Source organism: bacterium, from assembly GCA_004322275.1.
Classification (GTDB): Bacteria; Desulfobacterota; Deferrisomatia; order Deferrisomatales; family BM512; genus SCTA01.
This window is the reverse complement of record SCTA01000019.1, coordinates 1-99,979: the sequence shown is the minus strand read 5'-3', so window position 1 is coordinate 99,979 and position 99,979 is coordinate 1. Positions and strand designations below refer to the sequence as shown.

Genomic DNA, 99,979 nt, shown 5'->3' with positions numbered 1-99,979 from the left:
CGACCATGACCACGAAGCGGAGAGCGGCAGCAAAACCTGGGCCTTGCGAGAAGACCTTAATAAGGAAACCTTTAAGCGAAACCCAACAATACCGCCAGCATAGGCATTGCAAACGTCGGGTATCGCTTCGCTCCACCCGACCTACGGTTCCGCTCAAACTGACCTGCATTTGTGCGCTAAAAGGGGACCACCATGAAGCGAAGTGAGAGAAGCTCTTTAAAGTCGATGCTTTTTGCGGCTGTTACGCTGGCGGTAATGACGCTGGCGGCGGTGAGTTTCGCGGAGGAGAAGGCAATCGGCGGCGGAACCGAAAGCGGCGCGACCGGGACGAAGCCCCCGGTTGAAACGCAGGCGGCGCAGGCAATCGGGTTGCCGAAGGGGGTTTCGCATCTAAAGTTCAAGGGCGGGCTTCTGGAGGTAAAGGCCGAGGGCGCGGAACTGACCGAGGTCTTGAAAGCGATCTCGAAAGAAACCGGCGTTGAGTTGGATTTCCCCGAAGATATGCAGGGGAAGGTGACTGTAAACGTCAAAGGCTCGTGGCTGCAGGACGGTTTGACAAAAATCCTTAATGCGGCGGGGGTAAACAGCTACGCCTTCAACTTCAATGACTCCAAAGAAACCCGCCTTTACAAAATCACTATCCTTAAAGACGGAATACCCGGAGCGGAAAAGAGCGCCGACAAAAGCGCCGCAATCACCCAGAAACCCGCCAACTACCCTGAGCCGGGGTTGAAACGCAGATGGAGCGACGAAGAAGCAGAAGCTTACTTCCAGACGAAATATGGACCTTGGTTGAAAGCCAAAGGAGGAGACCAAGCAGGCTTTGTGTTCAGTGTCGCCAGAGGGAAACTCCCCGATTGGATAAAGATCGAGACTCAGGCTGACGCTCTAAGTTTCGCCCAATCCTTCATAGCCGACAATCCCGAAGCCTTTCAGCTTGGAGAGTCGGAACTGCGCCCCAATATGAGGCATTGGGGAGGGAATTATCCAAACATAGATTTTGAACAATATTACAAAGGCATACCTGTTGAAGGAGGATTCGTAAATTTTTCATTTGGCCTGAAAGAACACACTTTACACGTTCTAAATGACCTTGGACCTGTCATCGATATTTCAATCGAGCCGAAAATCACTGCGGAAGAGGCGGTGGAGATCGTTAAAAAGGACCTGAAATCCAAGGGCATAGAATGCGAGGAGGGAGAATACGAAAGAAAGAACAAGCCAAAGCTTTTCATAAGCACTACCTCTAGCCGGGAAGGAATTTCCTATGAATTGCAGTGGGAAGTTGTTTGCTCAACATACGTTTACAGTATAAACGCAAACAACGGGAGTGCTCGTGGACATAATAACGCTGTGGAATAGGATGTAGCCAAGTATATCCTATGAGCCGCGTAGGGTGGGCTCGGCCCACCATAACAGATAAAACTTCAATGTAATTTTATGCTTGCGGGGCTGACTGCCCCTGCACCCCGTTCCAATTTCTTTTGAGCGCCCAAAAGAAATTGGAGAAAGAAAAGGCGCGCCCCCTTTGCGCCAAGGCGCTCGTTCGTCGCTCGGCGAGCGCGCAAATCGCCACGGGCTCATGGCGCGCTCGGAACACCCTCGCTCCCTCACTCGCTGTCGCCGGAGGGCGTGGGGAACGAAAAGAAAGCTCGCCGAAAAACAGAATAATCATATGTTTTTTCGGCTCGAAGGTAATTTGTTTACAACTATTCAAAGAATACGTGTAGACAATCTACCTTCGAGTCCAAAAACATTTCATAATCTCGTTTTGGACGAGCCATCCTTTCGTCCTCTTCGTGGCCCGTAGGTGACGCAGGGAGCTTAAGGCGGAGAGGGCGGCGGGGGGGGTCTTAGCGAGCGTAGCGAACGAGTGCCCCAGCGTTACCATCCGGCAGGGAGGCGTCGTCACAGAGTGCCGCGATTCGCCCGAGCCGCTAGAAGCGAAGAGCCCGAATAGTTTGGCTCTCTTCGGGCGATGAGCGACAACGCGGCTCGGGATGAAGCGTGGCACGAATGCAGCATCCCTGGCAGATGGGAACGCCCTGCCCCCGCCGCAGCGACCGGTCGCTCGAAGAGCGAGCGGAACCTCCCGGGCCGAGTTTTGTCCCACTTTTTCGACAAAAAGTGGGGCGCGGGTGCGGGGCGCGCTAAGCCCCGCTAGATGTGAAACGCGCAGCACACGCATAAAACAAAAATCCCCGCTTTCGCGGGGATTTTTTATGGCGTTAATTCGCGGAGGGCGGGCTATTCGGAGAAGGCCAGCACGTCGAGGGTCATCTCTTTGCCGTTGAAGCCCTTGGGAACGTCCTGGGCGAGCGCCCAGACGATCTTGCGGTTGGAGCCGGGCTCGACCCTCTTGCCGATGTCGCCGCTGACGTGGCGGGCGTCGATGCCCTTGCCTCCGGCTCCCTCTACGTTGAGGGCGACCTGGGCGGGAATCGGGCCTTCGAGATCGTAATAGACGATTACGCTCTCTCCCCTTACCACCAGCCGCAGATTGGTTACGGTGAACTTTGCCTGCTTTTGCTGGGCGGATTCGAGGAGCCACACTATCGTGGAATCGGCGGCGGAGGTTCTTTTGGCGAATTCCAGCGCGCTGAGCCCCATCCGGTCGATCGCGAAAGAGTTTGCGCCGGATTTGAGCAGCAGCCAGGCCACGGTTTCAAATTTCTTTAGCGCCGCCTCCATGAGCGGGGTGCGGCCATGCACGTCGGAGTGGTTTACGTCGGCTCCCTTGTCGACGAGAAGCTGTGAGAGCCTGAAAACGTCTCTTTCGCTGGCGGAATCGGAGTCGGCGAGGGAAAGGGTGAGCAGCAGCGCCCGCCCGAGAGTGCTTTCGTTGAAGGTGTGGGCGCCCAGAAGCTCTTCGGCTTCTTTTATCTGACCCTTGGTGACGTTGGTCAGGAGCTGGTTTCCCATTACGTAGTCGCCCTCGGCGAACGCGGCGCCGAGCCACATGAAGATGGCCGCAAGAGCGATTGCCAGTATCGATGCTCTTTTCATGTGTGCCCCTCCTTCCTTCGGTTAAAACTTAAATGCGCGAAAAATTGCTTCCTGATTTACGTTTTAGAACGGATGCGGAAAATTGCAAGGGGTAAAAATGAATTAAAACGCAATTTTAAAAAGAAAAAAACGGGAGGCGTTAAAAGAGGATTTATCCTATCCCGATTCAGCGGCCCGGGACGGACTCTGCCTTTCGGAATTGTCGCAGCTTCGATAGTCGGGGTAATGCTTTTCGATGCACTCGGGGCAGATGCTGTGGCTGAAGGAGGCTGCGGAATGCTTGACGATGTAAGCCTCGACCTTTTCCCAGTAGCCGCCGTCGTCCCTGATGCTTTTGCAGTGGGAGCAGATGGGGATGAGCCCCTTGAGCGTGTGGATGCTTTCGAGGGCCGCGCTCAGTTTTTTGTTTACCTCCACAAGTTCGGCCGTTTTCTCCAGAAGCGCCGCCTCGGTCCTTTTTTGCCTGGTGAGGTCGGTATGCGCGCCGAGCATCCGCACCGGCTTGCCGGATTCGTCCCGGATGGCGATGCCGCGGCACCGTATCCACACGGTCGAGTTGTCTTTGTGGCGGAATCTGACGACCTGGTCGTAGGGGTGGGAGGGGTCGTTGCAGTGGTTCCTGAAGTTGTCGAGGATTATTTTCAGGTCTTCGGCGTAGACGATGTCCTGCCATTCCGAGGAGAGGTGCTTTCGCCCGGCGGGGTCGTAACCGAGAACTGTCCAGAAGCGGGGGCTCATCCATTCGTTCAGGGGGTTCTCCAGATCCCAGTACCACAGGCCATCGAGAGACCCCTCCTGAAGAAACTCGAAAAACGACTCATCCCGAAGCATAAAACCGTACAGCTCGGTTTTGAGATAGTGTTCCGGCATTTAATCCCCATTAAATCACAATGTAATTCAAGGATAATCTATTGCCGCCCCAATACTGTACCTGTTTACTCCCGAATATTTAACTTAGCAATATAAAACACTGTGTTGGATTGTGTTTAATTTCTCGAAGTGCCGGGGGCTGCTGCCTCTGAAATTTGCGGCGGGTACGGGGCAGGGAGTTTAGAATTCCCGGAGAAGGCCCAGAAGCCGGCTTCGGGAGTCCACGCCCAGCTTCATGAAGGAGGACTTGAGGTGGGATTTTACCGTGTGGAGGCTTAGAAAGAGATTCTCGGCCAGTTCGCGGTTGGACTTGCCGGTGAGGAAGAAGGCCTTGAGAATTTCAGCCTCGCGGCGGGTCAGGGAGTATCTCTGGGAGAGCTTCTCCCAGTCGGGTTCGACATGGGCGACGGCAGGCTTCTTCGCGACCCTGTCGAGGGCCGCTGTAAATTCCTCCATCGTGAAGGGCTTTTTCAGAAAATCGCAGGCCCCCTTCCGCAGACAGTCCACGGCGGCTTCGAGGGTGGCGTAGCCGGTTATGACGATCACTTTCGGCGCGCCCCTCTCCAGTCCGGGAAGGCGCGCCATAAGCGCCGGGCCGTCCAGCACCGGCATCTGGAGGTCGGTCACCAGCACGTCGAAGCGCCCGGAGTTAAGTATCTCCCAGGCGGCTTCGCCGCCTTGCGCCGTCGCCGTCTCGTAGCCCGCGCGGCGGGCAAAAAGCGCCAGCCTCTCCAGCAGGGCGCTCTCGTCGTCGACGAGGAGCACTTTCAGGGGAGATTCCCTCAAGGCTGTTCCCTGGTGCCCCAGGGATGCGAAAAGGTGCCCTTTCTGGACTCGTGTTCTTTGTTGGGACCGAGGTGGCAGACAAAGCATTTAACTCCCGATTCCGGCTCGGCCGCTTCGGAGGGGGGCAGCCCCTCGATGTAGATTTTCAACTTGGCCGACGGAGCCCTCGCATGCACGGGAAGGCTTTCGACGATCTCTCCGTAGCGCTTCGTAATCACCGGGTCGGAGGGCGGACCCGCAATTCTGCCGGGGGCCACCGTCGCCGACCAGGTATTAGAAATGGCGAAACGGTGGCACTTGTCGCAGCCGCCCGGAGGGGGCACTTCCATCATGGCGTGTCTGGCCACGCAGGAGACGGCGGCAAGGGAAAGCGCCGCGAGCGTTAAAAGGCGGGCCGGAAAGGATTCCATCGATGCTCCTTTTTTTATGAAGATTTTCGCGCCCCTGCGTCCGGTCAAGTCAACCTCCTTGAAACGGCAGGGTGGATGTCCTATAAGGGGAATTCTGCCACCCTCTTGCAAGTTTTGAAAGGTAGTTGGACTCTTTGCCCCTGAAAGTTTTCGCCGGACCCTTCCTTATGGCTCCGATGGCCGGCATAACGGACACCCCCTTCCGCGAGCGTCTCCGGAGGTGGGGGTGCGACGCCCTCTCTACGGAGATGATAAGCGCCTCCGCCCTTGTGCGCAACCACCGCGGAACCATTGCGATGGTGGACCCGCCCGACAGGGACGACAATACGGCGGTGCAGCTTGCGGGCGTCAAGCCGGGCGAACTGGAAGAAGGCGCGCGCCTGCTCGCCGCCATCGGCTGGAAGAGGATCGATTTCAACATGGGCTGCCCGGTGCGCAAGGTGGTATCCACCGGCGCGGGGGCCGGGCTGATGAGAAATCTCCCCCTCGCGGCGAGGTGCATAAGGGCGCTTCGGGAGACCTCCGGCGTAGTCCTCACCGTCAAAATGCGCTCCGGCTGGAGCCCCACGGAGGAAAATTACCTCGAAGCCGGGCGGATGGCCGAGGAGTGCGGCGCTGACGGCATCATTTTGCACCCGCGTTTTCGCAGCCAGGGGTATTCGGGAGAGGCCGACTGGGCGAAGATAGCGGCGCTCGCCGGGGCGGTAAAGATTCCCGTCGCAGGAAGCGGAGACGTGAAAAATCCAGGCGATGCGTTAAAATGCCTGAAGGATTATCCTGTGGCGGCGGTAATGATCGGCAGGGCGGCCCTTGCCGAGCCGTGGATCTTTCGCGATGCGAAAAGACTCCTCGCGGGGGAGGAAGTTCCCGGAAGACCTTCGGCCGGGGAGATAGCCGCCGATCTTCTGATACAATACGATCGTCTTGTAGAACTCAAGGGGGAGGGGGCTGCGGTGGGGGAAATAAAGAAATTCGCGGCGTGGGCGCTCAAAGGCTTTGAGATGGCTACCCACAGGCGCAAAGAAGTGATGGAGATAAAGGACGCGGCCCGGATGCGGCAGGCGATAATGTCTTTTAAAGACCTCGAGTACAGGGCCGGAAACTCCGGGGGAGAAGGTTGATGGAAGACCTCTCCGAAAACGGGACCCAGAGTTCGGCGGTGCTTCTCACCGCGGCGGTGGTCAGCAGAAGCCCGCTGATGCGAAAGCGCCTCGCGGCCGTACTTTCGCAGGCCGGTTTCCGGGTGACCGAGGCTGCCGGTTCCTCGGGTTTTTTGCGCCAGAAGAGGCAGCGCCCCTACGTGATATGCTTTCTGGACGTGAGGGGGCCAGGCGGCAACGAGCGAGCCCGGCGCTGCTTTGAAGCCCGCCCCGGCGAAAGGTACGTGCTCATCTCCGATTTACAGCACCCGAGGCCGGACGACAACAACCACAGGTGCAAAAGCTACGGCTGCATACCCGACTCGTTTTCGGGCCAGGACATCATGGACTGGGCGTCGCGCGCCGCCGCCGAAGAGCGCCTCTCGCACGGCGAGCAGTCGCTTGAGGAATTGCTTCTGGACAGGTTCCGCTCCTTCGCCTATCAGGTCGGGAGCGCCTCGATGAGCAACCTCCACGAACTGGTCATGGAGAGAGTCGAAAGACCTCTTTTCAAGGCGGTTCTCGAATGGACCGGGGGTAATCAGAGCCGCGCGGCGGAGATACTCGGGATACACAGAAACACCCTCCGGGCGAAACTCAAAGACCTGGGGCTGTGAGGATTTTGATGAAATACAATCGATTGGCGATACCCCTCTTCGCGCTGCTTTTGCTTCTCTCGCCCCTTACGGCGTCGGCGGCTCTGGCGGTCGGCGCCGCCGAACTGCAAAAATGCGCGTCCATACCCAAGGATTCCGACAGGCTGCTCTGCTACGACTCCCTCTCCAGAAAGCTGGGAATACCCACCGCCAGCAGCGACGGGACAATCTCCACCACACAGGCCAGCTACGGCAAATGGATACTGCGGAACGAGGGGAACAGCGCCGAAGGCTCGCCTTCGGTTTTCGCCTTCACCTTTTCGGAGAAAACCCTCCCCAGGGGTTCCGGCGCGAAACCGGTTATGGCCGTGCGATGCTACCAGGGGGTCACCGAGCTGTTCATAGAAATCCCTCCCGCCGGAAGCAGCCGGGAAGCCGGTGAAAATCCCAACCTCTACGTTCTTCCCTCCCAGGAGAAATCCACCGGGGACAAAGGGATCATCGTCATCGGAGAAGAACCGGCCCAGGCCGGGAAGAGCCTCGCCAAGGCAAGGCTGACGCAGGGAAACGGGAAGAACGTGGACATGCAGCTCAAACCCTCCGCCGACCAGACCGCCTGGTTTCTCCCGAATCCCGTCTCTTTCATAGGCCAGATAAAAAACTCGGCCAAAGTCACCATCGAGGGCCTCAGCGGCATGCCCTCGGGCAAAATGGTCTTCGACATGGAAGGTTTCACCGACGCCCTCACCCCCCTTCGCAACAGTTGCTCCTGGTAAAATTCCCTTACTGAGCGCTTTTCCCTCCCGGCAGGGCGTTTTCTCGCGCTTTTCTTGACACTTTTTGACCCCTTGCGTAGTATAGAATCTTTGGGGAAGAGTGAGGAGATGTCTTTCTTTTTCAATCAGGCGAAGAAATTTTTTCCATCCGAGGCCGCACAGAAAAAAGCGGGCCTGAGCGTGGCCGGACTGGTCATGCTCGTGGTGGTCTGCGTTCTGGCGACGGCGCTTGCCGGTCCCGGAATACGCTTCGCCCCGGTCATCTACTCCGAAGGTGAAATTTCCCAAAACACCGTAAGGGCCCTTCAGGACTACCTCGTCGTCGACGAGGAGGCCACCCTTCAACGCCGCCGCGAGGCTCCCAACCTCGTTCCCTCGGTCTACGACCTCAACGGCCAGGCTATGGAGCAATCGCTTCAGCTCCTGACCGAATCGCTCGCCTCCGTTTTCGAGCCCCCCGTCTCCGGCCCCGAAACAGCGGAGAAACAGCCTGTCTCCCCTCCTTCCGCCGGGAAGATCGCCCAGACCTTTCGTGACCGCTGGTCGATAGTGATATCGGGTGAACTCGCGCAGACCGTAGCCAGGGCAGAGGGGCGAAAGGAACTCTACAGACTCGTGGGCGAGAACCTTAGGCCCTACTACGAGCGCGGGGTTGTCGCCAACCGCGACCTGCTGATGCGGGAGGCGGGGCGAGGGAGCGGCGTCATCGTCAAGGATCTTCAGGCCGGGGAGGAGAGGCCCCTCTCCGAGCTGGCCGGGACCGTCGATTTCGACACCGCGAGAAGCGAGCTCCTGGGCTCGCCCGCGAAGTCGGCCACTTCCCTCGAAAAGCTCTCGGGCATTCTCGCCGCCGAGCTTTTAAGGCCCAATCTGGCCTTCAATCAGGAAGAAACGGCGCTTCGCAGGAAATCGGCCGCGGAATCGGTGAGTCCCGTCTACTATCAGGTGCGCAGGGGTGAGATAATCGTCCGCGAGGGCGACAAGGTTACCGCCGATCAGTCGAGGAAGCTGGCGGGCTACGTAAAGGACACGGGAAACGACGGCCCGGTCTTCCTGCAGAACCTCGGTCTCTTTTTGTCGCTCTTCGCCCTTTGCCTGATCTCTTACGAGTTCGGCAAGCAAAACATAAAGAAGGTCCGCACCTCGCCAAGGGACCTTCTCTTTTTGTCCAGCCTCTTTATCCTGCTTCTGGCGATACAGCGGCTGGGCATGTACGTGGGCGTGAGGCTGGAGCCGGATTCCGCCGAGATTATACGCTTCGCCCTGCCCATGGGGGCGGCCTTCATCGTCGCCCGCATGGTGCTCAACTCCGAGACGGTGATAGTCTTCGCGCTCCCGTACATCGCGGCGGCCTCGGTTTGCGCGGGTCTGGAGAGCGGGTTTTTCCTGCCCCTGATAGCGGGAGGGCTTCTCGGCGGCCATTTCGCGGGGGGAGCCTACCGGAGAATAGATTTTTTCCGCATAGGGGCGATTATCGGCCTCGTGCAGGCCTTCGCCGTGACTCTCATCCTGCTGCAAAAGGGGACGCTCTTCACCCCGGCGGCCCCGTGGCCGGTCATCGGCGCTTTTTTCGGCGGCGTCCTCAGCGCGATACTGGGTATGACCCTCGTTCCCCTCGCCGAATCGGCTTTCGGCTACACAACCGACATGAGGCTAATGGAGCTGGCCAGCCTGGACCACCCGCTGCTGAAGGACATGATGCTCCACGCCCCCGGCACTTACCACCACTCCGTAGTGGTGGGAACGCTGGTCAAGGGGGCCGCCGAGGCTATCGGCGCCCGCGCGGTCCTGGCTATGGTCGCGGCTTACTACCACGACGTGGGCAAGGTAGCGAAGCCCAATTACTTCATCGAAAACCAGCCGTGCGCGAAGAATCCTCACGACAAGCTCTCGCCCTCGATGTCCGCCCTCATCCTCACCTCCCATGTGAAGGAGGGGGTGGAGATGGCGGAAAAGTACAAGCTCGGGCGGGAGATTACCGACATAATAAGCCAGCACCACGGGACGCGGATAATGGCTTATTTCCATGAGAAGGCGCAGGCCCAGGCGAAACCCGGCGGAGGCGGCGAGGTCTCGGAGCAGGAGTTCCGCTACCTCGGGCCGAAGCCTCAGACCAGGGAGGCCGCGCTGGTCATGCTGGCCGACGTGGCGGAGGCCGCCGTGCGGTCGCTCCAGAACGCCACCCAGCCGCGCATACAGGGCGCGGTGCAAAACATGATAAACAGGGTCTTCGCCGAGGGGCAGCTCGACGAGTGCGACCTCGCCCTGAAAGACCTGCACAAGATAGCCCGTTCATTCACGCATATCCTCACGGCTATGCACCACCACAGGATCGATTACCCGGCGCCTGTGTCGAAAGACAAAAAAGAAGATGGAGATATGGATTCGAAACGACAGCCCGAAGGGGGCCGTGGACGAACCGAAGCTGGTCCGGAGGGCCACGAAAGTCTTAAGCGCCTTGGGATATGAGGATGCCGAGCTTTCCGTCTACATCTGTGGCGACGAAGAGATACGGCTCCTCCACAAGGAGTATTTCTCCATAGACGAGCCGACGAACGTAATCAGTTTTTCGCAGTGCGAGGGTGAGTACCCGGAAATAGAGCCCCAGCTGATGGGAGACATAGTCATAAGCTACGAGACCGCCGCCAGGGACGCCGTGGAGGCGGGACACTCTCTGGACGACGAGATCGCTTTTCTCCTTGTCCACGGCATACTTCACCTCTCCGGCTACGACCACGAGGGCGAGAGGGAAAAAGACGCCCCGGAGATGGAAGCCAAAGAGGACGAGCTTTTTAAAATGATTCAAAAAGAGAACTGAAAATGGGTTTTGGAGATATCTGGGAGAAGACGGCCGGTTTTTTCGGGTTTCACCCCGAAAGGCGCGATCTCGTCCGCGAGATGGAAGAGCTGATAGAAGAGGGCACCGCCGAGGGCGTAATCAACCCCGACGAGGAGGAGATGCTCCTCTCCGTGCTGGAGTTTAGAAGGACGCTGGTGCGGGAGATAATGGTGCCGCGCACGCAGATGGCTTGCGTCGAGGTGGAGGCTTCGATAAACGAACTCATCGAAAAAATGACCTCCGAGGGGCATTCCCGCATTCCCGTCTACGAGGGGGACATAGACAAGATAGTCGGCCTGGCCTACGCCCGCGACCTCCTCGAATACTGGGGAAAGAGCGGAGACGAGCCTTCCCTCCGGGAGATTGTTCACACTGCGTACTTTGTCCCGGAGACGATGGGGCTCGAGGTGCTTCTGGCGGAGTTCAAGCGCCGCAAAGTCCACATGGCGATAGCCGTAAACGAATACGGCGGGGTTTCCGGCCTCGTCACGCTGGAAGACGTTCTGGAGGAGATCGTCGGAGACATTCTCGACGAATGGGACATCGAAAGCGAGCCGATGATCCGCGAGCTGCCGGAGGGGTTCGAGGTGGACGGCAGGTGCGACATGGAGACCTTCGAGGAAAAGGTGGGCGTGGATATCGACCTGCCCGGAGAATATGAAACCGTCGGCGGACTGGTCCTCGGAGTGCTGGGCCGGATACCCAGCCCCGGAGAACGCTTCGCGAACAGCGGCCTTGAATTCACCGTGCGCGACGCCGACAGCCGCCGCGTGAAATCGGTGCTTGTGCGCAGGAGCGGCAAGCCAAAAGAGGAAAATGGAAAGGGAGAACGAAAATAACTCTCTGATTATAGCCGTCGCCTCTTCGATGGACAGGGCGAGGCAGCTGACCTCCTTCGTAGAGAAGTCGGGGTACGCCGCGCGTCCGTCCAGAGATCTGGCGGATGCGCTCGACGAAAATCCCGCGCTCGTGATCATAGATCCCGTGGGGTGGGAATCCACCTGCCGGGCGATACTGGAAGACGTCGAGAGGAGGGCCTGCCCTCCCCCGGCGGTTTTTTTCGCGGGCGGCGGGGAATCCGCGCTCTTCGAGGCGGGGCCCGCCCTCGGCCTCATAACGGAGAAGGAATCGCTCAAGGAGACGAAGGAAAAGGTCAGGATCGCACTGGCGGGCAGAAAATACTTCACGACGGCGTGGCCGAGGCTCCCTTCGTCTTTCAAGGACTACGACATCGTCCGGGTAGAAAAGATTCTTACCCTGCACACGGGGGTTTCAGTCAGAATCGACAGGCTTGAGTCTCTCCGGCGCGAATTCTTCCTGCGGGGGGTGGCCAACCTCACCGACAGCCCGCAGGAACTGGAGAGCATCCTCGGCTCACCCAGCGGCGCTACGGACCTGGCGATACTGACCTCCAGGGTCGTCGCGGGCGAAACCTATTTCTGGCGTTATTCGGGGCAGATGCAGTCCCTCAAGGGAGTCCTCCGCAGAAGGTATGAAGAAAATCCGGGGGAACCCCTTAAAATCTGGTGCGCCGGATGCTCCACTGGAGAAGAGGTTTATTCGGCGGTGCTGGCCGCCTTCGAGGAGCTTGGAGAGGACATAAACCTCATCGTCTGGGGCACCGACATCAACACAGCCGCGCTGGCCCGGGCGAAGGAAGCCTGCTACGCCGAACGCTCGGTGCGAAACCTTCCGGAGAGGTTTCTCGAAAACTGGTTTAAAAAGGAAAACCACTGCTGGCAGGTCGCGCCGGAACTGCTCGAAAGGGTCAGGTTCGAGAAGCTCAACCTCTGCAGTCCGGCGGCCAGGGAGTGGGCTTTTATTCACGGCCCCTTCGACGCGGTCTTCTGCAGAAACGTGATAATCTACCTCGACCCCGCAAACAGCAGCGAGGTTAACAAACTCTGTCTTGATTCGATTGGAGAAGGCGGGGGATATTTCCTCGGTTCCTCCGAGATGCTCGTCCCCATACCGGACAACGTCGATGTGGTGCACGAGGCCGGCGCCTTCTTCTACCACAAGGGGAAACAGATCGAGCCGCCCGCCGCCGCCGAGGAACTCGCCGTGTGCCGTTCCAACGGGGAAGAGTTGGAGAATCTCTACCGCAACGGCATAAGAGCCCTCGGAAGAGAGGACTTCGCCGAAGCGGAGAGAGCCTTCAAGGCCATCATCGAGCTGTCGCCGGACGATTCCAGGGGAAACACCGGAATCGCCATCCTCCTCACCAATCAGGGCAGGGAGGTCGAGGCGACCCAGAAGCTGCAAAAGGCGCTGGCGGTGGAGGGCCCCATAGCCGAAGCCTTTTTTCTCCAGGGCCTTCTGGACGAGAGGGCGGGACGGGACAACGAGGCCCTCGGGATGTACGGGAGCGCCATCAACCGCGACCCGAATTTCTTCATGGCGCACGTCAACCGCGCCTGGATACTGAAAAGGCGCGGACGGATGGGAGCCTTCAGGAAAGAGATGCAGTCGGCCCTTGAGGTTTTGAGAAGGATGCCCGGCGGAGCCTCCTGGACGACGGGGGGGCTCGGCTCCGAGGCCATATTGAAGATGGTCGCCGATGCGCTTGGCGACGATGCGGCGGATAGATGAAACCAACCGGAGAAATAAAGGTAAATTTCAGCGAAGAGGAGCGGCTGCGCTACTGGAGCGAGATGGAGAAGCGCGCCGAGGCCCGCAGGGAGCCGAGGGGCAGGCTGCACGTCATCTTCAGCGCCGGAGGCGCGCGGCTGGCTATCGACGCGGCCGCCTGTTCGGGGGTCGTCCCTTTCTCTCCGGCCACGCCTCTTCCCTTTATTTCCCGCCACATTCTGGGAGTCGCCTTCGTCAAGGGAAAGATCATCTCGGTAACCGACACCTGCTCCCTTATTGGCTCCCGGCCGCTGGAAAAGTGGAGATATCTGGTATTGGTAAAGGTCGATCAGGTCGAAACCGCCCTCACGGCGGAAATCGTCGAGAGAGTCCTTCCGGTGGAGGACGACAAGCTCGTGGAGGCCGCGTCGGAGTGGCCGGGAGCGCGCCTTGGACTGGTAAGGGGCAGGGCGAGGGACGTTTTGCCTACTTTGTACGTTCTTGACCCCGTTCGCTGTATTATGCAGGCATTTTGAAGGTCTTTGGAGGGTAAGATGCTGGAGAAGATAAAGAGCAGTCTGACGGCGAAAATAATCCTCTCCGTCGCGGCTCTGATGGTGCTGGCCTTCGGCGGGATGTCGTGGTACGCGGTCAACGAAACCACGCAGACCGTAAAAGAGCTTGAAACCAGATGGACCGAGAATTTCACCGACTATCTGGATATCAGCCTCCAGCACTACATGGAGCTAAACGACCTCGACGGGCTGCAGCACTTCCTCGAAGAGGGCTCAAGGGCCAAGGGCCTCAAGATGGTCAGCATCGTCAGCACGGGCAAGACGATAAAGTACAGCAGCGACCCGGACAAGGTCGGAAGCCCTCTGGATGACCCGGAGGTCAGGGACCTTCTTAACAAGGCCGAAGGGTCGCGGTCGATAGTGAATCTCCAGAAAGACGGAGTCAGCATCACCGCCGTGCCGATTGTCGCAAAGGAAGTCTGCGCGGGCTGCCACGACCACAGGCCCACCGGGAAGTACCTCGGAACGACCATCTTTTCCCACGACGTTAGCTACATTAACCTCCACCTGCAGGAGGTTTTCTGGGAGGGAATGATACTCTTCGCCCTTTCGGGGCTGACGGTTCTCGCGGCCCTTTACTACCTGCTTCGCAGCCTTGTCCTCAAGCCGCTCTTTAGGCTGGTGGACGACGCCAAGGTGATCTCGGACGGCGACCTCTCGCACCAGTTCAAGCTGGAGTCGCATGACGAGATGGGCAAGCTCGCCGAACACCTCTCCACGATGCAGGACCACCTGAAGGACGCCATAAGCGAGATGGCGGGAGTGACGAATTCAATCCTTCGGACCATGCAGGACCTCGATTCCGCCTCCGAAGTGCTGGTAGGCCTCAGCGCCGAGCAATCGAGCGGCGCGGCCGAGCAGGCCGCGGCGGTCCACGAGGTGACCACCGCCGCCCAGCAGATCGCCACCACCTCCTCCCAGATCTCCGGCAACGTCGAATCGATACGCACGATGGCGGCCGACGCCTACGAAGCCTGCATTCGGGGCAGGGACGACGTAAGAAGGGCCGTGGCCGGAATGGGCATGGTCAAGGACAAGGTCCGGGGCATCTCCGAGGCCGCGGTCGAACTGGGGAGAAAATCCCACAAGATCGGGGGCATAGTCTCCATAATCGACGAGATAAGCGAGCAAACGCACCTTCTGGCCCTGAACGCCGCGATCGAGGCTGCGGGCGCGGGAGAGCACGGCAAGCGTTTCGGCGTCGTCGCCGCGGAGGTGAGGCGTCTGGCGGAGAGAACCGTCGAGGCCACCGCCGAGATAAAGTCCCTGATCGAGGAGATTCAGGAATCCACCAACGAGACGGTCATGATAACCGAGCGCGGCGCAAACATCGTCCTGGAGGGCACCTCCAAGGTGGATCTCATCGGCGACACCCTCGAAACCCTTCTCCACCGCGTCGACCAGACCAAGGAAGCCTCGAAGGAGATGGCTATAGCCACCCGCCAGCAGGCTACCGCCGGTGAGCAGCTCGTCATCACCATCACCGACATAAACTCGGTGGCGGTGCAGGTGAGCCGCGCGGCCGAAAAGGTGGAGAAGAACGCGATGCGCCTCAAGAGCGTCGCCGCCGAGCTGAAAAAACTGACCGAAAAGAACGAGCTGCGAAACCAGTTCAAGACATAAAGTAAAGCGAACCTCCAGTTGCAGACAGGCAAATACCTTAAAATATTCGTCGAAGAGGGGCGGGACCTTGTTTCCCGCCTCGAACGGGACCTCGTGCGCCTCGAAAGGGCGCCCACGGATACCGAAGCGGCCGAGAGCGCGCTGCGCGCCGCCCACACCCTCAAGGGAAGTTCGAGGATGGTGGGCCTTCCCGGGGTCAGCAAGGCTGCCCACGGCATAGAAAGCATCATCCAGCACTGCGTGGACGAGGGCAAGAGGGAGGCCTGCGAAGGGATTCAACTCCTTCTGGACGTCATCGACCGCATGAGGGCGGTTTTCGACGCCATAGAAGGGGGAGAAACCACCGACCTTCCCTCCATCGGCTTTGAGCTGGAGGCGAAGAGCGCAGAGGGACAGCCCGGAAAGGACGAGGAAGAGGGCGCGGCCGCAACCGCCGAGCCTGAGGGGGAGGAAAAGGCGGCCAAAGCCCCGAGGTTCCGCCTGGAGGACGAGGGCACCTCACGGCAGAGGGATCTTAGGGCCGACGGAATACGGGTAAGGACCGACAGGCTGGACAAGCTTTTCGACCAGATCGAAAGCGCCCTGGTGGCCGACCGGAAGATGCTCGGCGCCCTGAGGGCGCTCCGCGAATTCTACCCGGGCTTCTCCTCGTCGCACCTTCTCGGGAATCTTGTGGAGCAATTTCATCAGCAAAGCGCTATGCTCGGCGAGATACGCCAGTCCATGCTGAGCCTCAGGATGGTCCCGCTCGCGGACCTCTTCGAGGGATATCCCCGTATGACGAGGGATCTGGCCGCTGAGCTGGAAAAGAACATCCTTCTTTTGATCGACGGCGAGGATACCGAGGTGGACCGCAATCTCGTCGACGACATCCGCGGCTCCCTCACCCATCTCGTAAGGAACGCCATCGACCACGGCATCGAAAAGCCCGGGGAGAGAGAGGCCAAAGGCAAGTCCCCCGCAGGCACCCTCAGCATCCGCGCCTACCACAAGCCCGGCGCGGTGGTAATCGAGGTCGAGGACGACGGAAGGGGGCTCGACGTAGGCGAACTTCGGGAAACGGCGATCCGGAAAGGGTTTTTGCTCCCTTCGGAGGCTATGGCGACCAGCGACGAGGATATCTTCTTTTTGCTCTGCCGTTCGGGCTTCACGACCAGAGATACGGCCGACGAGGTTTCCGGCAGGGGCGTCGGGCTCGACGTGGTGAAGAACACTCTTGAGAAGCTTCAGGGGTCGATGACCATCGCCAGCGAAAAAAACTCCTTCACGCGCTTTCGCCTCTTTCTGCCGCAGTCGATGGCCTCCATGCGCGCCCTCGTCGTCGAGGCGGGAGGCTACAGGGTAGCGATACCCACCCTCTTCGTGGAGAAGTGCGTCGTGGCTTCGGCGCAGAGGCTGGTCAGCAGGGGCGGGCTTTTGCCTTACATGGACGAGCGGCTGCACGTAGTCAGCCTCGACGCGATTCTTGGACTTTCGGCGAAGACACCCGAAAGCGACACCGAGGTCCTGGTGATGCGCTACCGCGGCAAGCGCATGGCGCTGGCGGTCAACCGGATGATCGCCGAGCAGGAGATACTGATAAAGGACGCAGGAGAGCATCTGCGCGACTCGGCGGTGGGCATTCTGGGAGTGACGGTGCTCGAAGGGGGAGTCGTGGCGCCGATTCTCGACATACGCTATATGCACGAGCGGTGGGCGGGGCTTGAGTTCTCCTGCAGGATGAAGGTGCCCAAGCTTCGGCGCGCCCTCAACATTCTAGTGGTGGACGACGCCATCACCTCGCGTCACGTCGTCTCCTCCATCTTGCAGGACATGGGCCACATGGTGACCCAGGCCCAGGACGGCGCCGAAGGGTGGAAGATCGCCGAGAGAGAGACTTTCGACCTCGTGGTCACAGACCTTGAGATGCCGGAAGTGGACGGCATAGAGCTTGTCCGCCGCATAAGGAGAACCGAAAGGACCTCCGAAATGCCCGTGATCATGATGTCGGTGAGATCCACCGAGAGCGTGGTTGCAAAGGCTTACGGAGCGGGCGTGAACGCTTTTATCTCGAAGGAAAAGTTTGACGGCAATCTCCTGAGAAAGACTCTCAGGAATCTTTTCCCGGACGCATAAGAGGGCGGCGCGAACGCCCGGAAAAGTCGCCTTAAGGGGGATGAGGCTGTTGAAAACGTCGAGAGAAGCCCCGGTTTCAAGGAGACGCACAGCGAGAAGCGAGACATAACCGGGTGTTAGGCGAGCTTTGAGCGAGCACGCGACGCCGGAAACGGGGCTCGCAACAGTTTTAAACAGCCTTGGGTTATCGATTCGTACAGGCAGGGGGAGGGAATAAAGGAATACCATGATTCGGGTTATGATTGCGGATGATTCGCGGCTCGTGCGGGGCGTTCTTCGGGAGATTCTCGAACAGGACAAGGAGATCACCGTCGTCTCCGAGGCCGCTAACGGGGCCGAGGCGGTGGAGAGATGCCTGAAGGACAAGCCGGACGTGGTTCTCATGGACGTCCAGATGCCCGTCATGGACGGCATAGAGGCCGTGCGGCGGATCATGGAATCGTGCCCTACGCCGGTCATCGTTCTTTCCGCCTCGGTTAATTCAAGCGAAACCCGTTCGGCCTTCGCCGCCCTGAACGCCGGCGCGATCGACGCAATCGCAAAGCCCCACGGAATAGTAAGCCAGGAAACCTTCGGCGCGATAGCCGACGACATCGTAAGCAGGATAAAGCTCTACAACCGCGTCGGCAAGAAGGGCAAGTGGGCGGCCGATTACGAGCAGAAGGTCGAGAGGATAAAGACCCCCACCCTATCCTCGAAGATAATCGGCATAGCCGCCTCGACGGGAGGACCGGGCTCGCTGGCCACCGTCCTCGGCGCGCTTAAAAACGATTTTCCCTGTCCCATCCTTATCGTCCAGCACATCACCGTCGGCTTCATGAAGGGGTTTTCGGAGTGGCTCGCCAGGGAGACCCAGCTTGAGGTCCATCTGGTGGAACACGCGATGCGTCTTGAGCCCGGCGTGGTCTACCTGCCGCCGGACGACCACCACCTCGAAGTCGCCAGAGGGTCGGTCACCCTCTCGGACAGCCCGCCCATACAGGGCTGCCGTCCCTCGGCGGATGTCCTTTTCACCTCGATGGCCAAGGAGTACGGCGAGCGCGCGGTCGCGGTGGTTCTGACCGGCATAGGGGCCGACGGCGCGGAGGGCGCGGCGGCGGTGCGAAAGGCCGGAGGAGAGGTCATCGCCCAGGATGAGGAAACCAGCATAGTTTTCGGGATGCCGAGGGCCGCCATAGAGCGCGGCGCGGCTACCCACATAGCGCCGCTTAACCGCATACCCTCTGTCCTGGCCGAGATTGTCGGCGGCGGCGGCGAGGAGGCGCAGGAGGGGGCGTTTTCCGAGAGGGAGTCGGTGCAGGAGGTACTTGTCGTAGACGACAGCCCCACCATGCGCGCGATGATCTACGACATCCTCGCCGCCAACGGCCACAGGGTCCGGCAGGCGGAGAACGGCAGGATAGCCCTTGAGGAAATAGCCCAGAAGGAGCCCGATCTCGTCGTCCTGGACGTTATGATGCCGGAGCTCGACGGCTACGCCGTCTGCAGGAGGCTCCGCGAGCACCACGGCTATATCCCCGTCCTCATGGTCACGGCGAAAGGAGCCGCCGAGGACCTCGTCAGGGGGCTGGAGGCGGGCGCGGACGACATAATCGCCAAACCCTTCGAGCCGATGGAGCTGGGCGCGAGGGTCTCCTCCCTGCTTCGCATAAGAGCCCTCCACCAGAGGCTCTACACGCAGAATCTCGAACTCGAATCCAAGAACAAGGAGCTTGAGAGGCTCGCCAAAGCCCTCAACCGGGCAAACAAGGAACTGACCCTCCTCAGCGTCACCGATGGCCTCACGAGGGCCTACAACCACCGCCATTTCCAGGAGCGCTTCAAGGCCGAGTTCGCCCGCGCCGAGCGCTACGGGACTTTCCTCAGCTGCGTCCTCATCGACATAGACCATTTCAAGAAGATAAACGACACCTACGGCCACCCGGTGGGGGATCAGGTCCTCATCCGCCTCGTAGAGATCTTGCAGGAGTCGGTGAGAAAGGAAGACCTCGTGGCGCGTTACGGCGGCGAGGAATTCGTCCTAATCCTGCCCGAGACCTCGGGGCCCAGAAGCCTCCTTCTGGCCAGACGCATAAGGGAGCGGGTCGAACGCGAGATGGTCAAGGTGGAAAACAACCTCTCGGTGCCTTTTACCGTAAGCCTCGGCGTCGCCTGCTACGAGCCCAACGGCGTCATTCACACCTCCGAAGAACTGATTTCAAAAGCGGACGCGGCACTCTATCGCGCCAAAGAAAATGGAAGAAACCGCGCAGAGCTGGCGTGACAGGCGTCTTTTATTATTCGCGGCCTTCGGCGCGGCGGTAGCCCTCTTCGGATTTCCGCCGGGGCGGTTGTGGCTTCTGGCCCTCCTCGCGCCCGCCCCGCTCATCGCCTTTAGCGTCCAGAACCCTCCGAAGGCCGCCGCCAGGGCAGGCTTCGCCTACGGCTTCGGCTTCTTTTCGGGGCTTATCTACTGGATAGCCTACACCCTTACCGTTTTCGGCTACCTCCACTGGGTCATCTCGGTGCCGATACTCCTTCTCTTCGTCTCCTATCTCGCCCTCTACCCGGCCCTTTTCTCCTTCGGCGTTTCGCGCCTCTCGGAAAACGGCGGGCCAAAGTGGGCGCTCGCGGCCGCCCCGATCCTCTGGACCGGGCTGGAGTGGGCGAGGAGCTACCTCTTTACCGGCTTCGGGTGGGGAGACATACCGCAGGCGCTCTGGCGTGAAAGGTGGGCGCTAGATCTCGCGCCCTCCGTCGGAGCGGGCGGCGTCCTTTTCCTCGCCCTCTGCCTGAACGTGGCCGCCGCCTGGCTCTTTTTGCCGGGGAAGGAAAAGAGGGCGTCGGCGGCCGCGCTGGCGGTGCCTGCGGCGGCGCTCACCGTCCTTGGCGTTTTGTACTCGACCGAAAAGCCCGCGAGCGAACTTGTGCGCAAGGGCGTGGCCGGAATCGTTCAGGGGAACATTCCCCAGGGCTCCAAGTGGGAGCCGACCCAGAACGACGCGATAATGAAGCGCTATCGCGACCTAACCCTGAAGCTGACCGGGGAGGGGAAGGCCGATTTCATCCTCTGGCCCGAGACCGCCGTGCCCGGCTTCGTCCAGTTCGATAATTTCGAGAAAAGGGCGGTCGAGGCGGCGGCAAAAGCGGCAAAGACTCCGCTTATCTTCGGAGCCCCTGCGGTGGAGGCCGTTCCCGGCGGCAAAAGGCAGGACCGCAACGGGGTCTTCTCGATTAGCGAGACCGGGGGTATACTGGGGCGGTACGACAAGGTGCACCTCGTCCCCTTCGGCGAATACGTCCCCCTCGCGGGGATACTGCCTTTCATCAGCAAGCTTACTCAGGCCTCCGGCGATTTTAGGCCGGGCACGGCGGTATTTCCGGTTCCCTTCGGCAAGGAGGGACTCAAAGCCGGGCCTCTGGTCTGTTTTGAATCGATCTTCCCCGAGCTGGCTACGGCGCAGGCCAAAGCCGGCGCTGAAATTCTCGTGGTGCTCACCAACGACGCCTGGTTCGGCAATACCTCCGCGCCGGAGCAGCATCTGGCCTATTCGGCGTGGAGGGCGGCGGAGAACGGGCTTTGGCTCGCGAGAGCCGCGAACACCGGGATAAGCGCGGTCTTCGACGGGCAAGGAGAGATGATCTCCTCCACGAAACTCGACGAAACGGTTTCCTTTCTGGCCGAGGTGGAGTACCGCAGGAGCGACGGCCTTTTGCAGTCGAAGCTCTCGCCCCTCACGGGCCCTTTTTCCCTCCTCTTGGCTATAGTGATTTATTCTGTTATCCTTCGCCCCTCCAAAAAACCCGGAAAAAAGGTCTAGAAATGTCAAGCGCCCAGAAAGTGGAAGAATTATCGAACCGTCTTCAGGATTTATGGAGGCATCTTTGACCTCGCCGACAAGGAAAAACGTCTGGCGAAACTCGACGAGGTGATGGCCAGCCCCGATTTTTGGGGCGATCAGGAAAAGGCCGGAGTAATCGGCAAGGAGAGGACTCGCCTCAAGACCGAGTTGGATCTCTGGAAAGCGCTCAACGCCGAGGCGGAGGACCTGAAAGTCGCCTTTGAGCTTCTGGCGGAGGGCGAAGACCCCGAGCTTCTGGCTGAAACCTCGACTCGGTGCGAAAAGCTCGAAGCGGAAGTCCACGCGATGGAATTTCACAAGATGCTCTCCGGTCCGCACGACCCGAACGACGCCATTCTCGACATAAACGCGGGCGCGGGCGGCACCGAGGCGCAGGATTGGGCCGGGATGCTCCTTCGCATGTACATGCGCTGGGGGGAGGACAGGGGCTACGAAGTCGAACTTATGGACAAGCTCGACGGCGACGAGGCGGGGATAAAATCCGCGACGATAGCTGTCGCGGGCCCTTACGCCTACGGTTACCTGAAGGCCGAGGCCGGGGTCCACAGGCTGGTCCGCATCAGCCCCTTCGATTCCCAGGCCCGCAGGCACACCTCTTTCGCCTCAGTGGCCGTTCTCGCCGACTCCGAGGAGGATTCCACGATAGAGATCGACGAGAAGGACCTGAAGATAGACGTCTTTCGCGCCAGCGGCGCGGGCGGACAGCACGTCAACAAGACCGAATCGGCGGTGCGGATCACCCACCTGCCTTCTGGAATCGTCGTCGGCTGCCAGTCGGAGCGCAGTCAGCACAAGAACCGCTCCAACGCCATGAGGATACTCCGGGCGCGCCTTCAGGAGCTCGAAGAGCGAAAGAGAGACGCCGAGCGCGCCGAGCGCGAGGTATTGAAAAAGGAGATCGCTTGGGGCAGCCAGATACGTTCCTACGTTCTCCAGCCCTACCAGAAGATAAAGGATCACCGCACGGGAATCGAGGAGGGAAATGTCCAGAAGGTTCTCGACGGGGGTATAGACGAATTTATCGAAGGTTTTCTTATCCGCTCTTCGCAAGGGGGGTAGCAGTTCCTTCGGCCCAATAAAAAACCGCGCTCCGGCGCGGTTTCAGATGTAGGGTGGGCTCGGCCCGCCAAGCAAATCCTGTCTGTGTAAACCGGTTTATGGTTGCGAGGCTCTGCCTCGCGCTCCTTGGTACTTCTTTTAGAAAGAAGTACCCAAGAAATCGGCCCGGAAGGAGCCGCTCGCTCTGCGAGCGACCGGTCGCTACGGCGGGGGCGTGAGGGGGCACCCGTTCGCTGCGCTCACTAAGACCCCCCCGCCGCCCTTTCCGCCTCCGCTCCCTGCGTCACCTACGGGCCACGGGGTGGAGACGAAAGGAAGGCTCGCCGATAAGCGGTGTGTGTTTGTTCGCTTATCGGCTCGAAGGTATTCTGTTACAACTATGTAAAAATCCACCTTGAAGTTCCCGGCGGCGGGGCCGCTTTCTTCTTATTTTTTCATCTCTTCGGCCCGCTTTTTGGCTTCTTCCTGGGCTTTTTGTTCTTGTTCCTTCATTTTTTTCGCGCGTTCGTAGGCGTTCGCCTGCTCGCGATCCTGCGTCTCTTGCATTTTCTGCATGCGAAGGCGCCACTCGTCCAGCTTCTTTTTCCTGTCTCCGCCGGTGGTCAGGGGGCCTTCGGACTGGGGTTCCGCAGGCGTTTCCGCGCTCGCGGCGGGGGTTTCGGACGGCGGCGGGCTGGCTTTCGCCGTTGTTTCCGCCTCAGCCGCGTTTGAAGGATCCGGGGCGAGCGGGCTTGCCGCTGCCTCGGGAGAGTACTGTTTGACGGGAGCAACTTCCTGCGCCTTGGGGGCGAAGTCCATGGTAGTGGCGGGTTCGTCAGGCTTTTTCGAGTCGACCTCTTTGGTCTTTAGCTGCCACTGCTTGATCTTGTCCAGCTTGCCGCGCTTGGGATCAACCGTTTCGGGTTTCGTAGGAGTGGTCTCCTGAGCGGTTTTCTCAGCGGCGGCCTTATCTTTGGCAAGCTGTTCAGCCGCTTCGAGATCGGTTTTTTCTTTCGCCAGCTTGTCGGCTGCGGCCTTTTCCCGGGCGAGCTTTTCAGCCGCCTCGCGGTCAGCCTTTTCTTTGGCTGCTTTCTCGGCGGCAGCCTTCTCAGCCGCAGCTTGTTCGGAAGCGACCTTCGCTTTGGCCAGCTTTTCAAGAGCCGCCTTTTCGGCCGCGGCTTTCTCGGCGGCTTCCTTCTCCGCGGCGGCTTTCGCCCGGGCCTGCTTTTCAGCCGCCTCAAGGTCGGCTTTTTCCTTGGCCAGCTTAAGGGCGTTCATCCTTTCGGTAACAGCCTTATCAGCGACGGCCTTCTCGGCAGCGGCTTTCTCAGCGACGGCCTTCTCGGCAGCGGCTTTCTCAGCGACGGCCTTCTCGGCAGCGGCTTTCTCAGCGACGGCCTTCTCGGCAGCGGCTTTCTCGGCGGCGGCTTTCTCGGCAGCGGCCTTCTCGGTAGCGGCCTTCTCGGTAGCGGCCTTCTCGGTAGCGGCCTTCTCAGCGGCGGCTTTCTCAGCGGCGGCTTTCTCGGTAGCGGCCTTCTCAGCGGCGGCTTTCTCGGCGGCAGCCTTCTCGGCGGCAGCCTTCTCGGCGGCAGCCTTCTCGGCGGCAGCCTTCTCGGCGGCTTCGCGTTCGGCTTTTTCCCTGGCAAGCCGGGCTGCAGCTTCGCGCTCCGCTTTTTCCTTCGCCGCCTTTTCTATCGCGGCTTTTTCTGCGGCGCTTTTCGCGTTGGCGGCTTCCCTGTCGGCCTTCAGCTTCGCGGCTTTTTCGGCCTCTATGCGTTCGGCCTTTTCCTTTGCGGCCTTCTCGGCGGCAGCTTTTTCAGCAGCAGCCTTCTCAGCAGCAGCTTTCTCAGCAGCAGCTTTCTCGGCAGCAGCTTTCTCGGCAGCAGCTTTCTCGGCAGCAGCTTTCTCAGCAGCAGCTTTCTCAGCAGCAGCTTTCTCAGCAGCAGCTTTCTCAGCGGCTGCCTTTTCAGCGGCTGCTTTCTCAGCCTCGGCTTTTTCTTTGGCGGCCTTTTCGGAGGCGGCTTCGCGCTCCTTTTTCTGCTTTTCCGCCTTCTCGGCGGCTGCCTTCTGGGCTTCCGCCTTGGCGGCTTCCTCGGGCTGGAGAAGCTTCAAGTCTTCGCCGGAGAGTTTCAGATCCTTGGGAGCGGGCGCAGGAACGGGAGCGGATGCGCTTCCACCGAGCAGATTGCGGGCTTCTCCCGCGGCTGCCTTTTCGACTTCGGCCTTGCGGAAATTCTCAAGAACCTCCAGAGCCTCTATGCGGTAGGGGGTGTCGCCGTAAATTTCCAGAAATTTTTCAATGGCAGTGGGAGACCCGGACTCTTCGGCCAGGGTCAGGGCGTCCGAAGCGGAACTGAGGTGGGCCGCGCGGGCTCGGGCCTTCTGCGCGAGAGGCGATTTAGGGTTTTTGTCGGCGAAGGTTTCGAGCGCCCCCACGGTGTCGGCCTTTGTCGCGGTGATATACTCCGCTTCTTCGCGGCCTCGCGCTTCGAGCCACTTGGCGCGCACCGTCCGTGCCTCCGGGGCCTGGGGGGAATCGGGATGGTTCTTCAGAAATTCGTCCATCTCCTCGGGAGCGCCGGAGGCCAGCGCCCGGCCGAAAGCGGACTGTATCTCGGCGTCCTGCCGGGATTTTATGTCTTCGTATTCCTTGAGGGCGCGAAGCTGTTCCCTGGCGCGGTCAGCGTAGTAGCCCGCCTCGTAGCGCGAAAGAAACTTCTCAAGCCCTTCTTTTGTCCCGTCGAGCACGGCGTTCTGAAAGGCTTGCCGCTCCTCCTCCTCTATCTTTTCGATGGATTGGCGGATGTGGGTGATAACGTTGGCCATGTCGCCCGCGCCCGGTTCGAGAAGCCTGTAGGCGTTCAGGTGGTAGAGAGCTTTCTGGTAACGCAGGGGGTCGTTTTCGAGGCGGTAGAAGTAAAGAATGCCGAGATTGTAATGAACGTCGCTGTAGCCGGGTTCCAGACGCAACGCTTCCATGTACTGCTTCTGGGCTTCCTCGTTCTGACGCCTGCTCTGGTATTCGTTTCCGGCGATCTTTCGTTTGACGGCTTCCGCCGACGGCATCGCCCAGGACGAGCCGCAGACTACCAGGGCGAGCAATGAGGCAGTAAATATTTTTCCCCGCATCGTGCAGGTTTCTCCCTTAATAAAAACTCACAAAACTAAACTCTTATATTACAGCATTCTAGGCGATGCGTCACTGCAATTACAAGGGAAAGGGCGTATATACGGGTGGAAATATGCCTTGACTGGGGGGTATTATTTCTTATAATTAGCCGCTCGCTAAATCCGCGAGCCAAGGAGTTACGGCTTGAATCCGAAAATGGTTAAGCTCGACACGATTCCCCCGGAGGGGAAGTCTCTGGAATTTACCGTTCCGGCTGACAGGATAATGCTGGAGCTTCACCAAAGAGAAGTTAAGGAAGTTCTCGGGTGCGGCGACATGGAAGTCTTCGCCACCGTAATGAAGTCCGGCCCGGACGTTTTCGTTATAGGAAAGTTCAGCGTGCCGGTGACGCTCTCCTGCGTCCGGTGCCTCGAAGAGTTTTCCCTGGTAATCAAGGAGAACGTCCACCTCGATCTCACCACGGAGCCTCTGGGGTTCGAGAACACGCCCGGAGAATTCGAGCTTTCCGCCGCCGAGCTGGAGGTAGACCATATCTCGGGCGACGGGATCAATCTCGAAGAGCTGTTCATCGAGCAGATGATCCTGGCGATACCGGAGCATCCGGTCTGCTCTCCCTCCTGCAAGGGGCTTTGCCCGAAGTGCGGCAAAAAGCAGGCGGTTTCAGGGTGCGGGTGCGAAAGCGCCCCGCCCTCCTCGCCTTTTGCGGTGCTGGCCGGGCTGAAACCAAAAAAATAAAGCGAATTTGTCTTTTCGGCAAAAAGTCTGGTATAAGTTACTTTCGGCTACGAGCTAAAAAAACCTACGAGGAGAAGTAAAAATGGCAGTCCCCAAAAGGCGGCAGTCGGTCACCCGACGCAACAAGCGCCGTTCACATCTGGCCCTTTCGGCTCCGAATCTGGACACCTGCCCGAAGTGCGGCGAGTCCAAGCTTTCCCACCACGTATGCCCCGCCTGCGGAACCTACAAGGGGCGCGAGGTGGTTGTAAAGGCTCCGGAGGCCGAGGAGTAACCTTCACTTCCGGGATGCGCAATGCGTATCGCATTGGATGCAATGGGGGGCGACAATGCCCCCGACGCGGCTGTCGACGGGGCGGTTCTGGCCGCCCGCAAAACCGGCAGCCATGTGATCCTTGTCGGCGATCGCGATCTGATCTACGAGCGGCTTGACCGCTACCGGCGGATCAGGCGGCTCCCAATCTCCGTACATCACGCTTCACAGATCGTAACGATGGAAGAATCTCCGGCTTCGGCTTTGCGGCAGAAGAGGGATTCCTCCATGCGGGTCGCGCTCGACCTTGTGCGCGAGGGCGAGGCGAACGCCGCGGTGAGCGCGGGCAACTCCGGCGCGTTCATGGCCAAGGCGATGCTCTCCCTGCGGCTCCTTGAAGGCGTCGAGCGCCCGGCGATAGCCACGCTCATGCCTTCAAAGCGCGGCTTCACCATAGTCCTCGACGTGGGCGGAAACGTAGAGTGCACCGCCAGGAACCTCGTCCAGTTCGCGGTGATGGGTGAGGTCTTCGCCCACGACGCTCTGGGGATAAAGTTCCCGAGAGTAGGGCTCCTCTCCAACGGCGGGGAGTCCTCCAAGGGCACGGAGCTGACGCGCGCGACCCACGAGATGCTGCGGGAGATGAGGCTAAGGTACATAGGCTACGTCGAGGGGCGGGACGTCTTCAACGGCGAGGCCGATGTGGTTGTTACCGACGGCTTCACCGGCAACGTTCTTCTCAAGGCGTCCGAGGGCGTCGCCTCCCTGATATCCGGGATGCTGAAGGAAGAGTACCAGAAGTCCTTTCTGGGCAGGGTCGGGTATTTCCTCTCCAAGGGGGTCTACGCGGCCATAAGAAAGAGGACGGACTACCGCGAGATAGGCGGAGCGCCCCTTTTGGGGGTCAACGGCGTGGCGATGATCTGCCACGGCTCTTCCGACGCTCAGGCCATAAAGTCCGCGATAACGGCGGCGGCGAGGTACGCCGAGCGCAGGCTCGAACTTCACATGATGGAAAAACTGAATGCGTGCGCTGACCAGGAAAAATGGGCCTCGACAAAAGAGCGCGGCTTCTGGAAGAATCCTTCCGAGAAATCCATCAACTCCTGAACGAAGGACATAAAAGGACATAATATGTGCGTAAACCTCCGGCGGGGGGCGATTCTGGGCACAGGGTCGGATATTCCCGAAAAAATTCTGACGAACAAGGATATCGAGAAGTTTCTCGATACCAGCGACGAGTGGATACGCGAGCGCACCGGCATCTGCGAGCGGCGCATAGCCGCCCCGGGCGACGCTACCAGCGACCTTTGCCTTCGGGCCTCCCGGAGGGCTCTCGACGCGGCGGGGCTCAAACCCTCGGACCTGGACCTGATTATCGTCGGCACCGCCACCCCCGACATGATGTTCCCTTCGACGGCGGTCATGCTGCAGCACAAGCTCGGGACCAAGGGGCAGATGGCCTTCGACATCAGCGCCGCCTGCAGCGGTTTCCTCTACTCCATGCTGATAGCCAACCAGTTTATCTCCACCGGCTTTTACAACCACGCCCTCGTCGTCGGGGCGGAGATTCTGAGCCGGGTGCTCGACTGGGACGAGCGTTCCACCTGTGTTCTTTTCGGTGACGGGGCCGGAGCCGTAGTCCTCGGCCCCACCACCGAAGAGGGCAGAGGGATACTCGGCGCCGCTGCCTCCTCGGACGGCTCCACCTGGCCCCTTCTGAACCAGCCCGCGGGAGGCAGCCGCATTCCCGCTTCACTGGAATCCGTGCAGGGAAAACTCCACACCCTTAAGATGCAGGGCAACGAAGTCTTCAAGATGGCCGTCCGGTCCATGCTTTCGATGGCCGACGAAGCCCTGAAGGATGCGGGAATGGAGCCCTCCGGGATCGACCTTTTGATACCCCATCAGGCCAATCTCCGGATTATCGAGGCGATGGGAAAGAGACTCGATATTCCGGGAGAGCGGATCTACGTCAACGTGCACAAGTACGGCAACACCTCGGCCGGGTCCATCCCGATAGCCCTCGACGAAGCCGTGAGGGAGGGAAGGGTGAAGCCCGGCGACAAGATTCTTCTCGACGCCTTCGGCGCGGGGGCTACCGCCGTGGCAGCCGTGGTGGGTTGGTAGAATCGCCTTGCGCCTTGGCGGACGCTCCTTTAGAATTACCGTCTGATTAAAACCGGGGTAATTCGCTTTATTGCCTGAGTGGGAAAAGATGACTTACGCATTGGTATTTCCCGGCCAGGGCTCGCAGTACGCGGGCATGGGTCTGGAACTCGCTAAACAATACCGCGAAGCGCAGGCGGTCTTCAAAGAGGCCGACGCCGCCCTTGGAAGACCCCTGTCGTCGCTCATAGAAAACGGCCCCAGGGAAGAGCTGGCGCTCACCTGGAACACCCAGCCGGCGATACTCACCGCCTCGGTTGCGGTTTTCCGCGCCCTTTCTTCGCGGGTCTCGCTTCGTCCGATAGCGATGGCCGGCCACTCCCTCGGGGAGTACTCCGCGCTGGTGGCCTCCGGAGCGATGGAATTTTCCGACGCCGTGAGAATAGTCGAAAAGCGCGGGCAGTTCATGCAGGAGGCGGTTCCGGTGGGAGAAGGCGCGATGTACGCCGTTCTCGGCCTTGACACCGCCAGGGTCGAGGCGATATGCGCCGAGCACTCCACCGGAGGCAAGCTCGCGGCGGTGGCCAACGACAATTGCCCCGGCCAGGTCGTGATCTCCGGCCACGCCGACACCCTTTTGAAGGTCGCGGAGGCGCTCAAGTCCGCCGGCGCGAAGCGAGCGGTAAAGCTCGAAGTCAGCGCGCCTTTCCACTGCTCGCTGATGAACCCGGCGGCCGAAAAACTCGCCGGTGAGCTTGCGAAGGTAAAATTTTCAACCCCCATATTCCCCGTCGTCGCCAACGCGGACGCCAAAAGGAATACGGATTCGGCGAGGATACCCGAACTGCTCCGCAAGCAGGTGTTTTCGCCGGTACTCTGGCAGGGCTGCGTTAAGGCTCTTTCCGAAATGGGGGCGGACACCTTCATAGAGGTCGGGCCTGGCAAGGTCCTTAGCGGCCTTATAAAGCGCATCGAGGAAAAAGCCGCGGTCCTTAACGTAGAAAACGCCGAGACCCTCGACGCCTGCATAAAGGTTCTGTAATGATCGATCTGAGCCAGAAAACAGTCCTCGTCACCGGCGCCAACCGCGGCATCGGCTTTTCCATAGCGTCCAGGCTCGCGGGTCTCGGGGCCAAGGTCGCGCTGACGGCCAGAAACCTCGATTCGGCGAAGGAAGCGGCGCAGAAGCTGGGCGGCGACACTCACCCCTTCGCCCTGGACGTGACCGATGGAGAATCTGTGACGAAAGCAGCCTCAGACATCATCGCGGCGCTGGGCAAGGTGGACGTTCTCGTCAACAACGCCGGGATAACCCGCGACAATCTCGCGATGCGGATGAAAAAAGAAGAGTGGGACGCGGTAATCGACTCGAACCTCACCGGCGCTTTCCGCTGCGTGCAGGCGTTCCTCCGGCCGATGCTGAAGAACCGCGGCGGTTCGATAATCAACATCACCAGCGTGGTGGCGGCGACCGGCAACCCCGGCCAGCCGAACTACTGCGCCGCCAAGGCGGGCCTCGAAGGCCTTACCCGCTCGCTGGCGCTCGAATATTCCGGAAAGGGGCTTCGCGTCAACTGCGTCGCCCCAGGCTTTATCGAAACCGACATGACCGCCGCCCTCAAGGAAGAGCAGAAGGCGGCTTTTTTAACAAGGATTCCGCTTGGCCGGTTGGGCACGGGAGAGGATATCGCGAACATGGTCGCCTTTCTCGCCTCCGACGCTTCGGGCTACATCACCGGCCAGGTTATTCACGTCAACGGGGGCCTTTACCTGTCCTGATGCCCCAAAATTTGTTTGAAGAGGTAAAAAATGAGTGCGAACATTGAAGAAACCGTAAAGAAGATCATTGCCGAGCAGCTTGACGTCGATATCGCGAAAGTGACTCTCGAAGCAGGCTTCCAGGAGGATCTTGGCGCAGACAGCCTCGACACCGTCGAGCTGGTCATGGCCCTTGAAGATGAATTCGACCAGGAAATCCCCGACGAAGACGCCGAGAAGATCCGCACCGTCGGCGACGCGGTAAGCTACATCAAGTCCAAGCTGGAAGGCTGAGGACTTACCGGAAGATCAATGTTCACCCTGTCTTAGGGAGGGGAGCCGCCCCAAAGCGACTCCCTTCCCTAAGTGAACCCGCTTAAGGCGGGTTTATGGAGGATTCTCGTGGCCGACAATAGAGTGGTCGTGACCGGGCTGGGGTGCGTTTCGCCCCTGGGGCTCGATGTGGAATCAACGTGGGAAGCCTGTCTGGCGGGTAAAAGCGGCGTAGGCAACATTACCAAATTCGACGCCTCCGGGTTCAAGACCCGCATCGCCGCCGAGGTCAAGGGGTTCGACCCGACCGTCTGGATAGACAGGAAAGAAGTCAAAAAGATGGATACCTTCATCCAGTACGCCATCGCGTGCTCTTCGATGGCGCTGGATGACGCCGGTTTCAAGGTCGATCCGGAAAACGCCGAGAGAGTGGGCGTCTACATAGGCGCGGGTCTCGGCGGACTTCCCGAGATCGAGCGCCAGAAGAAGATAATCGATGAAGAAGGGCCCAGGAGAGTCAGCCCCTTCTTCATACCGATGGTCATCGTCAACCTCGCTCCCGGCTACGTCGCTATGCAAACCGGGGCGAAGGGGCCGAACATGTCCATCGTCTCCGCCTGCGCCACCGGCGCGCACTGCATAGGAGAGGCGGCCCACGCCATAAGGCGCGGCGACATCGACGTTGCGATAGCGGGCGGGGCGGAATCGACGATAACCCCCCTCGGCGTCGGCGGCTTCAACGCCCTTCGCGCTCTTTCGACCCGCAACGAGGAGCCGGAGAGGGCCAGCAGGCCCTTCGACAAGGACCGCGAAGGCTTCGTCATGGGCGAGGGCGGCGGCATTCTCATCATTGAATCTCTGGAGCACGCCCAAAAGAGAGGCGCCACCATCTACGCCGAACTGGCCGGTTACGGGGCCACCTGCGACGCCTATCACATAACCTCGCCCGACCCCCAGGGGGACGGCGCGGCGCGCTGCATGAAGATGGCGATGAGAACCGGAGGGGTCACGCCCGGGGAAGTGGACTACATAAACGCCCACGGCACCTCCACGCCGCTGAACGACTATTTCGAGACTCTGGCGATAAAGTCGGTCTTTGGCGAGCGCGCGGGGAAGCTCATGATAAGCTCCACCAAGTCCGTCACCGGCCACTGCCTCGGCGCGGCCGGCTCAATGGAGGCGATCTTCTCGGTTCTCGCCATCAGGGACTCCATCGTCCCCCCCACCATGAACTACGAAACGCCCGACCCGGAATGCGACCTCGATTACGTGCCCAATGTCGCGCGAAAGGCCGAGGTAAGGGCGGTGCTCTCCAATTCCTTCGGCTTCGGCGGCACCAACGCCACGCTGCTCTTCAAGAAATTCAGTTGAGGTAGGATTATGTTACTCATCGCAAGCGACCACGGCGGATTCGAGGCCAAGGAGGCCATAAAGAGGCACCTTGAGAGCACGGGGGAGACGGTAGTCGATCTCGGCACTACCGGCACCGAATCGGTGGACTACCCCGATTTCGCCGTAAGACTGGCCCGCAGGGTCTCGGAGGATTCCGGCCTTAAAGGGATTCTGATCTGCGGCACCGGCATCGGCATGTCCATCGCCGCGAACAAGGTTCCCGGCGTGCGCGCCGCGCTTGTAGCCGACGAATTCAGCGCAAAAATGGCCAAAGAGCACAACGACGCCAACGTGATCGTCATCGGCGGCCGCACAACCTCCACCGAGAATGCCCTTAAATTCGTGAACATATGGCGAAGCGCCGCCTTCGAGGGCGGCAGGCACGAAAAGCGCATCGCCAAGATAGCCGACATGGAAGGGCTTTACGGGGCGGGCCGCTGCCTCGGGGTCACCGACCCGGACGTCTTCGAGGCGATTCAGGGAGAGGTCAGGCGAGAGGAGGACACCATTGTCCTCATCGCCTCCGAAAACTACGCCTCCGAAGCCGTCATGCAGGCTCAGGGCTCCGTCTTCACCAACAAGTACGCCGAAGGCTACCCCGGAGCCCGCTACTACGGCGGGTGCGAATACTCCGACAGGGTCGAGCGGCTTGCGATTGAGCGGGCGAAGCTCCTCTTCGGGGCCGACCACGCCAACGTGCAGCCGATCTCGGGGTCCGCCGCGAACATGGCCGCCTACTACGCCCTCCTCGGCCACGGCGACTCGATAGTCTCCATGTCGCTGGCCCACGGCGGACACCTCACCCACGGCGCGAAGGTCAGCTTCTCCGGCCGCCAGTACTCCATCTTCCACTACGGCGTCGAGTCTTCCACCGGCATTATCGATTACGACAAGATGGAAACGCTGGTGAGGGAGGCGAAGCCGCGCATGGTGGTGGCGGGGGCAAGCTCCTACTCCCGCACCCTCGACTTCCCGCGCTTTCGCAAGATAGCCGATTCCGTCGGGGCATACCTTATGGTTGACATGGCCCACATCGCCGGGCTGGTCGCCGGAGGTTCCCACCCGAGCCCGGTCCCCCACGCCGACATAGTTACCTCGACCACCCACAAGACCCTTCGCGGGCCGAGGGGCGGGCTGGTCCTTTGCCGCAGCGCTCACGCCGCCGCCGTGGACAAGGCCGTCTTTCCCGGGCTTCAGGGCGGGCCGCTGGTCCACACCATCGCGGCCAAGGCGGTCGCCTTCAGGGAGGCGATGGGCTCCGCCTTCAAGGAATACGGCTCCAGAATAGTCACCAACGCCCAGTCTCTGGCCGAAAACCTGAAGAAGGCCGGTTTCGAGGTGGTCAGCGGAGGGACGGACAACCACCTCTTCCTCCTCGACCTCTCCGGCAAGGGTCTCACCGGCGACGCGGCGGAGAAATCCCTCGACCGCGCCGGTATAACGGTAAACAAAAACGCCGTCCCCTACGACAAGCTTCCTCCCACAGTCACCAGCGGAATCCGCATCGGAACCCCCATAGTCACAACCCGGGGGATGGGCGTGGACGAGATGGACAAGATAGCCTCTCTCATCATCCGCGTCCTTGAAAACGTGGGCGACGCCAAAACCGAGGCCGAGGTGAGAGGCGAAGTGCTGGACCTTTGCAGAAAGTTCCCCTTTTACTCCCACCTTATGCGGGCAGAGCGCATCTGCTGAAGGAAAACGAGAACTTGCCCCGTCCCTCCTGGCATGAATATTTTTCGGAGATAACCTCCCTCGTGGCGAAGCGCTCCACCTGCACCAGAAGGAAGGTAGGAGCGATACTGGTCAGGGACAAGAGGGTGCTGGCCACCGGCTACAACGGCGCTCCCTCCGGGGTCTCCCACTGCATCGACGTGGGGTGCCTGCGCGACCAGCTTGGGATACCCTCCGGGCAGCGCCACGAGCTCTGCCGCGGGCTCCACGCCGAGCAAAACGCCCTCATTCAGGCCGCCCGCTACGGGCTGGCGATGGAGGGCTCCGACCTCTACTGCACCAACCTTCCCTGCATCATCTGCACGAAGATGATAATCAACGCCGGGATACGCCGCGTCTATTACATGGAAGGTTACGCCGACGAAATGAGCCTCGCCATGCTGACCGAGGCGGGGGTCGAACTGATTAAAATTTGAAGCTGATACCGACGATACCTTTGGAGGTGTGAGTTGCGCTGCCCATATTGCCAGGAAAACCACGACAGGGTCATTGACTCGCGCACCGCCAAGGAAGGCGACGTCATCCGCCGCAGGCGCGAGTGCGAAGCCTGTAACCGGAGGTTCACCACCTACGAGCGGGTGGAAGAGATTATGCCCCTTCTCGTCAAGAAGGACGGCTCCCGCGAACCCTACGACAGGCAGAAGATAGTCTCCGGCCTCCAGAAAGCCTGCGAGAAGCGGCCCATCTCCGCCCAGACGATTCAGGAGATAGCCGACCGCATCGAACACGAGATACAGGAAAAGGGCGCGCGCGAGGTCGAGACGCGGGAGGTCGGCGAGGCGGTGATGAAGGAGCTTCGCAACCTCGACGGAGTGGCCTACGTCCGCTTCGCCTCGGTCTACAGGGATTTTCGCGATCTCGACGAGTTCATGACCACCCTTAGGGACCTTCTGAAATAATGAGCCGGAGGGCCGACGAGCTTTACATGGGGCTGGCCCTCGAACTGGCGAAAAAGGGTGTAGGCAAGACCTCTCCGAACCCGGCCGTCGGCGCGGTAATCGCCAGGGACGGCGCGGTTGTCGGCAGGGGTTATCACCGCTTTCCCGGCGGCCCCCACGCCGAAATCGAAGCGCTGCGCGGGGCGGGCGAAAAGGCGAGGGGGGCGGATATGTACGTTACCCTCGAACCCTGTTCACACTTCGGCAAGACTCCTCCCTGCGCCGACGCCATAATCGCTGCCGGAATCAAAAGGGTCGTCGCCGCAATCGAAGACCAAAACCCCCTCGTCGCCGGAAGCGGCCTTCAAAAGCTCCGCTCGGCGGGGCTGGAGGTGGAGACGGGGGTTTTGCGGGAGGAGGCGGGGCGGCTGAACGAGGGGTTCTTCCTCTCGGTGACTAAAAAGCGCGCTTTCGTGCATTTAAAGCTTGCCGCCACCCTGGACGGAAAGATCGCTACCAGCGCCGGAGACTCGAAGTGGGTCTCGTCGAAAGAGAGCAGGCGGCTGGTTCACCTCCTTCGCAAGCGGTGCGGGGCGGTGATGGTGGGGGCCGGGACCGCGAACCGCGACGATCCGAAACTCACCGTCCGGCTTCCGGAGAGCGAAGAGGAGGAGACCCTGCGGGCCGTCATAGACAGCAGGCTGGAGGTCTCTCCCTCGCTCCGGATGTTCGGGGAGGGCAGGGCGGGGAACACCCTCGTCTTTTGCGCCCCGGACGCTGACAAGAAGCTGGAAGAAGCTCTCGCGGCCAAGGGCGCGAGGGTGTTTCGCGCGGGGACCGGCGGCGCGATGGATTTAAGGGCGGTTCTGGAAAAAATCTACTCTCTCGGCCGCATGGAAGTTCTCCTCGAAGGAGGGGCGCGCACCGCGCGGGAGTTTCTTGCGGCGGGGCTGGTGGACAGGTGCCATTTCTTCTACTCGCCCCGGATGCTCGGGGGAGAAGGCGTGCCGATGTTCTCCGGCGAGGGACCAAAGCTCATGTCCGCCGCCGTCGGGCTCTCGGAAGTGGAGGTTTCGCGCGCGGGTGAAGACCTCTACGTAACCGGCCGTATCGGGGAGTAAGCTTATGTTCACCGGAATAGTCGCCGACGTGGGCAGGATGGTTTCCTCGAAGGTTCTCTCCTCGGGAAGGAAGATGCGCTTCGAGACCTCCCTTCCGACCGCTGATTTTATCCTCGGCGAGTCGATAGCGGTCAACGGGGTCTGCCTGACGGTGGACGGAATCGGCGATAATTATTTCGAGGCGGGCGTGAGCCCCGAGACCCTGAAAAAGTCGAATCTCGGCGGGCTTTCCCCCGGCTCCGGAGTCAATCTCGAAAGGGCGCTTCGGCCGATGGACCGGCTCGGAGGCCACTTCGTCACCGGCCACGTAGACGGTGCGGGAAAACTTCTCTCCCGTAAGAGGGAGGGCGAGTTTGAGACCCTGACCTTCTTTGCGCCCCCGGAGGTCTCGCGCTATCTTGTGCTAAAGGGTTCCGTCGCCGTTGACGGAGTTTCCCTTACGGTCGCTTCGATTGCGGGCGAAGGCTTTTCGGTCGCGCTGATACCGCACACCCTTTCGCGGACCACCCTCGACGGAAAAAAGCCGGGCGAAGCGGTAAACCTCGAAGCTGATATACTTGGAAAATACGTGGAAAAGCTCCTCGGCCGGGAACGCGCCGGGGGCGGGCTGACCATGGAAAAACTTGCCGAAGCGGGCTTCTTCGGATAGCCCCGGACTAAAAAGGCTGAAGACTGAATGCCGATAAAGAGAGTTGAAAAGGCGCTGGAATATTTCCGCGCCGGGAAGATGGTCATAATCGTCGATGACGAGGACCGCGAGAACGAGGGCGATCTCGCCATGGCCGCCGAACTGGTGACGCCCGAGGCGATAAATTTCATGGCCAAATACGGGCGCGGCCTCATCTGCATCGCCATGACCGAAGCCCGCTGCGATTTTCTCGACCTTCCCCCGATGGTGCGCGACAACACCAGCTCCTTCCAGACAGCCTTCACCGTCTCCATCGAAGCGAGGACGGGAGTCACCACAGGCATCTCCGCCGCCGACCGCGCACACACCATAAAGGTCGCCGTCGCCGACGAGACCACCGCCAAGGACCTCGCCCGCCCCGGCCACATCTTCCCCCTTCGCGCCCGTTCCGGCGGCGTCCTCGTCCGCACAGGGCAGACCGAGGGGTCGGTCGATCTAGCGAGGCTCGCGGGGTTAAAGTCCGCCGGGGTCATCTGCGAGATAATGAAGGACGACGGCTCGATGGCCAGAATGCCCGAGCTGGAGAAATTCTCGAAAGAGCACGGCATCCCCATCGTCTCCATCGCGGACATCATAGAATACCGCCTCCGCAAAGAGTGCCTGGTGAGAAGGGCCGCCTGCGCCCGGCTGCCCACGGCTTTCGGCGGCGAATTCCAGACGATTATCTACGAAAACGACGTGGACAACCTCCTCCACGTGGCGCTGGTCAAGGGCGAGTGGGAGGAGGACGAGACCGTGCTGGTGCGCGTCCACTCAGAGTGCCTGACCGGCGACGTCTTCGGCTCCCAGCGCTGCGACTGCGGCGACCAGCTTCACGCCGCGATGAGCATGATAAAAAAAGAGGGCAAGGGAGTAATCGTCTACCTCCATCAGGAGGGCAGGGGCATCGGCATAGTCAACAAGATACGGGCCTACGCCCTTCAGGACGAGGGGCGCGACACCGTCGAGGCCAACGAGGAGCTCGGGTTCGCCGCGGACCTTCGCGATTACGGCATCGGAGCCCAGATACTTCTGGATCTCGGCGTAAAGAAGATGCGCCTCATGACAAACAACCCGCGCAAGATCGTCGGCATCGAGGGTTACGGCATAGAGGTGGTGGACAGGGTCCCGATAATCATCGAGCCCCTTCCCGACAACGAGCGCTACCTTTCAACCAAGAAGCAAAAACTTGGACATATGATTTAACGAGGGAAAAATGGTCTCATTCGTCGAAGGAAAACTTTCGAGCCAGGGGCTGAAATTCGCCCTTGTCGTCTCTCGCTTCAACAGCTTCATCACCGACAGGCTGGTCGAGGGCGCGGTAGACGCGATAGTCCGCACCGGCGGCGACAGCGCGCAGATAAAGGTCTTCAAGGTCCCCGGCGCTTTCGAGATACCGCTGGTGGCCAAAAAAGTGGCCGAGTCGGGCAAGTTTGACGGCGTCTGCTGCCTCGGAGCGGTCATACGTGGCTCCACCCCCCATTTCGACTACGTGGCGAGCGAGGTATCCAAGGGCGTGGCGCAGGTCTCCCTCCAGACGGGAACCGTCGTCTCCTTCGGCGTCCTCACCACCGACACCCTCGAACAGGCGGTGGAGCGGGCGGGCTCGAAGGCCGGAAACAAGGGTTCGGAAGCCGCTATGGCGATGATCGAAACCGTAAATCTTCTTCGCGCCGGAGTCTGATTAGTTGGGAACACGCCATTTCACCCGCCAGCTTGCGGTGCAGGCCCTCTACGCGCTCGACGCCAACCCCCTTCTCGGCGTCGAAGGCGCGCTGTCTGTCGTTCTCGCCGAGGTGAGCGAGGAGCAGAGCGCCGACCAGTCCCGCCTCGGGGAGCTCGTGCAGGGAGCCTGGGGCGAAAGGAAGCGGATTGACCCGCTCGTCGAAGAGGCCAGCAAAAACTGGAAGCTTTCGAGGATGGACAGGGTCGATCGCGCCATCCTGCGCCTCGGCGCCTACGAGCTGGCGGTGAGAAGCGACGTGCCCGCGCCGGTGGTCCTCAGTGAGGCCGTGGAACTGGCAAAGGAGTTCGGAAGCCCCGATTCCCCCGCCTTCATAAACGGCATTCTCGACCGGGTGGCCCGCGAAAGCCGCCCCGAAGAAGTGAGGAAGGGTTAGCACTGTCTTAAGATGAGAACCATAAGGCCCCACAGGCTTTTGGCGGCCTGGTTTGTGCTGATGTGCGCCTTCGACATCGGCGTCCTTTTCCTGAACCGCATCCTCGAAGCCGACATCCTGCCGGAACCCACAATGGCGGAATTCCGCTGGACGGTCTTCTACGCCTTCTTGCAGCTTCTCGCCGCGTTCAATCTCTGGCGCTCGGACCCTTTCGGCTGGCACGTCGGACTTTTCGCCACCATTTTGAGGTTGCTTGAGGGCACCATCTGGGAGTTCATGAACCCCCTGCCGGGGGCGGCGCTTCTGGCCACAGGAGTCGGGCTCATCTACCACGGCTACATACTCACCGCCCTCGATTCAAAATCCCTCCGAAGGATCTTCCCGAACCGCAAGGGGCCCTTCGCGAAGCTCGGCGATCTGTCGATGGCGCTCCGCATCGCGGGGGCTTCGGTGACCTTTTACCACTTCGCCGGTTTTTTCGGCGGGGTCGTCCCCCCGCTTCTCTGGTTCGCCTTTCGCACCCGCGAGGCAATGGACGCCGGGAAAGCCGGCAAGTAAAAACTCCCCACAACGTCCCGCCGTTAAATCCCGCTAAAATCCGAAGCAAATTTAAAAAGGGCCAAAGCAAAGTCCGGGTTCTCTTGCGTTTTCCCAATCAGGGGGTATTCCTTAAGAAAACCGCTTGATTGAGGTGAAGGTAATGATCAGAGACATGGGGTGCGCCGGAAAAGCCGGCATAGACAGGAGAATTCACCCGCGATGCATGATGCTCTCCGGCGTTGCGAAGTGCAGCGCGGGCGGCCGCGTAGTGTCGGGTTACGCCATGAACCTGAGCCGGGGAGGGATATTCATCGCCACCTCCGAAGACATAGCGATCGGCGATATCTTCAACGTCGAATTTTCCCTGCCCGGAGACCGCGGCCTTGTCTACACCTGCGAGGCCCAGGTGGTCTGGAAGCGGGGTTATCGGCCCGACCAGAACTTTATAGCGGGCGTTGGGCTTAAGTTTCTAAACCTCCCCAAAGAAGACGCCGATACGATAGACAGGTGGGTGGAGCAGGAACTCTCCAAGGGGAATGAAGCGGGGGAGTAGCGTTAGTTGTTTTGTGTCGTTAGCCGCGAAGCGGTGTAACGCACCACTTTTCCTTCGTCATTCCCGCGGATGCGGGAAACCAGTGACTTTTGTGTGTTTCGCACGTTTACCCTTTGCGGGGCTTGGCGCGCCCCGCACCCGCGCCCCACTTTTTGTCGAAAAAGTGGGACAAAACTCGGCCCGGAAGGTTCCGCTCGCTCTACGAGCGACCGGTCGCTGCGGCGGGGGCGTGAGGGGGCACCCGTTCGCTACGCTCACTAAGACCCCCCCGCCGCCCTTTCCGCCTCCGCTCCCTGCGTCACCTACGGGCCACGGGAAGGACGAAAGGACGGCTCGCCGATAAACAGGATAATTCTATGTTATCGGCTCGAAGGTATTTTTTCTACATGTATCTCAAAATAGCTGTAGAGAAACTACCTTCGAGCAAATGAGCAACAATTACCTTGCTCATTTGCGAGCCTTCTTTTCGTTCCCCTTCGGGGCCCGTACGCGGCGCAACGAGTGGAGGCGTCGGGCCGGCGCGGGGTCTTAACGGAGCGAAGCGCAGTGGGTGCCCCGTACGGCCCAGCCGGAACGAAGTGGTCGCGCTTTTTAAAGCGCGAGCGACGGGTCCGGGCCGATTTCTTGGTCACTTCTTTCTAAAAGAAGTGACAAGGGGCGCGGGGCGAAGCCCAGCAAGTGTATAATTACATTAATGTTTTTAAATAATGGTGGGCCGAGCCCGCTCTACGCGACTTTTTTTTGCATAAGCCTCCCCATGCTTTGCCGCTGTTGCCAAACTTCGGGTCTTCGGTGTATGCGTTTATCAATAAAACATTGGTAATCCAGAAGCCATTGTTCTAGATCCGGTGTCATAAAATGGTGTTTCTCTAGAAAGGCCTTGATTTCTTTCGATGTCGGAATCTTCTCAATTCCCCCTGAACGTAAGGCTTTCCATTCTTTGTGGACTTCTGGAATATCTCCATCAGGAATGGTACTGCCTCCAAGAATAAAGAATAAATAGTCGTATTCAATGAACTTGTTCCACTCACGGAGCACTTCTTGGCACTCGGAGTTAGGTATGCCAACTTTTTTCATTACATCGAGAATTGAATTCTTTATCTCTTCCTCTTCTATATCCGAATAACCTCCGAGTCGTCCGCTCCGCTTCACTAGTGACAGGGTTACCATGCCAACGTGCTTTGCCAGCGCTTGAAGTTCACTCAGAGTAACCTCTGCACGTTGGAGTACGTCTCTCGTCTTCGCCTCTACTCCTGTTCCAGTAGCTTTGAATTCAGAGACCCTGTCTATGTTTGCTATGAGCAGCAGTACAACAAATGAAAGGAACCCGACAGCGAGGACACTAGTTTTTCCACTGAAGCCTGCCAAAAGGCTTATACCCAATGTAATTAGGCTAGCGATTGTAAGCCAGACTTTCATATATAAATTCCTCTTAAACAGAATATGTTATTTCGTACCGATTTGCTCATTACGAGAACAGCCCGTAGGTCTGGTGGAGCGTAGCGATACCCGACTATTACAAGGCTTGCGCTGATGTGTTGTTGGGTTTCGCTGCGCTCAACCGCAACCTACATTTACACCTAATCCAGCCTCTGGGTTCCCGCCTTCGCGGGAATGACGACCTAAAGACTCTATAAATCAACCGCACTCCGAGTAACCACAGCTCCTGCAAAGCAAGCAGCCTTCTTCATGTTCCACCGCATCCCCGCATTCCGGGCACGCTCCGACCTGGGAGAAGGGTTTTTCGACTTCGCCGGTGGGGTTGTAGTGTTTCTGGACGGCGAGGGCGAGCGCATCGGCGCAGGAGAGGACCCGGCCGGGGCCGAAGCCGAAGGGCTTGTGGCAGCTTATGCCGCGAAGGTTCTTTACCACCTCTTCTACATCGACGCCGAAGCGCCAGGAGAGGGAGACGAGCCTGCCGAGCGCCTCGCACTGGCTCGCGGCGCAGCCGCCCGCCTTGCCCATCGTGGTGAAGACTTCAAAGAGGCCGCAGTCGTCTTCGTTTATGGTGATGTAGAGGGGGCCGCAGCCGGTGCGCATCTGGTAGGTCTTGCCGACCAGCACCTGCGGGCGGTCACGCTTTTGCGGCCTACTGTCGGCCGCGGCTGAGGAAGGGGGGCAGCACTCTTTCCTTTCCTCGCTGCCGATATTCAGCACCTGCCCCTCGCGGGATTTGTCGCGGTAGATGGTGACGCCCTTGCACCCGAGCTTGTAGGCGAGCCGGAAGACCTCGGCCACCTCTTCTCTGGTGGCGTCTTCGGGGAAGTTGACGGTCTTGGATACCGCATTGTTGGTCTGGGCCTGGTAGGCGGCCTGCATGCGTATGTGCTCTTCGGGGGTGATGTCGTGGGCGGTGATGAAGATCTTTTTGGCGGTCTCGGGCACGCCTTCGAGGTGTGAAAGGGATTCGCCCTTCGCGAGGCGCTTCATCAACTCCTCGGAGTAGTACCCGCCCTTTTTCGCCGCCGCCTCGAAGACGGGGTTTATCTCCAGCATTTCGGTGCCGTCCATAACGCGGCGGATGAAGGCCAGAGAGAAGAGAGGTTCGATGCCGCTAGAGCAACCGGCGATTATCGAGATGGTGCCGGTGGGTGCGATGGTGGTGCGGGTGGCGTTTCTTACTCCCTTTTTGTTTTTGCCGCCGTAGATCGAATTCGGGAAGTTGGGGAAGGGTCCGCGAACCTCCGCCAGCTTCTGCGAGGCCCTAAGCGCCTCGTCGTCGATGAATTTCATCAGCTTCGCGGCGAGCCTAAGGGATTCTTCGGAGCCGTAGGGCACGCCGAGCATGTAGAGAAGGTCCGCCCACCCCATCACGCCGAGGCCGATCTTGCGGTTGGAGCGGGTCATCCGCTCGATTTCCGGGAGCGGGTAGCGGTTTATCTCGATTACGTTGTCGAGGAAGTGAACCGCCTTGTCCACGGTCTTTCGCAGCTTGTCCCAGTCCACCTGCCCGGATTTTTCCATCTTCGCGAGGTTTATCGAGCCGAGGTTACAGGATTCGTAGGGAAGCAAGGGCTGTTCGCCGCAGGGGTTGGTCGCCTCGATGGGGCCGACCGCCGGGGTGGGGTTGTCGCGGTTCATCCTGTCGATGAAGACTATGCCCGGCTCGCCGGAGCCCCAGGCGGACTGGATAATCTGGTCGAAGACGTCGCGGGCGCGAAGCTTTTTGGTCACCTCGCCGTTTCTCGGGTTTATAAGGTCGTATTCGTCATCGGCCTGTACCGCCTCCATGAAGGCTTCGGTTATGGCGACCGACAGATTGAAGTTGGTGAGGAGGGATTTGTCGGATTTTACCGCGATGAACTCCTCTATGTCCGGGTGATCGACGCGCAGTATTCCCATGTTTGCCCCGCGCCGCGTCCCGCCCTGCTTTATCATCTCGGTGGCAGTGTCGAAGACCTTCATGAAGCTGATGGGGCCGGAGGAGACGCCGTTGGTGGAGCGCACCACGTCGCTCTTGGGCCGTATCGAGCTGAAGGAAAAGCCTGTGCCGCCGCCGGACTTGTGGATGAGGGCGGTGTTCTTGACCGCCTCGAAGATCGATTCCATCGTATCGCCGACGGGAAGGACGAAGCAGGCCGAGAGCTGTCCCAGTTCTCTTCCCGCGTTCATCAGCGTCGGGGAATTGGGCAAAAACTCCAGAGAGGCCATCATGTCGTAGAAGAGCTCCGCCACCGCTTCGGCGTCGGCCTTCTTGTCGTAGTTGAGGTCGCCCTGGGCCACGGCCCAGGCGACGCGGGCAAGCATCTCGGAGGGAGTCTCCAGCACTTCTCCCAGCTCGTTTTTCTTCAGGTAGCGCCGCTCCAGCACGGTAATGGCGTTGTCCTTGAAGTCCGGCGCGGGCCTGGAACTGATTATCTCCGCGATTTTGCCTGCTTTGGTCAGCGACATGAAAAAAATCTCCTTAAAAAGGCATGTAGTAATTGAATTTTAGCCGTTATATCCCTAAGCGCAAATACCAGTACTTGGGGTCAGAGGAACAGTACGCCACAATATTTAGTGGCTGCCATAAATTCAAGCGAAAAAAAACGCCCCCGAAGCCGGAGGCGAAAACAATCGTGAAAACATATAGGACCAGAGAGGTTTTATTTTTACTTTTTCGGGGTCTTTTTCGAGAAGGGGTTGAGTTTGCGCTTTTTTACCGCCTGCCCCTCCTTCGGAGGTATCCTTGGGGAGTCTTCGACGGGTGATTCCACTTCCACGATGGAGGGTGAGGAGGGGGCCGCGCCGCGCGGGAGGCGGAAGACCTTTTTCGCCCTCGATATGCGCACTATCACTTCGCGGAGAAAATCCAGCTCCTTGCGGTTTTTTTCTATGTTTCCGAGGAGCGCGAGAACGTCCTCGTCCTCGAAGACGGCTTTTTGGCCCTTTTCGTAATCGTTGTAGACGAGGCTGCCCAGATCGCGCAGGTCTTCTTTCAGCCGCTTTTCGAGGGTGCTTATCCGCATCTTCTTTTTCATGATGCGGCTCTTTTTGGAGGTTTCAAAGGCGAGGAGCGAAAGTCCCTTGCCCGGCCCCTTGAGCAGCCGCTCGCCGTATTTTCCCATATTGCCTTCCGGTTCCTCTGGCGGAGTGTTGACCGGTCGAATTTATTCTCAAGGTATGGCGCTGTCAAGTTGCCGGGCTTTTTTTATGACCGCGCTTTCTGGTAAGCTTGGCGCCATGCGAAATAAAAAAAGCGAGGCTGCCCGCCTCGAAAAAATCCTCGCCCTCCTGAAGGGTCCGGAGGAGGAGCCGAAACCCGGTCTCGTCTTCGGGTCGCCGTGGGAACTCCTGGTCTCGACCATCCTCTCGGCGCAGTGCACCGACAAGAGGGTTAACGCGACCACCCCGGCGCTCTTCGCGCGCTTTCCGGGGCCGGAGGAACTCGCCTCGGCGAAAGTCGCCGAAGTCGAGGAGATCATCCGGTCCATCGGACTCTTCCGCAACAAGGCCAGAAACATCGTGGAGGCCGCCAAAGCGGTGGTCAGGGACCACAAGGGGGAGGTCCCCTCCGCAAGGGAGGAACTTGAAGCTCTCCCCGGCGTCGGGCGAAAGACCGCCTCGGTGGTGCTCTCGCAGGGGTTCAATGTTCCGGCTTTCGCGGTGGACACCCACGTCGGCAGGGTCTGCTACAGACTGGGGTTCTCCAGATCAAAAGCCCCTCCGGAGGTTGAAAAATCCGTGACCGCCCTCCTGCCGGAGGAGAAATGGCGGTCCGCCCACTTGATACTTATCCGCCACGGAAGAGCGATTTGCACAGCGAGAACCCCCAAATGCCCCGTCTGCCCGGTGCTGGAGCTCTGCCCGCGCGTCGGCCTCGGCAAGCTCCTTTGACCATGAAGCCCAAATCAGAGGCGGCCTACCTCGTCCGTTCCGTCCCCTACCGCGATTCCGACCTCATCGTCACCATCCTCACCTCCGGCTCGGGGGTGGTGAGCCTGATGGCGAGAGGGGCGAAAAAATCGCGCAAGCGGTTCGGCGGGGCGCTCGATTTCGCTAAGCTCTTCCGGGCCGAGTACGCCGCGCCGAGGGAAGCGGGGCTCGGAACGCTGTCGAGCGTGGAGCTTCTCTGCGATTTCCCCAAGACGGTCTCCGACATCAGGCGCTACGCCGTCGCCAGCCACTTCGTCGAGGTCGTCAGGGGGCTGGCGCGGGAGGGGGAGGTCTCGGGAGAGCCCTTTTCCCTCCTCGACGGCGGGTTTCGCGGGCTGGAGGCGGGAGGGGACCCGGTGAGCCTCCTTCGGGTCTTTCAGGTCCGCGCCGTCTCGCTCATGGGGTATTCCATCGCCGCGAGTCCCTGCGGAGCCTGCGGGGAGACCCTTTCCGAGGAGTCGACCTCCCTTTCGGGTAGCGTGCTTTACTGCGCCTCCTGCGCCCCGCAAGGGTCCGCGCGGATTTCGGCGGGGGCGGTAAAGACGCTGCGCTCGGCCTCTTCACTGGACTTTTCCTCGCTGGGGTCGCTTCGCATCTCCAAAAAAACGGAAGAGGAGATAGGCGGCTTCGTAGAAAAAGCCCTCGTCAGGGCTCTGGGAGGCGAACCAAAATCCCTCGGGCAGCTTCATCAGTTTCTGTCGATTGACCTTTAGAACCCTATTTTGCTAACATAAAATGTTTAACGGATGCGCGCCCGCCGTCTGCAAGGGGCGCAGTACTTGTTACTGGAGAAAAGTTTGAGATCGAAGGCATTAAGCGGTAAGTGGTTTTTGGCTCTTGGAGCGTCGAGCGGTTTCGGCGCGGCGACCTGCAGGCGCATGGCGAAGGCAGGCATGAACATTTTCGGCGTTCACCTCGACAGGAAGACGAGCATGCCCGCGGTTGAGGAGCTCATTGGCGAGTTGAAGGCCGAAGGGGTTCAGGTCCACTTTTTCAACGTGAACGCGGCCGACCCCGACAAGAGGGCGGAAGTGCTCGACGAATTTCGCGAGATCGTCGGGCAGAGCACCAAGATACGCGTACTCATGCACACCCTCGCCTACGGCACCCTTCGCCCCTTCCTCGACGAGGCGGGGCAGATAAACCAGTCGCAGATGGAGATGACCACCAACGTCATGGCCCACAGCCTTGTCTACTGGGTGCAGGATATCGTCGAGCGCGACATGTTCGAGAAGAATTCCCGCGTCTACGCGATGACCTCCTCCGGCGGCACGAGGGTCATGCCCACCTACGGCGCGGTCTCCGCGGCGAAGGCGGCGCTGGAATCCCATTGCAGGCAGCTCGCGATGGAGCTTGCGCCCCTTGGCATAACCGTAAACGCGATCCGCGCGGGCGTCACCGACACCCCCGCTCTCCGGAAGATCCCCGGCCACGAGGTCATGCTCGAAACCGCAATTTCACGCAATCCCTCGGGCCGCCTGACGAATCCTCAAGACGTCGCGGAAGCCATAGCGCTCCTTTCCGAGCCGGGAACCTACTGGATGACGGGAAATACCCTCGGAGTGGACGGCGGGGAAGATATCGTCGCCTAGCATGCTGAAAAGTGCGCCGAACTAACGGGGCGCAAGGCAGTGCTTTTTGTAGATTTATAGATTGAAAACGTTGCGAGAAACACCGGCTTCAAAAAACGCATTGGCGGAGGGGCGAAAAGTCGCCGCTGCTGTTAAATTGGCTTTGGATTTTGCCGCCGGGCAAGGAGCCCGCAGTGAGCGCGACGAAGACAGTAGCGTGACTACGGCGAGGAGCGCGAGCGAGTAGCGACGAAGCTCCGCGGCAAAAGCCGAAGCCAAGGGTCGGGGCACGGAGAAGTATTTATTAAAGGAGAATGGTATGACCTTTCAGGAAGTAATCCTGACGCTCCAGGAATTCTGGGCCCAAAAGGGATGCATAATCGCGCAGCCCTACGACATAGAGGTCGGCGCGGGTACGATGAACCCGCACACCTTTTTGCGCTGCCTTGGGCCGGAGCCGTGGAACGTGGCTTACGTCGAGCCTTCCAGAAGGCCGACCGACGGCCGCTATGGGCAAAACCCCAACCGCCTCCAGCACTATTACCAGTATCAGGTCATACTGAAGCCTTCCCCCGACGACATCCTTGAGCAGTATCTGGACAGTTTGCGCGCTCTCGGGGTCGATCCTCTGGACCACGATATCCGTTTCGTGGAGGACGACTGGGAGTCCCCCACCCTCGGCGCATGGGGGCTTGGCTGGGAGGTCTGGCTCGACGGCATGGAGATAACCCAGTTCACCTACTTCCAGCAGGCCGGAGGTCTCGACTGCAAGCCGGTGAGCGGTGAGATAACCTACGGCATCGAGCGCATCGCCATGTACCTCCAGGGCGTGGACAACGTCTACGACCTCGAATGGACCAGGGGCATAAAATACGGCCAGGTTCACCATCAGGGCGAGGTCGAGGGCTCGACCTACAACTTCGACGAGTCCGACGCCTCGATGCTCTTCAAGCTCATGGACATGTACGAGGCCGAGGCCAGAAGGCTCCTCGAAAAGGGGCTGGTCCTTCCCGGCTACGATTACACCCTCAAGTGCTCCCACACCTTCAACCTTCTCGACGCCCGGGGCGCGATAAGCGTCACCGAGCGCACCCGCTTCATCGGCAGGGTCCGCGACCTCGCCAGAATGGCGGCGCTGGCCTACGCGGCGCAGAGAGAAGCGATGGGATACCCGCTTATCAAGGGTGAGGGAGCAGCGAAATGAAGACCGGCGAGCTTATTTTCGAGATAGGAACAGAAGAGATTCCGGCGGGATTCGTGCCCCTGGCTCTCGACGCTCTGGAAGCGCTTGCGCGCCAGAACCTGGGCGCGGCCCGCGTACCCTTCGACGAGATTCACGTCTACGGCACCCCGCGCAGGATGACCCTCCACATTACCGGCATGGGGCTCGAACAGCCCGACATCGTCGAAGAGTTGATGGGGCCCTCGATAACCGTCGCCTTCGACGCGGCCGGAAACCTCACCAAGGCAGGCGAGGGTTTCGCCCGCTCGAAAGGCGCGACTCCCGCAGACCTCCTCCGCGTCAAGACCGACAAGGGCGAGTACATCGCGGTCAAAAAGACTCTCAAGGGGCGGGAGACCTCCGCGCTCCTCCGCGACGAGCTTCCCAGGTGGATGTCGAAGATTCCCTTCCGCAAATCGATGCGCTGGGGCTCCGGCGAGACCGCCTTCGCCCGTCCGATACACTGGATACTGGCGCTTCTCGACGGCGACGTAATCGATTTCGAGTACGCAGGGGTAAAGTCGGGCCGCTCGGTGATGGGGCACCGCTTTCACTCCACCGGAACTTTTGAGGTGATGGACGCGCAGGACTATTTCAGAAAGCTTCGCGACGCCGGAGTCGTCCTCGCGCAGGAGGAGAGAAAGGCGATAATCGCCAAGGAGGTCGCGAAGGCGGCGCAGAAGGTCGGCGGGCAGGTGCTTCTCGACCCCGAGCTTCTCGACACCATTACCTTTCTCGTCGAAAAGCCCGTGGCCGTGACGGGAAGCTTCGAGCCGCACTACCTCGAACTCCCCCGCGAGCTTCTGATTTTGTCGATGAAAACCCACCAGAAATACTTCGCCGTGACCGACGCGGAGGGGAGTCTCCTCAACCACTTCGTCACGGTCTCCAACACCGCCGCGCGCGACCTTTCGGTGGTGGCGAAGGGCAACGAGAGGGTGCTTCGCGCCCGCCTCTCCGACGCCAGCTTCTTCTTCGTCGAGGACCAGAAGATATCCCTCGCCGAGCACGCCGAGGAACTGAAGAGGGTTGTCTTCCAGTTGAAGCTCGGCACCAGCTGGGAAAAGGTGGAGCGCTTCACCGCGATAGCGGGCGAGCTTTCCAAAAAGCTCTGCCCCTCCTCCGCGGAGAAGGTCAGAAGAATCGCCCACCTTTGCAAGGCGGACCTCTGCACCAAGATGGTCTACGAGTTCCCGGAGCTTCAGGGAATAGTGGGAAGGCAGTACGCCCTGCGCGCCGGGGAAGACCCTCTGGTTGCGAAAGCCATCCACGAGCACTACCTGCCGGTACAGGCCGGAAGCGCTCTTCCCTCGACCCCCGAGGCGGACTGCGTCTCCATCGGCGACAAGATCGACACCATAGCGGGCTGTTTCGGAGTGGGGCTGATCCCCTCCGGTTCCGCCGACCCCTACGCCCTTAGAAGGCAGACCATCGGAATTCTGAGAATAATGATGGAAAAGGGGTACAGGCTCTCCATAGAGTGGCTGGTGGACCTCGCCCTCGACCGGCTTTCGGCGAAGCTCACCAGAAAGTGCGAGGAGGTCAAAAAAGACGTTCTCGAATTCTTCAAGGGCCGTCTCGAAGTGATACTGACCGAGGCGGGTTACGCAGGCGACGCCGTCGCCGCGGTCCTCGACGCCGGTTTCGACGACCCGCTCGACGTAAAGGCGAGGGTCGAGGCGATAGAGGAATTCAAGAAGCGCGGCGAGTTCGCAGCCCTCGCGGGCACCTTCAAGCGCGCCGCGAACATCCTAAAGAAGATAGAGGCGAAGGCCGAGGTCAACCCGGCGCTCTTCCAGGACAAGGCGGAAGGCGAGCTCTGGGACGCCTACAACGCCGTCCATGCGAACATGGACGCCTGCGTGGCCTCGCACGATTATATCGGCCTCTTCACCCAGGCCGCGAAGCTCAAGGGCGCGGTTGACGGCTTTTTCGACGGCGTCATGGTCATGGCCGAAGACGAGGCTCTGAAGAACAACCGCGTGGCCATTCTGGGCAAGGTGACGGCCATCTTCGGCAGGGTCGCCGATTTCACGAGAATTACAGGCGCCTGAGAGGGGCGAACTCTCTCGGCTGACATATTTGGGGACAAGGAGGGATCATGACAAAGTACGTTTACACTTTCGGCGCGGGAGAGGCCGAGGGCAACGCCGGGATGAAAGAACTGCTCGGCGGCAAGGGCGCGAATCTGGCGGAAATGTGCCAGATAGGCGTTCCCGTGCCCGCCGGTTTCACGATTTCAACGGCAGTATGCACCTACTATCAGGAGCATGACGGCACCTATCCCGCCACTCTCAAGGCTTCGGTGACCGCGGCGGTGGATTACATGGGGCAAGTGATGGGGGCGACCTTCGGCGACCCGAAAAATCCCCTCCTCGCCTCCGTCCGTTCCGGCGCGCGCAGCTCGATGCCCGGCATGATGGAGACTGTCCTCAACGTGGGCCTTTGCTCCGCAACCATTCCCGGCCTCGTCGCCAAGACCCATAACGAGCGGTTCGTCTACGACGCCTACCGCAGGCTCATCATGATGTACTCCGACGTCGTCATGGAAAAGGCCGCCGGAGTCGAGACGGAAGACGGCAACGGCATCCGCCACCAGCTAGAGCACATAATGGACGGCGTAAAGAAGGCCAAAGGGTACAAGTACGACTCCGACATCTCCGCCGACGAGCTAAAGAAGCTCTGCGTGGATTTCAAGGATAAGGTCAGGGAGGTGCTCGGCAAGCCCTTTCCCGACGAACCCTGGGAGCAGCTCTGGGGCGCCGTAGGCGCGGTCTTCCACTCCTGGAACGGCAGGCGCGCCGTAAGCTACAGGAGGATAGAGGGGATTCCCGACGAATGGGGCACCGCCGTAAACGTGCAGGCGATGGTCTTCGGCAACATGGGGGATTCCTCCGCCACCGGCGTCGCCTTTACAAGAAACCCCGCCACCGGCGAGAACGAATTCTACGGCGAGTGGCTCTCAAACGCGCAGGGCGAGGACGTGGTCGCGGGCATCCGCACCCCCTACGCCCTCAACAGCCACTCCATAAACCACGCGAACAAGGATCTGCCCACCCTCGAAGCCAAAAGCCCCGAGCTTTACGGGGCGCTTGTTGACATCAGAAACAAGCTCGAAGCCCACTACCGCGACATGCAGGACATAGAGTTCACCATCCAGGAGGGCCGCCTCTGGATGCTCCAGACCCGCAACGCCAAGCGCAACGGCCCCGCCGCGCTGCGCATCGCCGTCGAGATGGAGGGCGAAGGGCTCATCACCCGCAACGAAGCGATAATGCGCGTCAAGCCCACGCAGCTTGACGAGCTTTTGCATCCGATGGTCTCCGCCGAAGCCGAAAAGGAAGCCACCTCCCTTTGCATCGGCCTCCCGGCGGGCCCCGGAGGCGGCGTCGGCAAGATAGTCCTCACCGCCGACAAGGCGCAGGAGCTTGGCGACAAAGGCGAAAAGGTAGTCCTCGTCCGCGCCGAGACCAGCCCCGAAGACGTACACGGCATGCACGTAGCCCAAGCCATCGTCACCGCCAAGGGCGGCATGACCTCTCACGCGGCGCTTGTCGCGCGCGGCTGGGGCAAGACCTGCGTGGTCGGCTGCGGCGCGCTCGACATCGACATGGCCGCGGGCACCGTCACCGTGGGCGGAATCGTCCTTCGCGAGGGCGACACAATCACCGTCAACGGCACCAAGGGCGCGATTTACGCCGGAGAGCTGCCCCTCATCCTCATCGACCCCGAGAAGAACGAGCTTCTCCGCTCCTTCCTCGCGTGGTGCGACGACGCCAAGCGCCTCGGAGTCCGCACCAACGCCGACAGCCCGGCAGACGCCGCCCTCGCCCGCCGCTTCGGCGCGAAGGGAATCGGCCTCACCCGCACCGAGCACATGTTTTTCGGCGAAGAGCGCATCCGCTCGATGCGCGAAATGATACTTTCAGAGACGGTGGAGGACCGCGAAAAGGCTATCGCCAAGCTCCTTCCCTACCAGCGCTCCGACTTCTACGGCATCCTCAAGGCGATGGAAGGGCTCCCCGTAACCATCCGCCTCCTCGACCCGCCCCTCCACGAGTTCATGCCCAACGATGCCGCCCTCATAGAGGAACTGGCGAAGACGATGGGCAAGGACGTGGGCTACGTCAGCGCCCGCATCGCCCAGCTCCACGAGCTTAACCCGATGCTCGGCCACAGAGGATGCAGGCTCGGCATAAGCTACCCCGAGGTGACCCGCATGCAGGCCCGCGCCATCCTCGAAGCCGCCGCCGACCTGAAAAAAGAGGGTATCGACGCCCGGCCCGAGATAATGGTGCCGCTCGTCGGCAACGTCAAGGAATTCACCGATCAGAAGAACATAATCATGGAAACCGCGGAGAAGGTCATGCAGGAGCGGGGCATAAAGGTGCTCAACTTCCTCGTCGGCACGATGATCGAGGTGCCAAGAGCCGCCCTCACCGCCAACGAGATAGCCGCCGAGGCGGAATTCTTCTCCTTCGGCACCAACGACCTCACCCAGATGACCTGCGGCTTTAGCCGCGACGACGCGGGCACCTTCCTCCCGACCTACCTCCAGAAGGGCATCTACGCAAAAGACCCCTTTGAATCGCTCGACACGGCGGGCGTAGGTCAGCTCGTTGACATGGCGACGAAGAAGGGGCGCGCGGTGCGGCCCAACCTCAAGGTCGGAATCTGCGGCGAGCACGGCGGCGACCCGGACTCCATAACCTTCTGCCACAAGACCGGGCTCGATTACGTCTCCTGCAGCCCCTTTCGTGTGCCGATAGCCCGCCTCGCGGCGGCCCAGGCCGCCCTCAACGAAAAGTAGCACAACCTTCAAGCCATAACTAAAAAGGGCCGTCCCATCGGGGGCGGCCCTTTCTTATACGGCATGCCGGGAACGGTTAAACGCTTTTAAACCGGAGAGGTTCGTTCATCGACCCGGTGCGGTAGCCTTCGAGGTCTAGGGCGACGTAGGAGAAGCCGGCCTTTTTCACCAGTTGGACGACCTCCTCTCTCATCACAAGCGCCACTTTCGCCACTTCCCTTCCACCCACCTCTATCCGGGCCGTTTCGCCGTGGTGGCGCACCCTTACCTCGCGAAGGCCGAGTCCGCGAAGGGACTCCTCGGCCCTGTCCACCTGAGAAAGCTTTTCGCGGGTGATGGAGGTGCCGTAGGGGAAGCGGGAAGCGAGGCAGGCCATCGCGGGCCTGTCCCACGTGGGGAGGCCCCTCCGGCGTGAAAGCTCCCTGACCTCGGCCTTGGTCAACCCGGCCTCTTCCAGCGGGCTCCTTATGCCGTGCTCTTTCAGGGCGCGGCGGCCCGGGCGGTAATCTCCGAGGTCGTCTACGTTGCTCCCCTCCGCGACGAAGGAAAGCCCCTCCTCCTTCGCCACCTCCCGAAGTTTTCTGAAAAGCTCGCCCTTGCAGTAGTAGCACCTGTCGGGGGGGTTTTCGGCAAAACCCGCTATATCCAACTCTTCCGAGAGGATTATCCGGTGACGGGCTCCGAGCGCTTTTGAAAGCTCCAGGGCCGAGGCGATCTCGCGCTCGGGGAAGGTGGAGGAGCGCGCCGTGACGGCGAGAACCTTATTGCCGAGGGCTTCCACCGCCGCCGCGAGGAGAAGGGTCGAATCCGCCCCGCCGGAGAGGGCGACGGCGCAGCTTCCCATCTCCTTCAATATCTCCCTGAGACGGATTTCTTTTTCCCCGAGCCCGGCGTTCATCAGATCACCGGCTCGCCGGAAGCCGGAACCGGGGAAGCGGCTTTTTCGCGGTAGAAGACCACCGAAACTTCGTCCCTTTCACGGCGGAAGGTGAAGCCAAGGTTGTTTTCAAAGGCGAGAAGGGCGACAGGCCCGATCTGGGAGGCGTCCCGGAGGCGGAAGAGAACGCGGTCGCCCTTCGCGAGCAGACTTAAAAAATGGGGGGTCACCGCGAATTTGACCTCGCCGTAGAGGTTCGTCAGGTCTACCTGATTGCCGTCCGGCTCGGTCGCTAGGCGCTCGTCAAGGCTCAGCAGCCGCACCGGAGTTCCCTCGGCGGAGCGGACTTCTCTTATAATGCCTCCTCCGCCGATTATCATTCCGTCCTCCAGCACGAAGCGGCCAAGGCGGGCGTTTTCCACGTAGGTTTCGGCTGCAATCGGCTTTTTAAGGGAGAAGATTACGTTGCCCGCTTCGGTTGTCTCAAGCTGCCTTGCGTGGCGTTCGATAATCTCCAGCGAGGAGGAGTTGAACCTCTCCTCTATGTCTACGAGGGTCGCGTCCACCTCGACGGTGGCGAGCTTCAGCTTGTAGCTTTTCCCCTTCTCCAGAGGGTTGTTCGAGAGCCAGAAGACGCTGGCGCGAAGCTCGTCGGCGGGGGTTGGGGCAAGGCCGTAGCGCGCCAGCACCTCGCCGCGCTCGACGAAAACCTCGTCCTCGAAGGTCAGCCCGACGCATTCGCCCGCCCCGGCTTTTTGAATGTCCGGCTTTTGCCACTTTTCGATGGACTTTACCGCGGTTCTCCTGCCGGAGGGGGTGAAAACCACCTCGTCGCCGACGGCTATGGAGCCGGTCTCTATTCTTCCGGCGTAGCGGCGGTAGCCGTCGAACTTGTAGACGTCCTGCACCGGGAAGCGAAAATCCATACCCTCCTCGTCCCTGACGTTCTTGAAGTTGTCGAGCGCATCCAGGATCGAAGGCCCCTCGTACCACGGGGTCTTGCCGAGGCTTTTGGCTATGTTCTCCCCCTCGCTCGCGGAGATGGGGATTATGTAGGAGGGAACGATGCCGAGGGGGTGGAGAAAGGCCAGGATGTCGTTGGAAGCCGCCTGAAAGACCCTTTGGCTGTACCCGGCCATGTCCAGCTTGTTTACGGCGACGATCACCTGCCGGATGCCCAGAAGGGAGAGCATGTAGGCGTGGCGGCGAGTCTGCTCGCGCACTCCCTCGACGCCGTCCAGAAGGAGTATCGCGGCGTCGGCGCTGGCCGCGCCGGTGATCATGTTCTTAAGAAACTCGCGGTGGCCCGGCGCGTCGATGATGACGTAGGGGCGCTTTTTGGTCTTGAAGAAGGTCTGGGCGGTATCGATGGTAACGTTCTGGTCGCGCTCCTCTTCGAGCGCGTCCATCAGGTAGGCGAACTCGAAGCTGCGTCCCTGACGCTTGCAAAGCTCCTCAATCTCCCGGTAGCGAACCTCCGGTATAGAGCCGGTATCGAAGAAGAGGCGGCCTATGAGGGTGGACTTTCCGTGGTCCACGTGGCCGACGATAACTATCTTTAAAGTGTCTTTCTGACTCATTACATGTACCCCTTAGCCCGTAATTTCTGCATAGCGTAAGCGTTCTCCTGATCCTGCGCTCGCCCGGCGCGCTCGGGGGTCCTGAGGGTCTTCAGTTCCTCTATAATCTTCTCCACGCTGTCGGCGTCCGAGATTATCGGGCCGGTGCAGGGCATGCAGCCCAGCGAGCGGAACCGCTTGCCCTCCCTGGCGAAATAGAGGGGGCATATCTCTATCTTTTCCCGCTGGATGTATTCCCAGACGTTCAGTTCGGTCCACCCGAGTATCGGATGTATGCGGATGTGGGTGTCTTCCCTGAAACTGGTGTTGAACTGGTCCCAGAGCTCCGGCGGCTGGTCCTTGTAGGCCCACTCGAAGTTCTTGTCGCGGGGTGAGAAGACTCTCTCCTTGGCCCTGCTTCCCTCCTCGTCCCTGCGGATGCCGAGAAAAAGCCCCTTGTAACCGTGCTCGTCGATTACTTTCGACAGTCCCTGAGTTTTCAGGGCTTCGCAGCAGACCAGCCGACCCTTCTCCGGCCCCATCCCGGCCTTTATCGCCTCCTCGTTCTTGCCTACGATCAGGTTTGCTTCCCATTCGCCCGCCATCCTGTCGCGGTAGGCGATCATCTCCGGGTACTTGTAAGTGGTATCGACGTGAACCAGCGGAAAGGGAATCCTTCCGAAGAAGGCCTTTCTCGCAAGATGGATCATTGTCGTCGAGTCCTTGCCGATGGAATAGAGCATCGCGAGGTTCTCGAACTTCCGGTAAGCCTCGCGGAAGATGTAGATGGATTGGTTTTCCAGTTCGTCGAGATGGTCCAAAATATTCTCCTTATATGGGGTCCGGCTTCCTCTTTCGGCTATGCCTGCCCCCGGAAGTATCTACCGGGGGTCGTTTCTCGGACTCCTTGCCCTTCATCCGAAATTGTTTGCCGGAGTGATTTCACTCTTCATTGCTTCCGGCTTCAAAGCCATGCCTAACCTTGCGGCTGTCCCTCTCCCTCCAGCCATTTTTCGTAAAAACTCATGTACTTGAATGCGGAATCGGGCGACAGCGCCACGCCGAGCCCCTTTTCCTTCGCGGCGAACTCACGCGCGGCCCAGACAATAGCGCCGGAGGAGGGGCCGAGAAGGAGGCTCTCCTTTCGCGCAAGTTCTATAGCTGTGCGGTAGGCGTCTTCGTCCTTCACCGCCACCACCTCGTCGATGACCGCTTCGTCGAGGATGTCGGGCTTTTTCGATTCCTGAAAGTTCTTCAGGCCCGGGAGCTTGTGGTTTCTCTGTGGCTCGACGGCGATTATTCTGACGGAGGGGTTTTGCTCCTTTAGATATCTGCCTACGCCGGTGATGGTTCCGCAGGTGCCGTAACCGGCGAAAAAGTGGGTGATTTCCCCGCCCGTCTGTTCCCAGATCTCCGGGCCGGTGGTTTCGTAGTGCGCCCGCACGTTGTCTTCGTTCTCGTACTGGTTGGGCATCACGTAGAGGTCTTTGGTGCGCTCGCCTGTCACCATCGACTTCGCCAACGCGATAGCCCCGTCCTTGGGATGGTTTATTGGGCAAAGATCGTCCGGGGTGGGCCAGACCTCCGCACCAAGCATCCGCAATATCGCCAGTTTTTCCTGGGGCAGGGCGCTGGGCACCGTAATCGTGCAGGGGATACCTTCGAGGTTCGCCAGGGCCACGAGCGCTATCCCCGTGTTGCCGCTGGTCGGCTCGACGATCTTCTTCCCTTTGGGCAGTTCGCCGCGCTCCAGAAGCCCCCGGAGGAGATAGGAGGCGGTGCGGTCCTTGATGGAGCCGAAGGGGTTATAGCTCTCCAACTTCACGTATAATTCCATGAGACCGCCGCCGAGCTTTCCGAGGCGGACCAAGGGGGTCGGGTTGTCGCGGTCGGCTACGAGGCCCGCTACGCTGTCGTAAACTCTTTTCCTGTGGCCGGTTTCTATGGGCATTGACTTGATCCTCTCATCAGCGGCTGTGCAGGCCGCATTCCCTGTGTTCCGGATTCTCCCACCACCACCTGCCCGAGCGTGAATGTTCGCCCGGCGCAACCGCGCGGGTGCAGGGGGCGCAGCCTATAGAGGGGTAGCCTTTGGAGTGGAGCCTGTTCACGGGCAGATTCTTTTCCTTCGCGTACTCCAGAACCTCTTCCCAGCTCCAGTCGAGCAGCGGGTTTATTTTGAGAATTCCACCGTTCGCCTCGTCGGCCTCTATAGGTTCAAGCGCCGTGCGGGTTACGCTCTGCTCGCGCCGAAGACCCGTTATCCACCCCGCCAGACCCGAAAGCGCCCTGCGCAGCGGCTCCACTTTTCGTATCCGGCAGCACTCGTGGCGGTTTTCAAGGGAATCGCGAAAGGAATAGAGCCCTTTTTCACCTTCCAGCTTTTCCACACCTTCGCGGTCGGGAAAGTACCAGTCTATTTTTACGCCGAAGCGCTGGCGGACACTCTCCGCCGTTTCGTAGGTCTCCTCGTTGAGCCTTCCGGTATCGAGCGCGAAGACCTTTGCTCCCGGAGAAACCTCACCCAGAAAGTCAAGAACGACTATGTCCTCGGCGCTGAAAGAGCAGGCCAGGGCCACGGGGCCGCCAGCCTTCTCTATTCCCCAGCGCAGTATCTCCCGTGCATTTTCCCTGCTCATTTCTCTTTTCCGTCCGGCGCGATAAACCACACCAAATTTATGGTTAAATAATATGTAAAAAATAAACCATAAACCAGCTTGACAGTCAAGAATAAAGAAGATATTTTTTACCCAGACGGTGTATTTGACAAAAAACGTCGGGAATCGCTCCGGGGTAACCCCGAAGCAGCCAAGACAATTCCCCGGACGTATAAAAAGGAGCCTTTGATGTCCGTTAACCCCAGCGAGTTCTACACCCCCAAGATACTGGACGCCCAGCTCACGGGGATGATCAAGACCAGGGAGCCGGGAATCTATTCCGCGAGGCTGAGGATACCGGTCGGCGTTCTCACCTCCTCCGTCCTCGAAGGGCTCGCGAATATCGCCAAAAAATACGGCAGGGGAGAGGTGTACCTGACGGTGCGGCTGGGGGTCGAGATTCCGGGGATACCCGCTGAATCCTTCCCGGCGCTACGGGAGGAACTGGCCGCCATAGGGGTTGGGCTGGCCGGCTGCGGCCCGCGCATGAGGACCACCGTCGCCTGCAAGGGCACCGTCTGCCCCCACGGGAACATCGATACCTTCGCGCTCGCGTGGGCGATAGACAAAGAGTTAAACGATTCGGCGACGCTGCCGCACAAGTTCAAGGTGGCCGTCTCTGGGTGCGCCTCCTCCTGCTCCAAACCGCAGGTCAACGACGTGGGACTCGTCGGAGTGAGCGAGCCGGAGCTCGAACCTTCCCCCTGCATCTCCTGCGGCCTCTGCGCCGAGGCCTGCCACCTCGGGGCGATAACCCTCTGCGGCGGATTGCCGGTCATAGACCGGGCGAAGTGCGTCTCCTGCGGGGACTGCTCGAAGGTTTGCCCCGTGGCGGCGATTAAGCCCAAAAGAACCGGGGTCGACCTCTACGCGGGGGGCCGCTGGGGGCGCGAAAAACAGGTGGGACTGAGAATCGCGGGTTATCTCACTCAGGAGGAGGCGGTTCTGGCGACCGGCAACATAAAGAAGTGGTACGCCGGAAACGGCAGGAAAAAGGAGCGGCTCGGCCAGTCGATACTGAGGACCGGCCCCTCCTTCTTCCAGAAAGAAGTTCTTAAGGGGATACCGAAAACCAAATGGGTTCAACTCACCCCGGAAGCAGGGGCGGCCTTCGCCGTACTCCGCTAGGGAAGGAATAAAAAATGGCTGAAAATGATTCCTTCGATCTGGACATCTCCGGAGACGTCTGCCCGATGACGCTCGTCAGGGTCCGCATGGCCTTCGACCGCGTACCGGCGGGAGAGACCTTAAGCATAAAGATGGCTCCGGGTGAACCGGTATCGAGCATCCCGCGCATGCTCAAGGACGAGGGCCACCAGGTTCTAGCCGTCGCGAGGAGCGGGGAAGATTTCATCGTTACCGTGAGGAAGAAGGGCTGATGGCCGCTCTCTCCGAAGGTGAAATTCTGCGCTATTCGCGGCAGATCATCCTCCCGCAGGTGGGGGGAAGAGGGCAGGAGCGGCTGAAAAGCAGCCGCGTCCTCGTAGTCGGCGCGGGAGGGCTCGGCTCGCCCGCCGCCCTCTATCTTGCCGGAGCCGGGGTGGGGACGCTCGGTGTCTGCGATTACGACAGGGTGGACCTTACAAACCTCCAGAGGCAGATAATTCACGAAACGGGTGACCTAGGCGGGATGAAGAGCGCATCGGCGGCCCAAAAACTCTTTGCCCTCAACCCGGAGATAAGGGTTGTCCAGCATCCCGTGAAACTCACTGTCTCCAATGCCTCGGAGATACTCGGGGGTTACGACCTCGTGGTCGACGGCTCCGATACCTTCGCCTCGAAGTTCCTCGTGAACGACGGCTGCGCCTTTCTCGGTGTCCCGCACGTCTTCGCCGGGATTCAGGGTTTCGAGGGGCAGCTTCTGACGGTGATTCCCGGAAAAGGACCCTGCTACCGCTGCTTTTTTCGCGAGCCGCCGCCGGAGGGGAGCGTTCCCACATGCTCTCAGGCCGGGATACTCGGCCCTGTCGCCGGAGTTCTCGGAAGCCTCCAGGCGCTCGAAGCGCTGAAAGTGCTTCTCGGCATAGGCGAGACGGCGACGGGAAGGCTCCTTATCTTCGACGGCCTTAACCTGACCTTCCGCGAAGTGAAGATAAAGCGTGACGAAAAATGCCCCGCTTGCGGAGCTTCCGGACCGCGCCGGGAACTGCGGGAAGAGGGCGGCGGGCTTCGCGATGCGGATTCGACGCAGGGAAGTAGAGGTGAAACCGGCCCCCGCCGGGCCTGCGGCGTTTGAGCCTTGTCCTGTATGAAGTCCGACTGATGAAATTTTAAAAGCCAAAGGATTTAAACTATGAAAAAGTTTATCGCCGCACTCTTTGCCGGAATTGTGTTCGCCGCCTCGGCCCACGCCGGGGTCGATCTGCTTAACGTCTCCTACGACCCCACCCGCGAACTCTATCAGGAGTTCAACGCCGCCTTCGCGAAACACTGGAAGGAAAAGAAGGGCGAAGAGGTAACCGTCAAGCAGTCCCACGGCGGCTCGGGAAAGCAGGCCAGAGGAGTCATCGACGGCCTTGAGGCCGACGTGGTAACCCTCGCCCTTGCCTACGACATAGACGCCATAGCCGAAAAGGCCGGGCTCCTGCCGGCCGACTGGCAAAAGCGCCTCCCGAACAACAGCTCCCCTTACACCTCCACCATAGTTTTCCTTGTCCGCAGCGGAAACCCCAAGGGGATTAAGGATTGGGACGACCTCGTGAAGCCCGGCGTGGGCGTTATCACCCCCAACCCCAAGACCTCCGGCGGGGCGCGCTGGAACTACCTCGCCGCGTGGGGGTACGCGCTCGGCCTGCCCGGGGGCAGCGATGAGAAGGCGAAGGAGTTCGTGACGGCTCTCTTTAAAAACGTGCCCGTTCTCGATTCCGGCGCGCGCGGTTCGACGACCACCTTCGTGGAACGCGGTATCGGCGATGTCCTCCTCGCGTGGGAAAACGAGGCTTTTCTGGCGGTGAAGGAACTCGGCGCGGGAAAGGTCGAGATCGTCGTCCCCTCGGTAAGCATTCTTGCGGAACCCCCCGTGGCCGTCGTGGAGAAAGTAGCCCAAAAGCACGGGACCGAAGCGGTCGCCAAGGCTTACCTTGAATTCCTCTACACCCCGGAGGGTCAGGAGATAGCGGCCAAGAACTTCTACCGCCCGAGGCTGGAAGCGGTCGCGCAGAAGTACGCCTCCAGCTTTCCAAAGGTCAGGCTCATCACCATCGACGAGACCTTCGGAGGCTGGCAGAAAGCCCAGAAAACCCACTTCTCCGACGGCGGGACCTTCGACCGGATTTATCAGCCGGGCAAATAACGGGATTTATGGCGGGCGGCCGGGTTTCCGGCCGCCCCAGGCTGTTGACAAAGTCATTTATGGCGAAAAGAGAAGTTTTGCGCACAGAAAACAGAACGACAAGGGGACACCAGGTCAACAGACTGAGATTGCGACAAACACAGTATTTTCTTCGAGAACAAGGAAGGCGAGGAAAATGACCGGAGGAATACTCCTTGTATTTTGAGGATCGTTTTCCGAGCCTGACGAAGTAAATCGGAGAAAAGACGAAGTTTGTCGGCAATCTGAGGCGGCCGGGTTTCCGGCCGCCCAACCCTGACCCGAGCGATCATGAAAAGCATATTGAAACACCACAGCGTCCTTCCCGGCTTCACTCCGGCTCTGGGCTTCACGGTCTTCTACCTGGGGCTGATAGTCCTGATTCCCCTTTCCTCCGTGTTTTTCACGGCGGGGGAAAACGGCTGGGGATTTTTCTGGGAGACGGTGACCGACCCAAGGGTCGTCGCCTCCTACCGGCTGAGTTTCGGCGCTTCTCTTCTGGCGGCCCTTGCCAACGCTTTTTTCGGCCTTTTGACCGCCTGGGTGCTGGTGCGTTACTCCTTTCCGGGCAAGAAGCTGGTAGACGCCCTCGTAGACCTGCCCTTCGCGATACCCACCGCTGTTGCCGGTATCGCCCTCACCGCAGCCTTTTCCGTCAACGGCTGGATCGGACAGTACCTGGAGCCGCTGGGGCTAAAGGTGGCCTTCACCCGGCTAGGCGTCTTCGTGGCGCTGACCTTCATCGGCCTTCCCTTCGTCGTCCGCACGGTGCAGCCGGTTCTGGAGGATATTGACGGTGAACTTGAGGAGGCCGCAGCAACCCTCGGGGCCACGCGCTGGCAGACCTTCAGGCGGGTAATCTTCCCCGGCCTCTGGCCCGCCCTCCTCACCGGCTTCGCCCTCTCCTTCGCGCGCGCCGTGGGGGAATACGGCTCGGTGGTCTTCATATCGGGGAATCTGCCGTTCAAGACCGAGATTACCCCCTTCATCATCATAACCAAGCTCGAACAGTACGACTTCGCCGGAGCGGCGGCGGTCGCGGTGGCGATGCTGACGGTTTCCTTTCTCCTTTTGCTGGCTGTAAACCTTCTTTCGGGCTGGGCCAGACGACGCCAGGCCGGGATTTAATGAGATAATTATGGCGGGAGCGGCCAATCTGAGATTATCCGGCAAAGCCCACGGGAGCGCCCCCGGAAGAAGAGACCCGGCAATCATCCGCTGGGGCCTCACCGGAGTCGTCCTTCTCTTCCTCGGCCTCTTTCTCTTCGTGCCTCTGGCGGTCGTCTTTACCGAGGCGCTTAAAAAAGGTCTGGACGTCTATTGGGCTTCGATAATCGAGCCGGACGCCCTTGCGGCGCTGCGTCTCACCCTTCTGGCGGCGGGAATTTCGGTCATCCTGAACCTCGTTTTCGGAGTTATAGCCGCCTGGGCTATCGCCAAATTCGAGTTTACCGGCAAAAGCTTCCTCCTTTCCCTGATAGACCTTCCCTTTTCGGTCTCGCCGGTGATCTCGGGCCTCATTTACGTCCTCATCTTCGGCCTCCACGGCTGGCTCGGCCCGTGGCTTGGCGAACACGGGATAAAGGTGGTGTTCGCCGTCCCCGGCATAGTGCTGGCTACGGTCTTCGTTACCTTCCCTTTCGTGGCGAGGGAACTGATTCCGCTGATGGAGGCGCAGGGGCGCGACGACGAGGAGGCGGCGCTGGTGCTGGGGGCCAGCGGCTGGCAGACCTTCTTCCGGGTGACTCTTCCGAACATAAAGTGGGGCCTCCTCTACGGCGTGATTCTCTGCAACGCCCGCGCGATGGGCGAGTTCGGGGCGGTTTCGGTGGTCTCCGGCCACATAAGGGGGTTGACGAACACCCTGCCGCTGCACGTTGAAATCCTTTACAACGAATACAACTTCACGGCCGCTTTCGCCGTCGCCTCCCTCCTCGCGCTGCTCGCGCTGGTGACTTTGTTGGCGAAGACCATCGTCGAGTGGAGGGCGAACCGGGAACTTTCGGCCGGAGGAATAACAGATGAGCATTGAGATACGGGAGGTGACCAAGACCTTCGGCGACTTCACGGCGCTTAGCGGGGTGAACCTCGAAGTCGCTTCCGGCGAGCTTATCGCCCTTCTCGGCCCCTCGGGGTCGGGAAAGACGACGCTCCTGCGGATTATCGCCGGGCTGGAGAAGCAGGACGCGGGGTCGATCCGCTTTTTCGGAGAAGACGCGGCCAGCGATGGCGTGCGGGAACGCGGAGTGGGGTTCGTCTTCCAGCACTACGCCCTTTTCCGTCACATGACGGTCTTCGAGAACGTCGCCTTCGGACTTCGCGTAAGCCAAAGAAAGGTCCGCCCCCCGAAGGAGGCGATAGACAAAAAGGTGAGGGAGCTGCTTCGCCTCGTCATGCTCGACCGGATGGCCGACAGGCTCCCCTCGCAGCTTTCCGGCGGGCAGCGCCAGAGGGTCGCGCTGGCTCGGGCGCTGGCGGTGGAACCGAAGGTGCTCCTGCTGGACGAGCCCTTCGGCGCGCTCGACGCGCAGGTGCGAAAGGAACTGCGGAAGTGGCTCCGGAAACTTCACGACGAGATGAAGATAACCAGCGTCTTCGTCACCCACGATCAGGAGGAGGCGCTGGAGGTCGCCGACAGGATAGTACTGATGAACGAGGGGAGAATCGAGCAGACAGGGACCCCTGACGAGGTCTACAACAACCCCGCCAGCTCTTTCGTCTACAACTTTCTCGGCAACGTCAATCTCTTCCACGGCCGCGTCCAAAACGGCAAGGCGCAGATAGGGAACCTCAGTCTGGAGGTGCCGGAGCACGCCCGGCTGGAGGACGCCCCCGCCTTCGGCTACTCGCGGCCCCATGAGATTGAAATCGAAAGGGCGCCCGCAAGCGGCGAGGCTTTGGCGGCGGTTGTGATAAAGATTCGCAGCGTCGGGCCGGTCGTCCGGGTGGAGCTTGACCCCGCCCTGCCGGGAGAGCCGATAGAGGCGCAGATAACTCAGGAGCGCTTCGCGGAGCTTCTCTTGAAAAAAGGAGAGACTGTTTTCGTCCGCCCGAAAAACGTGAAGGTGTTCGTCAACGACTTCAGCATCTGAGGGAAGCTTGCCTGAAGGTCTTCCCGGCGGCAGCCGCAGCTTTCACCTTCGGAGCTTTTCAGAAATTGTACCCGACGGTGAAGACGTTGGAGATAAAAGCGGCCCTGGCCTCCTTGTCGGGGATCGAGTCGCCGTTGTAGGCGGCCATTGTGGGTATCAGCTTGTAGCGGAAAGATACCCCTTTCCCGCTTTTGAACCTGTACTTCGCGTCGGCGTACAGTTCGAGCCCGAATACCCACGCGGGAGCCACGGAAAGGCTATGGCCCGACCCTTCCTCGCCCTCCATGCGGATCTGTCCCAAACCCATCAGGATTCCGGCCCCAAAAGACGGCTCCCACCCCGCCGCTTCCGGTTCATCCTTATAACCGGACGGCAGCCTCCGGGCCGCTCCGAAGGATATCCCGAAGGCGTTGACTTCGGCCCGCTCGGCTTTCGCGCGCAGGAGGGAAAAATCCGAGTAAAACCCGCCTGTATCGGCATATTCGACGGTCCGGATTCCGATGACGCCGGAAGGGGCGTAATTCGTCCCCCCGCTTGTGGACCAGTCCCCCTCGTCTCCTCCGAAGAGGTTCATCTCGTTTACCGACCCCTTCGCGGTCCCCGAGGCGAAGATATCCATTCCGCCGTATAGCTCCCAGACACGCCCCGAACCCGGGGGCGTCTCGCCGCAATGGCAGAGGGAGGGGATAAGGACAATGGCCGGAAGAACAAAGAGGAGAAGGCGGCGGAGGTTTCCGAAAAAGCCATTCGGTTTCAACTGCGCTGTGACCTTTCTGCAAATTTCTGCATTTAAGCGATTCAAAATTAATAGCAAATATCAGCTCTTTCGAGGGAGATAATTATCAAACTGGTTTCCGGCGAGGAAAAGAGCGTTTTTCCACCCGCAACTTCGTTTTTGCCTTGAAAATCCTTCCGGCAAGGCGGATAAAACCCTGTTTAAAGCTCCGGCCGGGGTCAAAACCCCCGTCAGGTACAGCCGGAGAAGCTCCGGACGAGCCGTTGAAATGTTCAAATAGCCGTTGGAAAATGGGCTCGCCGGTCCGGACCATGACAATTTCGGAGAAACCGAAAGGACAAGACAAATGTGGCCGACTTCGCTGTTGCCCAAGACCTGGACGGTTGTTTTAAGGGCTAAAAAATACACAGGAGCAAGTTACTCGAAGGAAACCTTCCTTCGGGACCTGATAGCCGGAATAGTGGTGGGCATAGTGGCCCTCCCCCTTGCCATCGCCTTCGGCATCGCCTCCGGCGTCACCCCCGAACAGGGGCTCGCCACCGCGATAATCGCGGGCTTCCTCATCTCCTTTCTCGGCGGAAGCCGCTACCAGATAGGCGGCCCGACGGGCGCCTTCATCGTAATAATCTACGGAATAGTGACCAGATACGGGTACGACGGCCTCGCCGTGGCGACCATGATGGCGGGCGTTCTCCTCATGGTGATGGGCTTCGCCCGCCTCGGCGCGATAATCCAGTACATCCCCTATCCCGTCACCGTCGGCTTCACCTCCGGCATCGCCCTCATCATCTTCTCCGGTCAGATTCGCGACCTTTTCGGCCTTCCGATGAAGTCCGTGCCTCCCGAGTTCGTCGAAAAATGGGAGGCTTACAGCACCGTACTGGACAAGATCGACCCTCTGGCGACGGCGATAGGCATAGGGACGGTAATCCTCGTCTTTCTATGGCCGAAGGTTTCGCGGCGCGTTCCGGGAGCCTTCGTCGCGGTCATCGTTACGACGATAATCGTTAAGGTCTTCGACCTCCCGGTGGAAACCATAGGAAGCCGCTTCGGAGGGGTTTCCGCCTCCCTTCCCATGCCGAAGCTGCCCCAGGTCAGCCTTGCCCAGATGAGGGAGCTTGTCTCCCCCGCCGTCACCATAGCTCTTCTGGCCGGAATCGAATCCCTTCTCTCGGCGGTTGTCGCCGACGGCATGACCGGCAAGCGTCACCGCTCCAACGTAGAGCTGGTCGCGCAGGGCGTAGCCAACTTCGTCTCACCGATCTTCGGTGGCATCCCGGCCACCGGCGCGATAGCGCGAACCGCGACGAACGTAAGAAACGGCGGAGAGACCCCCGTGGCGGGCATCATCCACGCCTTCGTCATCCTCATAATCCTTCTCTTCTTCGGGAAGTGGGCCGCGCTGATACCGATGGCGACGCTGGCGGGCATACTCGTCGTCGTCTCCTACCACATGAGCGAGTGGCACTCCTTCGTAAAGACCTTCAAGAGCCCCAAGAGCGACGTTGCGGTGCTCCTCATCACCTTCGCCCTTACCCTGCTGGTCGACCTCACGGTCGCGATACAGGTGGGCGTCGTCCTCGCCGCCCTTCTCTTCATGAAGCGCATGGCGGACGTCTCCCAGGCCGGTTTCGTGGACGTAAACGAGCAGGGCGAACTGGAAGAAAAGATCCACTCAGACCTTTTCATCCCGAAGGAAGTTACCATCTACAAGATACGCGGCCCCTTCTTCTTCGGGGCCTCGGAGAAGCTAACCTCGACGCTCGGCCTGCTGCAGGAACACCCGAGAGTTCTCATTTTGAACATGAGAATGGTCCCGGCGATGGACGCCACAGGCCTGAACGCGATGGAAGACATCCTGAAAAAGACAAAGAAACAGGGCACGCTCTTTTTGCTCTTCGGCCTTCAGCAACAACCACGCGGCGTCCTCGAAAAGGGCGGGTTGCTGGAAACCATCGGAAGCGAAAACATCCTGCCGGACCTGAAGGCGGCCCTGGCGAGGGCGGAGCACGTCAAGGGCGCTTCTTAGTGCGGGAAACTGGCGTAGCTCTCCTCAAGTAACGTTTTCAGGGGCGGGGGCATAAAAAGGCCGAGCATGAGCACTATCCCCATGAGGAGTATCACCGGGAAGGCCGTCAGGAAATTGTCGTGGTAACCGGTGGAGGCGGCTTCTTTTGAGGGCTTTCCCTGCACCACCGCCAGCACGGTTTTTCCCATCCCCATGAAGACCATCATCAGGAAGACGAGCATAAGCCCGGCGATATAACCCCGGCCGCTCGCCTGCGCGGAGTTTATTATCGTCATTATCGACTGAAAGGGGCCGAAGGGCGGCGACCCGCTGGCGGCCAGAAAGCCGAGCAGGAAAAGCCACCCCGACACCGGCAGCCTTACCCGCGCCCCGGCGACCTCGTCGGTAAGCTTGCTGCCGTAGGCGCGGTGGATGTTTCCCGCCGTCATGAACATCAGCCCTTTCGCCAGCCCGTTGTTGACCAGGTGAAAGAGCGCCCCGAAAATAGCCGTCCCGCCCAGCCCGAGTCCAAGAGCCAGTATCCCCATGTGCTCCACGCTCGAATAGGCGAGCATCCGCTTGAAATCCTTCTGCCTTATTACGAAGACTCCCGCCACGGCCATCGACAGAAGCCCCATCGCGATAAGTATCGTCCTCGGATAGAGCGCGCCGCTTGCCGTGGCGATGGCGTAGACGCGGATCACTCCCAGAAAGGCGCAGCTCGTCATCGCTCCGGCCAGAAGCCCGCCGACCAGTCCCGGAGCCTCGCCGTAGGCGTCGGGCTTCCAGGTGTGCATCGGCGCGAATCCCATCTTCGTGCCGTAGCCGACGAGAAGGAGCACGAAAGCGCCGTGGAGCCACGGCTGCGAAAGGTTCGGGGCGTCGCGAAGCAGGTCGTCGATCATAAGGGTTGGGGCGAACCCCTGCCGAAGCGCGGCGTAAGCCATGAAGAAGGTGCCGAGGAGTGAAAGCGCTATCCCGACCGAGCAGATGAGGAGGTATTTCCAGGTCCCCTCGATAGAGCGGCGGTTGCGGTTGAAGTAGATCAGGGGGGCGGTGGTAAGGGTGGTCGCCTCCATCCCTATCCAGAGCATCCCGAGGTGGCGCGAAGCGGCTACCACGCTTGTCATCCCCAGAAGCGCCAGCAGACAGGCACAGAAAATCCTGTTGTCGCGCTCCTGCCGGTGCTGGAGGTAACCCACGGCGTAAAAGGAGGAGAGACAGAAAAGGACGCTTACGAGCGCCAGTATCAGCCTTCCGGGGGCGTCGAAGGCCAGCCACGCGCCGGGAGACGGGGTAACGGGGTTGTTTATCACCGTCACCGTCAGGATGAGGTGGAGGGAGCCCCCAAGCGGCAGCAGCCACGGCCTTGACCCGTTCGACGGCAGGGCCAGCGCGAACGCCGCCACCGCCAAAGGCACGAAGATAAGGGCTTCAACCATGCTTCACTCCCTCAAGGCCGACAGGTTCTGGGTGCTGATGGAGGAAAACTCCCTGTTTATGTGGTTTATGATTATCCCCATGACGAAGATGGCGACGAAAAGGTCGAGGAGCATCCCTATCTCGATGAGGAAGGGTACCGCCTCGACCAGAATCAGGCCGAACATGAAGATTCCGTTCTCCAGAATCAGGAAGCCGAGAACCTGGCTTATCGCCTTCATCCTCGTCGTGAGGAACAAAAAACCGGCGAAGATCGTCGAAAGGGCGGCCGGTATGATCAGGCTGCCCGAGTGCTCGGGAAGAAGGGGAAGACGGCCGGAGATTACTATCGCCAGGCCGGTTCCCAGCGCCCCGAGAACCACCGAGGGGGCGAACCCCACCAGCGGCTCGACCTCGCGCTTTATCTCGGCGTTACGAAGGGCGCGGTGGAGCAGGAAGGGTATCGCGAACCCTTTTAGTACGAGCGCGGGAAGGGTCACTCCGAGGGAGACGAGGGGCGAGGAGGCGTGGACCAGAACCGGAGCGACGCCGAGGAGCACCCCCTGAAGGGCTACGGCGTTTATTACCGCGCGGATGCGGCTGGTGGCGAGGACGTAGAAGTTCAGAAGGAACATCACCACCAGTATTATCTCAAGCGCAAATCTCATTTTCTCATCTCAGCAGCAGAAGGAAGCCGAAAGCGCAAAGCACGCAGGCGGCGACGAGAAGATTGGGAACCTTCGTCAGCCTGAGCCTCGCCATCGCCGATTCCACAACCCCGATTACGGCGGCGAGCAGAACCATGAGGACGAGGAAGAGGGCGGTGTCGGTCGCGAGCGAACCGGCGCTGAAAGGCGCTATCACGCGCACCAGCACCGAGCCGAGGACGAAGAGCTTTACCGCGGCCCCGTACTGGACGAGTCCGAAGAGGGGCCCGCTGTGATCGAGCACCATCACCTCGTGGATCATCGTAAGTTCGAGGTGGGTGTTGGGATCGTCGAAGGGTATCCGGCAGTTTTCCGCCAAGAGAAGGACGAACAGTCCCGCGGCGAGGAGCGCCAGCGCCGGTCCGTTTCCCCAAGAGGAGAAAAACTGCGCGCCGAAGAGCATCTCGCCGAGCTGGAGGGAGCCGGAGATGCGGGCGAGGGCCAGAAAGACGAAGAAGAGTATCGGCTCCGCGAAGCAGGCGAAAGTCCCCTCCCTCGCCGCTCCCATACCCTCGAAGGCGGAGCCGGTATCGAGCGCCGCCGTCATTGTGAAGAAGCGCGAAAGGGCGAAAAGGTAGGCGAAGAGAATAGCGTCTCCGGCGAAACCGGCGGGAGGCGGGCCTCCGAAGGGGACGAGGACTCCGGCAAGCAGCGCGGCCGCCAGCGCCACCACCGGCCCTGCCTTGAAGACCCAGGTCGTCGTCAGGCTGAAGGTGAACCCCTTCCCGAAAAGCCTCGCCATGTCGCGGTACGCCTGAAAGAGCGGCGGCCCCGAGCGTCCCGAGAAAAAGGACTTGGTCTTGTTGATCACCCCGACAAGCAGGGGCGGAACGAGCAGAAGGAGCAGCAGATGAAGAACTATTCCGGCCATCGGTCCCTCACCACCAGAAGAGGAGGGCGAGCACGGTCGCCAGAATGTAAAGGACGTAAACCTGCATCACCCCCTGCTGGAATACCCTGAACTTTCCGGCTATCCGCTCCGAAAAATCCCACCACGGCGTCAGCATCCTGTCCAGCACCGGGTCCGGCGTCTCGCTGTGGAACCGCGACGGCCCCGGAAAGTATCCCTTTATGCGCGGACCCCTCTTCTTTGGCCAGAGGGCCCACGAGAAGAGGTCCACGACCATCTGCGCGAAGGAGGAGGCGGTGTACTGCATGCGGGCGGTCGGCGCGAGGTAGCCGCAGTCCCACGTCACCGTGCTCTCGACCGGCCCCTTCCTGAGCTTCGCCCGGAGCCAGAGCGCAAGCGCCAGAAGCAGGGCCAGCAGCGCCGCCCCCGCGAGACTGACCCACCCCAGCGGCGCCAGCTTCGCTATGGAAACGACCGGTTTGGCACCCGGCACCCAGGAGGCCACCACCGGGTCGAGCACTCGCGGCAGGAGGAAGGGCGCTATGCCGATAAGGGCGCAGATACCCGCCAGAACAGCCATCGGAGCGACCATCGCGGGGGGAGGGTCAGAAGTCTCTTTCAGGGAAGCCGAGCGGGGCTCCCCGAGAAATACCGTTCCGTAAACCTTTACGAAGCAGACCACCGCCAGCGCGCCGATGAGGGCGAGCGCCGGAGCCGCGAAGGCGGGACCGGCGAAACCCGCTCCCTCTCCTCGCGCGGCGGCGGAAAAAAGGCCGAGGTAGATTAAAAACTCGCTTATAAAGCCGTTGAGCGGGGGAAGGCCGCAGATTGCGACCGCCCCCGCGAGGAAGGCGAGAGCCGTGAGGGGCATTCTCTTCGCCAGCCCTCCCATGTGGTCCATCTCCCGGGTGTGGACTGCGTGAATCACCGAGCCCGCGCTGAGAAATAGAAGGGATTTGAAGAGGCCGTGGTTGAGGACGTGGAGAATCCCCCCCGCGAGCCCCAGCGCCACCCACTCCGGCCTGCCGAGCGAGCGCCCCATGAGGGCGAGCCCCAGCCCCATCACGATGATGCCGATGTTCTCTATCGAGTGGTAGGCCAGAAGGCGCTTGAGGTCGTGCTGGCCGAGGGCGAAGAGGACTCCCAGCACGCCGGAGATTACGCCGAGGGCCAGAAGGAGCCCGCCCCACCACGCGGGCGGCGCGGGAAGCCACCCCACGAGCCTGACAAGCCCGTAAATCCCCATCTTGAGTAGCACGCCGGAGAGTATCGCCGAGACGTGGCTGGGCGCGTTGGCGTGAGCGCCGGGAAGCCAGACGTGGAGGGGCATGAGCCCGGCTTTCAGTCCGAAGCCGAGAAGCCCGAGGAGGAAGACCGCCGTGGTCTGCGTTTTGGTCAGAATCCCCGGCGCAAGAGGGCCGAGGTCGTAAGAGCCGGTCGCGGTGCGCAGTATCGAGAACATCGCCATAAGCGCCAGTATTCCGACGTGGGTGGCCACGAGGTAATGCCAGCCCGCCTCCCGCACCTCGGGCTTTTCGTCCTCCGTGGCGACGAGGAAGAAGGCCGCCAGAGTCATTACCTCCCACGCCGTAAGAAAAAGCAGCGCGTTTTGGGCGACGAGGAGAAGCGCCATGCCCGCCGGGACCAGCCCGTAGAAAAAGCGGAGCCTCTGGCCGTTTTCGGGGTGTTTTTCCTGCGGCCAGTAGGCGGAGCCGTAGACTCCGCAGAGGGCGGGTATAAGAAAGACGGGGATCAGGAAAAAGGAGGAGAGGGGATCGGCCTGAACCTTTAACCTGCCGCCGAGGATGCCGCCGCCTATGTCGGCGAGCCCTTCCCCCGGCGCGAAAATACCCAGCCCCGCACCCGCAAGGCCGATAAGCGACGCGGCGCAGAGCACCCCGGTTGCCAGGTGCTGGCCAGCCCGGGATTTTTTGTCGAAAAAGAGGCCGGGGAGGCCGCTCAGGGCCGAGAGCGCGACGGCGAGGAGGATCAGCCTCTCAGCCATTCGAGCCCTCTAAAACGCCCATCAGGCGAAGAATGCCGTCCACTATCGTCCACGGATGGGGCGGGCAGCCGGGAATCCAGAGGTCCACGGGCAGTATCGACCCGACGCCGTCGTGGGCTTCGGGGCTTCCCCGGAAAGGCCCGCCGCCGATGGCGCAGGCGCCGCAGGCTATGACGAGTTTCGGCGGCGGCAGGGCGGCGTAGCTCTTCTCCAGGGCTACCAGCATGTTTTTCGAGACCGGCCCGGTGACGACAAGCGCGTCGGCGTGGCGGGGGCTCGCCACGAACTGGACGCCAAAGCGGGGAAAGTCGAAGACCAGCGTCCCGGTGACGATAAGCTCCGCCTCACAGCCGTTGCAGCCGCCCGCGCTCACCTGCCGGAGCTTGAGCGACCGGCTGAAGAGGCTTTTTAGTTCGCCCTCCAGGGGCTTCACCGGCGGAGGGCCGGAGCCGGGACCGATGACGAGGTCTTCCCGCCTCGTCGCGGCGAGCCGGTGCTCCCGGGAGAAACCGATGCACCCGTTTGGGCACGCCCTTTCGCACTCGGGACAAAAGAGGCAGGTTCCCAGATCCAGCCGGGGGCCTCCCTCGCCGCACCGGATCGCCGAGACGGGGCAAGCCTCCTCGCACGCCCTGCAACCCTCGAAGCACCTGCCGGGCGAAAGGACCGGGAGGCCGCGAAACCCTTCCGCGACCGGCTGTTCTCCCGGTTTGGGGAGGGGCGCGGTGCGGTGGCCCAGCGAAAGGCGTGTCCGAAGTATCCTCAGCATTCCCGGACGCTCACAGGTCGTGGCCCGCGTAGGCAAGGTTGAAGGACTTGTTGCAAAGCGGAAAATCCGAGATCGCCTGACCCCGGAGACAGAGCGCGAGGCCGAACCAGTTGTGGACCGAGGGGTCCACGACGTCCGCCGCGACGACCTTTCCGAGATTGTCGGTTATCTTCGCGTGGACGAGCTCCCCGCGCCACGCTTCCACCAGAGCCAGGGCGAAGCTGTCGGGGCGGAGCGGCCCGCAGGGGATTTCGAGCGGGCCTTCGGGCAGCGCGCCGAGGGTTTCCATTACGAATTCGGCGGAGCGGTCCATTTCGAGGCTGCGCACCAGAGCCCTGGCGTGAACGTCGCCGTGAGCGCCCACCGAAACGGGAATCTGCCGGAAACGGCTGGCCCCCGCCGGGTGGTCGGTGCGAACGTCGAGGGTTAGCCCCGAGGCGCGGGCCGCAAGCCCCACAAGTCCGATTGCCCGGGCGTCCTCCGCGCTGACCCTCCCGGTTCCGTCGAAGCGGGCCATCACCGAGGGCGCGTCGAGGAGAAGGTCGATCGACCTTCTGGCCTCGCGGTGGTGGGTCTCAATTCTCTTTCGCAGCTCAGCGGCGGCCTTGCTATCGACATTGAAGAGGACTCCCCCCGGCCGAACCAGCCCCCGGCCGTGCCTGTTTCCAGAAATTGTCATGAGGCAGTTCAGGAAGTCTCCCCGGATCCTTCCGTTGTACTGGGCGGTCGGCAAGAACCCCACGTCGTTGCCCAGAGCGCCGAGGTCTCCGACGTGGTAGGCGATGCGCTCCAGTTCGAGGGCGACTGCGCGAATGGCCTCCGCGCGCGGACTCGCTTCCACCCCGCACAGCGCTTCGAGGCAAAGGGCGTGGGCGGTCGCTCCTCCCACCGCAGTGTCTCCGGTGATGGATTCGGCCACCGCAGCCCAGCGCGGAGAAATATCGCCCAGCAAGAATCCCAGCGCCCCCCTGTGCTGGTAGCCAAGCCGTATTTCGAGGTGAAATACGTTTTCGCCGTGGCACTGGAAACGGAAGTGGCCCGGCTCGATGATGCCCGCGTGTACCGGCCCCACCGCTACCTCGTGAATCTCCTCCCCTTCAACGCGGTAAAAGGAGGCGTCGCCCGGAGGCGGAACTTCGAGGTCTATTTTGCGAAGGGGTTTCAGCCAGGGGTGGCCTTCCGGCTCCACCCTCCAGCTCTCGTAGAGACTTCTTTCGAGGGAGTGAGCCCCGGGATGGCGGACGGTAAGGCTGGGATAGGAGGGCGAGGGGGCAAGGCGGCAGAGTTTTATGATCCCTTCGGAATCGAGGGCAAGGGCGGCGATGACCCCCGTCTTGCCGGTCTTTTTCGGGTAGCCGAAAAGCCCGATGAGCCTCGTGCCCTTCTCCAGCGCCGAGGAGACGGCCGCCGAGAACCCTTCGGCCACATACTCCGGTATCGCGTCAAGCTCGACGCAGAGAGGGTTTCGGGCGCTGAGAAGGTCTCCCGCCAAGTCAGCCTCCCTCGCAGGCGAAACCGGGCAGGGCGCACTCCGCCTCCCTGAAAGCTTCGAGAATCTCCTTCACCGGAAACTGCTCCCTGAGGGCCTTTTTGAGCTTTTCGTCGCGAAGGCAAAAGGAGAGGTGCGAAAGGAGGTGAAGGTGGGCGCGCACCGTGGGACTGACTATCGTAAAGACGGTGCTGACGGGTTTTTTGTCCAGCGCCTTGAAATCCACTGGAGTTTCGAGAAAGCACAGGGTCAGAAGCGGGCGGTTGACGTGAAGGACTATGGGGCTTCGGACGTGCGGGATCGCAATCCCTTCCCCAACGCCGGTGGAGCCCAGCTCCTCCCGCGCCAGAAGGACCTTGTAAAGGTGGACGCGGTCAACCTCGTCGGGAAGGCGAAGGTGCGCGACGATCTCGCCCAGCGCCGAGGGCACGTCGGCGCCGCCTACGCGGTAGAAGATTCCCCCAGCCTCAAGCGACGAAAATGCGGAAGGAAGGGCGACCTCCGAGGGCTCATGGAATATTTCGGGAGAGATGTGGATTCGCCGGGCGGTGGCCCACTCCAGCAGCTCCATGCGGTTGAAGCGGTACTGGTCGTTGACCAGAAAGAAGGGGATATCATCGTTCCGAATCCACCGGTAGACCGTCTTCTCAGAGACTTCGAGAAACCGGGCCGCGTCCCGAACCGAAAGATGCATTGCCTATCCTCACATACATAGTTAGGACACACAATAATAAAACAGAGTTTCTTCCTGAAACCTCCGGGAGTCAATGATTTTTGCAAAAATGTCCGGGGCTGACGCGGCGGGTAGGAGGTTGACCCCGGTTGTCCGAATTTGACGGGAGGTAAACATGGAATAGGAACTGACAAAAAGAATAGCCAGGAGATAAGAATATCGCCATCAACCTCTGGATTCCCCCTTCGGGGGAATGACGCCGTAACTTCCGGCAAACTATTTCGGCGAAGGGCAAGGAGTTCCCACTTCGCTTTTCAAGCTTCGAGGGACAAGCCGCAGGGCGCGCGGTCGCAGGCAGTCTTTCGCCAAAACAGCTTCCGGCGCGGTTTTCCGTTCCCGGCGAGGAATCCCGCAGCGAAGGGGCGAGGCAGTAGCAGCGCTACGGCGAGCCCTTGAGCGAGGACATGACGATGCCGGGGACGGAAAGGATGCGCCGGGGAGCCTAGATGTGGCGGATAACCGTGTAGTCCGCCAACCCCTCAAGAGCATCGCGGTAGACCGAAGGCGGGAAATTGTCCCGTAGCCTCTTCTTCGCCTTCTCGACCAGATCCCTCGCCTTGACCTTGGAGACGTTAATCGCGTCGTACTTTTTGATGAGAGAGAGGGTGAAGGAGAGATCGCCGTCGATAATCTCCTCGCGGTTGACTATCGATTCGATCTTTTGGCGCTCTTCGACGGAGCAGCAGGAGAGGACGTGGATAAGGGGTATGGTGATCTTCCCCTCGGTGAGGTCGGTCCCTATCTTCTTTCCGAAGGCCGCCTCCTCCGCTATGTAGTCCAGGCAGTCGTCCACGATCTGGAAGGCGACGCCTATGTCCATGCCGAACTGCCGGAGGGCGTCTACCTGCTCTTTTTCGATGTTGCCCAGAAGCCCTCCCACCTCGCAGGGAGCCGAGAGCAGCATCGCCGTCTTGTTTATCACTACCCGGAGATATTCGTCCTCGGTTATGTCGAGGTCGCAGGTCTTTACCAGCTGTAGCACCTCTCCTTCGGCTATCGAGGTGGTAGCCGAGGAGACGGCGCGCAGTATCTCCATCGAGCCGTGCCTGGTGAGCAGCTTGAAGGACTTGCTGAAGAGAAAGTCGCCCACGAGGACCGCGGCGGCGTTGCCCCAGATGACGTTTGCGGCTTCCTGTCCGCGCCGCATCTGGGCGTTGTCCACCACGTCGTCGTGAAGAAGGGTCGCGGTGTGGATAAATTCCATTATCGCCGCCAGCGGCACCGCGTCGGGGCCGTCGTAGCCGGAAAGCTTCGCGCTGATGAGCAGGAAAAGAGGGCGCATGCGCTTGCCCCCGCTCGAAAGGATGTGCCTTCCGATAACGGGTATCAGCGATATCTCGGATTCGAGGTTCTTGTCGAATTCCTCTTCGACCTCGGCCATCCTGTCCGCGACCAGCCCTACTATTTCGTTTATTTCCATTGCCATCCGATCAAGACCCTCAGCGAACTAAACAAATACGTCTCCAATCTTAACCCCTCCGCCCCTGATAAACGCACCGGCGGACATCGCGCCGCGTCCCTCGGGAAGGATTTCGCTCACCAGCACCGCCCCCTCCCGGCAGGCCACCGCGAACCCCAACCCCCCGGCCTTTATCACCTCTCCCGGCGCTCCGGACCCTTCGACGGCTACAGCGCGGAGAAATTTGACGACCTTGCCGCAGAGGAGTCCCCTGCACCCCGGCGAGGGGGAAAGGGCGTTTATCTTCGCCGCCAGAGCGGCGGCATTCGTCGAAAAATCCGCCTTCTGGAAGGATTTGTCAATCAACTTCGAGTAAGTGGCCCTTGACTCGTCCTGCGCCACCGGCGTAAGGGTTCCCTCGCGGAGCTGGCGTATCGTGTCCGCCATGAGGTCCGCGCCCACAGTCGAGAGCATCGCCGAAAGCGCCCCGGCGGTAACCTCGGGGCTGAGCCCGGTCTTCCACTGCTCTAGTATCGGGCCGCTGTCCATCCCCTCGTCCATGAGCATCGTGGTGACGCCGCAAAATTCGTCTCTGCAAAGGATCGTCCAGGCCACGGGAGAGGGGCCGCGATGGCGGGGAAGAAGGCTGGGGTGTAAATTGAGCGCACCCCTGCGGCCGGCGGCGAGTATCTCTTTCTTCAGAATCTGCCCGTAATCGACGACGACCAGAAACTCGGGAGAGATTTCGCGGATCCGCGCCACAGCCTCGGGAGTATTGATTTTATCCGGGGAATAGACGGGTATTCCGAGTTCCAGAGCCAGACTCTTGGCGGGAGTGGGGGAAAGGGCTCTGCCGCGACCCTTCGGGCGGTCGGGCTGGGTTACCAGAAGGGTGATATCCTCGCCGAAATTTTTAAGGAGCCGAAGCGTCGGGAGTGAGAACTCGCCGGTTCCGAAAAAAACCAGAGGGCCGGGTCCGCTCCCCTCCATTACCCTTTATCCCCGCATTCCAGCGCCTTTTTGCGCTTGGACAGATAGCGGCTTCTCTTCAGGCGGCTTATGTGGTCGAAAAAGAGCACCCCTTCCAGGTGGTCTATCTCGTGCTGGATGGCGACGGCGCAAAGTTCGCGCCCCTCGATCCGGACCGCCTTTCCCTCAAGGTCGTAACCCTGAACCTCGATAAGATCCGCCCGGGTTACTTTCTCGCGCAGGTCGGGCACGGAAAGGCACCCTTCCTCAAGGGCTATCTCCCCCTCTTTTTTCGTCAGCACGGGGTTGACGAGAACGATGAGCTCCCCCTCTTTTTCCCCGCAGGAGAGATCGACGACGATGAGCCGCTCGCTCACCCCGACCTGGGGCGCGGCGAGGCCGATGCCCTCGGCGTGGTACATGGTCTTCACCATGTTCGCCGCCAGCTCCCTTATTCTGTCGTCGATCTTCTCCACCTCGGCGGCCTTGTTCCGAAGGACCGGGTGGGGAAACTGTATTATCTCCAGTATGGACATCTTTTGACCTTCGTCTTTTTTAGTGGTTACGAAGGAATTTTAACCCGAGGGAGGGGCTGAGGGCAACAGCGGTTGCCCGCGAATTTTAAAACAAAAAAAGAAGACCGCCCCGGCGGCGCCGGAGCGGTCTTCTTTTTTCAGGCTTGGCTGACTTTTAGTGGCAGTCGGAGCAGGAGGGCACTGACTTGCCGGAGTGGCAATCGGTGCAGCCCTGCTGGGCCTTCTCGATGTGGAACTTGTGGATGTAGGCCGGGTCTCTGCCGGTCTTCTTGAGCGGCAGCATGACGCCGTGGCAGTCGAAGCATTCGACCTTGTGCTTGATCTTGCGGTCGCTGACGTGAATCTCGTGCATCTTTTCGGAAGTCTTCTCGGTTTCGAGAGCTTCCTTCTGGCCGTGGCACTTGACGCAGTTGTCGGCGGGCTTGCTGGGCGAATTTATGTTTGAATGGCAGCTTCTGCAGGACTTTTTGCCCTTGGCGTGCTCAAACTTCGCTCCCGCGACGGTTACCTGCGGGCGGAGCTTGTGGCAGCTGGAGCACTGTCCGGTTTCCTTCATGTTGTGATGGCACTGCACGCAGATCTCGGGTTTGACTTCGAGATGCTTTTCCTGGGTGGTTGCGCTGTGGCAGGTGGTGCACTCGGGATTGAGGCCGTTGTCGAGATCGCCCAGATGGGTGGAGTGCTCGAATTCGCCTCCGGCGAACTGCTTCGGACCCTTTTCGTCCAGCTTCTTCGGGTCGTGGCAGCCATACGCGATATTCATGCAGGATGCTTCCGGGACGTGGGCGCTGGCCTTGCTCGGCCCCTTTCCGGTGACGAAATATACGCCGGAGATAGCGCCGTCGATAGCCTTGTACTTGATGTGGTTCCAGGCCCCCGGCGGAAGATGGCACTCTGTGCACGATACTTCCTTGTGGCCGCTTTCTGCCCAGTTTTTGTAATAGGGCTTCATGGCATGGCAGCTGCCGCAGAAGCTTGAGGAGTTCGCGAACTGCCAGCCGCCGTAGACGGCGACCACCAGGACTACGGCGACAACAATCACGGTTGTCATGGTTATTTCGCTCTTAAGTTCCCTCCAGCAATTTCCGAACGCTTTAAATACTGACATGGATCGAAACTCCCTTGTAAGGTTGAGGATCCCAAAAGCCTGCCGCAAAAACCGGCAGAGCGCAGTTAACCAAATTTTCAAGCACGGGAGTATATTCGTTTGTAGCCGAATTCGCCATAGGCTTTCTTTTCTTTTGAAAAAATTATCAAAACCCTCTTTTTACCGCACAACCACGGAAGCTTGACACCACAGCCCGCCCTGCTTTACCGTAACGGTGCGCAATCCGCACGAAAACACAAGGAAAAACACCCATATGAAACGCCTCGTCCTCGCCTCCGGGAGCCCCCGCAGGCGCGAGCTTCTCACCACTCTTGCGATACCCTTCACCGTGGCGCCCTCCGGCGCCGACGAATCCATCCCCGCCGGTGTCTCCCCCGCCGAGGGCGCCGTCCTCGTGGCGGAGCGAAAAGCGGTTGAAACCGCGGCGCTGTTTGGCCCCGGCGACGTAGTCCTCGCCGCTGACACCATCGTCGTCGTGGACGGCGCGGTTCTCGGCAAGCCCAAAGACGAAGAAGAGGCGAGGCGGATGCTTTCGACCCTCTCCGGGCGCGCCCATGAGGTCATCACCGGAGTCGCCCTCTTTCACGGAGGAAAGTGCCGGAAAATTTCCGTTTCCACCGAGGTGTTTTTCCGCAGACTCGACCTTCGCATAATCGAGTGGTACCTTTCTACGAAAGAGCCCTTCGACAAGGCGGGAGGCTACGGCATTCAGGGATACGCCTCCTCCTTCGTAGAATCCATAAGGGGCTCTTGCACCAACGTAGTGGGCCTGCCTCTGGCGGAGACCGTAACCCTTCTTGAAGAGGTTGGTTTTTCGCCGTGGCAGACAGGGCAAGACAAGTGAGCGTCGCCGGTAAAGTGAAAGAAGTGCTGGGCGCCATAAAGGACGCGGCCGAAAGTTCGGGGCGCGACCCGGCAACCGTCCGCCTTGTCGGGGTGACGAAGACAAAGCCCCCCGAAAAGGTAATGGAAGGGTACGAGGCGGGGCTTCGCCTCTTCGGGGAGAGCTATATTCAGGAAGCGCTCCCGAAAATGGGCGCATTGCCCTCCGACATAGAGTGGCACATGATAGGGCACCTCCAGTCGAACAAGGCGAAGCTGGCGGTGGGGGCTTTTTCGCTGATACACACCCTCGACCGCCCCTCCCTCGCGCAGGAGTTGAACAGGGCGGCGCTGGCGAGGGGGGTGCGCGTAAAGGTCCTTATTCAGGCCAACCTCGCGGGGGAGGTCTCCAAGCACGGGACCGACGCGGAAGGGGCCGTCACTCTTGCGAAGCGGGCTTTCGAGTGGCCGGGGCTGGAGATTTCGGGACTGATGACGATACCGCCCTACGAAGACGACCCCGAAGAGTCCAGAAAACACTTCCGTGCGCTCCGGGAGCTTCGGCGCAGAATTGATTCCCTGGGCCTTGATGGGGTAAAAATGGAGCATCTCTCGATGGGGATGAGCAACGACTTTCGCGTGGCCGTCGAGGAGGGAGCGACTCTGGTTCGCGTCGGCTCCCTCATCTTCGGCGAACGCGGTCAGGAGATCTGATGGCGGCACTTCCGAAAATTACCATAATCGGCCTCGGCAACATGGGCGAAGCGATCCTCTCCGGACTCCTCGGCTGTGCAGCCGCAGAGCCCTCGATGATAACGGGCGTGGAGGCCGACGCGGGGCGCGGAAAAGAGCTGGCGGCGAAATACGGGATTAAAGTCACCCAAGACATAGCGGAAGGGTGCAAAAACTCCCCGGTGGTAATCCTCGCCGTAAAGCCCAAGGACGCGGGGAGGGCCGTCTCGGTCCTCGCCGGAACCGGCTCCACCCTCATATCCATCTGCGCAGGGCTCACCCTCGGCTTTTTTCAGGAAATCCTCGGCGACAGCGCCAGAATCGTCCGCGTAATGCCCAACACGCCTGCCCTTATCGGCGAGGGCGCTTCCGCCTACTGCCCCGCCCCCTCCGCCACCGACGGGGATTGCCTGGTGACCGAGACTATCTTCGGCGCGGTCGGCACGGTGGTGCGCGTGAGCGACGAAAAGCTGATGGACGCGGTGACCGGCCTTTCGGGCAGCGGCCCCGCCTACGTCTTCTTGTTTCTCGAAGCGCTGGCCGACGCCGGGGTCGCGGCGGGGCTGGACAGAGCCACCGCGAGGGCGCTGGCGGCGCAGACGGTAAAGGGCTCGGCGGCGATGGCCCAAAGCTCCCCCCTTCACACCGGCGAGCTCAAAGACCGGGTCTGCTCGCCCGGCGGCACCACCATAGAGGGCGTCCGCACCCTCGAAGGTACGGGCTTTCGCTCGGCGGTGATGGAAGCGGTGCTGGCGGCGGTTGAAAGATCCCGCGCCCTCGGAGGCTGAGGATGGAGGTTTTCGGCAACCTGATCATCGGCCTCGCGCTCGTTCTCGATTTCGGGCTGGGGCTTTACAAGTGGGTGGTCATCGCCTCGGCCGTGCTGAGCTGGGTGCGGCCGGACCCTTACGCGCCGGTGGTGCGTTTCATATACTCGCTGACCGACCCGGTGATATACTGGATACGCCGCCGCCTCCCGACCGTTATCGGCGGACTTGACCTTTCGCCTTTCGTGCTGATTTTGGGTATAATCGCCGTACAAAGATTCGTCCTGCCCGCCATCGTAGAGTGGGCAAAGCATTTATAGCAGTATGCGTATTTAGTCAGGAGGAGTTATCCATATGAGAATCCGCGCTTCTACCATACACGAGCAGACCTTCAGCGTGAGTTTCCGCGGTTTCGATCCCAAGGAAGTCGACGATTTTCTGGAGAAGGTCGCGCAGGAGATAGAGCACCTCAACACCGAGAAGGAAGCGCTCGAAACCACGCTGGCGAAGGAAAAGGAAGACCGCCTCAAGCTGGAAGAAGCCCTCTCCGCCTCCCGCGACCTCCAGAAGACGATCATGGATCACTCCCGGCGCGAGGCCCGCGTCATCGAGGAGCGCGCCCGTCTGGAAGCTGACAGGCTGATCAGCGAGGCGAGAAGAGTTGTTGAAGCCTACATACGCGACATAGAGCTTCTTCGCGAAAAGCGCATCTCCTTTCTCTCCGGCATGGCGGGGATGGCCGAAGCCCTCCGCGAATGGATGGAGCGCCAGCCCTCCGAGCCCGGCCCCTCCACCGAAGAGATCGAAAGGTCCGCGAAGATGAAGGAACTGCCTGAAATCCCCTCCGAGCCGCCCCTCGTGCTGCCGGAGGAAGAGTATTTTCCGCCTCCCGAGCCGCCCCGCAAGAGCGTGGAGCCCTTCGAGCTCGAACCGGCGCAGTCCGTCTATTCGCAGGAGGCCGAAGAGCCCGAAAGCGGCTTCACCGTGCCGGAAGAACCGCTCATGGAGCCCGCTCCCATCTCCTCCAAAGAGCCGAGCCCGAAGCAGTCCACGACCCTCTTCTCCCTCGTCGAAAAATAAACCCTTGGCCGGAGAGCAGGCTGTTGACAAAGTCATTTGTGGCGAAAGAGAAGTTTTTTGCACAGAAAACAGAACAACAAGGGGACATCAGGTCAACAGACTGAGATTGCGACAAACACAGTATTTTCTTCGAGAACAAGGAAGGCGAGAAAAATGACCGGAGGAATACCGATAGGTATTTCGAGGACGTTTTTCGAGCCTGACGAAGTAAATCGGAGAAAAGACGAGGTTTGTCAGCAATCTGTGGCCGTAGGCTACCTTTCCGAGACCCCCGGCGGAACCATCATAGAGATCTGGGCGAAGCCCCGCTCCTCGAAGACGAAGATAGCGGGGCTTCACGGTAATTCTCTCTCGGTAGCGATCTCGGCTCCCCCCGTCGAAGGGGAGGCCAACAAGGAACTGACCGGTTTTTTCGCCAAACTCCTCGGAGTCCCCAAAACCTCCGTCGAACTCGCCTCCGGCTCCACCGGCAGAAACAAGCGCCTCCTGGTAAGGAACCTCTCTCCTTCAGAAATCGCAAAGATAATAGATTCTCTGGTTTAGCTGGAAAATAGTAGCGTAGGTCGCGCCCCCGGAACGAAGGCCGACAACCCTTTATCGTCATTCCCGCGAAGGCTAATCCAGAATTGAATTTATTTGTGAAAACCGTTTACAACTTGCCGGGCTTCGCCCCGCACCCTAGTCACTTCTTTTAGAAAGAAGTGACCAAAAAATCGGCCCGGACGCGTCGCTCGCTCTATGAGCGACCACTTCGTTCCGGCTGGGCCGTACGGGGCACCCACTACGCTTCGCTCCGTTAAGACCCCGCGCCGGCCCGACGCCTCCACTCGTTGCGCCGCGTACGGGCCCCGAAAGGAACGAAAAGAAGGCTCGCACACGAGAAGGATTATTTGATCTCGTGTGCTCGAAGGTAATTTGTTTACACGTATCTCAAATAGCTGTAGCCAACTCTACCTTCGAGTCCAAAAACATTTCGTTAATCTGTTTTTGGACGAGCCATATTTTCGTCCTCCACATGGCCCGTAGGTGACGCAGGGAGCGGAGGCGGAAAGGGCGGCGGGGGGGTCTTAGTGAGCGCAGCGAACGGGTGCCCCCTCACGCCCCCGCCGTAGCGACCGGTCGCTCGTAGAGCGAGCGGCTCCTTCCGGGCCGAGTTTTGTCCCACTTTTTCGACAAAAAGTGGGGCCGGGCGTGGGGCGGCCAGACCCACAAGCAGTAACACTTCGATCAGGTTATTTCAGAGGATTAAACATGGCTATTTCACATATGGCTTATGGCGACGGCGCGAGGATTCTGGCGCGGGCGAAGGGCAGAATTACCGGCGCTGGCGGCACTGTTCAGGGGGACGAGAAGTCGGGGTCTTTCAGCGTCAAGGGGTTCGAGGGCACCTACGACGTCGGCGACGGCTGGGTCGAGATCAGGGTGACGGACAAACCCTTCTTCATCCCCGAAGAGGCGGTGAAGAGCTGGCTCTCCTCCAACGTGAAGGCGTAGCGGCGTAAGGCTCTAAAACCCAAAAAAAGGCCGCCCCAAGCGGAGCGGCCCTTTACATTTGGCGCGGGTATAAAATCAGACGATGAAGCCCGCCGGGGGAGTGAAGACGCGGGCTCCGAGCTCCTGATCTAGCGCGAGAAGCCCCTTGCCGTCGCCCTCGACGAGCTTTAGCTTGCGAACAAGAAGGCTGAAGCTGGATTCTTCCTCTACCTGCTCGGTGATGAACCACTGGAGCATTATCTGCGCGGCGTGATTGTTGTCCTGTCTGGCGATATCCATCAGGTTGTTTATCGAGGCGGTGACGACCTTCTCGTGGGAGAGGCCGTACTCGGCCATTTCGAGGAGGGAGGAGTAGTCGTTTCTGGGTTCGGTTATTCCCAGCACCCAGGCCCTGTCGCCGACGCTGCTGATGAAGCGGAAGAACTTCTCGCCGTGGACAAGCTCCTCCTGCGCCTGCACCTTGAACCAGTTGGCGAAGCCGGGAAATTCCTCCTGCTGGCAGTAAGCCTCCATCGCCTTGTAAAGCCCGGCGGAATACCACTCTTTCGCTACCTGTTCGTTCATCGCCCGAAGCAATCTTTCACTGAGCATCGTAAATCCTCCTTAAAGTTTGACCTTGCAAAAGTAAATAATACCCGCGACTAGCGGCGAAGCAAGGCGAGGGGAGGGAACTGCATAAAATGGTACTTCTATAACTTCCGTGTGGATTTGGAAGGCGGGGCGGAGTAACATTTGCGCCGTCATTTTGCTGGCATTAATTTATGAATTTACGAAGGAGCGGACAATGAAAAAAATATCCATCGTAGGCGGAGCACTGGCTCTCTTTCTCTCTTTCGGGCCTGCCGTGGCGCTCGCCTCCGAGGGCGCGGCGGGCAATCCCGACGAATCACTCGCAAAGCTGATGGAAGGCAACGCGCGCTACGTGAAGGGGGCTATGACTCACCCCGACGCGAACGACGCCCGCAGGGAGGAAGTGGCCAAGGGACAGCACCCCTTCGCCATCATTCTGGGCTGCTCCGATTCCCGCGTGCCGCCGGAGGTAATCTTCGATCAGGGGCTGGGAGACCTTTTTATCATCCGCACGGCCGGACACGTCGTAGACGACGTCGCCATCGGCTCCATTGAATACGCAGCCGAGCACCTCGGCTCGCCCCTTCTCGTAGTTCTCGGCCACGAGCGCTGCGGCGCGGTAAAGGCCACGGTTGACGGCGGCGAGGCACCCGGCCACATCGAGAGCATAGTCAAGGCCATTAAACCGGCCGTCGAAAAGGCGAAGGGCGAAGAGGGCGATCTGGTCGACAACTCCGTCAAGGAGAACGTGGAACTGGTCAGGGAGAAGCTCCTCGAATCCAAGCCGATACTGGCGGAGCTGGTGGAGAAGGGGAAGCTGAAAATCGTCGGAGCTCGCTATGACCTGGATGATGGGAAGGTAGAAATTCTGAAGTAGTATTTGTCCGGCTTCCTCTTTCGTCGAAGGGCTGCGTCGTTTCTCGGTCGCGGGTCTTGGCGTAGTAACGCTACTGCCTGCGACCGCGCGCCCTGCGGACTCCTTGCCCTTCGCCGAAATAGTGTGCCGGATTTAAAACCATAGAAATAAAAGCAAGATAACCAAAGCCGGGCTCCAAAAAGGAGTCCGGCATTTTTATTTCCCAGTTGACCCAAACCCGCCCGCTCCCCGCTCCGTCTGCGGCAACTCGCCGACCTCGGTGAGAACTCCGCGATGGACGGGGGCGAGTATCGCCTGCGCTATCCGGTCGCCCCGGCAGATGCGAAAGGATTCGTTGCCGTGGTTTATGACCAGAATCCGCACCTCACCGCGATAATCGGCGTCGATGGTGCCGGGGGTGTTGAGCAGGGTTATGCCGTGCTTTATCGCAAGGCCGCTACGTGGGCGCACTTGCAGCTCGTACCCGTAGGGCAGCGCGAAGCAAAGCCCCGTCCCCACGCTCTGGCGCTCTCCCGGCTCGACCCAGAGGTCCTCTGAGGCGATAAGGTCCATCCCCGCGCTGTGCGCGGTCTGGTAGGAGGGCAGGGGAAGGTCCTCGGCGGAGGGCAGTCTTTTAACGAGAATCGTCGTCGGCATGGTCTCTCCGGGTATCGATTGATTTAAACCACCGGATTTTGCGCGAAAACCGGGTGACAGGCAAGGGGCATAAGGTGCCCTTTGGGCGTCAGGCGCAGGAAATAAAAAAAGGCGCGGATTTCTCCGCGCCTTTTGGCGTTTTGGGGTTGGTCGGGCCGTTAGGCTTGAGCCTTGCCTTCGGCGATTGGGTCCTTTTCGCCGGTTTCTTCCAGCGCCGCCTTGCGGGAGAGCTTTATCCTGCCGGTCTGGTCGATCGCGAGAACCTTGACCGGGGTGACGGAGCCCTCGGGCAGGTACTTGGCGATGTCGGTTCTGTCCACGCGGGTGCTGGATATCTCGCTGATGTGGACGAGGCCGTCGGTGCCGGGGAAGATTTCGACGAAGGCGCCGAAGTCCATTATCTTCCTGACCGTGCCCTGATAGATCTTCCCTATCTCGGCTTCCGCGGTAAGCTGGCGGATCATCTTTATCGCCATCTCGGTGCGTTCGCTGTCGGGGCTACCGATGTGTATCGAGCCGTCGTCGTTGATGTCGATCGTAGTCTGGGTCAGCTCGATTATCTTGCGGATGTTCTTGCCGCCGGGGCCGATGACATCCTTGATCCTCTCGGTGTTGACCTGGATGACGACGATGCGCGGCGCGAAGGGCGAAAGATCGCCTCTCGGGGCCTTTATCGCCTCTTCCATCCTGCCGAGGATGTGCATTCTGCCCTGCTTGGCCTGATCGAGAGCCTTTTTCATGATCTCGACGGTGAGGCCCTGGACCTTGATGTCCATCTGGAGGGCGGTGATGCCGTTTTTGGTTCCCGCGACCTTGAAATCCATGTCGCCGAGGTGGTCTTCGTCGCCGAGGATGTCGGAGAGGACCGCGTAGCGCGAGCCGTCGGTGATAAGGCCCATCGCTATGCCTGCGACAGCGGACTTGATCGGGATTCCCGCGTCCATGAGGGCGAGGGAGCCGCCGCAGATCGAGGCCATCGAGGAGGAGCCGTTGGACTCCAGTATCTCGGAGACGAGGCGAATGGTGTAGGGAAACTCCTCGTGCGTGGGAAGGACGGCGCGGAGGGCGCGCTCGGCGAGCGCTCCGTGGCCTATCTCCCTGCGTCCGGGGCTTCTCATCGGGCGGGCTTCGCCCACGGAGAAGGGCGGGAAGTTGTAGTGGAGGAGAAACTTCTTGTAGTAGCTGCCCTCGGGAACGTCGATAAGCTGCTCGTCGGCGGAGGTGCCGAGGGTGGTTATCACCAGAGCCTGAGTCTCGCCGCGCGTGAAGACGGCGGAGCCGTGGGTGCGGGGAAGGACGGAGACTTCGGGGACTATCTGGCGGATATCGGTGAGGGAGCGGCCGTCTATGCGCTCGCCCTTGTCGAGGATGAGGCCGCGCACGTATTTTTTGGCGGCTTTCTCGAAGGCTTCGCTGAATTCACCGCTTCTCGCGGCTTCCTCTTCGGTGAGGGTGGCGAGGAGCTGGACCTTGGCGGCCTTGACGGCGTTGGAGCGCTCCTTTTTCGTGCGGACGTGGTAGGCGTCCTTACAGTTCTCAAGGAAGTAAGCCTCGACGCGGGAGAAGATCGAGGGGTCGAGTTCTTTCTGGGGAACCTCGCGCTTGGGCTTCCCGGCTATCTCGCGAAGCTTCAGCTGGATTTCGACGATGCGCTTGATTTCGGCGTGGCCGAACTCTATCGCCGCCAGCATCTCCTCTTCGGAAAGCTCGCTCGCGCCGCTTTCGACCATCATGACGGCGTCGGCGCTGCCGGCGACCATCAGGTCGAGCTTGGAGGTTTCCAGCGCGGCCATAGTCGGGTTTGCGACGAGCTGGCCGTCGATGAGGCCGACGCGCACCGCCGCTATGGGGCCCGCGAAGGGGATGTCGGAGATGGTGAGGGCCGCGCTCGCGCCGATCATTCCCAGAACGTCGGGGGTGGTCTCTTTGTCGTGGGAAAGGACCGTGAGGACTACCTGCGTTTCAAAAGGAAAGGTCTTGGGGAAGAGGGGCCTTATGGGACGGTCGATGAGGCGCGAGATGAGTGTGTCGGCGTCCGGCGGACGGCCCTCGCGCTTGAAGAAGCCGCCGGGAATCTTGCCGGCGGAGTAGCCTTTGGACTGGTACATGACGGTGAGGGGAAAAAAATCCAGCCCCAGCTTGGGAGTTGTTTCGGCGACGGCGGTGGCCAGCACTACGGTGCCGCCCGAGGTCACGAGGACCGAGCCGTGGGCCTGACGGGCAAGGCGTCCTGTTTCGAGGACTATCTCCTTGCCGCCGACTTCAATTTTTACGGTTTTTATGTCAAACACTGATTATTCTCCTGAATCGCCAAATCCTGATACGGCTTTAGGGGCGCATTGGCCCCTTTATCACACCGCATGGATGTCGACTTTGTAAAAAGATCGTTTACTTGCGGATGCCGAGGCGTTCGATGATGGTTCTGTAGCGTTCGATTTCGCTGCGCTTGAGGTAGTCGAGCAGGCGGCGGCGCTGGCCGACGAGCTTCAAAAGCCCGCGTCTCGAGGAGTGATCCTTGATGTGGGATTTGAAGTGCTCTGTGAGGTAGTTGATGCGCTCGGTCAGAAGTGCGATCTGAACCTCGGGAGAACCCGTGTCGTTGTCGTGCAGCTTGTAACTCAAGATAATCTGCTGCTTGCTCTCGGGGGTGAAAACCATTGGTGCTTCCTCCTTCTTTCTCTCTATCTTCTTTTCTTTGGGCTCATTTTAAGTGACGGCGCGACCTTGGCGCAACGCCGCCGTAAAAGAACAAGTTTAATACCATGAAAGGTGTGTTGCCGTAAAGGATCGAAACTCGGGCTCACAGGAAAACTTTGTGGGGGCTCAGGGTTTGTCCCTCGAAGGCGGCTATGGCGACCAGCCTGCCGTCCGGCCCCATGAGGGCGACGGGGGAGGAAGGGGGAGCTTCCCTTGCCGCTATCGACTGCCCTTTCCCCAGCGCCGGAAGGTCCCCTTCGGAAACCGCGACCTTCGGCAGGCCGAAAACCATCTTCGAGGGCTCCAGAATAACGCCGGACGACTCCTCGTAGCGCTCGGCCAGATCGTCGAAGGTGAAAGCGTCTTCGACGCTGAAGGGGCCGCAGCGAAGCCTGCGCAGTTCCCAGAGTACGCCGCCGGTGTCAAGCGCTTCGCCTATATCCCTCGCGAGCGAGCGGATGTAGGTTCCGCTGGAGCATTCCACTTCGATCTTCAGGAAGGGATTTTTCCATTCCATGAGGTCGAGGCGGGATATCTCGACCTCCCTCGCGGGCGGCGTGACCTCCTCGCCCCTTCGCGCCCTGCGGTAGAGGGGCACTCCTTCCGACTTAATGGCGCTGTAGACTGGCGGTATCTGGCTGATTTTCCCACGGAAGAGGGCCAGCGCCTTTTCCACCTCTTCGAGGGGGAAGTCCGGGACCTCTTTTTCCGAGAGGACGGTTCCCTCCTGGTCGAGGGTGTCGGTCGTCATGCCGAGGCGGATCACGGCGCGGTAAGTCTTGGAACACCCGACGAGATATTCCAGCAGCCGCGTCGCCTTGCCTATTCCGACGAGGAGGAGTCCCGAGGCCATAGGATCGAGGGTTCCGGCGTGACCGGCCTTGTCCGCGCCGAGAAGCCTCGCCGCCTTCCGCACGGCGGTGTGAGAGGTCAGGCCGACGGGCTTGTCCAGCAAAAGGAGGCCGTCAGGGGTTTTCTCCATGCCTACAGTGGCTCCGGCCCCGCGAGGACCTTTTCTATCTCGCCGAGGAGCTTCCCGAACGCGCCCTCGAAATCCCCGTCGATGGTGGCTCCGGAGGCCTTTTTGTGGCCGCCGCCTCCGAATGCCGAGGCGACCTTCGAGACGTCGGCCCCGCCCTTCGAGCGGAGGGTAATCCGCCAGACGTTTCCGGGCTTTTCCTTCATGAAGACCGCGACCTCGACGCCTTCGATGGCGCGGGGGCAGTTCACGAAGTTGTCGGTGTCCTCAAGGGAGGCCCCCGTTTTCGCGAGCATCTCTCCGGTCACATGTATCCGGGCGACCTTGCCCCCGCTGTAGAGGGAGAGGGTGGAGAGCACGAGACCCATCAGCAGGGTTCTTTTCGCCGATTCCCTCTCGTAGAGGTTTCCCGCGATCTGCGCCGGGTTAGCACCTAGCCGCACGAGGCGGGCAGAGGTCTCGAAGGCTTCCGGTGTGGAGTTTGAGTAGTGGAAGCCGCCCGTGTCGGTGAGGACGGCGACGTAAAGGGCCGTCGCGGCGTCCGCGTCAGGGGTTATCCCCAGCTCGTCCAGTATCCGCAGCACCAGCTCCCCGGTAGAGGAGGCCTCGGGATGGACGTAATTGACGGTTCCGAAATTGTCGTTCGAGGCGTGGTGGTCGATATTCACCAGCGGAATCTTTTCAAAGGGCGAAAGGTCGAAGCCGGTGCGTTTTTTATCCCCGCAATCGAGCATTACGACGGCGTCGAAGTTTCTTTCGGGAATCTTCGTCTCGAAAAGGGAGCTTCCGGGCAGCCAGGCCATGTGCGCGGGCAAGGGGCCCTCTATGACCATCGCCACCTTTTTCCCGGCTTCAATCAGGGGAAGGCCGAGGCCCAGCATACCGCCGAGGGCGTCGCCGTCGGGGCTCTGGTGGGTCAGTAGAAGTATTTCCTGCGAGGAGCGAAGGGTTTTTGCGACCGGCGAACTATTTTCCGTGGCTCTCATGGGCCGCCTTGGCGATAAGGTCTTCAAGCTTGAGCCCGCGTTCTACGGACTCGTCGTAGATGAAGCGAAGCTCGGGGGTGGATTTCGTCTGGAGAACCTTACCCACCTCCCGGCGGATGAAAGGGCGGGCGCTTTCGAGGCCCCTGGCCGTATCCTCGCGCACTTTCGCGTCGCCAAAGACCGTGTAGAAAACCTTGGCCACCTTCAAATCGGGGGAGACCTCCGCGTCGGTTATCGTGATGAAGCCGACGCGCGGATCTTTGACTTCTTTCTGTAGGAGGGAGGCTACTTCCTTCTTGAGAAGGTCGGCGACCCGTCTGGTTCTTACTGAGGGCAACTTATTACTTTCCGTCTATCTTTACAGGTTTATGATTTCGATCTTCGTCTGGCCCACCTCCGCCAGTCCAAGCTCTATTACGTATTCGATTATCTTGTCCAGCATCGAGTTGGCGAATCTTCTGTCGTTGGTGACCAGGGCCACGCCGATGACCGCGGAGCGGTGGATATCCATGTTCTCCACCTCCGCCGCGCTCACCTCGAACTGGCTTCGCACCCGCGAGAGGGTTCTTTTGACGATACTGCGTTTCTCCTTGAGGGAGTCAACGCCGTGCAAAATAAGCTCGATCTTTAAAGTTCCTATGACCAAGTCTACCCTCAGGCCTTCGTGGCGCTACATCGTCTGGGCGATCTCCTCGATCTCGTAGAATTCGAGCACGTCGCCAACCTTCATGTCCTGAAAGCCCTGGATGGAAAGGCCGCATTCGAGGCCTTCCTTGACTTCGCGCACGTCGTCCTTGAAGCGCTTCAGGCTCGAAAGGGTGCCCTCGTAGAGGACCACGTTGTCGCGGACGAGGCGCAGTTTGGAGCTTCTGGTGACGGTGCCTTCCTTGACTATGCAGCCCGCGACCACGCCGATCTTGGGAACCCGGAAGATCTCGCGGACCTCCGCCTTCCCGAGGGGCTTTTCCTGGAGACGCGGGGCGAGGAGGCCGGTCATGGCCAGCTTCACGTCGTCGGTGGCGTCGTAGATTACGTCGTAGATGCGTATGTCAACGCCGCTCTGTTCGGCCAGCGTGCGGGCCTTGGATTCGGCGCGGACGTGGAAGCCAACGATTATCGCCTCGGAGGCTATGGCGAGGTTGACGTCCGATTCCAGTATTCCGCCGACGCCCTTGAGGATGACCAGCACCTTGACGTTTTCGTTGGAGAGCTTTTCGAGGGACTGCGCGACCGCTTCTACCGAGCCCTGCACGTCTGCCTTGACGATGACGTTGAGGGTCTTTATCTCGCCCTCGGCGATCTTCAGGTGGAGATCCTCAAGCGAGACCCTGCGGTGCTGGGCCATTTCGAGTTCGCGGCTCTTTTCGAGGCGCTTGGAGGATATCTCCTTGGCCATGCGCTCGGTTTCCACGACTATGAAAGCGTCGCCCGCCTCGGGAACGCCGCTGAGGCCGGTTATCTCCACCGGGAGCCCCGGCGGTATCTTCTTCTCGCGTTTGCCCTGGTCGTTGGTAAGCGTGCGCACCCTGCCGTAAGAGTGGCCGGAGAGGACTATGTCGCCGAGGTTGAGGGAGCCCTCGTGGACGAGGACGGTGGCCACAGGGCCGCGCCCTCTATCAAGGCGCGCCTCGACGACCACGCCGGAGGCGGGTTTGTCGGGGTTGGCCGTAAGTTCCATAACCTCGGCCTGAATGGCTATCATTTCGAGCAGGGTGTCGATGCCGTCGCCCTTCTTGGCGGATACCGGGACGCATATAACGTCGCCGCCCCATTCCTCCGGCACAAGCCCCTTGTCGGCGAGCTCGCGCTTTACCTTGTCGGGGTTGGCGTCGGGGAGGTCCATCTTGTTGATGGCGACGATTATCGGCACCTTGGCGGCGGTGGCGTGGTTTATCGCCTCCGCCGTCTGCGGCATGACGCCGTCGTTCGCGGCGACGACCAGCACCACTATGTCGGTCACCTTCGCGCCTCTGGCGCGCATTTCCGTGAAGGCTTCGTGGCCGGGCGTGTCGAGGAAGACGAGCGTTCCTCTCGAAGTCTCGACCCTGTAAGCGCCTATGTGCTGGGTTATGCCGCCGGACTCGCCCGCGGCTACCCTTGTCTTTCTTATGGCGTCGAGGAGGGAGGTTTTGCCGTGGTCGACGTGGCCCATGACGGTGATTACCGGCGGACGGTGGCGAAGGTCCTCGGGACGGTCTTCGCTACGCTGGAGGATCTGCTCCTCGGCCATCGCGATGTTCTCTATCTCGTAGCCGAATTCGTCGGCCACGAGGGTCGCGGTGTCCACATCGAGGGGCTGGTTTATCGTGGCCAGTATGCCGAGCTTCATAAGGGACTTGATCGCCTCGGTGGCCTTCAGTCCCATCCTCTTGGCAAGTTCGGCGACTGTGATGACGTCGCTTATCTTGATGCGGCGCTTTATCGCCTTGGGGACCGTTATCTGGGTTTTCTGGGAGACGCGCCTCTGCTCGACGCGCTCGTCCTTCCTCACCCGCTTCTTCTTTCCTACCTTGCGCTCGGCCTTGCGGGTCTCGCGCTCCTGCTTGGACATCGGGTAGGCGCCCTGGGGCGGCACGAAGGCGGGGGGAGTTTCGACTCTCTCCTCGGGGCGGATGAAACGGACGACCTTGAGGCCGAATTCCTTCTCCGATTCCTCGGGCTTCCCGGCGGGAACCTCCGCGGCCTTCTCGGGGGCTTTCTTCGCCTCTCTGGCTTCTTTCCGGTGCGGCTTTTCTTCGGCGGCGGCGCGGGCCTGCCCGGCAACGGGCGCGGCCGGAGCAACTTCCTCGGCGGGCGCTTCCACGGGGGTGGCGTGCTCCGCTGCCTCCGCTGCGGGCGCCGGGGGTTCATGGGCCTCCGGAGTCTCGGGCTCGCGGACGGGTTCCGGGGCGCGCCCGGCGTCTTTCGCCTCGACACCTTCCTCGTGGGGATGCTCTTCACCGTGTTCCGCGGCTGTCTCGCGTTTTCTGCGCCTGACCATCACAACCGGAGCGCCCTGACCCGCGTCTTCCACCTTCTTCCTGGGCTTTGTCTTGCCCAGAGATTCGATAGCCTTGTCAACGTCTTCTTCTTCGACGGGGGACAGGTGGCTGCGAACACCCTTAACGCCAAGTTTTACCAGCGCGTCAAGAAGCTCGCCCGCGTCCATGTCATGCTGTTTAGCCGCTTCAATTACTCGAACCTTCGCCATATATCTTGCCTTGAATAAAGTTCCCGCCATTCATTGTGCGGGAAAATGGACGTTACTCCGCGGGGTTTTCCTCGCCGGAAGCCGGCTCGGTCCCGGCAGCCGGATTTTCTTCGCTGGGCTCGCCGCCGGTAGCGGCGATAAGCTCGGATTCGTAGAGATTCTTTGCGTTCTTCTGAAGCTCCGCCACCTTTTCCTTCGGCAGGCCGAGCAGTTCGGCCAGAAGATCGGTCGAAGCCGCGGCGAAGCCGGAGAGGGTGTGGACGTCAATCCGCGCAAGGGCCGGGACCTTGAAGGGGTCGATGCCGGGAAGCTGCATGAGTTTGCGCTTTTCGCCCTCGCGCTTCTTGGACTCGTCCTCGCTGATTATGTCCAGCTTCCAGCCCATGAGCTTGGCGGCGAGCTTGACGTTCTGCCCCCTGCGCCCTATGGCCAGGCTGAGCTGGTCCTCGGGAACGATTATGGTCATTGCGTGCTGCTCGTCGTCGATGACGGCGCGGGATATCTGGGCGGGGCTGAGCGCGTTGGAGGCGTACTGGGCGGGATTTTCGTCCCACACAACCACGTCGATGCGCTCGCCCTTGAGCTCCTGCATGACGCCGCGCACACGCGAGCCGCGCATGCCGATGCACGCTCCCTGCGGGTCCACGTCGCTGTCGTGGCTCATAACGGCTATCTTCGCCCGCTCGCCGGGCTCTCTGGCGCAGCCCTTTATCTCAACCACGCCTTCGCGTATCTCCGGCACCTCCGTCTCGAAGAGCTTCTTGACGAACTCGGGGTGGGTGCGGGAGAGAATGAGCTGCGGCCCCCTCGACTCTTTCTGAACCTTGAGGAGAAGCGCGCGGATGCGGTCGCCCTGGCGGTAGCTCTCGCTGCGTATCTGCTCGGTGTAGGGGAGGACGGCGTCGGTCCTGCCGAGGTTGACGATGATGTCGCCCTTCTCGATACGCTGGACTATGCCATTTATCACCTCGCCCCTGCGGTCGATGAACTCGGTGTAGATAATGTCGCGCTCGGCCTCGCGCACCTTCTGGATGATGACCTGCTTGGCCACCTGCGCGGTTATTCTGGACCAGTCGCTGGAATCCACCGGGATTCCCAGCTCGTCGCCTATCTCGCAGTCGGGGTCGTACTTTTCGCGGGCTTCCTCGAACCCTATCTGGGTGTAGGAGTCCTCGACCTCTTCGACCACGGTCATGTATTCGTAGATGTTTATCTTGCCCGTCGCCTCGTCGAAATGGGCTTCGAGGGTGCGGTTGCCGAGTTTCCTTCTGGCGGCCGTCACGAGAGCCTGTTCGAGGGCGTCGATGAGTATTTCCCGGTCGATTCCCTTTTCGCGGACAACCTGATCAATTACGCGGCTTATATCTTTCATTTTTTTCTCGCCTTGGCGGATGCGCCTTTGGGGGCATCGGAAAATTTTATTTCTGGGTCGAGCTTCGCTTCGTCTATGGAAGAGAGGGGTATCGTGACCCGCTCGCCGGTATCCGTCATTTCAAGCACCAGATTCCCCTCGGCGTCGAGGCCGCGGCCTGTTCCCGTGAACCGCTTTCTCCCGCCCAGCGGTTCGGAGAGCTTTACCGAGGTGACTATGCCGGCGAAGCGGGTGAAATCCTCGGGGCGCTTCAGCGGCCGCCGGATTCCGGGGGAAGAGACCTCCAGAGAATAGCGAGAGGCTATCGGGTCGCCTACGTCGAGATGGGGCGCAAGCTCCCGGCTTATACGGGCGCATTCGTCCAGCGTGATTCCCCCCTCGCGCTCGACCATGACTCTGAGCACGAGCCTTCCCGCTTCCGAGAGGATTTTTACGTCTACCAGTTCGTAGCCCATTCCCTCGATAACCGGCCGGAGGATGGCTTCGCTGTTTCTCTGCGCTCTTCTGATATCCATGTTTGCTAAATAAAAAAGTGGGTTTTGGCCCACTTTAGAGAGGAACGGATTTTGCGAAAAAACTTATAACAGCGAACGCCCGGGTTGTAAAGAGAAAAACCCCTTTTGAAGGGTCCGGGCGGGGCAATAATCCGGTCTGCGATTTTTTTGCGTGGAGGGATTTTCGATTGAAATATACCTGAAAATCCACGAAAGGGTTTCGCGATGGTTGATTCACTGAGAAAGAGAGGGTTTTTGAAAGCGCCGGGATCTGGCGGAGGAGTTGATTTCACCTCCGCGAAATGGTATGTTATATTGTAACATAATTAGACAACCCCGTACCGGAGCCCTGAATGCCGGAGATACCCGGAATTTTCAATCCGCCCGACCACGACCACGCCGGCTGCGTGAGGGAGGCGCTTCGCGCCGCGGAAACCCTTTGCGCCGGCCGTGGCGCCCGCCTGACCGGCCTTCGCCGCAGGGTGCTAGAACTGGTCTGGGAAAACCACCGGCCCGTGGGCGCTTACGCCCTGCTGGAGGCTCTCTCGAAGGAGCAGAAGGCCGCGCCGCCGACCGTCTACCGGGCGCTGGATTTTCTGCAGGAGCAGGGTCTGGTTCACCGGATAGCGCTTCTCAACGCCTACGTCGGCTGCATAAGGCCCCACAAGGAGCACACAGGGCAGTTCCTGATCTGCGGCAGTTGCCGCCAGTCCGCCGAGGTCTCGGACGAGCGGGTTGACAGGGCGATCCGGGAGACGGCTTTCGGGGCCGGGTTTGAAATCAGGCAACAATCGGTCGAGATGATCGGCATATGCACGAAGTGCAGCACAGCCGGGGAAGCAACCAAGAGTTAGCCTCGGCAAAGAAAAGATTTGACCTTGCAGGCAGGCAGGAATTTTATTTAGGGCCGTCCCGTGGAGGGCGTCCCGGTTGGAGGACTGTGTTGGCGGAGGAACTGTACGAAGTTGCAATCGAAATAGCGGCGGAGCTCTACGAGATACTGCCCTATTTTCTCGTGGGCGTATTCATAGAGGCCTGGATACGGACAAAGGGCTGGCACGTCCACATCCGGAAGACGCTTACCCGTTACGGGTACGTCGCGATCATCTTCGCGACCCTGCTCGGCGTCTTCAGCCCGCTTTGCGCCTGCGGCATCCTGCCCCTGACGATAAGCCTCATGCTGGGGGGGCTGACGCTGGCTCCCGCGATGGCTCTTCTCGTCGCCTCGCCGCTGATGAGCCCGGCGGGCTACCTCATCGCCCTGAAAAATCTCGGGCCTGTCTGGGCAAACGTCGAGCTGGCCTCGGGCATCTTCATGGGGCTTTACGCGGGCACCGTCACGTACATTCTGGAAAAGCGCGGGATGGACATCAAGAATCTCTTCCGCAAAGAGCTTCCGAAGGGCGATTTTCACGACCACGACTACCCGGAAGAGGCGCTTCGCTGCGGCTGCGGCCAGATGTTCAGCAAAAAAGTCTACAAGAAGACCCACAACCCTGTGCTTCTCTTCTTGGCCCGCATGGGCGAGGGAGGCTGGAAGGTCGCCAAGTTCGCCATTCTCGGCGTAGCCGTGGCCGTTATCGCCACCCGCTACGTTCCCGACGCCTGGCTCGAATCGCTGCTTGCGACGACGAATCCGCTTACCCTTTTTGCTCTCGCCCTCGGCGTCGTCCCCCTTCACCTGAACCAGATTACCTCCTCGGCGATAATCTTCGGCGTCCAGGATACGATACAGGTATCGAGGGCCGCCGGGATGGTCCTGCTCGTCGGAGGGCCGGTCACGGCGCTGCCGGTGATGGCGGTCTTTCTCTCCCTCTTCAAGCCCAAGGTGTTTTTCCTCTATCTCACCATCTGCCTGACGGGGACGATGCTGGTGGCGTATCTTTATCAGGTTCTGGGGGGGTAGGACGGCTTCGGCTTTTGCCGCGGGGCCTTGTCGCTACTCGGGAGCGCTCCTTGCCGTAGGCACGCTACTGTCTGCGTCGCGCTCCCTGCGGGCTCCTCGCCCGGCGGCAAAATCCTTTGCCGTAGGTGGAACCTGTCTGGTTTCCCGATTTGTCGCTGCCGCTCCACGCGGGATTTTGCCATGTTGTGGAAAAAAATCCACACCGGAGACCCCGCCAGAAAAGCCCCTTTTAAAAGGCCTTGATCCGTATGCGTATTTGGAGTTTTAAAAAATGCCGCCCGTCTGGCACGCCTGTTGCTTTGTAAATAAACATAAGATTGCGTGAAATAGCTGCAGGCCACAGGCGGACCAAAGAACATGCCTTACCAGAATACGATAAAAAGCAAAATCGAGCTGACCGGCGCCGGGCTCCATTCGGGCGCTCCGGTAAGCCTCGTCATACGTCCGGCGGGCGCGGGCGAAGGGATACGGATTCTCCGCACCGACCTCGACCCCGTCGTCGAAATACCCGCCCGCGTTGACTTCGTGACCGAGACCACCCTGGCCACAGTCCTCGGCGCGAAGGGCGCTTCGGTCTCCACCGTCGAGCACTGTCTCGCGGCGCTTCGGGCGCTGGGCGTAGACAACGCCGTAATCGAGATAGACGGCCCCGAATTCCCCATTCTGGACGGCAGCGCCGCCCCCTACGTCGAAAAGGTCCGCGAAGCCGGTCTCCGCGCCCTCTCCGCCCCGAGGAAATACCTCAAAATCAAAAAGCCGGTGAGGGTCGAGTGCAAGGACAAGTTCTGCATCCTTCGCCCCTACGACGGCTTCGCGATAACCTACTCCATAGATTTCGAGGGCTCCTTCCCCGGCGCCCAGCACTACTATATAGAGGTCAACGGCGACTCCTTCGAGAAGGAGCTTTGCCGGGCTCGCACCTTCGGCTTTCTGGGCGACGTCGAGAAGCTGAAGGCGATCGGCAAGGCGCGCGGCGCCAGCCTCGAAAACGCTATCGCCCTTCACGAGGGCAAGGTGGTCAATCCCGAGGGGCTAAGGATGCCCGGCGAGATGGTGCGTCACAAGATACTCGACGCCGTGGGCGACCTCGCCCTTGCGGGCTACCCCATCGAAGGACACCTGATCGTCCACAAGGGCGGCCACGAGATGCACAGAAGGGTGCTCGCGGCCCTTCTCGCCAACCCCGATGCGTGGTCGCTGGAGACGGCGGTGCAAGAGGTTAAGGTCATACGGCCCCGCGTGTTCGAGTCGAGGGAGCTTCTGGTAGCGCTGGTAGGTTAAAACCGCAGACTCATGGAATTGAAAAAAGCCCCGGAAACGGGGCTTTTTTAGTTTCACGGACTACCGGGCTTGAGGCAGGAATCGAAAAACGTTGCGAGAAGACCCTGATTCAAGGAGCCGCGCAGCGAGAGGGCGAGGCAGTAGCAGCGCTACGGCGAGCCCTTGAGCGAGCACGCGACACGGAAGACGGGTCTCGCAGCAGTTTTTCTGGGCTTAGAAGAGCGTCCTCTGGGGGGAGGGCGGCTTAGGCTGCTGCTCCTGCTCTTTTGCCGGTTCCTTCGCCGCCTTCGGGGTGGGAAGCTTTTTCGCCTTGTCGGGCGAGTCCGCTTCGAGGAGTGAGGAGCGCAGGAAGGGGCGGTCGAAGATCTTCAGGAAGGCGGTCCAGTCGCCGCTCATCCCGTCCGACTTCGACACCGACTCTATTGCCGCCATCAGCTTCGCGTCGAGGTTGTCGGCGAGGTGGAGGGCCAGCGATTCCACGGTCTTGGGGCGCTTGGGAGAGCCCCATTCGAGCTCGCCGTGGTGGGAGAGGATCATGTGCTCCAGGTGGAGGAGAAGGTTCTCAGGGAAGCCGGGAACCTTGGCGGCGCGCTCCTTCAGCATGTCTCGCCCTATAATAAGGTGTCCGATAAGTTTGCCCTCCATCGTGTAGTCGAACCCGGCCGAGGCGGTCAGCTCCTCGATCTTCCCGATGTCGTGGAGAAAAGCCCCTGTGAGAAGGGCGTCGCGGGAGACCGGGTAGAGCACCGACATCGCCGAGGATATCTTCACCACGCCGAGGGTGTGCTCCAGAAGGCCGCCGACGAAGGCGTGGTGCATCCCCTTCGCGGCGGGGGTGACGGAGAAGCGCTCCATGAAGGGCGCGTCCTCCAGAAAAGAGTTCACGAGCGCCAGCAGGTGGGGGTTGGCTATCGTTCCGAGAAGACTCCGAAGCTCCGCGACCATCTCCTGCGCCGGGCGTGATGAGGAGGGCAGGTAGTCGGCCCACTCCACCTTTCCCTCCGGAAGCTTTTCGATGAACTGAGCCTTTATCTGGAGGACTCCGTTGTAGGAGGTGACCATTCCCGTCACGTAGACGAGGTCGCCCGCGTCGAAACGGTTGACAAGCTCCTCCGCACCCTCCCAGACCCTCGCTTCGAGCTGTCCGGTTTTGTCGCCCAGCGTCACGCGCAGGTAGTTTCTGCCCTGCCGGGTGGGGGAGAGCTGTTTCTGTAATACCAGAAAGGTGTCGTGGAGTTCGGTGTCTTCGTGGAGTTTGGCGATAAATTGGTTTTTAGCGGGCATACAAATGTCCTTTTTAAATTATGGCCGGATTGAGCTTAGCGAAAATCCGACAAAACATCTTTCGTCATTCTCGCGCGAAGCGCTAATGGGATGGTCGCCCCTTTCCTGAACGGCATCTAAGTGCCAAAGTGGTAGATGTGCATCAACCACTTGAAAGAGAAAGGGGCGACCGGGATGAAGGT

92 protein-coding genes and 2 pseudogenes are annotated in these 99,979 nt (G+C 60.3%); 57 read left to right on the top strand and 37 right to left on the bottom strand.

The genetic code is table 11. From position 1 onward, the window contains the following. Positions 1 to 192: 192 nt before the first annotated feature. The gene (locus EPN96_06515) at positions 193 to 1,362 is read left to right on the top strand and encodes a hypothetical protein (protein ID TAL17250.1); all 1,170 of its coding nucleotides are present in this window, start codon (positions 193 to 195) and stop codon (positions 1,360 to 1,362) included. An 885-nt stretch (positions 1,363 to 2,247) separates the two neighbouring features. On the opposite strand, the gene EPN96_06510 is transcribed toward EPN96_06515, so the two are convergent. The 4 genes and pseudogenes from EPN96_06510 to EPN96_06495 form a co-directional block, all read right to left on the bottom strand. Next, entirely contained in the window at positions 2,248 to 3,006 is a 759-nt protein-coding gene (locus EPN96_06510) for an ankyrin repeat domain-containing protein (GenBank protein TAL17249.1), read from the bottom strand. A 465-nt stretch (positions 3,007 to 3,471) separates the two neighbouring features. Continuing rightward, positions 3,472 to 3,876: pseudogene (locus tag EPN96_06505) on the bottom strand (PAS domain-containing protein). A 180-nt stretch (positions 3,877 to 4,056) separates the two neighbouring features. Then, positions 4,057 to 4,749: a DNA-binding response regulator gene (locus EPN96_06500; protein TAL17248.1), complete on the bottom strand. Its 693-nt coding sequence runs from the start codon at positions 4,747 to 4,749 to the stop codon at positions 4,057 to 4,059. Then, a complete protein-coding gene (locus EPN96_06495; protein ID TAL17247.1) occupies positions 4,659 to 5,120 on the bottom strand; it encodes a hypothetical protein in 462 nt (153 codons plus the stop codon). The genes EPN96_06500 and EPN96_06495 overlap by 91 nt, the downstream gene beginning before the upstream one ends. A gap of 119 nt (positions 5,121 to 5,239) precedes the next feature. Here EPN96_06495 and EPN96_06490 point away from each other — a divergent pair, with 119 nt between their 5' ends. The 13 genes from EPN96_06490 (at position 5,240) to EPN96_06430 (ending at position 22,207) form a co-directional block, all read left to right on the top strand. Beyond that, positions 5,240 to 6,193 carry a tRNA-dihydrouridine synthase gene (locus EPN96_06490; GenBank protein TAL17246.1) on the top strand — a complete coding sequence of 318 codons (954 nt, stop codon included), beginning with the start codon at positions 5,240 to 5,242 and terminating at the stop codon, positions 6,191 to 6,193. Positions 6,194 to 6,555: 362 nt separating this feature from the next. Next, on the top strand, positions 6,556 to 6,828 hold the full coding sequence (locus tag EPN96_06485) for a Fis family transcriptional regulator (GenBank protein TAL17254.1): 273 nt from the start codon (positions 6,556 to 6,558) through the stop codon (positions 6,826 to 6,828). An 8-nt stretch (positions 6,829 to 6,836) separates the two neighbouring features. Then, positions 6,837 to 7,583: a hypothetical protein gene (locus EPN96_06480; GenBank protein TAL17245.1), complete on the top strand. Its 747-nt coding sequence runs from the start codon at positions 6,837 to 6,839 to the stop codon at positions 7,581 to 7,583. Between the two features lie 108 nt (positions 7,584 to 7,691). Beyond that, complete coding sequence (locus EPN96_06475; protein ID TAL17244.1) at positions 7,692 to 10,052, top strand: HDIG domain-containing protein; 2,361 nt, start codon at positions 7,692 to 7,694, stop codon at positions 10,050 to 10,052. Continuing rightward, positions 9,955 to 10,401 carry an rRNA maturation RNase YbeY gene (gene ybeY, locus EPN96_06470; protein ID TAL17243.1) on the top strand — a complete coding sequence of 149 codons (447 nt, stop codon included), beginning with the start codon at positions 9,955 to 9,957 and terminating at the stop codon, positions 10,399 to 10,401. The genes EPN96_06475 and ybeY overlap by 98 nt, the downstream gene beginning before the upstream one ends. A 2-nt stretch (positions 10,402 to 10,403) precedes the next feature. Then, the gene (locus EPN96_06465; protein ID TAL17242.1) at positions 10,404 to 11,261 is read left to right on the top strand and encodes an HlyC/CorC family transporter; all 858 of its coding nucleotides are present in this window, start codon (positions 10,404 to 10,406) and stop codon (positions 11,259 to 11,261) included. Continuing rightward, a complete protein-coding gene (locus EPN96_06460) occupies positions 11,239 to 13,014 on the top strand; it encodes a hypothetical protein (protein ID TAL17241.1) in 1,776 nt (591 codons plus the stop codon). Before EPN96_06465 ends, EPN96_06460 begins: the two co-directional genes overlap by 23 nt. Continuing rightward, the gene (locus EPN96_06455; protein ID TAL17240.1) at positions 13,011 to 13,529 is read left to right on the top strand and encodes a chemotaxis protein CheW; all 519 of its coding nucleotides are present in this window, start codon (positions 13,011 to 13,013) and stop codon (positions 13,527 to 13,529) included. The genes EPN96_06460 and EPN96_06455 overlap by 4 nt, the downstream gene beginning before the upstream one ends. A gap of 18 nt (positions 13,530 to 13,547) precedes the next feature. Beyond that, positions 13,548 to 15,191 carry a methyl-accepting chemotaxis protein gene (locus tag EPN96_06450; protein ID TAL17239.1) on the top strand — a complete coding sequence of 548 codons (1,644 nt, stop codon included), beginning with the start codon at positions 13,548 to 13,550 and terminating at the stop codon, positions 15,189 to 15,191. An 18-nt stretch (positions 15,192 to 15,209) separates the two neighbouring features. Further along, complete coding sequence (locus tag EPN96_06445; GenBank protein ID TAL17238.1) at positions 15,210 to 17,306, top strand: hybrid sensor histidine kinase/response regulator; 2,097 nt, start codon at positions 15,210 to 15,212, stop codon at positions 17,304 to 17,306. 226 nt (positions 17,307 to 17,532) lie between these two features. After that, positions 17,533 to 19,569: a chemotaxis-specific protein-glutamate methyltransferase CheB gene (gene cheB, locus EPN96_06440; protein TAL17237.1), complete on the top strand. Its 2,037-nt coding sequence runs from the start codon at positions 17,533 to 17,535 to the stop codon at positions 19,567 to 19,569. Next, entirely contained in the window at positions 19,541 to 21,106 is a 1,566-nt protein-coding gene (gene lnt / locus EPN96_06435; GenBank protein ID TAL17236.1) for an apolipoprotein N-acyltransferase, read from the top strand. The genes cheB and lnt overlap by 29 nt, the downstream gene beginning before the upstream one ends. 2 nt (positions 21,107 to 21,108) lie before the next feature. Next, positions 21,109 to 22,207, top strand: a protein-coding gene (locus tag EPN96_06430; protein TAL17235.1) for a peptide chain release factor 2 whose coding sequence is annotated in 2 segments (ribosomal slippage) — positions 21,109 to 21,171 and positions 21,173 to 22,207 — 1,098 coding nt in all. Because the reading frame shifts where the segments join, the coding sequence is not laid out codon by codon here. Between the two features lie 1,416 nt (positions 22,208 to 23,623). On the opposite strand, the pseudogene EPN96_06425 reads toward EPN96_06430, so the two are convergent. Continuing rightward, a pseudogene (locus tag EPN96_06425) lies at positions 23,624 to 24,268 on the bottom strand (hypothetical protein). A 1,231-nt stretch (positions 24,269 to 25,499) separates the two neighbouring features. Here EPN96_06425 and EPN96_06420 point away from each other — a divergent pair. The 18 genes from EPN96_06420 to EPN96_06335 all read left to right on the top strand — a co-directional run bounded on the left by EPN96_06420 (position 25,500) and on the right by EPN96_06335 (position 39,449). Beyond that, positions 25,500 to 26,051 (top strand): hypothetical protein, encoded by a 552-nt coding sequence (locus EPN96_06420; protein TAL17234.1) that lies wholly within the window; start codon positions 25,500 to 25,502, stop codon positions 26,049 to 26,051. Between the two features lie 82 nt (positions 26,052 to 26,133). Then, a complete protein-coding gene (locus EPN96_06415) occupies positions 26,134 to 26,325 on the top strand; it encodes a 50S ribosomal protein L32 (GenBank protein ID TAL17233.1) in 192 nt (63 codons plus the stop codon). Positions 26,326 to 26,346: 21 nt separating this feature from the next. Further along, positions 26,347 to 27,414: a phosphate acyltransferase PlsX gene (gene plsX, locus EPN96_06410; protein ID TAL17232.1), complete on the top strand. Its 1,068-nt coding sequence runs from the start codon at positions 26,347 to 26,349 to the stop codon at positions 27,412 to 27,414. Between the two features lie 24 nt (positions 27,415 to 27,438). Beyond that, positions 27,439 to 28,434, top strand: a complete 996-nt coding sequence (locus EPN96_06405; protein ID TAL17231.1) for a ketoacyl-ACP synthase III — start codon at positions 27,439 to 27,441, stop codon at positions 28,432 to 28,434. Between the two features lie 88 nt (positions 28,435 to 28,522). Continuing rightward, positions 28,523 to 29,455, top strand: coding sequence for a [acyl-carrier-protein] S-malonyltransferase (fabD, locus tag EPN96_06400; protein ID TAL17230.1), 933 nt, complete (start codon positions 28,523 to 28,525; stop codon positions 29,453 to 29,455). Then, on the top strand, positions 29,455 to 30,192 hold the full coding sequence (gene fabG / locus EPN96_06395; protein ID TAL17229.1) for a 3-oxoacyl-ACP reductase FabG: 738 nt from the start codon (positions 29,455 to 29,457) through the stop codon (positions 30,190 to 30,192). Before fabD ends, fabG begins: the two co-directional genes overlap by 1 nt. Before the next feature lie 30 nt (positions 30,193 to 30,222). Then, on the top strand, positions 30,223 to 30,465 hold the full coding sequence (gene acpP / locus EPN96_06390) for an acyl carrier protein (GenBank protein TAL17228.1): 243 nt from the start codon (positions 30,223 to 30,225) through the stop codon (positions 30,463 to 30,465). A 108-nt stretch (positions 30,466 to 30,573) separates the two neighbouring features. Next, entirely contained in the window at positions 30,574 to 31,815 is a 1,242-nt protein-coding gene (gene fabF / locus EPN96_06385; protein ID TAL17227.1) for a beta-ketoacyl-[acyl-carrier-protein] synthase II, read from the top strand. A 9-nt stretch (positions 31,816 to 31,824) separates the two neighbouring features. Continuing rightward, positions 31,825 to 33,531 carry a ribose 5-phosphate isomerase B gene (gene rpiB / locus EPN96_06380; GenBank protein TAL17226.1) on the top strand — a complete coding sequence of 569 codons (1,707 nt, stop codon included), beginning with the start codon at positions 31,825 to 31,827 and terminating at the stop codon, positions 33,529 to 33,531. Between the two features lie 14 nt (positions 33,532 to 33,545). Continuing rightward, positions 33,546 to 33,986, top strand: coding sequence for a dCMP deaminase family protein (locus EPN96_06375; GenBank protein ID TAL17225.1), 441 nt, complete (start codon positions 33,546 to 33,548; stop codon positions 33,984 to 33,986). Positions 33,987 to 34,019: 33 nt separating this feature from the next. Further along, on the top strand, positions 34,020 to 34,469 hold the full coding sequence (gene nrdR, locus EPN96_06370; GenBank protein ID TAL17224.1) for a transcriptional repressor NrdR: 450 nt from the start codon (positions 34,020 to 34,022) through the stop codon (positions 34,467 to 34,469). Continuing rightward, the gene (ribD, locus tag EPN96_06365; protein ID TAL17223.1) at positions 34,469 to 35,569 is read left to right on the top strand and encodes a bifunctional diaminohydroxyphosphoribosylaminopyrimidine deaminase/5-amino-6-(5-phosphoribosylamino)uracil reductase RibD; all 1,101 of its coding nucleotides are present in this window, start codon (positions 34,469 to 34,471) and stop codon (positions 35,567 to 35,569) included. Before nrdR ends, ribD begins: the two co-directional genes overlap by 1 nt. A 4-nt stretch (positions 35,570 to 35,573) precedes the next feature. Continuing rightward, the gene (locus EPN96_06360; GenBank protein ID TAL17222.1) at positions 35,574 to 36,218 is read left to right on the top strand and encodes a riboflavin synthase; all 645 of its coding nucleotides are present in this window, start codon (positions 35,574 to 35,576) and stop codon (positions 36,216 to 36,218) included. A 27-nt stretch (positions 36,219 to 36,245) separates the two neighbouring features. Beyond that, the gene (locus EPN96_06355; protein ID TAL17221.1) at positions 36,246 to 37,442 is read left to right on the top strand and encodes a bifunctional 3,4-dihydroxy-2-butanone-4-phosphate synthase/GTP cyclohydrolase II; all 1,197 of its coding nucleotides are present in this window, start codon (positions 36,246 to 36,248) and stop codon (positions 37,440 to 37,442) included. 10 nt (positions 37,443 to 37,452) lie between these two features. Continuing rightward, positions 37,453 to 37,920: a 6,7-dimethyl-8-ribityllumazine synthase gene (locus EPN96_06350; GenBank protein ID TAL17220.1), complete on the top strand. Its 468-nt coding sequence runs from the start codon at positions 37,453 to 37,455 to the stop codon at positions 37,918 to 37,920. 4 nt (positions 37,921 to 37,924) lie between these two features. Then, positions 37,925 to 38,356 (top strand): transcription antitermination factor NusB, encoded by a 432-nt coding sequence (nusB, locus tag EPN96_06345; protein TAL17219.1) that lies wholly within the window; start codon positions 37,925 to 37,927, stop codon positions 38,354 to 38,356. Positions 38,357 to 38,368: 12 nt separating this feature from the next. Further along, on the top strand, positions 38,369 to 38,914 hold the full coding sequence (locus EPN96_06340) for a hypothetical protein (GenBank protein TAL17218.1): 546 nt from the start codon (positions 38,369 to 38,371) through the stop codon (positions 38,912 to 38,914). 142 nt (positions 38,915 to 39,056) lie between these two features. Further along, positions 39,057 to 39,449, top strand: coding sequence for a PilZ domain-containing protein (locus tag EPN96_06335; GenBank protein ID TAL17217.1), 393 nt, complete (start codon positions 39,057 to 39,059; stop codon positions 39,447 to 39,449). Between the two features lie 726 nt (positions 39,450 to 40,175). Here the strand turns inward: EPN96_06335 and EPN96_06330 are convergent. The 3 genes from EPN96_06330 to EPN96_06320 all read right to left on the bottom strand — a co-directional run bounded on the left by EPN96_06330 (position 40,176) and on the right by EPN96_06320 (position 43,996). Then, complete coding sequence (locus EPN96_06330) at positions 40,176 to 40,868, bottom strand: hypothetical protein (GenBank protein TAL17216.1); 693 nt, start codon at positions 40,866 to 40,868, stop codon at positions 40,176 to 40,178. Positions 40,869 to 41,087: 219 nt separating this feature from the next. Further along, positions 41,088 to 43,340 (bottom strand): vitamin B12-dependent ribonucleotide reductase, encoded by a 2,253-nt coding sequence (locus tag EPN96_06325; GenBank protein TAL17215.1) that lies wholly within the window; start codon positions 43,338 to 43,340, stop codon positions 41,088 to 41,090. A gap of 200 nt (positions 43,341 to 43,540) precedes the next feature. Continuing rightward, complete coding sequence (locus EPN96_06320; GenBank protein ID TAL17214.1) at positions 43,541 to 43,996, bottom strand: hypothetical protein; 456 nt, start codon at positions 43,994 to 43,996, stop codon at positions 43,541 to 43,543. Positions 43,997 to 44,111: 115 nt separating this feature from the next. On the opposite strand from EPN96_06320, the gene nth reads away from it, so the two are divergent. The 6 genes from nth to EPN96_06290 all read left to right on the top strand — a co-directional run bounded on the left by nth (position 44,112) and on the right by EPN96_06290 (position 52,407). After that, a complete protein-coding gene (nth, locus tag EPN96_06315) occupies positions 44,112 to 44,765 on the top strand; it encodes an endonuclease III (protein ID TAL17213.1) in 654 nt (217 codons plus the stop codon). After that, positions 44,639 to 45,517 carry a DNA repair protein RecO gene (gene recO / locus EPN96_06310; protein ID TAL17212.1) on the top strand — a complete coding sequence of 293 codons (879 nt, stop codon included), beginning with the start codon at positions 44,639 to 44,641 and terminating at the stop codon, positions 45,515 to 45,517. The genes nth and recO overlap by 127 nt, the downstream gene beginning before the upstream one ends. A gap of 33 nt (positions 45,518 to 45,550) precedes the next feature. Then, complete coding sequence (locus EPN96_06305; protein ID TAL17211.1) at positions 45,551 to 46,396, top strand: SDR family oxidoreductase; 846 nt, start codon at positions 45,551 to 45,553, stop codon at positions 46,394 to 46,396. 298 nt (positions 46,397 to 46,694) lie between these two features. Continuing rightward, positions 46,695 to 47,579: a glycine--tRNA ligase subunit alpha gene (gene glyQ / locus EPN96_06300; protein TAL17210.1), complete on the top strand. Its 885-nt coding sequence runs from the start codon at positions 46,695 to 46,697 to the stop codon at positions 47,577 to 47,579. After that, the gene (locus tag EPN96_06295; GenBank protein ID TAL17209.1) at positions 47,576 to 49,651 is read left to right on the top strand and encodes a glycine--tRNA ligase subunit beta; all 2,076 of its coding nucleotides are present in this window, start codon (positions 47,576 to 47,578) and stop codon (positions 49,649 to 49,651) included. Before glyQ ends, EPN96_06295 begins: the two co-directional genes overlap by 4 nt. Positions 49,652 to 49,695: 44 nt before the next feature. Continuing rightward, positions 49,696 to 52,407: a pyruvate, phosphate dikinase gene (locus EPN96_06290; GenBank protein ID TAL17208.1), complete on the top strand. Its 2,712-nt coding sequence runs from the start codon at positions 49,696 to 49,698 to the stop codon at positions 52,405 to 52,407. A gap of 76 nt (positions 52,408 to 52,483) precedes the next feature. Here the strand turns inward: EPN96_06290 and larE are convergent, their stop codons facing one another. The 5 genes from larE to EPN96_06265 form a co-directional block, all read right to left on the bottom strand. Then, on the bottom strand, positions 52,484 to 53,305 hold the full coding sequence (gene larE / locus EPN96_06285; protein ID TAL17207.1) for an ATP-dependent sacrificial sulfur transferase LarE: 822 nt from the start codon (positions 53,303 to 53,305) through the stop codon (positions 52,484 to 52,486). Continuing rightward, the gene (locus tag EPN96_06280; GenBank protein ID TAL17206.1) at positions 53,305 to 54,864 is read right to left on the bottom strand and encodes an elongation factor Tu; all 1,560 of its coding nucleotides are present in this window, start codon (positions 54,862 to 54,864) and stop codon (positions 53,305 to 53,307) included. Before EPN96_06280 ends, larE begins: the two co-directional genes overlap by 1 nt. Further along, positions 54,864 to 55,667, bottom strand: coding sequence for a sulfate adenylyltransferase subunit 2 (locus EPN96_06275; GenBank protein TAL17205.1), 804 nt, complete (start codon positions 55,665 to 55,667; stop codon positions 54,864 to 54,866). The genes EPN96_06280 and EPN96_06275 overlap by 1 nt, the downstream gene beginning before the upstream one ends. A gap of 152 nt (positions 55,668 to 55,819) precedes the next feature. Continuing rightward, the gene (locus EPN96_06270; GenBank protein TAL17204.1) at positions 55,820 to 56,794 is read right to left on the bottom strand and encodes a cysteine synthase family protein; all 975 of its coding nucleotides are present in this window, start codon (positions 56,792 to 56,794) and stop codon (positions 55,820 to 55,822) included. Between the two features lie 16 nt (positions 56,795 to 56,810). Then, a complete protein-coding gene (locus tag EPN96_06265; protein TAL17203.1) occupies positions 56,811 to 57,482 on the bottom strand; it encodes a phosphoadenylyl-sulfate reductase in 672 nt (223 codons plus the stop codon). Positions 57,483 to 57,689: 207 nt separating this feature from the next. Between EPN96_06265 and EPN96_06260 the strand changes: the two genes are divergently transcribed. The 7 genes from EPN96_06260 to EPN96_06230 all read left to right on the top strand — a co-directional run bounded on the left by EPN96_06260 (position 57,690) and on the right by EPN96_06230 (position 63,902). Beyond that, positions 57,690 to 58,628 (top strand): 4Fe-4S dicluster domain-containing protein, encoded by a 939-nt coding sequence (locus EPN96_06260; GenBank protein ID TAL17202.1) that lies wholly within the window; start codon positions 57,690 to 57,692, stop codon positions 58,626 to 58,628. A gap of 14 nt (positions 58,629 to 58,642) precedes the next feature. Next, positions 58,643 to 58,879, top strand: coding sequence for a sulfurtransferase TusA family protein (locus EPN96_06255; protein ID TAL17201.1), 237 nt, complete (start codon positions 58,643 to 58,645; stop codon positions 58,877 to 58,879). After that, entirely contained in the window at positions 58,879 to 59,736 is an 858-nt protein-coding gene (locus EPN96_06250; protein TAL17200.1) for a HesA/MoeB/ThiF family protein, read from the top strand. The genes EPN96_06255 and EPN96_06250 overlap by 1 nt, the downstream gene beginning before the upstream one ends. A 57-nt stretch (positions 59,737 to 59,793) precedes the next feature. Further along, entirely contained in the window at positions 59,794 to 60,792 is a 999-nt protein-coding gene (locus EPN96_06245; GenBank protein ID TAL17199.1) for a sulfate ABC transporter substrate-binding protein, read from the top strand. 318 nt (positions 60,793 to 61,110) lie between these two features. Beyond that, entirely contained in the window at positions 61,111 to 61,938 is an 828-nt protein-coding gene (gene cysT / locus EPN96_06240) for a sulfate ABC transporter permease subunit CysT (protein ID TAL17253.1), read from the top strand. 10 nt (positions 61,939 to 61,948) lie between these two features. Beyond that, on the top strand, positions 61,949 to 62,842 hold the full coding sequence (gene cysW / locus EPN96_06235) for a sulfate ABC transporter permease subunit CysW (GenBank protein ID TAL17198.1): 894 nt from the start codon (positions 61,949 to 61,951) through the stop codon (positions 62,840 to 62,842). Then, a complete protein-coding gene (locus tag EPN96_06230; protein TAL17197.1) occupies positions 62,832 to 63,902 on the top strand; it encodes a sulfate/molybdate ABC transporter ATP-binding protein in 1,071 nt (356 codons plus the stop codon). Before cysW ends, EPN96_06230 begins: the two co-directional genes overlap by 11 nt. A 58-nt stretch (positions 63,903 to 63,960) precedes the next feature. Here EPN96_06230 and EPN96_06225 read toward each other — a convergent pair whose 3' ends face one another. Further along, positions 63,961 to 64,659 (bottom strand): hypothetical protein, encoded by a 699-nt coding sequence (locus EPN96_06225; protein TAL17196.1) that lies wholly within the window; start codon positions 64,657 to 64,659, stop codon positions 63,961 to 63,963. Positions 64,660 to 64,984: 325 nt separating this feature from the next. On the opposite strand from EPN96_06225, the gene sulP reads away from it, so the two are divergent. After that, the gene (gene sulP / locus EPN96_06220; protein ID TAL17195.1) at positions 64,985 to 66,667 is read left to right on the top strand and encodes a sulfate permease; all 1,683 of its coding nucleotides are present in this window, start codon (positions 64,985 to 64,987) and stop codon (positions 66,665 to 66,667) included. Here the strand turns inward: sulP and EPN96_06215 are convergent. The 11 genes from EPN96_06215 to EPN96_06165 all read right to left on the bottom strand — a co-directional run bounded on the left by EPN96_06215 (position 66,664) and on the right by EPN96_06165 (position 78,630). Then, positions 66,664 to 68,088, bottom strand: coding sequence for a hydrogenase (locus EPN96_06215; GenBank protein TAL17194.1), 1,425 nt, complete (start codon positions 68,086 to 68,088; stop codon positions 66,664 to 66,666). The genes sulP and EPN96_06215 overlap by 4 nt on opposite strands. Before the next feature lie 3 nt (positions 68,089 to 68,091). After that, positions 68,092 to 68,733 carry a hydrogenase gene (locus tag EPN96_06210; protein TAL17193.1) on the bottom strand — a complete coding sequence of 214 codons (642 nt, stop codon included), beginning with the start codon at positions 68,731 to 68,733 and terminating at the stop codon, positions 68,092 to 68,094. A 4-nt stretch (positions 68,734 to 68,737) separates the two neighbouring features. Next, the gene (locus EPN96_06205) at positions 68,738 to 69,643 is read right to left on the bottom strand and encodes a hydrogenase (protein TAL17192.1); all 906 of its coding nucleotides are present in this window, start codon (positions 69,641 to 69,643) and stop codon (positions 68,738 to 68,740) included. 7 nt (positions 69,644 to 69,650) lie between these two features. Next, positions 69,651 to 71,627, bottom strand: coding sequence for a hydrogenase (locus tag EPN96_06200; GenBank protein ID TAL17191.1), 1,977 nt, complete (start codon positions 71,625 to 71,627; stop codon positions 69,651 to 69,653). Next, positions 71,620 to 72,396, bottom strand: a complete 777-nt coding sequence (locus tag EPN96_06195; protein ID TAL17190.1) for a hydrogenase — start codon at positions 72,394 to 72,396, stop codon at positions 71,620 to 71,622. Before EPN96_06195 ends, EPN96_06200 begins: the two co-directional genes overlap by 8 nt. Positions 72,397 to 72,406: 10 nt before the next feature. After that, the gene (locus EPN96_06190) at positions 72,407 to 73,888 is read right to left on the bottom strand and encodes a hydrogenase (protein ID TAL17189.1); all 1,482 of its coding nucleotides are present in this window, start codon (positions 73,886 to 73,888) and stop codon (positions 72,407 to 72,409) included. 1 nt (position 73,889) lies between these two features. Continuing rightward, on the bottom strand, positions 73,890 to 74,579 hold the full coding sequence (locus tag EPN96_06185; protein TAL17188.1) for a helix-turn-helix domain-containing protein: 690 nt from the start codon (positions 74,577 to 74,579) through the stop codon (positions 73,890 to 73,892). A gap of 481 nt (positions 74,580 to 75,060) precedes the next feature. Beyond that, on the bottom strand, positions 75,061 to 76,032 hold the full coding sequence (locus EPN96_06180; GenBank protein ID TAL17252.1) for a polyprenyl synthetase family protein: 972 nt from the start codon (positions 76,030 to 76,032) through the stop codon (positions 75,061 to 75,063). 33 nt (positions 76,033 to 76,065) lie between these two features. Continuing rightward, positions 76,066 to 77,007 carry a methionyl-tRNA formyltransferase gene (locus EPN96_06175; GenBank protein TAL17187.1) on the bottom strand — a complete coding sequence of 314 codons (942 nt, stop codon included), beginning with the start codon at positions 77,005 to 77,007 and terminating at the stop codon, positions 76,066 to 76,068. Continuing rightward, on the bottom strand, positions 77,007 to 77,522 hold the full coding sequence (gene def, locus EPN96_06170) for a peptide deformylase (GenBank protein ID TAL17186.1): 516 nt from the start codon (positions 77,520 to 77,522) through the stop codon (positions 77,007 to 77,009). Before def ends, EPN96_06175 begins: the two co-directional genes overlap by 1 nt. Positions 77,523 to 77,676: 154 nt before the next feature. Continuing rightward, entirely contained in the window at positions 77,677 to 78,630 is a 954-nt protein-coding gene (locus EPN96_06165; protein TAL17185.1) for a hypothetical protein, read from the bottom strand. Positions 78,631 to 78,883: 253 nt separating this feature from the next. On the opposite strand from EPN96_06165, the gene EPN96_06160 reads away from it, so the two are divergent. The 7 genes from EPN96_06160 to EPN96_06130 all read left to right on the top strand — a co-directional run bounded on the left by EPN96_06160 (position 78,884) and on the right by EPN96_06130 (position 83,525). Further along, positions 78,884 to 79,474: a septum formation inhibitor Maf gene (locus tag EPN96_06160; protein TAL17184.1), complete on the top strand. Its 591-nt coding sequence runs from the start codon at positions 78,884 to 78,886 to the stop codon at positions 79,472 to 79,474. After that, entirely contained in the window at positions 79,471 to 80,166 is a 696-nt protein-coding gene (locus EPN96_06155; GenBank protein TAL17183.1) for a YggS family pyridoxal phosphate-dependent enzyme, read from the top strand. The genes EPN96_06160 and EPN96_06155 overlap by 4 nt, the downstream gene beginning before the upstream one ends. Then, positions 80,166 to 80,972 (top strand): pyrroline-5-carboxylate reductase, encoded by an 807-nt coding sequence (proC, locus tag EPN96_06150; protein TAL17182.1) that lies wholly within the window; start codon positions 80,166 to 80,168, stop codon positions 80,970 to 80,972. The genes EPN96_06155 and proC overlap by 1 nt, the downstream gene beginning before the upstream one ends. 2 nt (positions 80,973 to 80,974) lie before the next feature. After that, positions 80,975 to 81,271 (top strand): YggT family protein, encoded by a 297-nt coding sequence (locus EPN96_06145; GenBank protein TAL17181.1) that lies wholly within the window; start codon positions 80,975 to 80,977, stop codon positions 81,269 to 81,271. 34 nt (positions 81,272 to 81,305) lie between these two features. Continuing rightward, positions 81,306 to 82,031 carry a DivIVA domain-containing protein gene (locus EPN96_06140; protein ID TAL17180.1) on the top strand — a complete coding sequence of 242 codons (726 nt, stop codon included), beginning with the start codon at positions 81,306 to 81,308 and terminating at the stop codon, positions 82,029 to 82,031. 153 nt (positions 82,032 to 82,184) lie between these two features. After that, entirely contained in the window at positions 82,185 to 82,574 is a 390-nt protein-coding gene (locus EPN96_06135; protein ID TAL17179.1) for a YggU family protein, read from the top strand. A 708-nt stretch (positions 82,575 to 83,282) separates the two neighbouring features. After that, positions 83,283 to 83,525, top strand: a complete 243-nt coding sequence (locus tag EPN96_06130; protein ID TAL17178.1) for a hypothetical protein — start codon at positions 83,283 to 83,285, stop codon at positions 83,523 to 83,525. A 75-nt stretch (positions 83,526 to 83,600) separates the two neighbouring features. On the opposite strand, the gene EPN96_06125 is transcribed toward EPN96_06130, so the two are convergent. Then, positions 83,601 to 84,116, bottom strand: a complete 516-nt coding sequence (locus tag EPN96_06125) for a ferritin (GenBank protein ID TAL17177.1) — start codon at positions 84,114 to 84,116, stop codon at positions 83,601 to 83,603. Between the two features lie 193 nt (positions 84,117 to 84,309). Between EPN96_06125 and EPN96_06120 the strand changes: the two genes are divergently transcribed. Continuing rightward, positions 84,310 to 84,972 (top strand): carbonic anhydrase, encoded by a 663-nt coding sequence (locus EPN96_06120; GenBank protein ID TAL17176.1) that lies wholly within the window; start codon positions 84,310 to 84,312, stop codon positions 84,970 to 84,972. 195 nt (positions 84,973 to 85,167) lie between these two features. Here the strand turns inward: EPN96_06120 and EPN96_06115 are convergent, their stop codons facing one another. The 10 genes from EPN96_06115 to EPN96_06070 all read right to left on the bottom strand — a co-directional run bounded on the left by EPN96_06115 (position 85,168) and on the right by EPN96_06070 (position 95,347). Further along, on the bottom strand, positions 85,168 to 85,608 hold the full coding sequence (locus tag EPN96_06115) for a dUTP diphosphatase (GenBank protein ID TAL17175.1): 441 nt from the start codon (positions 85,606 to 85,608) through the stop codon (positions 85,168 to 85,170). A gap of 158 nt (positions 85,609 to 85,766) precedes the next feature. Continuing rightward, entirely contained in the window at positions 85,767 to 87,890 is a 2,124-nt protein-coding gene (gene pnp / locus EPN96_06110) for a polyribonucleotide nucleotidyltransferase (GenBank protein TAL17251.1), read from the bottom strand. 106 nt (positions 87,891 to 87,996) lie between these two features. Beyond that, complete coding sequence (locus EPN96_06105) at positions 87,997 to 88,266, bottom strand: 30S ribosomal protein S15 (protein TAL17174.1); 270 nt, start codon at positions 88,264 to 88,266, stop codon at positions 87,997 to 87,999. Positions 88,267 to 88,408: 142 nt separating this feature from the next. Further along, positions 88,409 to 89,287, bottom strand: a complete 879-nt coding sequence (gene truB, locus EPN96_06100; GenBank protein ID TAL17173.1) for a tRNA pseudouridine(55) synthase TruB — start codon at positions 89,285 to 89,287, stop codon at positions 88,409 to 88,411. 2 nt (positions 89,288 to 89,289) lie between these two features. Next, positions 89,290 to 90,270 (bottom strand): bifunctional oligoribonuclease/PAP phosphatase NrnA, encoded by a 981-nt coding sequence (locus tag EPN96_06095; protein TAL17172.1) that lies wholly within the window; start codon positions 90,268 to 90,270, stop codon positions 89,290 to 89,292. Continuing rightward, positions 90,251 to 90,607 (bottom strand): 30S ribosome-binding factor RbfA, encoded by a 357-nt coding sequence (gene rbfA / locus EPN96_06090; GenBank protein ID TAL17171.1) that lies wholly within the window; start codon positions 90,605 to 90,607, stop codon positions 90,251 to 90,253. Before rbfA ends, EPN96_06095 begins: the two co-directional genes overlap by 20 nt. Positions 90,608 to 90,628: 21 nt before the next feature. Further along, complete coding sequence (locus EPN96_06085; protein TAL17170.1) at positions 90,629 to 90,916, bottom strand: DUF503 domain-containing protein; 288 nt, start codon at positions 90,914 to 90,916, stop codon at positions 90,629 to 90,631. A gap of 24 nt (positions 90,917 to 90,940) precedes the next feature. Further along, complete coding sequence (locus EPN96_06080) at positions 90,941 to 93,460, bottom strand: translation initiation factor IF-2 (protein ID TAL17169.1); 2,520 nt, start codon at positions 93,458 to 93,460, stop codon at positions 90,941 to 90,943. A gap of 52 nt (positions 93,461 to 93,512) precedes the next feature. Continuing rightward, a complete protein-coding gene (nusA, locus tag EPN96_06075) occupies positions 93,513 to 94,832 on the bottom strand; it encodes a transcription termination/antitermination protein NusA (GenBank protein TAL17168.1) in 1,320 nt (439 codons plus the stop codon). Beyond that, complete coding sequence (locus tag EPN96_06070; protein TAL17167.1) at positions 94,829 to 95,347, bottom strand: ribosome maturation factor RimP; 519 nt, start codon at positions 95,345 to 95,347, stop codon at positions 94,829 to 94,831. Before EPN96_06070 ends, nusA begins: the two co-directional genes overlap by 4 nt. A 332-nt stretch (positions 95,348 to 95,679) precedes the next feature. Between EPN96_06070 and EPN96_06065 the strand changes: the two genes are divergently transcribed. The 3 genes from EPN96_06065 to EPN96_06055 all read left to right on the top strand — a co-directional run bounded on the left by EPN96_06065 (position 95,680) and on the right by EPN96_06055 (position 98,513). Beyond that, on the top strand, positions 95,680 to 96,180 hold the full coding sequence (locus EPN96_06065) for a transcriptional repressor (GenBank protein TAL17166.1): 501 nt from the start codon (positions 95,680 to 95,682) through the stop codon (positions 96,178 to 96,180). Then, positions 96,138 to 97,232: a hypothetical protein gene (locus tag EPN96_06060; protein TAL17165.1), complete on the top strand. Its 1,095-nt coding sequence runs from the start codon at positions 96,138 to 96,140 to the stop codon at positions 97,230 to 97,232. Before EPN96_06065 ends, EPN96_06060 begins: the two co-directional genes overlap by 43 nt. Before the next feature lie 357 nt (positions 97,233 to 97,589). Continuing rightward, positions 97,590 to 98,513 carry a UDP-3-O-acyl-N-acetylglucosamine deacetylase gene (locus EPN96_06055; GenBank protein TAL17164.1) on the top strand — a complete coding sequence of 308 codons (924 nt, stop codon included), beginning with the start codon at positions 97,590 to 97,592 and terminating at the stop codon, positions 98,511 to 98,513. A gap of 213 nt (positions 98,514 to 98,726) precedes the next feature. Here the strand turns inward: EPN96_06055 and EPN96_06050 are convergent, their stop codons facing one another. Beyond that, positions 98,727 to 99,797, bottom strand: coding sequence for an HD domain-containing protein (locus tag EPN96_06050; GenBank protein ID TAL17163.1), 1,071 nt, complete (start codon positions 99,795 to 99,797; stop codon positions 98,727 to 98,729). Positions 99,798 to 99,979 lie beyond the last annotated feature (182 nt).

Excerpts from the sequence above, each read along its gene's own strand:
- EPN96_06230 (TAL17197.1), top strand. The coding sequence starts at position 62,832 with ATGAGCATTGAGATACGGGAGGTGACCAAGACCTTCGGCGACTTCACG.
- EPN96_06080 (TAL17169.1), bottom strand. The coding sequence starts at position 93,460 with ATGGCGAAGGTTCGAGTAATTGAAGCGGCTAAACAGCATGACATGGAC.
- EPN96_06165 (TAL17185.1), bottom strand. The coding sequence starts at position 78,630 with ATGTCAGTATTTAAAGCGTTCGGAAATTGCTGGAGGGAACTTAAGAGC.
- EPN96_06070 (TAL17167.1), bottom strand. The coding sequence starts at position 95,347 with ATGGATATCAGAAGAGCGCAGAGAAACAGCGAAGCCATCCTCCGGCCG.
- EPN96_06260 (TAL17202.1), top strand. The coding sequence starts at position 57,690 with ATGTCCGTTAACCCCAGCGAGTTCTACACCCCCAAGATACTGGACGCC.
- EPN96_06355 (TAL17221.1), top strand. The coding sequence starts at position 36,246 with ATGCCGATAAAGAGAGTTGAAAAGGCGCTGGAATATTTCCGCGCCGGG.
- EPN96_06105 (TAL17174.1), bottom strand. The coding sequence starts at position 88,266 with ATGGTTTTCACCCCCGAGAGCAAGCAGCAGATTATCTTGAGTTACAAG.
- acpP (TAL17228.1), top strand. The coding sequence starts at position 30,223 with ATGAGTGCGAACATTGAAGAAACCGTAAAGAAGATCATTGCCGAGCAG.
- EPN96_06065 (TAL17166.1), top strand. The coding sequence starts at position 95,680 with ATGCCGGAGATACCCGGAATTTTCAATCCGCCCGACCACGACCACGCC.
- rpiB (TAL17226.1), top strand. The coding sequence starts at position 31,825 with ATGTTACTCATCGCAAGCGACCACGGCGGATTCGAGGCCAAGGAGGCC.
- EPN96_06490 (TAL17246.1), top strand. The coding sequence starts at position 5,240 with ATGGCTCCGATGGCCGGCATAACGGACACCCCCTTCCGCGAGCGTCTC.
- EPN96_06270 (TAL17204.1), bottom strand. The coding sequence starts at position 56,794 with ATGCCCATAGAAACCGGCCACAGGAAAAGAGTTTACGACAGCGTAGCG.
- EPN96_06340 (TAL17218.1), top strand. The coding sequence starts at position 38,369 with ATGAGAACCATAAGGCCCCACAGGCTTTTGGCGGCCTGGTTTGTGCTG.
- EPN96_06350 (TAL17220.1), top strand. The coding sequence starts at position 37,453 with ATGGTCTCATTCGTCGAAGGAAAACTTTCGAGCCAGGGGCTGAAATTC.
- EPN96_06120 (TAL17176.1), top strand. The coding sequence starts at position 84,310 with ATGAAAAAAATATCCATCGTAGGCGGAGCACTGGCTCTCTTTCTCTCT.
- EPN96_06510 (TAL17249.1), bottom strand. The coding sequence starts at position 3,006 with ATGAAAAGAGCATCGATACTGGCAATCGCTCTTGCGGCCATCTTCATG.
- EPN96_06320 (TAL17214.1), bottom strand. The coding sequence starts at position 43,996 with ATGGGAAAATACGGCGAGCGGCTGCTCAAGGGGCCGGGCAAGGGACTT.
- EPN96_06305 (TAL17211.1), top strand. The coding sequence starts at position 45,551 with ATGCGCGCCCGCCGTCTGCAAGGGGCGCAGTACTTGTTACTGGAGAAA.
- plsX (TAL17232.1), top strand. The coding sequence starts at position 26,347 with ATGCGTATCGCATTGGATGCAATGGGGGGCGACAATGCCCCCGACGCG.
- EPN96_06295 (TAL17209.1), top strand. The coding sequence starts at position 47,576 with ATGAAGACCGGCGAGCTTATTTTCGAGATAGGAACAGAAGAGATTCCG.
- nth (TAL17213.1), top strand. The coding sequence starts at position 44,112 with ATGCGAAATAAAAAAAGCGAGGCTGCCCGCCTCGAAAAAATCCTCGCC.
- EPN96_06450 (TAL17239.1), top strand. The coding sequence starts at position 13,548 with ATGCTGGAGAAGATAAAGAGCAGTCTGACGGCGAAAATAATCCTCTCC.
- EPN96_06215 (TAL17194.1), bottom strand. The coding sequence starts at position 68,088 with ATGGTTGAAGCCCTTATCTTCGTGCCTTTGGCGGTGGCGGCGTTCGCG.
- EPN96_06405 (TAL17231.1), top strand. The coding sequence starts at position 27,439 with ATGTGCGTAAACCTCCGGCGGGGGGCGATTCTGGGCACAGGGTCGGAT.
- EPN96_06500 (TAL17248.1), bottom strand. The coding sequence starts at position 4,749 with ATGCTTTGTCTGCCACCTCGGTCCCAACAAAGAACACGAGTCCAGAAA.
- EPN96_06095 (TAL17172.1), bottom strand. The coding sequence starts at position 90,270 with ATGAGAGCCACGGAAAATAGTTCGCCGGTCGCAAAAACCCTTCGCTCC.
- EPN96_06415 (TAL17233.1), top strand. The coding sequence starts at position 26,134 with ATGGCAGTCCCCAAAAGGCGGCAGTCGGTCACCCGACGCAACAAGCGC.
- ribD (TAL17223.1), top strand. The coding sequence starts at position 34,469 with ATGAGCCGGAGGGCCGACGAGCTTTACATGGGGCTGGCCCTCGAACTG.
- EPN96_06140 (TAL17180.1), top strand. The coding sequence starts at position 81,306 with ATGAGAATCCGCGCTTCTACCATACACGAGCAGACCTTCAGCGTGAGT.
- EPN96_06060 (TAL17165.1), top strand. The coding sequence starts at position 96,138 with ATGCACGAAGTGCAGCACAGCCGGGGAAGCAACCAAGAGTTAGCCTCG.
- EPN96_06515 (TAL17250.1), top strand. The coding sequence starts at position 193 with ATGAAGCGAAGTGAGAGAAGCTCTTTAAAGTCGATGCTTTTTGCGGCT.
- EPN96_06245 (TAL17199.1), top strand. The coding sequence starts at position 59,794 with ATGAAAAAGTTTATCGCCGCACTCTTTGCCGGAATTGTGTTCGCCGCC.
- EPN96_06480 (TAL17245.1), top strand. The coding sequence starts at position 6,837 with ATGAAATACAATCGATTGGCGATACCCCTCTTCGCGCTGCTTTTGCTT.
- EPN96_06210 (TAL17193.1), bottom strand. The coding sequence starts at position 68,733 with ATGAGATTTGCGCTTGAGATAATACTGGTGGTGATGTTCCTTCTGAAC.
- EPN96_06195 (TAL17190.1), bottom strand. The coding sequence starts at position 72,396 with ATGCTGAGGATACTTCGGACACGCCTTTCGCTGGGCCACCGCACCGCG.
- fabG (TAL17229.1), top strand. The coding sequence starts at position 29,455 with ATGATCGATCTGAGCCAGAAAACAGTCCTCGTCACCGGCGCCAACCGC.
- EPN96_06130 (TAL17178.1), top strand. The coding sequence starts at position 83,283 with ATGGCTATTTCACATATGGCTTATGGCGACGGCGCGAGGATTCTGGCG.
- lnt (TAL17236.1), top strand. The coding sequence starts at position 19,541 with ATGGAAGAAACCGCGCAGAGCTGGCGTGACAGGCGTCTTTTATTATTC.
- truB (TAL17173.1), bottom strand. The coding sequence starts at position 89,287 with ATGGAGAAAACCCCTGACGGCCTCCTTTTGCTGGACAAGCCCGTCGGC.
- EPN96_06325 (TAL17215.1), bottom strand. The coding sequence starts at position 43,340 with ATGTCGCTGACCAAAGCAGGCAAAATCGCGGAGATAATCAGTTCCAGG.
- EPN96_06055 (TAL17164.1), top strand. The coding sequence starts at position 97,590 with ATGCCTTACCAGAATACGATAAAAAGCAAAATCGAGCTGACCGGCGCC.
- sulP (TAL17195.1), top strand. The coding sequence starts at position 64,985 with ATGTGGCCGACTTCGCTGTTGCCCAAGACCTGGACGGTTGTTTTAAGG.
- EPN96_06455 (TAL17240.1), top strand. The coding sequence starts at position 13,011 with ATGAAACCAACCGGAGAAATAAAGGTAAATTTCAGCGAAGAGGAGCGG.
- EPN96_06460 (TAL17241.1), top strand. The coding sequence starts at position 11,239 with ATGGAAAGGGAGAACGAAAATAACTCTCTGATTATAGCCGTCGCCTCT.
- proC (TAL17182.1), top strand. The coding sequence starts at position 80,166 with ATGGCGGCACTTCCGAAAATTACCATAATCGGCCTCGGCAACATGGGC.
- EPN96_06205 (TAL17192.1), bottom strand. The coding sequence starts at position 69,643 with ATGGCCGGAATAGTTCTTCATCTGCTGCTCCTTCTGCTCGTTCCGCCC.
- EPN96_06330 (TAL17216.1), bottom strand. The coding sequence starts at position 40,868 with ATGAAAGTCTGGCTTACAATCGCTAGCCTAATTACATTGGGTATAAGC.
- EPN96_06145 (TAL17181.1), top strand. The coding sequence starts at position 80,975 with ATGGAGGTTTTCGGCAACCTGATCATCGGCCTCGCGCTCGTTCTCGAT.
- EPN96_06335 (TAL17217.1), top strand. The coding sequence starts at position 39,057 with ATGATCAGAGACATGGGGTGCGCCGGAAAAGCCGGCATAGACAGGAGA.
- nusA (TAL17168.1), bottom strand. The coding sequence starts at position 94,832 with ATGAAAGATATAAGCCGCGTAATTGATCAGGTTGTCCGCGAAAAGGGA.
- recO (TAL17212.1), top strand. The coding sequence starts at position 44,639 with ATGGCGGTCCGCCCACTTGATACTTATCCGCCACGGAAGAGCGATTTG.
- cysW (TAL17198.1), top strand. The coding sequence starts at position 61,949 with ATGGCGGGAGCGGCCAATCTGAGATTATCCGGCAAAGCCCACGGGAGC.
- EPN96_06185 (TAL17188.1), bottom strand. The coding sequence starts at position 74,579 with ATGCATCTTTCGGTTCGGGACGCGGCCCGGTTTCTCGAAGTCTCTGAG.
- EPN96_06050 (TAL17163.1), bottom strand. The coding sequence starts at position 99,797 with ATGCCCGCTAAAAACCAATTTATCGCCAAACTCCACGAAGACACCGAA.
- EPN96_06265 (TAL17203.1), bottom strand. The coding sequence starts at position 57,482 with ATGAGCAGGGAAAATGCACGGGAGATACTGCGCTGGGGAATAGAGAAG.
- def (TAL17186.1), bottom strand. The coding sequence starts at position 77,522 with ATGTCCATACTGGAGATAATACAGTTTCCCCACCCGGTCCTTCGGAAC.
- cheB (TAL17237.1), top strand. The coding sequence starts at position 17,533 with ATGATTCGGGTTATGATTGCGGATGATTCGCGGCTCGTGCGGGGCGTT.
- ybeY (TAL17243.1), top strand. The coding sequence starts at position 9,955 with ATGGAGATATGGATTCGAAACGACAGCCCGAAGGGGGCCGTGGACGAA.
- fabD (TAL17230.1), top strand. The coding sequence starts at position 28,523 with ATGACTTACGCATTGGTATTTCCCGGCCAGGGCTCGCAGTACGCGGGC.
- EPN96_06250 (TAL17200.1), top strand. The coding sequence starts at position 58,879 with ATGGCCGCTCTCTCCGAAGGTGAAATTCTGCGCTATTCGCGGCAGATC.
- EPN96_06125 (TAL17177.1), bottom strand. The coding sequence starts at position 84,116 with ATGCTCAGTGAAAGATTGCTTCGGGCGATGAACGAACAGGTAGCGAAA.
- EPN96_06200 (TAL17191.1), bottom strand. The coding sequence starts at position 71,627 with ATGGCTGAGAGGCTGATCCTCCTCGCCGTCGCGCTCTCGGCCCTGAGC.
- larE (TAL17207.1), bottom strand. The coding sequence starts at position 53,305 with ATGAACGCCGGGCTCGGGGAAAAAGAAATCCGTCTCAGGGAGATATTG.
- EPN96_06360 (TAL17222.1), top strand. The coding sequence starts at position 35,574 with ATGTTCACCGGAATAGTCGCCGACGTGGGCAGGATGGTTTCCTCGAAG.
- EPN96_06160 (TAL17184.1), top strand. The coding sequence starts at position 78,884 with ATGAAACGCCTCGTCCTCGCCTCCGGGAGCCCCCGCAGGCGCGAGCTT.
- EPN96_06135 (TAL17179.1), top strand. The coding sequence starts at position 82,185 with ATGACCGGAGGAATACCGATAGGTATTTCGAGGACGTTTTTCGAGCCT.
- EPN96_06280 (TAL17206.1), bottom strand. The coding sequence starts at position 54,864 with ATGAGTCAGAAAGACACTTTAAAGATAGTTATCGTCGGCCACGTGGAC.
- EPN96_06115 (TAL17175.1), bottom strand. The coding sequence starts at position 85,608 with ATGCCGACGACGATTCTCGTTAAAAGACTGCCCTCCGCCGAGGACCTT.
- EPN96_06475 (TAL17244.1), top strand. The coding sequence starts at position 7,692 with ATGTCTTTCTTTTTCAATCAGGCGAAGAAATTTTTTCCATCCGAGGCC.
- glyQ (TAL17210.1), top strand. The coding sequence starts at position 46,695 with ATGACCTTTCAGGAAGTAATCCTGACGCTCCAGGAATTCTGGGCCCAA.
- EPN96_06175 (TAL17187.1), bottom strand. The coding sequence starts at position 77,007 with ATGGAGGGGAGCGGACCCGGCCCTCTGGTTTTTTTCGGAACCGGCGAG.
- EPN96_06255 (TAL17201.1), top strand. The coding sequence starts at position 58,643 with ATGGCTGAAAATGATTCCTTCGATCTGGACATCTCCGGAGACGTCTGC.
- EPN96_06465 (TAL17242.1), top strand. The coding sequence starts at position 10,404 with ATGGGTTTTGGAGATATCTGGGAGAAGACGGCCGGTTTTTTCGGGTTT.
- EPN96_06485 (TAL17254.1), top strand. The coding sequence starts at position 6,556 with ATGGACTGGGCGTCGCGCGCCGCCGCCGAAGAGCGCCTCTCGCACGGC.